113 protein-coding genes and 2 tRNA genes (2 of these 115 cut by a window edge) are annotated in these 115,343 nt (G+C 42.3%); 25 read left to right on the top strand and 90 right to left on the bottom strand.

The genetic code is table 11. The annotated features are described in order from the left end of the window. The 3 genes from betT to A7P55_RS13150 all read right to left on the bottom strand — a co-directional run. Positions 1–355: the 5' end (the start) of a choline BCCT transporter BetT gene (gene betT / locus A7P55_RS13160; protein ID WP_171552433.1), read on the bottom strand. The gene continues 1,622 nt to the left of window position 1, outside the view; only the first 355 of its 1,977 coding nucleotides appear in the window; the start codon lies at positions 353–355; its stop codon lies off the left edge, out of view. A 152-nt stretch (positions 356–507) separates the two neighbouring features. Next, entirely contained in the window at positions 508–1,203 is a 696-nt protein-coding gene (locus tag A7P55_RS13155) for an ion channel (protein ID WP_171552432.1), read from the bottom strand. Positions 1,204–1,246: 43 nt separating this feature from the next. Continuing rightward, positions 1,247–1,843, bottom strand: a complete 597-nt coding sequence (locus tag A7P55_RS13150) for a TetR/AcrR family transcriptional regulator (protein ID WP_171552431.1) — start codon at positions 1,841–1,843, stop codon at positions 1,247–1,249. Positions 1,844–1,928: 85 nt separating this feature from the next. On the opposite strand from A7P55_RS13150, the gene A7P55_RS13145 reads away from it, so the two are divergent. Continuing rightward, the gene (locus tag A7P55_RS13145) at positions 1,929–3,137 is read left to right on the top strand and encodes an oxygenase MpaB family protein (protein ID WP_171552430.1); all 1,209 of its coding nucleotides are present in this window, start codon (positions 1,929–1,931) and stop codon (positions 3,135–3,137) included. A 52-nt stretch (positions 3,138–3,189) separates the two neighbouring features. Here the strand turns inward: A7P55_RS13145 and A7P55_RS13140 are convergent, their stop codons facing one another. After that, a complete protein-coding gene (locus tag A7P55_RS13140; RefSeq protein WP_171552429.1) occupies positions 3,190–4,905 on the bottom strand; it encodes a cation acetate symporter in 1,716 nt (571 codons plus the stop codon). A 1-nt stretch (position 4,906) separates the two neighbouring features. Then, complete coding sequence (locus A7P55_RS13135) at positions 4,907–5,239, bottom strand: DUF485 domain-containing protein (protein WP_004656466.1); 333 nt, start codon at positions 5,237–5,239, stop codon at positions 4,907–4,909. Positions 5,240–5,424: 185 nt separating this feature from the next. Between A7P55_RS13135 and A7P55_RS13130 the strand changes: the two genes are divergently transcribed. Both A7P55_RS13130 and A7P55_RS13125 read left to right on the top strand, forming a co-directional pair. Continuing rightward, positions 5,425–8,919, top strand: coding sequence for a PAS domain-containing hybrid sensor histidine kinase/response regulator (locus A7P55_RS13130; RefSeq protein WP_171552428.1), 3,495 nt, complete (start codon positions 5,425–5,427; stop codon positions 8,917–8,919). Between the two features lie 314 nt (positions 8,920–9,233). Further along, positions 9,234–9,995: a hypothetical protein gene (locus A7P55_RS13125; RefSeq protein ID WP_171552427.1), complete on the top strand. Its 762-nt coding sequence runs from the start codon at positions 9,234–9,236 to the stop codon at positions 9,993–9,995. Between the two features lie 45 nt (positions 9,996–10,040). Here A7P55_RS13125 and A7P55_RS13120 read toward each other — a convergent pair whose 3' ends face one another. The 3 genes from A7P55_RS13120 to def all read right to left on the bottom strand — a co-directional run bounded on the left by A7P55_RS13120 (position 10,041) and on the right by def (position 13,214). Then, positions 10,041–12,152 carry a TonB-dependent copper receptor gene (locus A7P55_RS13120; protein ID WP_171552426.1) on the bottom strand — a complete coding sequence of 704 codons (2,112 nt, stop codon included), beginning with the start codon at positions 12,150–12,152 and terminating at the stop codon, positions 10,041–10,043. Positions 12,153–12,226: 74 nt separating this feature from the next. After that, a complete protein-coding gene (locus A7P55_RS13115; protein ID WP_171552425.1) occupies positions 12,227–12,664 on the bottom strand; it encodes a DUF2946 family protein in 438 nt (145 codons plus the stop codon). A gap of 19 nt (positions 12,665–12,683) precedes the next feature. Further along, a complete protein-coding gene (gene def, locus A7P55_RS13110) occupies positions 12,684–13,214 on the bottom strand; it encodes a peptide deformylase (protein WP_005319693.1) in 531 nt (176 codons plus the stop codon). Between the two features lie 122 nt (positions 13,215–13,336). Here def and A7P55_RS13105 point away from each other — a divergent pair, with 122 nt between their 5' ends. The 3 genes from A7P55_RS13105 to A7P55_RS13095 are packed head-to-tail and all read left to right on the top strand — an operon-like array spanning position 13,337 to position 16,238. Continuing rightward, positions 13,337–14,488 (top strand): LysM peptidoglycan-binding domain-containing protein, encoded by a 1,152-nt coding sequence (locus tag A7P55_RS13105; protein ID WP_004802007.1) that lies wholly within the window; start codon positions 13,337–13,339, stop codon positions 14,486–14,488. Between the two features lie 10 nt (positions 14,489–14,498). Then, on the top strand, positions 14,499–15,632 hold the full coding sequence (dprA, locus tag A7P55_RS13100; protein WP_171552424.1) for a DNA-processing protein DprA: 1,134 nt from the start codon (positions 14,499–14,501) through the stop codon (positions 15,630–15,632). 36 nt (positions 15,633–15,668) lie between these two features. Beyond that, positions 15,669–16,238, top strand: coding sequence for a Sua5/YciO/YrdC/YwlC family protein (locus tag A7P55_RS13095; protein WP_171552423.1), 570 nt, complete (start codon positions 15,669–15,671; stop codon positions 16,236–16,238). Positions 16,239–16,632: 394 nt separating this feature from the next. Here the strand turns inward: A7P55_RS13095 and A7P55_RS13090 are convergent, their stop codons facing one another. Then, positions 16,633–17,553 (bottom strand): DMT family transporter, encoded by a 921-nt coding sequence (locus A7P55_RS13090; protein ID WP_171552439.1) that lies wholly within the window; start codon positions 17,551–17,553, stop codon positions 16,633–16,635. 103 nt (positions 17,554–17,656) lie between these two features. Next, complete coding sequence (locus A7P55_RS13085) at positions 17,657–18,301, bottom strand: TetR/AcrR family transcriptional regulator (protein ID WP_171552438.1); 645 nt, start codon at positions 18,299–18,301, stop codon at positions 17,657–17,659. A 146-nt stretch (positions 18,302–18,447) separates the two neighbouring features. Between A7P55_RS13085 and A7P55_RS13080 the strand changes: the two genes are divergently transcribed. The 5 genes from A7P55_RS13080 (at position 18,448) to A7P55_RS13060 (ending at position 23,384) form a co-directional block, all read left to right on the top strand. Then, positions 18,448–19,671: an MFS transporter gene (locus A7P55_RS13080; RefSeq protein WP_171552422.1), complete on the top strand. Its 1,224-nt coding sequence runs from the start codon at positions 18,448–18,450 to the stop codon at positions 19,669–19,671. A 276-nt stretch (positions 19,672–19,947) separates the two neighbouring features. Continuing rightward, complete coding sequence (locus tag A7P55_RS13075; RefSeq protein ID WP_171552421.1) at positions 19,948–21,162, top strand: MFS transporter; 1,215 nt, start codon at positions 19,948–19,950, stop codon at positions 21,160–21,162. Between the two features lie 14 nt (positions 21,163–21,176). Next, positions 21,177–21,950, top strand: a complete 774-nt coding sequence (locus A7P55_RS13070; protein ID WP_004801994.1) for a helix-turn-helix transcriptional regulator — start codon at positions 21,177–21,179, stop codon at positions 21,948–21,950. A gap of 118 nt (positions 21,951–22,068) precedes the next feature. Then, complete coding sequence (locus tag A7P55_RS13065; protein ID WP_171552420.1) at positions 22,069–22,614, top strand: glutathione peroxidase; 546 nt, start codon at positions 22,069–22,071, stop codon at positions 22,612–22,614. Between the two features lie 173 nt (positions 22,615–22,787). After that, the gene (locus tag A7P55_RS13060; RefSeq protein WP_171552419.1) at positions 22,788–23,384 is read left to right on the top strand and encodes a hypothetical protein; all 597 of its coding nucleotides are present in this window, start codon (positions 22,788–22,790) and stop codon (positions 23,382–23,384) included. A 94-nt stretch (positions 23,385–23,478) separates the two neighbouring features. Here A7P55_RS13060 and A7P55_RS13055 read toward each other — a convergent pair whose 3' ends face one another. The 10 genes from A7P55_RS13055 to A7P55_RS13010 form a co-directional block, all read right to left on the bottom strand. Further along, on the bottom strand, positions 23,479–23,898 hold the full coding sequence (locus A7P55_RS13055) for a F0F1 ATP synthase subunit epsilon (RefSeq protein WP_004801986.1): 420 nt from the start codon (positions 23,896–23,898) through the stop codon (positions 23,479–23,481). A gap of 28 nt (positions 23,899–23,926) precedes the next feature. Further along, positions 23,927–25,321: a F0F1 ATP synthase subunit beta gene (gene atpD / locus A7P55_RS13050; protein ID WP_004801985.1), complete on the bottom strand. Its 1,395-nt coding sequence runs from the start codon at positions 25,319–25,321 to the stop codon at positions 23,927–23,929. A gap of 27 nt (positions 25,322–25,348) precedes the next feature. Next, positions 25,349–26,218 (bottom strand): F0F1 ATP synthase subunit gamma, encoded by an 870-nt coding sequence (gene atpG, locus A7P55_RS13045; protein WP_004801983.1) that lies wholly within the window; start codon positions 26,216–26,218, stop codon positions 25,349–25,351. 89 nt (positions 26,219–26,307) lie between these two features. Beyond that, positions 26,308–27,852 (bottom strand): F0F1 ATP synthase subunit alpha, encoded by a 1,545-nt coding sequence (gene atpA / locus A7P55_RS13040; RefSeq protein WP_004801981.1) that lies wholly within the window; start codon positions 27,850–27,852, stop codon positions 26,308–26,310. Between the two features lie 42 nt (positions 27,853–27,894). Then, positions 27,895–28,431, bottom strand: coding sequence for a F0F1 ATP synthase subunit delta (locus A7P55_RS13035; protein ID WP_171552418.1), 537 nt, complete (start codon positions 28,429–28,431; stop codon positions 27,895–27,897). 11 nt (positions 28,432–28,442) lie between these two features. After that, positions 28,443–28,913: a F0F1 ATP synthase subunit B gene (locus A7P55_RS13030; RefSeq protein ID WP_004801977.1), complete on the bottom strand. Its 471-nt coding sequence runs from the start codon at positions 28,911–28,913 to the stop codon at positions 28,443–28,445. A 39-nt stretch (positions 28,914–28,952) separates the two neighbouring features. Further along, positions 28,953–29,198 (bottom strand): F0F1 ATP synthase subunit C, encoded by a 246-nt coding sequence (gene atpE, locus A7P55_RS13025; RefSeq protein ID WP_000424060.1) that lies wholly within the window; start codon positions 29,196–29,198, stop codon positions 28,953–28,955. Between the two features lie 82 nt (positions 29,199–29,280). Then, a complete protein-coding gene (atpB, locus tag A7P55_RS13020) occupies positions 29,281–30,156 on the bottom strand; it encodes a F0F1 ATP synthase subunit A (protein WP_004801976.1) in 876 nt (291 codons plus the stop codon). 100 nt (positions 30,157–30,256) lie between these two features. Continuing rightward, on the bottom strand, positions 30,257–30,655 hold the full coding sequence (locus A7P55_RS13015) for an ATP synthase subunit I (RefSeq protein WP_171552417.1): 399 nt from the start codon (positions 30,653–30,655) through the stop codon (positions 30,257–30,259). Positions 30,656–30,825: 170 nt separating this feature from the next. Continuing rightward, the gene (locus A7P55_RS13010; protein ID WP_171552416.1) at positions 30,826–31,665 is read right to left on the bottom strand and encodes a metal ABC transporter substrate-binding protein; all 840 of its coding nucleotides are present in this window, start codon (positions 31,663–31,665) and stop codon (positions 30,826–30,828) included. A 220-nt stretch (positions 31,666–31,885) separates the two neighbouring features. Here A7P55_RS13010 and A7P55_RS13005 point away from each other — a divergent pair, with 220 nt between their 5' ends. From A7P55_RS13005 to znuB, 3 genes are read left to right on the top strand one after another with little or no spacing between them, the layout of a single operon-like run. After that, on the top strand, positions 31,886–32,383 hold the full coding sequence (locus A7P55_RS13005) for a transcriptional repressor (protein ID WP_167250937.1): 498 nt from the start codon (positions 31,886–31,888) through the stop codon (positions 32,381–32,383). Then, the gene (gene znuC, locus A7P55_RS13000) at positions 32,356–33,144 is read left to right on the top strand and encodes a zinc ABC transporter ATP-binding protein ZnuC (protein WP_171552415.1); all 789 of its coding nucleotides are present in this window, start codon (positions 32,356–32,358) and stop codon (positions 33,142–33,144) included. The genes A7P55_RS13005 and znuC overlap by 28 nt, the downstream gene beginning before the upstream one ends. Before the next feature lie 3 nt (positions 33,145–33,147). Then, complete coding sequence (gene znuB / locus A7P55_RS12995; RefSeq protein WP_004801966.1) at positions 33,148–33,957, top strand: zinc ABC transporter permease subunit ZnuB; 810 nt, start codon at positions 33,148–33,150, stop codon at positions 33,955–33,957. An 8-nt stretch (positions 33,958–33,965) separates the two neighbouring features. Here the strand turns inward: znuB and A7P55_RS12990 are convergent, their stop codons facing one another. Further along, positions 33,966–34,589 carry a LysE family transporter gene (locus A7P55_RS12990; protein WP_171552414.1) on the bottom strand — a complete coding sequence of 208 codons (624 nt, stop codon included), beginning with the start codon at positions 34,587–34,589 and terminating at the stop codon, positions 33,966–33,968. Between the two features lie 157 nt (positions 34,590–34,746). Between A7P55_RS12990 and A7P55_RS12985 the strand changes: the two genes are divergently transcribed. The 3 genes from A7P55_RS12985 to A7P55_RS12975 all read left to right on the top strand — a co-directional run bounded on the left by A7P55_RS12985 (position 34,747) and on the right by A7P55_RS12975 (position 38,626). Further along, a complete protein-coding gene (locus A7P55_RS12985; RefSeq protein WP_171552413.1) occupies positions 34,747–35,667 on the top strand; it encodes a Dyp-type peroxidase in 921 nt (306 codons plus the stop codon). A 172-nt stretch (positions 35,668–35,839) separates the two neighbouring features. Next, positions 35,840–37,630, top strand: coding sequence for an arginine--tRNA ligase (gene argS, locus A7P55_RS12980; protein ID WP_171552412.1), 1,791 nt, complete (start codon positions 35,840–35,842; stop codon positions 37,628–37,630). 384 nt (positions 37,631–38,014) lie between these two features. Next, positions 38,015–38,626 (top strand): SPOR domain-containing protein, encoded by a 612-nt coding sequence (locus A7P55_RS12975; RefSeq protein WP_004801958.1) that lies wholly within the window; start codon positions 38,015–38,017, stop codon positions 38,624–38,626. A 56-nt stretch (positions 38,627–38,682) separates the two neighbouring features. On the opposite strand, the gene A7P55_RS12970 is transcribed toward A7P55_RS12975, so the two are convergent. The 12 genes from A7P55_RS12970 to A7P55_RS12915 form a co-directional block, all read right to left on the bottom strand. After that, the gene (locus A7P55_RS12970) at positions 38,683–39,336 is read right to left on the bottom strand and encodes a glutathione S-transferase (RefSeq protein WP_171552411.1); all 654 of its coding nucleotides are present in this window, start codon (positions 39,334–39,336) and stop codon (positions 38,683–38,685) included. A 97-nt stretch (positions 39,337–39,433) separates the two neighbouring features. Then, positions 39,434–39,832: an OsmC family protein gene (locus A7P55_RS12965; RefSeq protein WP_171552410.1), complete on the bottom strand. Its 399-nt coding sequence runs from the start codon at positions 39,830–39,832 to the stop codon at positions 39,434–39,436. After that, complete coding sequence (locus A7P55_RS12960; protein WP_171552409.1) at positions 39,829–40,776, bottom strand: pirin family protein; 948 nt, start codon at positions 40,774–40,776, stop codon at positions 39,829–39,831. Before A7P55_RS12960 ends, A7P55_RS12965 begins: the two co-directional genes overlap by 4 nt. Before the next feature lie 163 nt (positions 40,777–40,939). Then, on the bottom strand, positions 40,940–41,212 hold the full coding sequence (locus tag A7P55_RS12955; RefSeq protein ID WP_171552408.1) for a DUF2798 domain-containing protein: 273 nt from the start codon (positions 41,210–41,212) through the stop codon (positions 40,940–40,942). A gap of 144 nt (positions 41,213–41,356) precedes the next feature. After that, positions 41,357–41,665, bottom strand: a complete 309-nt coding sequence (locus A7P55_RS12950) for a DUF3861 domain-containing protein (RefSeq protein ID WP_171552407.1) — start codon at positions 41,663–41,665, stop codon at positions 41,357–41,359. 20 nt (positions 41,666–41,685) lie between these two features. Further along, entirely contained in the window at positions 41,686–42,075 is a 390-nt protein-coding gene (locus A7P55_RS12945; protein ID WP_171552406.1) for a transcriptional repressor, read from the bottom strand. Positions 42,076–42,089: 14 nt separating this feature from the next. Continuing rightward, positions 42,090–42,623: a PadR family transcriptional regulator gene (locus tag A7P55_RS12940; protein WP_171552405.1), complete on the bottom strand. Its 534-nt coding sequence runs from the start codon at positions 42,621–42,623 to the stop codon at positions 42,090–42,092. Positions 42,624–42,818: 195 nt separating this feature from the next. After that, positions 42,819–44,027 carry an OprD family outer membrane porin gene (locus A7P55_RS12935; protein WP_252727865.1) on the bottom strand — a complete coding sequence of 403 codons (1,209 nt, stop codon included), beginning with the start codon at positions 44,025–44,027 and terminating at the stop codon, positions 42,819–42,821. A 125-nt stretch (positions 44,028–44,152) separates the two neighbouring features. Further along, complete coding sequence (locus tag A7P55_RS12930) at positions 44,153–45,496, bottom strand: aromatic acid/H+ symport family MFS transporter (protein WP_171552403.1); 1,344 nt, start codon at positions 45,494–45,496, stop codon at positions 44,153–44,155. Positions 45,497–45,604: 108 nt separating this feature from the next. Continuing rightward, on the bottom strand, positions 45,605–46,306 hold the full coding sequence (locus A7P55_RS12925; protein WP_171552402.1) for a fumarylacetoacetate hydrolase family protein: 702 nt from the start codon (positions 46,304–46,306) through the stop codon (positions 45,605–45,607). A gap of 36 nt (positions 46,307–46,342) precedes the next feature. Beyond that, positions 46,343–46,978, bottom strand: a complete 636-nt coding sequence (maiA, locus tag A7P55_RS12920) for a maleylacetoacetate isomerase (RefSeq protein WP_171552401.1) — start codon at positions 46,976–46,978, stop codon at positions 46,343–46,345. Continuing rightward, positions 46,975–48,036, bottom strand: a complete 1,062-nt coding sequence (locus A7P55_RS12915) for a cupin domain-containing protein (protein ID WP_171552400.1) — start codon at positions 48,034–48,036, stop codon at positions 46,975–46,977. Before A7P55_RS12915 ends, maiA begins: the two co-directional genes overlap by 4 nt. A 154-nt stretch (positions 48,037–48,190) precedes the next feature. On the opposite strand from A7P55_RS12915, the gene A7P55_RS12910 reads away from it, so the two are divergent. Then, on the top strand, positions 48,191–49,084 hold the full coding sequence (locus A7P55_RS12910; RefSeq protein ID WP_171552399.1) for a LysR family transcriptional regulator: 894 nt from the start codon (positions 48,191–48,193) through the stop codon (positions 49,082–49,084). A gap of 81 nt (positions 49,085–49,165) precedes the next feature. On the opposite strand, the gene A7P55_RS12905 is transcribed toward A7P55_RS12910, so the two are convergent. The 4 genes from A7P55_RS12905 to guaA form a co-directional block, all read right to left on the bottom strand. Next, positions 49,166–50,623 (bottom strand): aldehyde dehydrogenase family protein, encoded by a 1,458-nt coding sequence (locus A7P55_RS12905; protein WP_171552398.1) that lies wholly within the window; start codon positions 50,621–50,623, stop codon positions 49,166–49,168. 349 nt (positions 50,624–50,972) lie between these two features. Then, the gene (locus tag A7P55_RS12900; protein WP_171552397.1) at positions 50,973–51,902 is read right to left on the bottom strand and encodes a LysR family transcriptional regulator; all 930 of its coding nucleotides are present in this window, start codon (positions 51,900–51,902) and stop codon (positions 50,973–50,975) included. Between the two features lie 127 nt (positions 51,903–52,029). Next, complete coding sequence (locus tag A7P55_RS12895) at positions 52,030–52,911, bottom strand: ANT(3'')-II family aminoglycoside nucleotidyltransferase (protein ID WP_252727861.1); 882 nt, start codon at positions 52,909–52,911, stop codon at positions 52,030–52,032. Further along, positions 52,871–54,439: a glutamine-hydrolyzing GMP synthase gene (guaA, locus tag A7P55_RS12890; protein ID WP_171552395.1), complete on the bottom strand. Its 1,569-nt coding sequence runs from the start codon at positions 54,437–54,439 to the stop codon at positions 52,871–52,873. The genes A7P55_RS12895 and guaA overlap by 41 nt, the downstream gene beginning before the upstream one ends. Positions 54,440–54,883: 444 nt before the next feature. Here guaA and A7P55_RS12885 point away from each other — a divergent pair, with 444 nt between their 5' ends. After that, positions 54,884–56,110, top strand: coding sequence for a DUF445 family protein (locus A7P55_RS12885; protein WP_171487949.1), 1,227 nt, complete (start codon positions 54,884–54,886; stop codon positions 56,108–56,110). Between the two features lie 49 nt (positions 56,111–56,159). Here the strand turns inward: A7P55_RS12885 and A7P55_RS12880 are convergent, their stop codons facing one another. Both A7P55_RS12880 and A7P55_RS12875 read right to left on the bottom strand, forming a co-directional pair. Then, complete coding sequence (locus A7P55_RS12880; protein ID WP_171552394.1) at positions 56,160–56,531, bottom strand: NirD/YgiW/YdeI family stress tolerance protein; 372 nt, start codon at positions 56,529–56,531, stop codon at positions 56,160–56,162. Between the two features lie 138 nt (positions 56,532–56,669). Further along, complete coding sequence (locus tag A7P55_RS12875) at positions 56,670–57,086, bottom strand: DoxX family protein (protein ID WP_171552393.1); 417 nt, start codon at positions 57,084–57,086, stop codon at positions 56,670–56,672. Between the two features lie 237 nt (positions 57,087–57,323). Here A7P55_RS12875 and A7P55_RS12870 point away from each other — a divergent pair, with 237 nt between their 5' ends. Further along, positions 57,324–57,959, top strand: coding sequence for a DedA family protein (locus tag A7P55_RS12870; protein WP_171552392.1), 636 nt, complete (start codon positions 57,324–57,326; stop codon positions 57,957–57,959). Between the two features lie 16 nt (positions 57,960–57,975). Here the strand turns inward: A7P55_RS12870 and A7P55_RS12865 are convergent, their stop codons facing one another. From A7P55_RS12865 to A7P55_RS12845, 5 genes are all read right to left on the bottom strand, one after another. Next, positions 57,976–58,566 (bottom strand): LysE family transporter, encoded by a 591-nt coding sequence (locus A7P55_RS12865; RefSeq protein WP_005200752.1) that lies wholly within the window; start codon positions 58,564–58,566, stop codon positions 57,976–57,978. A 210-nt stretch (positions 58,567–58,776) separates the two neighbouring features. Then, on the bottom strand, positions 58,777–59,166 hold the full coding sequence (locus tag A7P55_RS12860) for a hypothetical protein (protein ID WP_004801913.1): 390 nt from the start codon (positions 59,164–59,166) through the stop codon (positions 58,777–58,779). A 9-nt stretch (positions 59,167–59,175) separates the two neighbouring features. Beyond that, complete coding sequence (locus A7P55_RS12855; protein WP_171552391.1) at positions 59,176–60,018, bottom strand: ParA family protein; 843 nt, start codon at positions 60,016–60,018, stop codon at positions 59,176–59,178. Positions 60,019–60,100: 82 nt separating this feature from the next. Further along, positions 60,101–60,493: a SirB2 family protein gene (locus A7P55_RS12850; RefSeq protein WP_171552390.1), complete on the bottom strand. Its 393-nt coding sequence runs from the start codon at positions 60,491–60,493 to the stop codon at positions 60,101–60,103. Positions 60,494–60,502: 9 nt separating this feature from the next. Further along, a complete protein-coding gene (locus A7P55_RS12845; RefSeq protein ID WP_171552389.1) occupies positions 60,503–60,811 on the bottom strand; it encodes a BolA family protein in 309 nt (102 codons plus the stop codon). Between the two features lie 190 nt (positions 60,812–61,001). Here A7P55_RS12845 and A7P55_RS12840 point away from each other — a divergent pair. Continuing rightward, a tRNA-Gly gene (locus A7P55_RS12840) sits at positions 61,002–61,074 on the top strand. A 41-nt stretch (positions 61,075–61,115) separates the two neighbouring features. Then, positions 61,116–61,191: transfer RNA gene (locus tag A7P55_RS12835), tRNA-Gly, on the top strand. 64 nt (positions 61,192–61,255) lie between these two features. On the opposite strand, the gene A7P55_RS12830 is transcribed toward A7P55_RS12835, so the two are convergent. The 8 genes from A7P55_RS12830 to A7P55_RS12795 form a co-directional block, all read right to left on the bottom strand. Further along, positions 61,256–61,627 carry a rhodanese-like domain-containing protein gene (locus A7P55_RS12830; protein ID WP_171552388.1) on the bottom strand — a complete coding sequence of 124 codons (372 nt, stop codon included), beginning with the start codon at positions 61,625–61,627 and terminating at the stop codon, positions 61,256–61,258. A 211-nt stretch (positions 61,628–61,838) separates the two neighbouring features. Beyond that, positions 61,839–63,197, bottom strand: a complete 1,359-nt coding sequence (locus A7P55_RS12825) for an MFS transporter (RefSeq protein WP_171552387.1) — start codon at positions 63,195–63,197, stop codon at positions 61,839–61,841. A gap of 118 nt (positions 63,198–63,315) precedes the next feature. Beyond that, positions 63,316–64,341 carry an enoyl-CoA hydratase/isomerase family protein gene (locus A7P55_RS12820; RefSeq protein ID WP_171552386.1) on the bottom strand — a complete coding sequence of 342 codons (1,026 nt, stop codon included), beginning with the start codon at positions 64,339–64,341 and terminating at the stop codon, positions 63,316–63,318. Between the two features lie 12 nt (positions 64,342–64,353). Beyond that, complete coding sequence (locus tag A7P55_RS12815; protein ID WP_171552385.1) at positions 64,354–65,127, bottom strand: enoyl-CoA hydratase; 774 nt, start codon at positions 65,125–65,127, stop codon at positions 64,354–64,356. Between the two features lie 21 nt (positions 65,128–65,148). Beyond that, a complete protein-coding gene (locus A7P55_RS12810; RefSeq protein ID WP_171552384.1) occupies positions 65,149–66,276 on the bottom strand; it encodes an acyl-CoA dehydrogenase family protein in 1,128 nt (375 codons plus the stop codon). Positions 66,277–66,286: 10 nt separating this feature from the next. Beyond that, the gene (locus A7P55_RS12805) at positions 66,287–67,936 is read right to left on the bottom strand and encodes an AMP-binding protein (RefSeq protein ID WP_171552383.1); all 1,650 of its coding nucleotides are present in this window, start codon (positions 67,934–67,936) and stop codon (positions 66,287–66,289) included. A gap of 79 nt (positions 67,937–68,015) precedes the next feature. Further along, positions 68,016–68,906 carry a 3-hydroxyisobutyrate dehydrogenase gene (gene mmsB / locus A7P55_RS12800; protein ID WP_171552382.1) on the bottom strand — a complete coding sequence of 297 codons (891 nt, stop codon included), beginning with the start codon at positions 68,904–68,906 and terminating at the stop codon, positions 68,016–68,018. 11 nt (positions 68,907–68,917) lie between these two features. Next, on the bottom strand, positions 68,918–70,435 hold the full coding sequence (locus A7P55_RS12795; protein WP_171552381.1) for a CoA-acylating methylmalonate-semialdehyde dehydrogenase: 1,518 nt from the start codon (positions 70,433–70,435) through the stop codon (positions 68,918–68,920). A gap of 165 nt (positions 70,436–70,600) precedes the next feature. Here A7P55_RS12795 and A7P55_RS12790 point away from each other — a divergent pair, with 165 nt between their 5' ends. Further along, positions 70,601–71,482 carry a LysR family transcriptional regulator gene (locus A7P55_RS12790; protein WP_171552380.1) on the top strand — a complete coding sequence of 294 codons (882 nt, stop codon included), beginning with the start codon at positions 70,601–70,603 and terminating at the stop codon, positions 71,480–71,482. Between the two features lie 65 nt (positions 71,483–71,547). Here A7P55_RS12790 and A7P55_RS12785 read toward each other — a convergent pair whose 3' ends face one another. From A7P55_RS12785 to A7P55_RS12770, 4 genes are all read right to left on the bottom strand, one after another. Further along, positions 71,548–72,984, bottom strand: a complete 1,437-nt coding sequence (locus A7P55_RS12785) for an amino acid permease (RefSeq protein WP_171552379.1) — start codon at positions 72,982–72,984, stop codon at positions 71,548–71,550. Positions 72,985–73,174: 190 nt separating this feature from the next. Then, complete coding sequence (locus tag A7P55_RS12780; RefSeq protein ID WP_101236741.1) at positions 73,175–73,534, bottom strand: RidA family protein; 360 nt, start codon at positions 73,532–73,534, stop codon at positions 73,175–73,177. Positions 73,535–73,543: 9 nt separating this feature from the next. Further along, the gene (gene alr, locus A7P55_RS12775) at positions 73,544–74,647 is read right to left on the bottom strand and encodes an alanine racemase (protein ID WP_171552378.1); all 1,104 of its coding nucleotides are present in this window, start codon (positions 74,645–74,647) and stop codon (positions 73,544–73,546) included. 23 nt (positions 74,648–74,670) lie between these two features. Then, on the bottom strand, positions 74,671–75,927 hold the full coding sequence (locus tag A7P55_RS12770) for a D-amino acid dehydrogenase (RefSeq protein WP_016542536.1): 1,257 nt from the start codon (positions 75,925–75,927) through the stop codon (positions 74,671–74,673). A gap of 139 nt (positions 75,928–76,066) precedes the next feature. On the opposite strand from A7P55_RS12770, the gene A7P55_RS12765 reads away from it, so the two are divergent. Next, positions 76,067–76,534, top strand: a complete 468-nt coding sequence (locus A7P55_RS12765; RefSeq protein WP_171552377.1) for an Lrp/AsnC ligand binding domain-containing protein — start codon at positions 76,067–76,069, stop codon at positions 76,532–76,534. A gap of 8 nt (positions 76,535–76,542) precedes the next feature. Here A7P55_RS12765 and A7P55_RS12760 read toward each other — a convergent pair whose 3' ends face one another. From A7P55_RS12760 to A7P55_RS12610, 31 genes are all read right to left on the bottom strand, one after another. Next, positions 76,543–77,673 (bottom strand): sialidase family protein, encoded by a 1,131-nt coding sequence (locus tag A7P55_RS12760; protein ID WP_171552376.1) that lies wholly within the window; start codon positions 77,671–77,673, stop codon positions 76,543–76,545. A 161-nt stretch (positions 77,674–77,834) separates the two neighbouring features. Continuing rightward, positions 77,835–79,022: a capsular biosynthesis protein gene (locus A7P55_RS12755; RefSeq protein WP_171552375.1), complete on the bottom strand. Its 1,188-nt coding sequence runs from the start codon at positions 79,020–79,022 to the stop codon at positions 77,835–77,837. A 9-nt stretch (positions 79,023–79,031) separates the two neighbouring features. Continuing rightward, the gene (locus A7P55_RS12750; RefSeq protein ID WP_171552374.1) at positions 79,032–81,059 is read right to left on the bottom strand and encodes a capsular polysaccharide biosynthesis protein; all 2,028 of its coding nucleotides are present in this window, start codon (positions 81,057–81,059) and stop codon (positions 79,032–79,034) included. A 65-nt stretch (positions 81,060–81,124) separates the two neighbouring features. Next, complete coding sequence (locus tag A7P55_RS12745; RefSeq protein WP_171552373.1) at positions 81,125–84,640, bottom strand: hypothetical protein; 3,516 nt, start codon at positions 84,638–84,640, stop codon at positions 81,125–81,127. A 55-nt stretch (positions 84,641–84,695) separates the two neighbouring features. Then, a complete protein-coding gene (gene pseI / locus A7P55_RS12740; protein ID WP_171552372.1) occupies positions 84,696–85,748 on the bottom strand; it encodes a pseudaminic acid synthase in 1,053 nt (350 codons plus the stop codon). 1 nt (position 85,749) lies between these two features. Next, the gene (gene pseH / locus A7P55_RS12735) at positions 85,750–86,262 is read right to left on the bottom strand and encodes a UDP-4-amino-4,6-dideoxy-N-acetyl-beta-L-altrosamine N-acetyltransferase (protein WP_171552371.1); all 513 of its coding nucleotides are present in this window, start codon (positions 86,260–86,262) and stop codon (positions 85,750–85,752) included. Then, positions 86,259–87,356: a UDP-2,4-diacetamido-2,4,6-trideoxy-beta-L-altropyranose hydrolase gene (gene pseG, locus A7P55_RS12730; RefSeq protein WP_171552370.1), complete on the bottom strand. Its 1,098-nt coding sequence runs from the start codon at positions 87,354–87,356 to the stop codon at positions 86,259–86,261. Before pseG ends, pseH begins: the two co-directional genes overlap by 4 nt. 73 nt (positions 87,357–87,429) lie before the next feature. Then, positions 87,430–88,230, bottom strand: coding sequence for an SDR family oxidoreductase (locus A7P55_RS12725; RefSeq protein ID WP_171552369.1), 801 nt, complete (start codon positions 88,228–88,230; stop codon positions 87,430–87,432). A gap of 4 nt (positions 88,231–88,234) precedes the next feature. Beyond that, on the bottom strand, positions 88,235–89,857 hold the full coding sequence (locus tag A7P55_RS12720; protein WP_171552368.1) for an aldo/keto reductase: 1,623 nt from the start codon (positions 89,855–89,857) through the stop codon (positions 88,235–88,237). Continuing rightward, positions 89,854–91,014, bottom strand: a complete 1,161-nt coding sequence (gene pseC, locus A7P55_RS12715; protein WP_171552367.1) for a UDP-4-amino-4,6-dideoxy-N-acetyl-beta-L-altrosamine transaminase — start codon at positions 91,012–91,014, stop codon at positions 89,854–89,856. The genes A7P55_RS12720 and pseC overlap by 4 nt, the downstream gene beginning before the upstream one ends. Continuing rightward, the gene (gene pseB / locus A7P55_RS12710; RefSeq protein WP_004801866.1) at positions 91,014–92,012 is read right to left on the bottom strand and encodes a UDP-N-acetylglucosamine 4,6-dehydratase (inverting); all 999 of its coding nucleotides are present in this window, start codon (positions 92,010–92,012) and stop codon (positions 91,014–91,016) included. The genes pseC and pseB overlap by 1 nt, the downstream gene beginning before the upstream one ends. Before the next feature lie 229 nt (positions 92,013–92,241). Beyond that, positions 92,242–93,924: a polysaccharide biosynthesis/export family protein gene (locus tag A7P55_RS12705; RefSeq protein ID WP_171552366.1), complete on the bottom strand. Its 1,683-nt coding sequence runs from the start codon at positions 93,922–93,924 to the stop codon at positions 92,242–92,244. A 5-nt stretch (positions 93,925–93,929) separates the two neighbouring features. Beyond that, positions 93,930–95,030 carry a capsule biosynthesis protein gene (locus A7P55_RS12700; RefSeq protein ID WP_171552365.1) on the bottom strand — a complete coding sequence of 367 codons (1,101 nt, stop codon included), beginning with the start codon at positions 95,028–95,030 and terminating at the stop codon, positions 93,930–93,932. Further along, positions 95,011–95,682, bottom strand: coding sequence for an ABC transporter ATP-binding protein (locus A7P55_RS12695; protein WP_171552364.1), 672 nt, complete (start codon positions 95,680–95,682; stop codon positions 95,011–95,013). The genes A7P55_RS12700 and A7P55_RS12695 overlap by 20 nt, the downstream gene beginning before the upstream one ends. After that, positions 95,679–96,503, bottom strand: a complete 825-nt coding sequence (locus tag A7P55_RS12690) for an ABC transporter permease (protein WP_171552363.1) — start codon at positions 96,501–96,503, stop codon at positions 95,679–95,681. The genes A7P55_RS12695 and A7P55_RS12690 overlap by 4 nt, the downstream gene beginning before the upstream one ends. Positions 96,504–96,804: 301 nt before the next feature. Beyond that, positions 96,805–97,170 (bottom strand): ribonuclease E inhibitor RraB, encoded by a 366-nt coding sequence (locus A7P55_RS12685; protein ID WP_004801857.1) that lies wholly within the window; start codon positions 97,168–97,170, stop codon positions 96,805–96,807. A 136-nt stretch (positions 97,171–97,306) separates the two neighbouring features. Beyond that, on the bottom strand, positions 97,307–97,780 hold the full coding sequence (locus A7P55_RS12680; protein WP_171552362.1) for a GNAT family N-acetyltransferase: 474 nt from the start codon (positions 97,778–97,780) through the stop codon (positions 97,307–97,309). Positions 97,781–97,804: 24 nt separating this feature from the next. Continuing rightward, the gene (locus A7P55_RS12675) at positions 97,805–98,470 is read right to left on the bottom strand and encodes a pseudouridine synthase (RefSeq protein ID WP_171552361.1); all 666 of its coding nucleotides are present in this window, start codon (positions 98,468–98,470) and stop codon (positions 97,805–97,807) included. Positions 98,471–98,566: 96 nt separating this feature from the next. Then, positions 98,567–99,019 (bottom strand): hypothetical protein, encoded by a 453-nt coding sequence (locus tag A7P55_RS12670; RefSeq protein WP_171548609.1) that lies wholly within the window; start codon positions 99,017–99,019, stop codon positions 98,567–98,569. Positions 99,020–99,589: 570 nt separating this feature from the next. Continuing rightward, entirely contained in the window at positions 99,590–100,477 is an 888-nt protein-coding gene (locus A7P55_RS12665; protein WP_171552360.1) for an EamA family transporter, read from the bottom strand. Positions 100,478–100,549: 72 nt separating this feature from the next. Further along, positions 100,550–101,251 carry a hypothetical protein gene (locus tag A7P55_RS12660; RefSeq protein ID WP_171552359.1) on the bottom strand — a complete coding sequence of 234 codons (702 nt, stop codon included), beginning with the start codon at positions 101,249–101,251 and terminating at the stop codon, positions 100,550–100,552. 123 nt (positions 101,252–101,374) lie between these two features. Further along, the gene (locus tag A7P55_RS12655) at positions 101,375–102,073 is read right to left on the bottom strand and encodes a hypothetical protein (RefSeq protein WP_171552358.1); all 699 of its coding nucleotides are present in this window, start codon (positions 102,071–102,073) and stop codon (positions 101,375–101,377) included. Positions 102,074–102,145: 72 nt separating this feature from the next. Next, on the bottom strand, positions 102,146–102,655 hold the full coding sequence (locus tag A7P55_RS12650) for a GNAT family N-acetyltransferase (protein ID WP_171552357.1): 510 nt from the start codon (positions 102,653–102,655) through the stop codon (positions 102,146–102,148). Between the two features lie 76 nt (positions 102,656–102,731). Then, positions 102,732–103,307 carry a DUF4126 domain-containing protein gene (locus A7P55_RS12645; protein ID WP_171552356.1) on the bottom strand — a complete coding sequence of 192 codons (576 nt, stop codon included), beginning with the start codon at positions 103,305–103,307 and terminating at the stop codon, positions 102,732–102,734. A 127-nt stretch (positions 103,308–103,434) separates the two neighbouring features. After that, positions 103,435–103,578 (bottom strand): zinc ribbon-containing protein, encoded by a 144-nt coding sequence (locus A7P55_RS12640; protein WP_004637424.1) that lies wholly within the window; start codon positions 103,576–103,578, stop codon positions 103,435–103,437. Between the two features lie 130 nt (positions 103,579–103,708). Then, complete coding sequence (locus A7P55_RS12635) at positions 103,709–104,128, bottom strand: type II toxin-antitoxin system VapC family toxin (protein WP_171552355.1); 420 nt, start codon at positions 104,126–104,128, stop codon at positions 103,709–103,711. Continuing rightward, positions 104,128–104,358 (bottom strand): type II toxin-antitoxin system VapB family antitoxin, encoded by a 231-nt coding sequence (gene vapB / locus A7P55_RS12630; protein WP_171552354.1) that lies wholly within the window; start codon positions 104,356–104,358, stop codon positions 104,128–104,130. The genes A7P55_RS12635 and vapB overlap by 1 nt, the downstream gene beginning before the upstream one ends. A 219-nt stretch (positions 104,359–104,577) precedes the next feature. Next, positions 104,578–107,196, bottom strand: a complete 2,619-nt coding sequence (acnD, locus tag A7P55_RS12625; RefSeq protein ID WP_171552353.1) for a Fe/S-dependent 2-methylisocitrate dehydratase AcnD — start codon at positions 107,194–107,196, stop codon at positions 104,578–104,580. Further along, a complete protein-coding gene (gene prpC, locus A7P55_RS12620) occupies positions 107,196–108,353 on the bottom strand; it encodes a 2-methylcitrate synthase (protein WP_004656677.1) in 1,158 nt (385 codons plus the stop codon). The genes acnD and prpC overlap by 1 nt, the downstream gene beginning before the upstream one ends. A gap of 270 nt (positions 108,354–108,623) precedes the next feature. Next, positions 108,624–109,508: a methylisocitrate lyase gene (gene prpB / locus A7P55_RS12615; RefSeq protein ID WP_171552352.1), complete on the bottom strand. Its 885-nt coding sequence runs from the start codon at positions 109,506–109,508 to the stop codon at positions 108,624–108,626. Next, on the bottom strand, positions 109,501–110,211 hold the full coding sequence (locus A7P55_RS12610) for a GntR family transcriptional regulator (RefSeq protein ID WP_005186499.1): 711 nt from the start codon (positions 110,209–110,211) through the stop codon (positions 109,501–109,503). Before A7P55_RS12610 ends, prpB begins: the two co-directional genes overlap by 8 nt. 453 nt (positions 110,212–110,664) lie before the next feature. On the opposite strand from A7P55_RS12610, the gene A7P55_RS12605 reads away from it, so the two are divergent. Then, a complete protein-coding gene (locus A7P55_RS12605) occupies positions 110,665–111,879 on the top strand; it encodes an amino acid aminotransferase (protein WP_004801828.1) in 1,215 nt (404 codons plus the stop codon). A gap of 58 nt (positions 111,880–111,937) precedes the next feature. Here the strand turns inward: A7P55_RS12605 and dld are convergent, their stop codons facing one another. The 3 genes from dld to lldR all read right to left on the bottom strand — a co-directional run. After that, complete coding sequence (dld, locus tag A7P55_RS12600; RefSeq protein ID WP_171552351.1) at positions 111,938–113,644, bottom strand: D-lactate dehydrogenase; 1,707 nt, start codon at positions 113,642–113,644, stop codon at positions 111,938–111,940. A 320-nt stretch (positions 113,645–113,964) separates the two neighbouring features. Continuing rightward, positions 113,965–115,116 carry an FMN-dependent L-lactate dehydrogenase LldD gene (gene lldD, locus A7P55_RS12595; protein ID WP_171552350.1) on the bottom strand — a complete coding sequence of 384 codons (1,152 nt, stop codon included), beginning with the start codon at positions 115,114–115,116 and terminating at the stop codon, positions 113,965–113,967. Further along, positions 115,113–115,343: the final stretch of a transcriptional regulator LldR gene (lldR, locus tag A7P55_RS12590; RefSeq protein ID WP_016653319.1), read on the bottom strand. Its footprint extends 522 nt past the window's final position; the window shows 231 of its 753 coding nt (coding positions 523–753); its start codon lies beyond the right edge, outside the window — the gene reads right to left on this strand; the stop codon is at positions 115,113–115,115. The genes lldD and lldR overlap by 4 nt, the downstream gene beginning before the upstream one ends.

The raw sequence follows: 115,343 nt of genomic DNA, 5'->3' as shown, positions 1-115,343 counted from the left end.
GCATCACTGGCTCAGCCACACCGAAGAACATTAACCCGATCCCCATCCCTGCAGTAAACAACATGGCAAACCATGAGCCATTGCTATATTCGGGTTGGCTATGATCAGGGCCTAATTTAATTTTGCCGCTGGCCGAACAGGCAATATAAATCAGTAAAATCAAAAACACCGCAACTGATAAGACATAGAACCAGCTAAACGAGTCCGTGATCCATTGCTTCAGTTGTTGAGTCAAAAATTCAAATGAACTGGGTGCGATAATGACAATTGCGATAAAAATCGCAATGATAATCACCGTGCTTAAAAACACGTTTGGATTCACATTCGCAAACTGCGAAGATGGCTTGGAAGGCATAATTCCCCCACGTTATTCTAATGATAATGGACAGGCCATAACGGCCAAAGAAGACATTCACAATGTGAATAAAAGCGAGCTTAAAGCATGTAAAACTCGATACTAATTATAAAAAATGTGAAAAATAAAGCAGTTGTAATGCTGTAACAAAGCTATTCTTTATCATTGGAGTGTTTTGGCGCATGTGCAATATACTGCAACGCAATAAGGCGAGACACCACCACAGCCAAATACATCACCCCACCAAACATTTGCAACATTGCCAGCACTCTTGCCGCAGGGCTAATCGGGATTAAATCTGATAATCCAGTTGCCGACTGCAGACTAAAACTCAAAAACAATAAATCGAGCCAATGCTGTAAGGCTTGAGGTTGATTGGGGTTTTGAAAACTATTTGGCAGGATTAACTGACAGATACTATATAAGAAGGCAAAAGCCCAAGCGATGAGAGTAAATACGGCCCCTGCTGCAAACAATTCATCTCTGGTGAGATAACGATCCGCAAACATATAGCGCAGCAAACCATAAGCCGCATAGAAATAAGCTAAGGCTTCAAAACTATGTGCAATAATTTGTATAGTCCGATTGCCATAGCCAAGAAAAATTAAAATCGAAAATAAGAACGCACCACTCACAAAGACCAAGCCCCAAAAGGTAAACACAGGGCTTTGCCGAATCACTTTGGCAATAATCAACAAGGCCAATACGCCCAGCGACCAAGTTAAAGCACGGAATTCACTGTCGCCAGTGGTCAACATATATAAAATCAACAAGGCCAATTGAACCAGCAACAACCATGCTGATGGAAGTAAGCGAAGGCTCTGCCAAAATTGTTTTAAGGTTTGCATGTTGTTATTCCTAAAGTTTGTTCTGGTTTTCTTATCGATCGCATCATACTGCATCTAAAAAAGAAACAATCATTTTCGAGAGTTCTTGTTGCAGTCGTTGTTCTTCAATCAAAAAGGTATTTTTACTGGCATAACGCATCATGGTAAATAAGGTACTATTAATAATCACAAAAGACTTGTGCTTTAAGGTCTCAAAATCCCAATGCGGATAATAACGCCCAAATAAATACATACCGATTTCCAAGAAGTGTTGCTCCAACACCTGCGCCGCTTCCGAGTCACTATAGGCATGCCAGTTTTTTAAGATTTCGATAAAAAAACCTTGATCGGATTTCAAAGATTCAAAGCCAAAAGCAATACTTAATGTGATGATGTCTTGAATAGAGGTTTGTTGTTGTCGCATCACCAACTGTTTTACAGCTTGCCCCAAGTTTTCACTTTTACGCAATAAGAGTTCTGCGATGATTTGTTCTTTATTTTCAAAATACTGATAGATCGACCCAACACTGACGCCTGATTTTTCAGAGATTTTAGGCGTGGTCACCTGTAAAACCCCATATTCAGAAATACATTTTTGCGCCCCTTCCAAAATGCTTTCCACAATCATTTTGGCACGTTGCTGCTGTGGTCGTTTTCTCATAAACAGACTCGACTGAAATGCGAATTGAATGCGAATAATTATTCATATTAAGCTTTGATTAAATAACAATCAGAGGCTTTATGCAATGCAAAGCATGGTTAAACCTAAACGCTTGGCTGCGTTTGAAGACATGAGTCAGTCCAATCTCAAAACCAAGATTCTCAGTTATATGACCCATCAGCAGGTACAGCCTAGTTATGCAGAGTATCAGGCACTGAATACCGCCCTACAAAGTGGTGATGCGCCGATGGATCAGTTGCTGCTCTGGGTGTTACAAAATCCGAAACAGCATCGTAAATACTTTGAAACCGCGCTATATCAAGGCCTCGATCAATTGCCACATGAAATTGCTGAACTCACCACCTTCTTTCAGCAAGTGGAACAAAAGCCTGCGTGGTATGAGCAATCCAAAGTCGATGAAGCACTGAAATTCACCTATCGCTTGGGAATAAATAACGGTCTTATCCTCCGAGATTTATCCCTAATGACCGGCTATATGTACCCTGGTTTTAACCAACCTTTGGTCTTGACAGGCGCATTAAAAAAACAGGCAGGTACACGTTTGGCTGAAACCACCAAATGGTGGGTCGATATCACTGAACAAGGTGGTTTTGAACGCTTTAGCAAAGGTTTTACCTCCACGATTTTTGTGCGATTCATTCATGCCTTGGTCCGCCATCAACTGCAAAAATCAGAGAAATGGGATGCCGAGACTTGGGGACTCCCCATTAACCAGTATGATCAGGCCATGACCAATATTGCCTTTAGTGGCGTAGTACTGATTGGTATTCGTGCTCTGGGGATTTTTCCGAGTACGCAAGAAGTCGATAGCTTTTTACATTTCTGGAAATATGCAGGTTGGTTGATGGGTGTTGAAGAAAAATGGTTAGTCAATCATGAAGCAGATGGCTGGAAACTGATTTACTGGATGCAATTTGCACATCCGCAATCGGATACCAGTAGTATCTCGCTCGGCTCCAGCCTTTCCAAAGAACCATTCGAACGAAAGTACCGTTATCTACGTTCTTTCCAACAAAAACTGGCTTATAAGCAGCATTTAGAAATTACCCAGTTCTTTATTGGTCGCAAGAAAATGCAGAAGCTCGGTTTAGCGCCACAATCAGCATCTTGGTTTGCTTATTATTTAATTGGTCGAAATTTAGCGCTGTATACCAGTGCCAAACATATTCCAAAATTAAACAGCTTCCTTGAACACAACGGACGTCATCTGCAACGCATTGGCTTGTCGTTATACCGCAACCAAGGGCAGCAACTGGCCAGCATGCATCAATAAGTCATAAAAAAAGCCCTCAATCAATGAGGGCTTTTTTTATGCTTCGTTTTGATTAGTGATCTGACGCGCCAGACGCACCGATCCCTGTCATTGAACGAACAAACTGAGCATCAAAGGCTTTACGCTCTTTCTCTGCACGTGCTGACTTGTCTGTTACAGAGAAGAACCAACAGCAAAGGAATGAGAGTGGCATTGCAAATAATGCTGGGCCATTGAATGGGTTTGGCGCAGTTTCAGAAATTGCCAACGTATCCACCCAAACGGCTTTAGACAGAATGATTAGGCTCACCGCACCAACCAAACCAACTACACCACCAATCACTGCACCACGTGTGGTTAAGCCTTTCCAGAACATGGATAACACTAACACTGGGAAGTTTGCACAACATGCTACAGAGAAGGCCAAGCCAACCATAAAGGCAACGTTTTGCTTCTCGAACAGAATACCCAAGATCATAGCAAAGATCGCTAAACCTAAAGTTGCGATTTTTGACATCTTCAATTCAGACTCAGGTGTAGTTTTACCTTTTCTGAACACATTGGCATATAAGTCATGTGAGATTGCAGATGCACCTGAAAGGGTCAAACCAGCCACTACAGCAAGGATTGTTGCAAACGCCACTGCCGAGATAAAGCCCATGAACAAGTCACCGCCAACAGCATCACTTAAGTGAACCGCAGCCATGTTGTTACCACCGACTAACTCTAATTTACCTGTCACTGCTGCTTTCGCCACATCAAGGAATTGAGGGTTGTTTGCAACAAACAGAATCGCACCGAAACCGATAATGAAGGTTAACAGGTAGAAGTAACCAATAAAACCTGTTGCAACCACAACTGATTTACGTGCTTCTTTCGCATCTTTTACGGTAAAGAAACGCATCAAGATATGAGGTAAACCTGCTGTACCAAACATCAAGGCAAGACCAAGCGATAATGCATCAATTGGATTGGCCGCGAGTTTACCTGGCCCCATGATTTTTGATGCTTCTTCCCAGCTCATACTGTGTGCCTGGCTATACACACCAATGGCTTGGTTAAACATATTGGTGAAACTAAAGCCCACTGCTTTCATCACCATAAAGGCCATAAAAGTCGCGCCACTGAGTAGCATCACCGCTTTGATGATTTGTACCCAAGTTGTTGCCAACATACCACCGAAGATCACATACGCCATCATCAATAGACCGACAATCACCACGGCGATGTTGTAGTTCAAACCGAACAGCAATTTGATCAACTGACCTGCACCGACCATCTGTGCAATCAGATAGAACGCCACCACAACCAATGAACTGAAGGCTGCCAAAGTACGCACAGGTTTTTCTTCCAGACGGAATGACACCACGTCTGAAAGGTTATATTTACCCAAGTTACGTAAACGTTCCGCAACAAGGAAAAGTACGATTGGCCAACCCACCATGAAACCCAGTGAGTAGAGTAAGCCATCGAAACCCGAACTGAATACCAGTGCCGAAATACCCAGAAAAGATGCAGCTGACATATAGTCACCCGCAATGGCTAAACCATTTTGGAAACCACTGATTCCACCACCAGCGGTATAGAAATCTTGTGCAGATTGAGTTTGCTTTGCCGCCCATTTGGTAATGAACAGGGTAAAACCGACAAAGATCGTAAACATGATGATCGCATGCCAGTTGGTTGCCTGCTGCTCTGCTGCACCTAAATCAGGGCCTGCAAATGCGACACTCGAACAACAGAAACTTAGCAGTGCGAATAATTTCGCTTTGAATGAGGTCCCTTTCATCTCAGTGCATCCCTTTTTCATGTGCAATGGCCTCAACTTCCTTGAGGGCTGCTTCATTCAGTTGGTCAAGTTTAGTATTGGCAATATAGGAATACACACCACATAAGATAAATGACAATACGATAATGCCTAAACCAAGGGGAATTCCCCATGTGGTCACACCACCGCTAAATGAACTTGCTAAAAATTCTTTGTTATAGCCAACCAAAAGCATAAACCCAACGTAGATAAACAGCATGATTGCTGTTAATGTCCAACTTAAGGTACGTTTTTTGCTGACCATCTCTTGAAACTTTGGATTTCGTAGAATTCGATCTACCTGTGAATCATCCATAATTGACTCCTTATTTTTGTGTCCAACCGTGGACCCCTTTTTCACATGGGATTTTTCATTATTCAAATTAACAAGATTATGCTTGACTCGTAACTTAGACTTTGGTCTCTAAATGCAAATCTCTACTCCTTGCGATACCCGCACTTCGGGTATGATAAAAAATGGAATTTGATCACGTGAGCAATATGAACAGTTGGCTTATTCTTGGTGTCCTTGCCCTGTATATTGTGCTGTTATTCGGCTGTGCTTTTTTTGGTGAAAAGCATGCGAGTCGATTAAGTACCCGCGGCCGTATGCTACTGTTCAGTCTGACTTTAGGGGTCTATTGCTCATCATGGACCTTTTACGGCGCGACGGGTGCTGCGGTACGTCAGGGGGTTATTTTTCTACCGATTTATCTGGGTCCCTTGCTATTCATCTGGTTTGGTTATGACATCTGGAAACGCTTAGGTCGGATTCGTCAACATCATGCGATTTCTTCGATTGCCGATTTTGTCGCAGCCCGTTATGGTAAAAGTGGGAGCTTGGCCGCACTGGTGACCATCCTTGCCGTGATTGCAATCGTGCCTTATTTGGCTTTGCAACTGCGTGCCATTGCCCTGAGTGCATCCGTCATTCTTGAGCAAAATGCGCATATCCATACCACCACCAATAGTGTGTTAGTGCTGACTGCGGTACTGGCGATTTTAGCCATGATTTTTGGTACCCGTCATATTGCCCATACCGAACAGCACGGCGGTTTAATGTTGGCCGTCGCATTTGAATCCTTTGTTAAACTATTTGCTTTGCTCTGTGTCGCTGCTTTTTTCTTATTACAATCACCTGACAATATTAAACAGGTCAGTAGCGACGTCCATCAGCATTTCCATGACTTGCAACAACTGGGTGTTCCTGAAACCTTTTGGGTTCAGACCTTATTGGCAGGCTTAGCCATGATTTGCTTACCGCGCCAATTTCATGTGGCGGTGGTTGAATTACGGGATGAAAAGCATATTCGTGGCGCACGACGCTGGTTCGCTGCTTATTTGATTCTTACGGTTATTGCGATCATTCCGATTGCCAGTTGGGCTTTACACTCTTTACCTGAATCATTGGGTACACCAGATATTGCGGTCTTGGCTCTGCCTTTAAGCTATCAACAAGAATGGTTGGCTTTATTGGCCTTTTTAGGCGGCTTTTCGGCTTCGACAGGAATGCTTTTGGTGGCCTCTGTGGCATTATCAATTATGCTCAGTAATGACCTGATCATGCCTGCCCTGTGGCGCTTTAAAATCATTTCTCGCCATGATCAACATTTGCCGCGTGTACTTAAATTGACCCGCCGCATCAGTATCGTCAGCGTGATGCTACTGGGCTTTTTATTCTTTCATTTCTTTAATGACATCAATCAGCTTTCGGTTTTTGGTTTATTGGCCTTTAGTGCGGTGGCCCAATTCTCCCCTGCCCTAATTGGGGGGCTGTATTGGCGTGGTGCAAGTCGTCAAGGGGTCTATGTTGGCTTACTTATGGGCTTTGCCATGTGGAGCTACACGCTACTGTTCCCAACAGTATTGCGCAGCCTACCAGATCATTATCAAGAGTTTGCACAACATCTATTATTGTTTGGGCCTTTCGATATTAATGGCCTACGTCCTGAAGCGTTACTTGGATTTGAATCCTTTGCACCTCTCACTCACGGCGTATTGTGGTCACTGGGGCTCAACGTGGTGCTGTATATTTGGGTGTCGCGCCTGTATCGTCCAAGTGTGGCAGAACAAATTCAGGCAGAAAGCTTTTTCTATTATGAAAGTAAACCCCTGCCATCGGCTCAATCCAATACCGATCTAACAGATCTACACCTGAATGCAGCACGTCTCAAGGTTGGGGACTTATTGGCCTTGGCTAAACGGGTCACCGGTGATAAGCCAACCCTTCAAGCCTTCCAACAGTTTTGTGAACAAAACCATGTGGTTTTAAATGAAAACCATGTCGCCAATGGCATGTGGTGGCGTTTCACTGAACAATATCTGGCTGGGATTATTGGTGCAGCGTCTGCCCGTACCTTATTAACCACCGCCATGATTAACAATGGTCTAGCTTTAGGCCAAGTCGCCAATATTCTTGACCAAGCCTCACAATGGCAACGTTTCAACCAAAACTTGCTCATGACCATGATCGACCATATGACCCAAGGTGTGAGTGTGGTAGATAAAAACATGTGTCTGGTGGCATGGAATAATCAATACCTGAAGTTATTTGATTATCCTAAAGACTTAGTCTACGTTGGCTGTCCAATTTCTGATTTGATTCGCTATAACGCAGAACGTGGTGAATGCGGTCCTGGTCCTGTCGAGGAACATGTACGTAAACGACTGCACTGGATGAAAGTCGGTAGCGCCCATGAGTTCGAGCGGATTCGTAAAGATGGTCTAGTCATTCAGATGCGTGGTAACCCAATTGAGGGTGGTGGTTTCGTGACCACTTTCGCTGACATTACGGCCTTCCGTGAAAATGAAGCAGTGTTGGAAGAACGTGTCAGTGATCGAACTCAACAGCTTGCCAATGCATTGACCGAGCAACAACTGGCACTGGAACAAGCCGATAAAGCCAATCAATCGAAAAGCCGCTTCCTTGCCGCAGCCAGTCATGACTTATTACAACCCATGCATGCTGCCCGTTTATTTAGTACCGCTTTAGAACAAAGTGTGCATTCAACGGAAGACCAACAGACCTTGCAACAACTGGATCGCGCACTCTATGGCGCAGAAAGTATGCTCTCTGCACTCCTAGATATTGCCCGTTTGGAAGGTGGAACGATTCAGCCAAAACGCCAAGCTTATGCACTGCATGATTTATTAAATGATCTGGAATTACAGTTCAAATCCATTGCTGCTCAACGCAATATTCAACTGTCTGTTCACGACACTAAATTTTGGGTCGATACCGATCCGCAATGGATGCGACGTATTATTCAGAATTTTGTCAGCAATGCATTACGTTATACCGCTCAAGGTCGTGTGGTGGTCGGCGTGTTACGTTCTGCACAACGTCCGAAGCATATTCGTATCGGAGTTTGGGACACGGGACCTGGTATTCATGAACAACAACGCCTGAAACTGTTCCAAGAATTTGAACGCTGTGGCCATACTTCGCCTTGGGGTGAACAAGGTTTAGGTCTCGGACTTGCCATTGTACAACGTATGACCAGCCTGCTTGATTTTCCTGTGCATGTCTATTCTGAACTAGGTAAAGGCTCTTGTTTCATGATTGAAGTACCACTCGCTGAAGCACCAAAAACTCAAATGGCAATACCGCATGTTCCAGCACTGCAACATACCGCCTATAAAGTGTTGTGCTTGGACAATGACGAAACCATTTTAGAAGGCATGCGGACTTTACTGAGCAAATGGGGCTATCAGATTTTCACGGCAACAGAACCTGAGCAAGCACTAAGACTGATTGAACAGGAAGATATTCAGGTCTGGCTGATCGACCAGCATTTGAACCATGATCAACGCGGTCTAGACTTCATTGAGCAACATCGACTGGCCCATATTCCAGTAGCGCTAATTACCGCAGATTCGGACCCAGAACTCCCACAATACTTAAAACAGCAGAATATTGTGTTGTTGAGAAAGCCACTCAAACCTGCGGGTTTACGTGCGTGGCTTTCTGGTTTAAAAATCATGCCCATGCAATAACTAGCAAAATATTTTGCAACATAGGCCAAAATGATCAAAAAAATGCACTTTGTTCGATGATGAATTGACCAAAGTGCTCAAATCATTATTGACTATGGCAAAAACGTTCACTTACATTAGTGAACGTTTGTACACTTACTTACAATTTAACAAGTGCTTGTTTTTATTATTTAATTTTACCCTTAAAATTACATCTACAACTTTAGTCGTATTCTACTTGTTTTCTCGATACCGCATAAATTGATCAAGTCAACGAAACCTAGACCTCGGCTTGTTGGGTTTCTCATTACAAATTGTCAAAAAGGACATTGATCATGAATAACAGTCACCCTTCAACTGACCATAGCTCACAACAGTTTTATCGCCAATACAGTGCGAATGCCCTGTTACCTGAACTGGACTGGCAAACCATCTTTGTGCACAGCAAACTGGATGAAACACATTTACGCGCACTGAATACGCTTTACCAAGCTGCTGTTCCACTGGCACTCAATGTATTTAATCAACTCAATTTTGATGTATTTGCACCTGCAGCTTATCACCCACAAGGTCTTGGCTTATTTGAAAAACTGGCAGAGCAAGAAGATTCTTTCTTAGAAGCACTTGAAGCAGAATCATCCCATCTTGATCATGAAACACGCCATCAAATCTGGAGTATGCTGTTACGTGGTGGTGCTGTCTTGGTGTTTAAAGCATGGTTAGGACATGCCAAAGGTGGTGAAAACCAACTGGATAAAACCCAGTTCGATGAACTTTCGGATTTACTGTTTATCAAAACACGTCCCGAACAATTAGCACAACGCTTAAAAGTCGATACCAACGCCAATTTGACGCATATTTTCTTGATGTATGAAAATGATGTGTTCTTGGATCACTTTAACAGCTTGGAAACCGCGGCTTTATTTGTTGATTTAGGCGTATATGATGCCGCCTTTTTAAGTTTACGTGATGACCGTGTTGCTGAATATCTCAAAGCCAAAGGCTATGTGACTCAAGAGCAGATTGATGATTTACAATGTGCTTTAAACCCATTGTATTGCGATAGCTTAATGCCAAAACAAGATTGCTTGGCTTGACGCTAAAATGAAACAAGGTGGCTGAGCCACCTTGTTTTTTGTTGCTTAGAACTTCATGCTCATACGCATCCAGTAATTTCGACCGGTATTATTGAATTGCTCTTCACTGGCAAAACCAAAACCAGAACTGCCTGCTTTATTGAGGTGTTCGGTATAGGTCTTATCCAAGACGTTATCCACCCCCACTGAAAGATCGATATCTTTATTGAGGCTATAACTACCATTCAATGAAACCGTTGAGAAACCAGCACTTGGTTTCAAGTCATAGCCCACGATATTCCCTTGATGCAAGCTGACACGATTTTGCTGATCCACCACACGCCATAACATACCGAGCGTATATTTATCAGCAACATAGCGTAGATTCACACGTCCTTCTAAGGGTGCAATTTGTGGTAATGGCGTATTGTCCGTGGTATTTTTACCCCACGCATACATGGCACTTACATCTGCTTGAATGCGATCGGTAAACTGATAACCAATACCTGCCTCAGCACCCGCAATGGTTGCATCCACATTCTTCGCGCCAGCAGTAATGCCACCGCTGCCATGCCCGCCATGTCCACTTGCATGCATATGGCTATGATCGTGATAATTCATCAGAATATAGTCATCAATCAGCCCTGCGTATGCCGACACCCATGAGTTAAATGCCCCCTGCTGCTGAGTAAAACCCAGATCTAACTGTAAGGTTTTCTCTGGACGTACCCCATTAAAGGTATTGCTCGAACCTGCATTACCATGTTCAGGGCTGAATAATTCCCAATAATCTGGCATACGTTCAACATAACCCAAGCCCACATAACTGTTCACGCCATGCTCGGTATTTTGATTTTCCAAACGAACAAACGCACTGGGTAAGTTTTTTTCAAGCTGGGTATTGAAACCTTTAGCTTTAGAATCAGCACGCTCATCATCAACAGTGACTTGGTCCACGCGAGCACCTGTCACGATTTTATTCTGCGGGTTCAATTGATAAGTCAACTCACCAAAAGCACCATAAGACTGGAAGCGCATATCCTGACGGAAAGGTACATTCATCGATGTCATGGTCGGCGAGAACATACTGCCACCATGTTTATTAAACTGAGAATCGACCCCAGTGATTAAGCTCCATTGATTCCATTCAGACGTCATCGCCAAACGTGAGTTCAAGGTACGGCGCGTCACTTGCATCGCCATCGGGTTTGGCATCAGCATGGTCATGCCGCCATGGCTCATTTCAACCAATGGCGGTGTACGCAAACTATAGTTATCCATAATATGGTCGTTATAGCTGTAGTTCACCTGAGCTTCAATTTTCTTGATTACATCAGTGACATTTTTTTTCTCAAAACGTAGACCTAAACTTTCACGGGCGAATTGTGCCCCATCCATTCCACGCCCAGCATATTCAGCCTCACCATCTGCTTTACCACCTGTCAACTCCAACCAAGTGTTTTCATCTGGGGTCCAGCCCAATGCAACATCGGCATTCCAGCGTTCCCATGAAGACGGTATGGTGTTGCCATCGCCATCTTGATAACTATTCGATTCAGATCGATTGGCATTTAAACGGATATATTTTTTCTCATCACCAATCGCCGCTTCAACATTCTGGTCTAAGCGCCCAAATGAACCCCACAATACACTCGCCTGTCCACGATAGGTTTTTTCTTTAGTGAGCTTTTCAGGTTCACGTTCAAAAATCACTGTTGCTGCTGAACCAGTATTGGCATATTGAACCGTTTGTGGCCCTTTAATCACTGAGATTCGATCATAGCTTTCAGGAGAAATATAAGAGGTCGGTGCATCCATACGCGCAGGACATGCACCAAGGTTCTCGGTACCATCGGTTAAAATCTTGATGCGGGAACCAAACATACCACGAAAGGTCACATCTCCATTGGTGCCACCGCTTTGTATTGAGTTAAACCCCATAATACTTTGTAGATAGTCGGCACCATCTGTCGCAGGGATGGGTTGAATCGGTTTCTTCGGATCAGCTTGCACCACCAAACCATTGCGCTCATTCGGTTGTTGTGCCGTGACCACAATCGGTGCCATTGAGACATGTGCCTGCTCATGCTGAACAGGTTCTGCCCACGCCATTGCGGTATTTGAAGCAGCCAAGATCGCAACCGTCAGCGGTTGTAATAAAAATTTAGGTTGAGCCATCATCGGTCTCTCTTAAAACATAGATAAAACAGAGTCAGAGTTCCAAAAAACCCTAACGAAAAGAAAGTTTTAATTTATGCAAAGAGTGGCGGAGCCCGCCCTTGAGGCAACAAGAACAACCGTTGCAGTGCAAAATAAACATGCTTAAAGGCTTGTTGATACGCAACTAAACGGATTTGGATACGGACCAGAACCTCTTTCACCCCCAATTCAGGCGGCAATACCAGATTGGCATAGACCGTACAATACTGACATTGGTGGTTAGGATCGTGATGATCATGTTGTGGCATCGACACTTGAACATGTTCAAGCTGATGCTCGTGATGCTGAGATGCATGGACCGAATGGCTATGCGAAGCCTGTAACTTCGGTAATAACAACGCCTGAGTAATGGTTTCACAGACAGGCGCGATTTGATATTGCTTCGGAAGTAGCGGCTGCAAGAAAACCGCAATCTGTAAACAGACCGCGGTTAAAGCCAGCAGCAAGCCACAACGAAACAAAGAAAACATCTTAAATAATGTCTAGCGCTTAACGTTTGACAGTGACTTTTTCTTTTTCACGTTGGCGAACCACTTTTTCCACTTTCTCACGTGCACGTTGACGCTTTAATGGCGATAAATAATCGACAAAAAGTTTGCCATTTAAGTGATCCATTTCATGTTGGATACAAACAGCGAGAAGTTCGTCAGCTTCTAACACAAATGCTTGACCTTCAAGGTTAATTGCCTCGATTTTTACGCGTGACGGACGCTCAACTTTGTCGTATATTTGAGGCACAGAGAGACAGCCTTCTTCATAAGGCTGAGTATCTTCGGTCAGTGGAATGACTTTGGGGTTAATGAACACCATCGGTTGGTTTTTCTCTTCAGAGATGTCCATAACAATAAGCTGAATATGATGATCAACCTGAGTTGCCGCTAAACCTATACCCGGTGCCTCGTACATGGTTTCAAACATATCTGCTGCAAGCTGACGAATATCATCAGTGACTTCTTCGACTGGTTTGGCAATGGTACGAAGGCGGGGATCAGGAAAACTTAGAATAGGTAATAAGGCCATACAGTCGTCCTCACTTATGCCATTGATCAAAAAACCAACTAAAGGGAATACTTGATCAAAAAATTGTGTGTAAAGTCGTTATTATAACGCAACTACACACATAATTTTTAGGAATTATGATAATGAAAAAGGTTTTAAACGGCATACACTCATTTCATGCCTTGGGGTTAAAAAAACAACTGATTGCCGCTGCAATTTGTGCGGGATTAGGCATGAGCATTAATTTCGCCCACGCAGCCAGCCCAAATGTCAGTCCACCTTCAGTGAAAGTCGGTGCGCCACATGTTTATGTGGTGAAAAAAGGTGATACGCTTTGGGATATCTCAGGGAAATTTTTAAGTAAGCCTTGGCGCTGGCCAGAAATATGGGCAAGCAATAAACATGTGAAAAACCCGCACTGGATTTATCCAGGCGATCGCTTACTGCTGTGTAGCTTGAATGGTAAACCATTGATTGGTAAAGATGAAGGTGATGGTTGTGATGGGATTATTCGTCGCTATACCGGCAATACCTCAAATTTACGTCCTCAAGTCCGCGTTGAGGCCTTGAATAATAGTGTTCCTGTCATTCCTTTGGCTCATATTCAACAATGGTTAGAGCGTACTTCGGTTCTGCCAGCAGACGCGATTGCCAATACCCCTTATATCTTGGGCACAGCAGACAACCGCGTACTTGCGGGTAAAGGCCAAAGTGTTTATGTGCGTGGTAAAGGCCTTGAAAACGGTCAACGTTATGGCGTATTCCGTGAAGGTGAGCCGTACATTGTATTGGACCAAAATGGCAAGAAACAGAATCTTGGGGTTGAACTGACGCAAGTGGCTTCGGCTGTTGCCATTCGCAATGAAAATGACATCACCACGGTTGAGCTTACCGATAGTTATAACGGTGAAGTTCGTCGTGGCGATCGGGTGATGGCTGAACAGGATGCCATGCTACCGACTTTATTCTACCCAATTGATGCCAATCAGGTAAAAGACGGCGGCAAAATCATTCGTGTGATGGGTTCAATTGGCACAGCAGCCAAAAATGGCGTGGTCACCGTTGATCGTGGTACCGCTGATGGTGTTGAAATTGGTCAAGTATTCAGTGTCTATCAAGATGGTGAAGTGGTCAGAGATCCAAAGACCAAAGAGAAAGTGAAACTCCCTGGACAATACCTAGGTAGCGCCATGATCTTTAAGAGTTTTGATCGTATCAGCTACGCCTATATCCTTGAAAGCGAGCTACCGATCAAGCTTGGCTCGGATATTAAGCCACCTCGTTTAGATGACTAAGTAAACGCCTATGTTGAATCAATTATCACCTCATCACTATCACACTGTGTTGGTGTGGTACTTGGTTCAGCATTCGCTGTCGAGTTTCAGCAAAATTCAGCAGCACTTTGGTGGTTGTGAACAAGCAACACAACCGCATCGTTTCTCAGAATGGTCACAACTGGGCTTACACGCCAACCACTTAAAACGTTTAACCGAATTTCAAAGCCCTCAGGGTCAACAACAATTCCAACAACTACTTGATCTGGTTTGCAAATATAGCGATTTTATTTTAACGCCTGAAGATCTGGGTTATCCCACTCAGCTCTTACCTTATGCAGATCGTCCTCCCATTTTATTTGGACAAGGTCAGGCACAGGCCTTATTACAACCACAGATTGCCATGGTGGGCAGCCGTAAACCGAGTCCACATGGACGCCAAGTCGCTTATGATTTTGCCTATTATCTAAGTGAAAAAGGCTTTTATATCAGCAGCGGACTCGCACATGGGATTGATCAGGCCGCACATCAAGGTGGATTGGCACATCAACGGACCATTGCAGTGACGGGTACAGGCCTCGATAGCGTCTACCCTGCTCAGCACAAACAACTGGCACAACAAATTACCGAGTCTGGAGCCATCGTAACTGAGTTTCTACCGACCACGATGCCCTTACAACAACATTTTCCACGGCGCAATCGTATTGTCAGTGGTCTTAGCCTCGGTGTCTTAGTGGTAGAAGCGGCACTCAAAAGTGGTTCATTAATCACCGCAAATGAGGCAGCAACCCAAGGTAAAATGGTATTTGCGATTCCTGGGCATATTTATAGTGAACACCATCAAGGCTGTCATCAACTGATTCGCGAAGGTGCGATTCTAGTCGATCATCCCGAACAGGTCATCGAAGATTTAGCGCTACCGACGCAATGGCAAGCCCAACAACACCCAACTAATGAAGCCAGTACTGCTCCTCCGCCAAGCCTGCCCACACATTTGATTGCGTTGTATCAGAGTCTGGACTGGATTGGACAAGATTTGGATCAATTGGCGCTACGTCATCCAATCACAATTGCAGAGCTGACCGCCCAATTAATGGAATTAGAATTACTCGGTTTATGCATGCAACAAGCAGGACGCTATTTACGTTGTCGTCCAATGCATTAAACTAGTCATACTCTCTCCTGTTTTCACATACATCCCATGATTACTTCCTCTATTTCTGAAGCAGCTCAACTTTTAAAACAAGGACAAGTTCTGGCTTATCCGACAGAAGCAGTTTGGGGATTGGGTTGTGATCCCTTCAATGAGCAAGCGTTTCAGAACATTTTAGAACTCAAACATCGTCCCGTTGAAAAAGGCGTGATCTTATTGGCTGGGCATTTAGACCAAGTTGAACATTTACTGCAAGGCTTGAGTGCTGACCTGCGTCAGCAAGTGATCGCCAGTTGGTCGAATTGTCTTGAGACAGAACGTGCCACAACGTGGCTACTCCCTGCTGATCAAAGTATTCCAACATGGATCAAAGGCCAACATCCTTTGGTCGCAGTTCGTGTCACGACACATCCGCTGTGTATGCAGCTATGCCAGAAATTTGGCGGCTTTATTGTCTCTACCAGCGCCAACCCAGCAGGTCTCTCACCCGCACAAAGCTTAGAAGAAGCACAGCATTACTTCAAAACTTCATTACATTATCTCGAAGGTGATTTAGGGTTGAGCCGAGAACCAAGTCGCATTTTGAATGCACAGACAGGTGAAGTTGTTCGCGCCTAATTAGGTGAATAGCGGACAAAAAAAAGCTCAGTTATATAGGGATAACTGAGCATAAAAAGGATGTGTATAATCACATCCAGAGGGTTCGTAAATTTGGTGAGCAACTTATTCATTCTAAAAATGAATCATCTTGCTGTGGTTGCTATTATGAGGGAATCGTCTCATTTATACAAATATATTATTTATCTAACAAAAAGTGTGAAAAGCGTACCAATTTTGTCACTTCATCATTTTCAATAAAATTATATTTATATTTTTATTCAGCTTTTTTTTGATCATAAATTTAGTAAATCTTAAAAATATATTTGCAAATCATATAGAAAGCACAGTCATCAAAAAATATTTTTGGTGCGTTTGTTGTTATTTTGAGCAAACGCACCGCTTTATTTCACATTTATGCTGCAGGTTCTGCCAATTGTGCAGGCGCTTTCACCGTTTTCTTCTGCGCCATAATGATCCCCAGCAGGATCATCAGACCGCCAATGCTATGATAAATCGTCCAGTGCTCTGACAACCAGAAACTGGCAATAATCGCAGTAAATACTGGCATTAAATTCATGAAAATACTGGTACGATTTGGGCCAATGGCTTGTACTGCGACCATCCATAATAACGGGGCAATTAATGAAGGGAACATGCCCGCATACAGAACACTCGCAGCATTCTGTGCATTAATCCCATCTAGGCCAAACCAGAGCAAAAATGGGACGTGATACAGCAATGCAAAACCAATTTGTACATACAAGCTGCTTAATAAAGGAAGCTGTAGCTGCCATTTTTTCAAGAACACGCCATAAAACGCATAGAAACCTACAGCCAATACCATGACTGCATCGCCCCAGTGCCCGCCTTGATCAAATAAGTTTGACAGGTGACCTTGGCTCATTACATAGATCAAGCCAGCAAAAGATAAGAGACTACCAAAAATGGCAAAACGATTCGGTGCATCTTTTAAAATGAAATAAGAGATAAAGATGGTAAAGATCGGGACAAAGGCATTCACAATGCCCATATTGGTCGCCGTGGTATAGTGCGCCGCGGTATAAGAAAGACCTTGATACAACACCATACCAAAAGCACTAAGTACGGCCAATTTAGGAAGGTAAGGCACAATTAAACTACGCTGTTTCCATACTTTCGGTAACATAAACGGCGTTAAAATCAGAAAGGCGACTAACCAGCGGTAAAAACTGATACTGACGGGTGAAATATAGTCCGCCACATAGCGTGTCACCGCAATATTCAACGACCAAATCAAAACCGCAATCAAGGGCAATACGAAGGCCCATTTCTGGTATTTACTCAACTGACCCATCATTTTCTCACCATATCTCAGCAATGAGAGTATTGTGGAAGATGTCCAAAATAATTGAAATATCGTATTTCAGACATTTATATCGCTGTCACGACATCGTGGCTTAAAACAGCTCCCACCCGCGCATCGCGTGTTCAACCACCTTATGAAGTTGTGCAACAGTCGCCCCATCTCGTGCTTGAATGGTTAGTCCTTGCACAACTGTTGCATAGAAGTCGGTCATTTCCTGTAAAGGCGCTGTTGCTGACAAATCACCGTTGGCAACGCCCTGCTCTAAACGCTCAAACAGTTTTTGCTTGGTCTGCAAGCGTTTTTCCAGAATATTGTGTTGCACCGCCTGTGCATTGTCCGAGCAGTTCATGGTTGCAACCACCAACATACAACCTGCTGGTTTATTCGGTTGAGCCAAACGCTTAACGTTGTCATATAGATAAAGCTCAAATGCAACTTTGGCGGTTTTGGCTTCTAAAAAAATAGGAACAATCGGACACGCTTCATGTGCCAAATAATAATCGATGCATTTATAAAACAGCCCAGCTTTATCACCAAAGCTACTATATAAGCTCGGTGCAGTCAGCTCTAGCGCTTGCGTTAAATCACTGATCGACGTGGCTTCATAACCATGCTCCCAAAATAGCAACATGGCTTTTTCCAAAGCCTGCTGCTCGTCAAAACACTTTGGACGGCCACGCTTTTTTTTCAAGCTGTCATCACAGGGTGTTGGCAGAGGATCAGGTGCATTTGTCATAACAGTCACAGGTATTTTCATAACGATCACTATCAAATTAATTGACGCAGCAACATTAATCAACTATTTTATTTTATATCGATCGTTATAAAAAATTACTACTTTTCAATTTTATTGTTATCTCACTAACAATAAAGGGAATTTTTATGGAAAACCCATCTGCAACTGACCTCAGCTCACTGGAGTCAAACCCCTCGCAAGGGAACTGGCTCGCATTGCTCTCTGTTACATTCAGCGCTTTTGCCTTGGTCACAGGTGAGTTTCTTGCGATTGGTGTACTCAATGACATCGCACGGGACTTTCAAGTCTCGGTTGGAACAGCAGGTCTAACCGTTTCATTAACCGCAATCGTCGGTATGTTTGCGGCAGTGCTGATACCAATTTCGGCGAAGACACTAGATCGACGCACTCTGTTACTGATGCTTACCCTGTTAATGATTGTTGCCAATCTTCTCACCGCATTTGCGCCTAACTTTATCCTGCTTTTAGTCGGACGTATCATTCTGGGCGTTGCCGTTGGCGGATTCTGGGCCACTGCCGTCGCCTTAAGCGGTCGCCTTGCACCACCTCATTTACCTATTGCCAAAGCAACTGCTTGGGTGGCCTTCGGAGTGACCTTGGCCAGTGTATTGGGGGTGCCGATGGGCACGTGGTTGGCTCAGTATAATGGTTGGCAGACCTCTTTCACTGCAATTTCACTGATGGGTGTATTCCTTTTTATCTTCCAGTATCTGTATCTGCCTCAACTCAAACCCGCCTCTTCATTGCGTTGGAAAGAACTTCCAATCCTGTTGCAACATCCTGCTGCGCGTAAAGGGCTGATCATCTTTATTTTTATGGGCTTTGCACATTTTGCAGCTTATAGTTATTTTTCTGCCTTTTTTAAACACCAGCTAGACTTCTCTGATGGTCTGATTAGCCGTTTACTACTGGTCTATGGGATTGCAGGGATTTTTGGCAATATTTTTGCAGGCTATCTGGGTCAGAAGAATATCCGTTATACCTTTGCAGTCAGTGCTATCACCTTCTTCTTTGCCTTTCTCTGCTTACCGCTGTCTGGAGCACATGTCGTCTCTGCAATCATATTAACTGCTTTATGGGGCTTCGCTTATGGCATTATCCCAACCGCAGTCAACATCTGGATGTTTACCCACGCACCTGAAGCCGTTGAAAAAGGCATGCCAATGGTGACATTGACCTTTTTAATTTTGATTGCGCTGGGCAGTATGTTTGGTGGCATTATCGTGGATTATTTTAATGGTACGGTCTTATTTTTCGCCATGCTGCCATTGGTCCTCTGTTCTCTGGTGTTGATCTTTACACTGGCACGCGGTCTCAACAATCCTAAAATCCATTATCAAAAACAATGATACAAGCCGAGAAGAAACTCGTCTTTGAGCAATAATCAATGGTCGCCGCTCTACAACGATAAGTTAAGGCGACCGCATTAATAATGTCCCGTTCCAGTATCAATTGTCCCAGCTATGCAAATTTCTCATAAGCCTTACAAATATTTTTATAACGATCACTATTAAATTAATTGACGACCTTGCATTTATCTACTATTTTATTTTATAGCGATCGTTATAAAAACTTAATTTATTCTTAACCCTTTTGTCATCTTAATGACAAATAAGGAAATTCACATGGAACAATCCTCTTCCTCAGATGCACGACCCATCGAAACCACACAAGGTAGTTGGTATGCAATTTTAGCTGTTGCCATTGGTGCTTTTGCATTGGTGACCAGCGAATTCTTGCCGGTAGGCGTACTGAATAGTGTTGCGGCGGACTTAGATATTTCCGTCGGGACTGCAGGTTTAATCATTACCTTGCCTGGGGTTATGGCAGCAATTGCTGCACCACTATTACCTATTTGGGTCAAACAACTTGATCGTCGCTATGTATTGATCTTATTGACTGCAATTATGGTGATTGCCAACACCATTACGGCATTTGCCGATAACTTCAATGTGTTATTGCTCAGTCGTCTAGTGCTCGGAATTTCAATTGGTGGCTTCTGGGCAACCGCAATCGCGCTCAGTGGTAAGCTTGCACCCCCACATTTACCCATCGCCAAAGCCACTGCAATTGTGATGGCAGGTGTTACTTTTGCAACTGTCCTCGGTGTTCCAATCGGAACATGGCTCAGTGAATTCTATGGTTGGCGAAGTGCATTCGGGATTACTGCGGTGATTGGACTACTGGTTTTGGTTCTACAAGTGATGTTCTTACCAAAACTGAAACCTGAGTCTGCCATTCATTTACGCGACCTACCTGCATTATTGCGCACCCCCAAAGCACGTAGCGGCATGATAATCGTATTACTGATTGGTCTTGCGCACTTCTGTGCCTATAGTTACTTGGCACCCTTCTTTAAAAATATTGCTGGTTTTAATGGGACCACCATTAGCTCATTGCTTCTACTTTATGGTATTGCAGGTATTTTTGGTAATGCCTTTGCAGGCTATAGCGGCAATTTAAATGTACGCTATACCCTTGCCTTTGTCGGAATCTGTTTTGCAATCGTGTTCTTTGGCTTCCCAATCTTTGCCATTCATGAGTTTGGTGCCATTGTACTGACAGCCTTATGGGGTTTTGCTTTCGGTGCTTTCCCGACCTCAGCCAATATCTGGATGTTTGTGCATGCTCCTCATGCCGTGGAAAAAGGGATGCCTCTGTTCGTCGGCATGTTCCAAGTCATGATTGCGACAGGTTCACTGCTCGGTGGTTATGTGGTTGATCATTTCAACGAAAATATCTTAATTTATGGTGTAATTAGTTTTGTTGCCTTAGCTTTGATTAGTATTTTTACTTTAGCCAAAGGCCTAAACAATCCTAAAGTGACCTACGAAAACTAAAATGAGCCCCTCAAATGAAGCATGATGTTGCTGAACAATTTCCTTTTTTACACGGTATAGAAGTGCATGAATTTCTATATCAAAAAGACGATATTGTCACACCTCATTCTTCACTTTGGGGTGATTTCAATTTCAGTTTGAATGGGACTTTAGAATTTGATATTGAAGGTCAATACTACCTATCACCACCGAGTTATGGATTATGGTTACCCTCACGAACCGAACACCAATCACTCCCTGTTGAGCATGAAATTCATTATATTTGTATCCGCCTACATCCGAAGTTTGGCGATTTTTTAGGGAATACTTGTCGTTGTTTTAGTATCGAACCTTTCTTTCGGGCATTGGTACTGCAAATTTTAGAGCAACAAAAACAAGCTGCTCCCCCTGAATATCTCGAACACCTGCTACAAGTGCTGTTCGATCAGCTCAAACAAGCACCTGCTTACTCACATTATTTACCCCAAAGTAGCCATCCCATTTTATCACCAATCTTAGAGAAGCTGTCTGATCCTGAGTTATTTAATAGCAGTTTACAGCAGGTATTACAGAACTTTACCGTGAGCGAGCGGCATGTTCTACGTTTGAGTCAACAAGAGTTACAACTGTCGCTGTCAGAATGGCGTAATCGTGCCAAGATTATTTTTGCCATCAACCAAATCCGCCAAGGGATGACCATTAAACAGTTGTCCTTTGCTTTGGGCTATCATCACAGCTCCAGCTTTATTGAGTTCTTTAAGCGCTATACAGGGCAAACACCGATTCAACTTAAAAATGCTTCTCTCTGAAATAAAGGCTTGGTTTTTCTGATTATTTGTATGGATTCATATCAAGAGCATTGCACTCTGCGGCAATAGCAGTTAAAACAAACGGGTATTGTCACAACAACAAATTAGGACGTATTCCATGAGCCAATCGGTTTATCACATTCCTGTTAAGGACATCAAAGGTCAAGACGTCGATCTCGATCAATATCAAGGCAAAGTCCTGTTGATCGTTAACGTAGCATCAAAATGTGGTTTAACACCACAATATGAAGGTTTGGAAAAACTGTATCAAGCCAAAAAAGATCAAGGTTTAGAAATTCTTGGTTTTCCTGCGAATAACTTCTTAGAACAAGAGCCGGGATCAAATGATGAAATTCAGCAGTTCTGCTCACTGAACTATGATGTGCACTTCCCGCTGTTCGCAAAAATCTCTGTTGCGGGTGAGGATAAACATGCCTTATATCAAACCCTGACCCAAGCGATTCCAGAGCGTCAAGGCGAAGGTCCATGGTGGAAAGACTTGGTCGATTATGGTTTAACGCCAAACAACCCACCAGAAGTGTTATGGAATTTTGAAAAGTTCTTAGTGAATAAGAATGGTGAAATTGTTGCGCGTTTTGCACCAGATATTACTGCGGATGACGAGCGTATTGTCAGCGCGATTGAAGCTGAATTAGCGAAGTAAACTTGAGAAACATCTATAGAAAAGAGCATTTGATCTGCTCTTTTCTATTCCAAACCTAGAAAGCCCTTCGTCACCCTGCATTTATCAAACTGTTGCTGAATTGCAAAAATCACTTCTTTCTCCACACTTTCTTATTATAGTGACCATCTCTTATAATCTGGTGTCGTTCAGCCATGATGGAAAATCTATCTCTCAAAGCCATTCTCTCTGTATCTACACTTGCTGCGGCATTAACGCTCACTGGTTGTGACCAAACCCCTCAAGAGAATGAACAAGCTGAGCAAACAACTACGTTTGAACAGGCAGACACAGCTTCTGAAAATGAAGAAAGTACAACATCAGTCACTCAGGATACCCAATCCTTAAGTCGTGGCAATATGTTGAACATCGCCCGTGATATTGCCAAGTTGCAAATCGAGACTGATGACTACGTCACGCTGCTTAAGCAATCACAAAGCAACCTTGAACAAGCGATTCAAGATAAAAATGTGCAGAGCCTGCAACAGACAACAGGTGCTTTAAGCCAAGAATTGAATGGTTTACATGATGCCTTACTGGCACTTAATTTAAAAAGTACGGAAGTAGATCAAATTCGCCAAAGCTTATTGAGTGCAAATCAACAGCTGCTGAATATGCCGCTATTACATGGTCAAACCGATCTTTCAAAAATTGATTTTGCCAAGATAGAAAAACAATTTAATACGATTCAAATGGATATGGTGAAACTAGCAACCTTAGTGTTGGGAAATAAAGACGAGTCAAATACTTAAAAGCATCGACTGTTTAACTTCAAATTGAGGTTTCAAAATAGATGAGACATAAAAAAGCCACCTTACGGTGGCTTTTTTATGTCAAACCTGCAAATTACAATGCGCGGTTTTTCATCTTACGAATCGTTTCGAGCTGACCTGCAATCTCAGATAGAGATGCGAGTGCAGCAGCAGAGTCCAAGTCACTCTTTTGATTTGCTAGCAATGCTTCAGCTTGTTTACGAGCATCCAAAATTGCAGCTTCATCTAAATTGTCAGCACGAACTGCAGTATCTGCAAGTACGGTAACAACATGAGGTTGAACTTCTAACACACCGCCAGATACATAAACGATTTCTTCTGTACCATTTTCCAACTGAACACGAATCGGACCCGGTTGGAGTAAAGTTACGAGTGGTGCATGCCCTGGTAAAATACCAAGTTCACCGCCCGCACCTTTTGCGATTAACATCGTAACTTGTCCAGAGTAAATTGACTCTTTAACACTTACGACATCACACTGCATAGTCGCCATGAGAATCTCCTTAAATTAGAGTTGCTAATTAAAGTTTCTCGGCTTTAGCAATCACTTCGTCAATACCACCAACCATATAGAACGCTTGTTCTGGGATGTGGTCGTATTCACCAGCTAATAGACCTTTAAAGCCACGAATCGTTTCTTTAAGTGGTACTAATTTACCAGGCGCACCAGTAAATACTTCAGCTACGTGGAACGGTTGAGAGAAGAAACGTTGGATTTTACGCGCACGGTAAACAACCAATTTGTCTTCTTCAGCTAACTCGTCCATACCCAAGATTGCGATGATGTCTTTAAGCTCTTTATAACGTTGCAATACGTTCTGTACAGAACGTGCAATTTCATAATGCTCAGCACCAACAACCAATGGATCTAACTGACGTGAAGTTGAGTCAAGTGGATCGATCGCTGGATAAATACCAGAAGATGCGATGTCACGGCTCAATACAACTGTTGCATCTAAGTGAGCAAATGTTGTCGCAGGCGATGGATCTGTTAAGTCATCGGCAGGTACGTATACTGCTTGGATCGAAGTGATCGAACCAGACTTAGTAGACGTAATACGCTCTTGAAGAACACCCATTTCTTCTGCAAGTGTCGGTTGGTAACCTACTGCAGATGGCATACGACCTAACAATGCTGATACTTCAGTACCCGCAAGTGTATAACGGTAGATGTTGTCGACGAATAATAATACGTCACGACCTTTACCATTTTCGTCTTTTTGATCACGGAAATATTCAGCCATGGTCAAACCAGTTAACGCTACGCGTAAACGGTTACCTGGTGGCTCATTCATCTGACCGTAGACCATTGCTACTTTGTCAAGAACGTTAGAATCTTTCATTTCGTGATAGAAGTCGTTACCTTCACGAGTACGCTCACCAACACCAGCAAACACAGATAAACCTGAGTGTGCTTTCGCGATGTTGTTGATCAACTCCATCATGTTAACGGTTTTACCAACACCCGCACCACCGAATAAACCAACTTTACCACCTTTCGCGAACGGGCAAAGTAAGTCGATGACTTTGATACCAGTTTCTAAAAGATCAGTCGAAGCTGCTTGTTCAGCATAAGAAGGTGCTTGACGGTGAATCGGCAAACGCTCTTCAGTCGCTACAGGACCCGCTTCATCAATCGGGCGACCCAAAACGTCCATAATACGACCAAGCGTAGCTGGGCCAACTGGAACAGAAATCGGTGCGCCAGTGCTAGTCACGTTAAGACCGCGTTTAAGGCCTTCAGTAGAACCCATTGCGATGGTACGAACGACACCATCACCAAGCTGTTGCTGAACTTCCAAAGTCGTTTCAGTACCATCAACTTGGAGAGCTTCATAGATCTTAGGAACGCTATTACGTTCAAACTCGACGTCGATAACCGCGCCGATGATCTGAATGATACGACCGCTACTCATTGCTGTCTCCTCAATTCAAAAATAATGTTAAACGGCAGCGGCACCACCAACGATCTCGGAAATTTCCTGAGTAATCGCGGCTTGACGCAGCTTGTTATAAATGAGTTGTAGGCTCTTGATGAGATCGCCCGCATTGTCAGTCGCTGCTTTCATAGCGACCATACGTGCAGATTGCTCACAGGCGATGTTTTCAATCACACCTTGATAAACCATAGACTCGATATAGCGGACCAACAAACCATTTAACAATTCTTCTGCTTCTGGTTCATAGAGGTAATCCCAACCATAAGTACGGTTAAGGTCATCACTCTCTTCTGCTGGTGCTAAAGGAACGAGTTGTTCTACTTTAGGCTGTTGTGTCATTGCATTGATGAAGCCATTTGATACGAGGTAGATACGATCTAATTCGCCCTTATCAAATGCATCAAGCATAATTTGCACTGAGCCCGTTAACTGTTCCAAACTTGGTGTATCACCCAACTGAGTGGTCACACCGAGCACTTTACCGCCGTAGCTCTTAAAAAATGAAACCGCTTTTTGACCAATCAAAGCAAATTCAACTTCAATTGACTGCTCTTGTTGTGCTTTGACATGCTGCACAACTTTCTTAAACAAGTTAATGTTTAAGCCACCCGCCAAACCACGATCTGAAGACACCACAATATAGCCAACGCGCTTAACAGGGCGCTCAACCATATAACGGTGCTTGTATTCAGGGTTTGCTTGGACTAAGTGAGCAATTACACGGCGCATATTATCGGCATACGGACGGCCCTGAGCCATGCGCTCTTGCGCACGACGCATTTTAGAAGCAGCTACCATTTGCATCGCGCGAGTAATCTTTTGCGTGCTCTTGATACTAGCTACTTTGGCGCGAATTTCTTTTAAATTTGCCATACGCTTAACCTAGTATTCGAAAGCTCTTGCGAGCTTCCGAAGGTTGATCCGTGAACCAAACTTAACTAAAGTTTTAGCTATTGCTAAAATTAGTAAGTTTGAGTCGCTTTGAAGCTTTCAATACCTGATTTGATTGCTGCTTCGATGTCTTTGTTATAATCACCAGTTTCATCGATCTGTTGCATTAACGCAGCTTGTTCAGAACGGAAGTAAGAAATTAACGCAGCATCAAAGTCTACGATTTTCTTCACTTCTACGTCAGCCATATAGCCTTCGTTAGATGCATAAACAGAAACAGCTTGGTCAGCAATTGAGTAAGGAGCATATTGTTTTTGCTTCATTAACTCAGTTACACGTTGACCATGCTCAAGTTGCTTACGAGTTGCTTCATCAAGATCAGAAGCGAACTGAGCAAACGCAGCCAATTCACGGTATTGTGCTAAAGCAGTACGGATACCACCAGACAATTTTTTGATGATCTTCGTTTGAGCAGAACCACCAACACGCGATACAGAGATACCCGCGTTCACAGCAGGACGAATACCTGCGTTGAATAATGATGTTTCTAAGAAGATCTGACCGTCAGTAATCGAAATTACGTTGGTTGGTACGAATGCAGATACGTCACCAGCTTGAGTTTCAATGATCGGTAACGCAGTTAAAGAACCAGTTTGACCAGTTACTGCACCGTTCGTGAATTTCTCAACATAATCAGCTGAAACGCGCGAAGCACGTTCAAGAAGACGCGAGTGAAGATAGAATACGTCACCTGGATACGCTTCACGACCTGGTGGACGACGTAAAAGTAATGAAATTTGACGGTAAGCAACAGCTTGCTTAGACAAATCATCATAAATAATTAACGCGTCTTCACCACGATCACGGAAGTATTCGCCCATTGTACAGCCAGAGTACGGAGCTAAATACTGCATTGCTGCAGGATCAGCGGCCGCAGCTGCGACAACAGTTGTATACGCCATAGCACCAGTTTCTTCTAGCTTACGTACCACGTTTGCAATTGTTGATTGTTTTTGACCAATCGCAACGTATACACATTTAATGCCAGAGTTTTTCTGAGCGATGATCGCATCGATCGCCATTGCTGTTTTACCAGTTTGACGGTCACCAATAATCAACTCACGCTGACCACGACCTACAGGGATCATGGTATCAACTGATTTATAACCAGTTTGAACAGGTTCGTCGACAGACTGACGCCAAATTACACCTGGTGCTACTTTTTCAACAGCATCAGTTAATTTTGCATCAATTGGGCCTTTACCATCAATTGGGTTACCCAAAGCGTCTACGACACGGCCAAGAAGTTCAGGACCAACCGGAACTTCTAATACACGACCTGTGCAACGAGCTTTTTGACCTTCTTGCAGGCTTAGGTAGTTACCTAAAACAACGGCACCCACTGAATCCTGTTCTAGGTTCAGTGCCATACCAAATAAGCCGCCGTCGAATTCGATCATTTCACCGTACATTGCATCTGCAAGACCGTGAATGCGCACGATACCGTCAGATACCATGACGATGGTACCTTCATTCTTCGCGGTCGCGCTGGTGTCCAGATCGCCGATACGCTGTTTAATGAGCGCACTGATCTCGGATGGATTCAGTTGTTGCATTGCGCTATTCCTCAATCTTTTTTAAGTTCAGTCTTTTTGCTATTACGCAAGAAGACGAGTCCGCATTTTTTCAAGCTTGTTAAGCGCAGAGTCATCTATCACTTGGTCGCCTGCACGAATCACAACACCTGCGATCAACGCTGGATTAACGTTAACAGTGACATGAACTGTTCTGTTAAAACGTTTTTCAAGCGCATGAGCTAAAATATGCTCTTGTGTCGCATCGATTGGAAAAGCAGATTCAATTTCTACTTCCAATGTGTTGTTGTTCTGCGATTTAAGTAGTTCGTATTCTGTTGCGATTTCAGGCAATAAAACTAAACGATCATTATCTGCAAGCAATGTCAAAAAGTTAGACACTGATTGAGTTTGATCTTCACCTAAAACCTTGGCAAAAAGACCTACTTGTTCCGCAGGAGTCAGCTCAGGGCGATTTAAATAAGCGGAAAATGCTTCATCTTGCACCGCAGCACTGAGCAGTTGTAACGCATTTGACCAAGCGTCAGTTGCATTCTGCTCAGATGCATAAGCAAATGCTGCTTTGCCGTACGGGCGTGCTAACGTCAAGAGTTCAGCCATATTCGCCTCGCTTAAAGTTTAGCAGCCAGCTGATTCAGCATGGCATTATGAGCTTCTGCGTCAACTTGTTGGTTCAGAATTTTTTCTGCACCAGCAACTGCCAAAGCAGCAACTTGTTGACGTAATTCTTCGCGAGCAGAATTGATGTCTTGATCAACAGTTTCTTTCGCCTGTTGACGAATACGCTCACCTTCAGCAGATGCTTGGGTACGCGCTTCTTCGATCAATTGTGCTGAACGACGGTTCGCTTGTTCGATCAATTGAGCCGCTTGTGCTTTCGCTGCATCTAATTCTGCCTTAACTTGTGCTTGCGCATCAGCAAGGTCAGCTTTTGCTTTTTCAGCAGCGTTTAAGCCATCAGCGATTTTACGCTGACGCTCACTAATCGCATTGATTAGTGGAGGCCAAACAAACTTCATGCAGAATGCGACAAAGATCGCAAATGCAATTGCTTGGCCAATCAATGTGAGGTTGATATTCATTTCGCTATTCCTCAATATGTGGATTTAGGAATTAAGCTATTAACCTACAAATGGATTAGCGAAGATGAAGAACAAGCCAATACCAACACCGATCATAGGCACAGCATCAAGAAGACCCGCAATTAAGAACATACGAGTTTGAAGTTGTGGAGCCAATTCTGGTTGACGAGCAACAGCTTCTAAGAAGCGACCGCCTAAAAGACCAAAACCAATCGCAGTACCTAAAGCACCGAAAGCGATCAAGATAGCAGATGCAATTGCAACTAGACCTAAAGTGAGTTCCATGAAAAATTCCTCAGAGGTTAGGTTATTACCAAATTAAACTAAAATTTAAGCCCAACGATCAGGTGATAGTTAGGCAATACCATTAATGCTTTTCGCTTGCCATGCTCAAGTAAACGATGGTCAGCATCATAAAGATAAATGCTTGCAACGTGATTACAAGAATGTGGAAAATAGCCCAAGGCACAGATAACGCCCACTGGATCCAGAACGGCAATAATGCGATCAAGATGAAGATCAACTCACCCGCATACATGTTACCGAACAGTCGTAGAGCTAACGAAACTGGACGAGCAAGGAAAGTTACTAATTCCAAAATTAAGTTCACTGGAATCAATAACGCTTTTGCAAATTTGTTACTTGGGTTGAATGGGTTAAGTGCCAATTCACCGACGAAACCGCCGATCCCTTTTTCACGAATACTATAGAACAAAATTAAAACAAATACAGACAACGACATACCAAGGGTAATGTTCGGGTCAGTAGATGGAACAACTTTGAAGTAAACGTGGTGAGGGTCCATACCAAATACGTTTGCACCAATCAATTGAGCTGTATACGGGATCCAGTCAACAGGGATTAAGTCCATTGCGTTCATGAGGAAAATCCACACGAAAATGGTTAATGCCAAGGGTGCAATTAAACGTGATTTGCCGTGGAAAGTATCACGAACACTTGAGTCTACAAACTCGATAATCATTTCAATCGCTGATTGGAATTTAGTTGGAACACCTGCATTCGCAGCTCTCGCAACTGTCCAAAACAACAAACAGAAAATCACACCAAGTCCGATAGACCAACCCATTGAATCCAAGTGAATTGCAGTGAACCCCATCGAATGAGCTTCTTCAGCAGTCTCAGCCAATTTCCATGTACCATCAGGCATTTTGCCATAGGTCATATTGGTCAAGTGATGCTTGATATACTCGGTCGAAGTCAGGGCATGTTCTTCAGCAGCCATAAATCACACCTGGTCAATGTCAATCATTAAAAAGAAGTAGAAACGAATCAAGCGGATGGCAAAGATCCCGCCTCTACTTCCAAAAATCTCAAAATGTGTTTTACCCTCGTTTTTGTAGACGTGCCACCAAAAATGGCGCGACCCACGACATCGCTTGTACGAGAATAAATCCACAAAACAATGCAACCGGTGACAGCGGTTTAACATTGCTCAAAATTAATATAAAACCCACGATCACAATCGCAAACTTACCGAGCATTCCTCGGTACATATTCAGCATGACTTGTTTTGATGCTCTTGCGCCTGCCGTTCTAAACGACTGCCAAGCAAAATAACAATGTGCCAACCAACATACCAAAGCCCCAAGCGCAGCACTCAAAGCAGCAGTTGTATCTTTCATTGCCCATGCCAGTAAAGCGGCAACAGGAATCATACATGCTTGTAAGAAGACCAAAGCTTTTGCTAATCGTCGGTCAATCATGCGACTAGTTTGGCTCATTTTTTACCCACTTACAGCAGAACTGCTTGACAAGTTTTAATCATGATCGTTTCGAATCGCAGGCATTATAGAGTTACACCCCTGAACATGCAATCTTTTCTCGACTTAAGTCTGCTTTTTTCGCTACCATATTTTTTGACGTTAGAGTCAATTGATTTTTATTTTTTTGATCAATTTTGTGCACTTATTACGCATTTATCGGTTTTTAAAGCCAATTTTTGCCATGCTGTTACAAAATTGTCTTCACCACGCATGCTTTCATCGACCGATTGGAAAACTACTGGGTTCATTTTTTGGTACTGACTGGCACTTGCTGTCGTTTCGGCCAATAAGCACATTTTATTTTGCGGACGATTATCTCTTAAGTACTTAATTTGGGCTGCAGTCGGTGCAATATGTGGGTCATCGGTCAGGGCGCCTGCAAATTTCAGGTTTAATGCTCTTTCTAGGTATTGATAGGCATCATGATAAGACCAATAGTTTTTAGCCTTATTTGAGCTTTCATATTGTTGAGAAGCTTGCAGCATTTGTTGCGAAAACTCTTTCGCATTGGCCATATATTTGGCTTTATTTTCTGGATATTGCTGCGAACGCAAAGTTGCAATAAAGAAAGCAATACGTACCGCATTATTTGGATCCAACCAAACATGACTATCAACTGTGCTCGCCATAGAAGCACCACGTAAATTACGCAATGGTAAGGTCGTTAAAATGCCTGAATCTAAGATTGCGATTGCTTTACGGTTCTGATTGAGCATTTTTTCGAGTGGAGCTTCATGCGCTTTCCCCAACCAAATCACCAAAGAGGCATCTTGAATCGCTTTACGGTGTGCTGGTGTGAGTTGTACGTCATGACCACTTTGATCTTTTAATAACAGAATCGGCTCTTCTATCCCGTCTGTTACTTGTTTGGCAATCAAATAAATTGGGTGTGTTGAAACCACCAAGCTTTGTGTCCAGCCCCATGTGCTTAACATCGAAAACAAGACAAAAACAAATAGGCGAGACATCACAACATTACTCAATTTAACGAAGCATGTTATAATATAACAAAAGTTAAAAAATGCCTATGTCTATTTTTAGATTCGCTGCACTATCCATCGTGCATTTAACTTATATAGATAGTTATCATAAATAGCATGTTATGATAGCGGGGCGATTGGAGTACGATTCAGACACTTCATGTCAGTGAAAATTCAATCAGCCCTACAAAAACAATGAGGTCAATCTATGAGTTCTTGTTCACATGAACATGACAATGCTTTACATGGTGTTCACGGTCATCACGATATTAAAGCGCGCCTTGCCGAAGCAGAACTGTTATGTACTGCGACTGGCGCTCGTCTGACACCTTTGCGTAAAGAAGTGCTTGAACTCATCTTAAATGCCTCTGCCCCAATGGGTGCGTATGATTTATTGGCTAAAATTAAAGGTCAAGCAGACCGCCCTGCTGCGCCTCCTACGGTATACCGTACTTTAGACTTTTTATTAGAAAAAGGCTTAATCCATAGACTCACGTCTATTAATGCCTATATACCTTGCTGCCATCCACGTGAAGGTCATCAAGCGGCTTTTCTGATCTGTACGGAATGTCATTCTGTGAAAGAAGCATCAGCACAAGGCCTGATCCAGCAACTCGATCAACTTGCGTCATCAGACCAGTTTTTAGCGCAACATAGCATTATTGAAATCTCTGGAAAATGTCATCAGTGCAGCACACGCCAGTAAGCACTCCACTTATTCAGCTGGAGAAAATCTCAGTTCGTCGTGATGAGCTGGATATTTTAAGAAATGTAGATTTTGCCTTGCAAGCAAAAGAAATTGTGACGTTGATTGGTCCCAATGGCGCAGGTAAATCCACATTGATCAAGGTGCTGTTAGGTATCATGCCGCCGAATAAAGGCAAAATTCACTTTTCTAAAAAATTAAAAATGGCCTATGTTCCGCAGAAGTTCAACCCTTCTGCAAGCCTCCCTTTACGCGTACAAGATTTGCTTGATCTAGAAGTCTGCGAACAGGCGTTACGTGAAGAAATTATTCGCGACACAGGCATTCAAAAATTACAGTCATCCAAAGTACAGCAGCTTTCAGGTGGTGAACGGCAACGGGTGTTACTGGCACGTGCATTATTACGTCAGCCCGATATTTTAGTACTGGATGAACCGATGCAAGGCTTGGATATTCAGTCCGAAGCTGAGCTTTATGAATATGTACGTAGTTTACCTGAACGCTATAGCTGTGCTGTGTTGATGGTATCACATGACCTACAATGGGTGATGCAAGGTACGCATCGCGTGGTCTGTCTAAACAAACATATTTGCTGTAGTGGATTACCTGAAAGTATTCAACAGCATCCAGAATATCAAGCGATTTTTGGCACCCAACGTATGTTCTATCAGCATCATCACAATCACTGTGGGCATAGTGATCATGCAGAACCGTGTTCGCACGATCCACGCCCACATATACACCCTGAGCCGAAGGTCTAAGCCATGATGGAATGGTTACAACTCCTCCTCCCTGCTTGGATTATGGGGTCACTGCTGGTTTTTCTAACAGCTCCTCTTGGCTGCTTGATGCTGTGGCGCAGAATGTCTTTTTTTGCCGACACCATGGCGCACGGCACCTTACTTGGTGTCGCGGTTGCAGGGATTCTGAATTTACCTTTTTGGCTGGGTGTCGCTTGCCTTGCGCTGTTGCTGGTGGCTCTTCTTTGGGTTTTGCACGATTCACGCCTACCTAATGATGCATTACTCGCTTTAAGCTCTGCCACCCTACTCTGCTCTGGTCTGCTACTGATTCAACAAGTACCAAGTTTGCGTCCTGAATTGCTTAGCTATTTATTCGGCGATTTACTCAGTATCGAGTGGGCTGATTTACCAATGTTTGCAGTGGTGATTGCAGGTGCATTAATCGTACTTTATCGTTCATGGTCCGCGCAGATTCAAATTGCGATTGATCCAGATATTGCCATGAGTGAAGGCGTGAGTGCGAACTGGCAACGTTTGATCTTCATGTTGTTATTGGCACTGTTTACCGTATTGGCGTTACGTGCAGTCGGTTCATTATTGATGGGTGCTTTACTGGTGATTCCCGCCCTAAGCGCACGCTTATTGGCGCACTCACCAAAACAAATGGTGGTTTGGGCATTTGTGTTGGCACAGCTCGGAGTTACGGTTGGCCTATGGTCGAGTGCTGCACTGAATATTTCTACAGGCTTAAGTATTGTGCTCTGTATGGCACTTTGCTTTGCCGCTATTTTCATCACGCAAAAACTCAAAAGCCAAGCTCAATCTGCCTAATCGGGCAGTCAGCTTGACTGTTGGATCGCACTGAGTAAAAGTGCTGCACCACTAAACATCACCGCAAAACCACGATTTAAATATTTTTGCTGTGTCGGTGAGCGAAGCAGTCTCAATACTTTCGAAGCCAGTCCGGTATAGCCCGCCATGACAATCAGGTCGATCGTCACCATCGTGACCGCCATGATGAAGTACTGCAGCCATTGTGGTCGACTCAAATCCAGAAATTGCGGTAAAACAGCCAACAAGAATACAATGGCTTTAGGATTACTCATATTCACCACAAAGCCTTTCAATATTAAGGCTAATGCGGATTGAGGTTGTTCCTGTCGAATCTCAATCGCCTGAATCGGTGCAGTCCACTGCTTATACGCCAAATAAACCAAATAAGCGACGCCAAACCATTTCACCACCTGGAAAGCCCAAGGCGTGGTCGCAAACAGCACACCAACACCTGCTGCCACAATCAGAATTTGTATCAGTAAAGCCACTTGTAGGCCTATGACATTCCAATAGCCATATCGAAATCCATAGTTTAACCCACTCGACATTGAGGCAATTGCGCCTGCGCCTGGTGAGATACTAATCACCCAGCATGCCAACATAAAAGCAAACCAAATCTGCAAAGACATAACAAGGACGGTCGAACAATAAAAGGTGAATTATACCGTTTTATCAGCGCATCGCGTTGATATTTTAGGCAAGAAAATTTAGCAAATAAGCTACTCAGCCCACATAACATCAGGCACAATTATTGTTTTCCCCTTAAAAATAACTAAGGAGTTTTTAATGACTGCGCAATCTGTCATTCTTCCATTACCTTCTGACCACGCCCGCTTTATTGTTTTACGTTTAAAAGATTTAAGCATTGCCGAATTAAAACAACAGATTGAAGCTCTCCTTTCGACCCGTGACCGTTTAATCACACAACACCCCAATGACCAGATTAAAACAGCCATCGCTTTTGGTCCCGAACTTTGGGCGCAACTCAACTCGCAAACACCTGAAGGATTTAAACAGCTCGATCCACAACAGGGTGCGTTTAATATGCCAGTGGTGCCTGCTGATGTATTTATTCATCTTGCCAGCGCCCGTGCAGATATTTGTTTTGCCATGAGCCAAGCTTTTTTTAACGGCATTCAAGACAAAGTCGAGGTTTTAGATGAGCGTGCATGTTTTCGCTTCTTTGATGGCCGCGATATGACTGGCTTTATTGATGGCACCGAGAATCCACAATTTCCAGATGACCGCGCAGAAGCAGCATTACTACCAGAAACAGCCGGTGCCTTTGCCGATGGCAGCTTTATCTTTGCACAGCGTTATATTCATGATCTTACAAAATGGCAAATGCTCAAAGTCGATGCACAAGAACATGTGTTTGGCCGTACCAAACTTGAATCGATTGAGCTTGATGATGATGTGAAACCAGAAAACTCACATGTGGCACGTACCGTGGTTGAAGACGATGAGGGTGAGGAAATGGAAATCTTGCGTCACAGCTTGCCTTATGGTGATGGCAAAGGTGAGCAAGGCTTATTCTTTGTCGCTTACACCAATAATTTAAGCATTATTGACGAGATGCTGAAACGTATGTTTGGGACCACAGGTGATGGTATTCATGATCGCTTGCTGCATTTCACCACTGCCATTGATGGTGCTTATTATTTCGCGCCAAGCGATGAATTATTAGAACAGATTTTAGAAGATTAAAACCATCAGATGCTATGTTTATCAATAACATAGCATCTGCATGATCACCAAGTTGCTACTCACTGCAAAAAGATTTATGTGAATATGTTAATTCCGCACAAATCCCACTCCCCTTAAGCCGATAAAATTTGCTATATTGGTCGTTTTTCCGCGACATTTATTTTCGGTAACTATGAATACGGCAATACAAGCAGCTCTCGATCATGCGGTACAAACCCTGCAACAACAAGGTGTACTTCCTTCAGATTGGACCAACACGAGCCATTTAACCCGTACCAAAGACCGAAGTCACGGAGACTTTGCTTCAAATATCGCCATGATCGGCTCAAAAGTTGCAGGGATGAAACCTCGCGATCTTGCTGAAAAAATCTTGGCAGCCCTCCCAGAAGTGGCTGACATTACCAAAGCAGAAATTGCAGGTCCGGGTTTTATCAACTTCTTTTTAAATGCAGACCAACGCTATGCCGTGCTTGATCAAATCCAAGCACAAAAAAATGACTATGGTCGTAGCCAAGCCAATGCAGCTAAAAAAATCCAAGTCGAATTTGTCTCTGCAAACCCAACTTCTAGTCTGCACGTCGGCCATGGTCGTGGTGCTGCTTATGGCATGACCGTTGCGAATCTATTAGAAGCAACGGGTGCCAAAGTTGATCGTGAATATTATGTCAATGACGCAGGCCGTCAAATGGACATTTTGGCGACTTCAACTTATTTACGTTATTTAGAATTGACAGGACAAACCTTAGTTTTCCCTAAAAATGCCTACCAAGGCGATTACGTCAAAGAAATTGCACAAGAAATTATTGATAAAGATGGCAATGCACATGTTCGTGCAGTTGCTGACATTTATAAAGATGTACCAGAAGATGTTCAATACGCTGAAGAACTCGACGCAGAGGGCAACAAAGTTGTCCTTTCTGGCGACAAAGAAAAACACATCGATGGTTTGATTGCAAACTCACAACAACACTTGGGTGCGGACTACCGTGTTTTCCATCAAGCAGCCTTGCATGCCATCTTAGATGACATCAAAGATGACTTGGCTGACTTTGGCGTGACCTTTGATAAATGGTTCAGTGAAGACTCTTTAACTGACAAAATTGACGAAGCGCTTGAGACGTTAGACCAACGTGGTTACCTCTATGAAAAGGACGGTAATATCTGGTTTAAATCAACTGAATTTGGTGATGAAAAAGACCGTGTGGTGAAACGTCGTAATGGTCAAACCACTTACTTTGCTTCTGACATCGCCTATCACTTAAATAAATTACAACGTGGCTATACCGACCTGATTGATATTTGGGGTTCTGACCACCACGGTTATATCTCACGTGTCAAAGCGGCGATTGATGCCATGGGTTATGACTCGAAGAAACTGACTGTACTTTTGGTTCAGTTCGTGAGCTTGTGGCGTGGTGGCGAGATGGTACAAATGTCATCTCGTTCGGGTCAGTTCGTGACTTTACGTGATCTACGTAAAGAAGTGGGTAATGATGCCGCGCGTTTCTACTATGTGATGCGTAAGTCTGAACAACACATCGACTTTGACTTAGACCTTGCGGTTTCACAAAGCAAGGACAATGCGGTGTATTACATTCAATATGCTCATGCACGTATTTGTCGTATGTTAGAAAAAGCAGCCACGACAGGGATCAGTTTTGATGCTGTTGCAGCACGTGAGCAAGCCAATCGTTTAGAACTTGATGCTGAAACAGAAATTCTGTCTAAGCTTGCTGCTTATCCTGATATTTTAGTCCGTGCGGCAAATGTCTATGAACCACACCAAATTGGTAACTATCTTAAAGAGTTAGCTGCCCTATTCCATGCTTGGTATAATGAACATAAGGTTTTGGGTGATGATGTAGCGCTTACACAAGCACGTTTATTGCTTTCAATCAATGTACAGCAAGTTTTACACAATGGCTTAGAATTACTCGGTGTCTCCGCTCCTGAGACGATGTAAATAGCAAAGCAGCGCTTTGCACATCGTCGCAAGACCGAAAGCTATGCTTGAGGTGCCGATGTAAGCAAGCCCTCTTTGCATCGTCGCAAGACCGAAAGCTATGCTTGAGGTGGGCTGTAAAACAGCAAAGCAACGCTTTGCACATCGTCCCAAGACCGACGGCTATGCGGTGCCGATGTAAGCAAGCCCTCTTTGCATCGTCGCAAGACCGAAGGCGATGCCTGAGGTGAGCGGTAATCAGCAAAGTAACACTTTAAACACATGTAAACTTAAACCATGATTGTTAAACAATATGGTAAACAAAGCATTATTTTTAAACATAATGCTTTGTTTTTAAGCAGATTCAAGTTACAAATAACCTAATAGGATCAAGAGGAATTTCTGGTGTTTGGAAAAACGCAACGTGGTGTATCTGAACGACCAAACAAGCCTAAAAAACCACTCATTCCGAAGTGGTTAGGAATGCTTGTCGCAGTTCTCGCGATCCTGTGCGCTGCCGTGATGCTCATGCTTTGGCAACCATGGCAGCCTGTTCCTGCAAAAAATCAGGTAACGTCTGAACACTATGAAGAAGAAAATACCAATAAAGACTACCGTTTTTATGACTTACTTCCGCAACAGCAAGTAACCCCAATTCCTGAGCAAGCCGTGCCAGAGTCTAAACCTCAGGGCAATGTTGTGATTATCGAGTCGCCAAAACCTGAAACCACAACAACAGAAGATCCAAGTGGCATCACCCCTAGTGAACAAGCTGCAGCACCTGCACATGCGACTTATATTTTACAAGTACGTAGCTACCCTGACCCAGACAGTGCTGACGCACGTCGTGCAGAAATCATCCTGAATGGTTTATCTGCAGATGTGGTGAAAAGCGTTGAAAATGGCCAAACTTGGTATCGTGTGTTCTCTGGGCCTTATGACAGCCAAGAATCTGCGCTTGCTGCTCAACAGACCTTACAACATAGCGGCATTGATTCAATTGTCATTAAACGCTAAAAATAGAGTCACAATAAAAAAGGGAACAATTAGTTCCCTTTTTTATGCTTAAAAATTTATGCGCATTGAGAATGCAGCGTTCCTTGTTCAGCACGTTGAAAAGCTGGACGCTGCTGAACACGTTGTACAAAAGCCTGAATGTTTGGATACTTACCATGTAAGCGGTTCTGAATCGCAATCAGTGGAAAGGCCATTTGAATATCTGCAAAAGAAAAATCACCTGCAAAATAATCATGTTTTGACAAATAATCCTCAAGATACAAAATATGTTCTTTCACTCGTGGACGGACAAAGCCAGCTTTAACACCATCGGTAATTTTTTCCGCAATCGGACGAATCACCCAAGGAACGTGTTTGCTGACATTATTCATCACTAGGGTCATGACCAATAAAGGCATCAATGAGCCTTCTGCATAGTGCATCCAGTACAAATATTGACGTTGATCAGATGCCTGTTGAGGTTTAAATTTGCTTTGAAGATCATACTGCTGTTGTAAATAATCTAGAATCACAGCAGATTCAACAATCACATCATCCCCATCGACCAAAATAGGTGCTTTACCGAGAGGATGAATTTGTTTAAGGCTTTCTGGCGCTGCGTAACTGGCTGACCTTTGGTAATACTCAACTTGGCAATCCACACCAAGTTCTTCTAACGCCCACAATATGCGGAACGAACGTGAGCATTGTAGGTAATGTAAGGTAATCATTTTTGTGCCTGCTTTTTAGCTGCGTAACTATGGTTTTAGTCCCTCTCATAGCTACGCTTAGAATTATGTTTTGCCCAAGCACAATAGCACTTTAGTCTTAAAGAATCATGGTCTGTATGTCTAAACTACGTAACAAAGTTTTAGTAACAGGCGTTTTACTACAGACATTGAGAAGCTTTTCTTGTAAGTCTTGTGAAACAGGTTGTTTAAATATTACTCGACGCTCAATTCTTTCCTGCTGTTCCCGATTAGTATGGAAGTCCACTTCCACCGCAAACTCACCCAAATCGATTTCCTTATGCTGCGCGTACATTCGCAAGGTAATCATGGTACAGGAGGCCAGACTTGTGGTGAGGAAATCATAAGGTGCAGGACCTGTATCGTGTCCACCAAACTGTTCTGGCTTATCAGTAAGAAATTGATGTGTACCACTCTTCACCGCCCCCTTCCAAGGTTCTGGCAAAGTCTGGACTGCTGCACTGGCAATAATACTCATTTTGATGCCCTCATTTGATCAGGTAATACAGGTGCTTCTAGGCGTTTACCTTGGTAATCTGGAATTTCCCCAAAACGAGCATCGTGATTAATCCAGTCTTCACGCGCTTGCTTTAACTCTCCCATGGTACGCCCTACAAAATTCCACCACAGTAAAATCGGCGATTCAAATGGTTCACCACCAATCAATAACACGCGATGGCCTTGAGTTAACTCGACTTCAATTTCAGTGAGTCCAGTTTCCAAAACCACCATATTATCGGCAGTCAGCTCATGACCATTGACGCGAGCCGTGCCCTCCAACGCCATAAAGGCATATTCAAACTTTGGATTGAGTGGAATACGGGTTTTGGTATCGGCTTGTGCAGTCAGATCTACACCAACCAAAGGCGTATGCACTTGCACTGGTGAAGTTGTATCGAGGAAATCTCCGACCAGTACCGTAAATTCAACCTGATCTTTATTCACGATTGGTAATTCTGGATAGTGCTCAAACTTAGGCGACATATTCAGTTTGTTATCTGGTAAAGCAATCCAAAGCTGAGCAGCATGCATTTTAGTTTCGGTATCGGGTGCAACTTCGGTATGTGAAATCCCGTGACCAGCCGTCATCAAGTTGACCTGCTTCGGACGGATTAATTGTTTTGAACCCAGACTATCGGTATGCATCATGGTGCCTTCAATCATCCATGTGAAAGTCTGCAAACCAATATGCGGATGCGGTCCCACATCTAAACCATCGCCCGCTGGAAAACTCACAGGCCCAGCATGATCTAGAAAACACCATGCCCCAACCAAGCGTTTTTGTCGACTCGGCAGAGCACGCTTAATTACGGTTCCCTTACCAATTTCAGCAGAGCGGATGGTAAATTCTTGAATAAATTGATTAATATATGTTTCGCAGTCTTTTGAATCAGAAATATCGTAGTCGTTATTATTGCTCATGATATTGCTCTCTTTTACCTATGCTAATGCAATGAGTTGATAGCTTGATCTTAACAATACAATCACTCAGCAATATAGTCTTTTAGTAATACACAGAGTGTTATTCATGAGACAATCTTGATATAGGCTTAATATGCTTCGATAAAATATCGCTTCATTAGGCTTATGGCTTAGCTTGCATATCGACAATCAAGCCTGTTAAACGCCGTACCACAGGCAATAAAACCAAGACCAATGGATAAGCGATCAACCAAGAAAACATCCATGTTTCTAACCAGATCATGGTAAATCCTGAAATAAAACCCGTTCTCATCCATAGGTTAACCAGTGATAAAGTCCCACTCATAAAAAAAGATAAAATCAGCGGTAAGATCCACACTGCATACTTCGCGGGTAATTTCGCAATCAGTCGTGGGCTTGCTTTCAATTCTTGCATTTTTAGCTAGTTTTAATAAAAACAATCTTTAGTAAATTTTAACAGTTTAAGGTTTTATCAACATCACCAATTCATGATACGCAGGATGCTATCTATGCAACAATCTGCCATCGAATCAGCAATAAACCTTGTTTTAAAGCAAACTTATTCAGGGTGATCTTTCTTCACCTGCTGCTTTAAATTTTTCATAAACTGACCAAACTGAGGTAGAAAAGTTTCAAATAAAGGATGATCTTTATTTTCCAACATCACTTCACTAAACAGCTTTAAACCTACTGCAAATGATTTTGTGGTTTGATCATCAAAAAAATCGGCTTTCTTCAAACGTTCGACAATCTCGAAGATATCGTCATGGTTGCCTGTATAAAACTCTAAACGCTCGCTATAAGTCGAAACCTGCCCTTTCGCATCCTTTAAATGCTGTACTGTGACATGATATTGATGTTGTTTCATGCTTCTGCTCCAAGAGGCTTTTAAGCACTCTCTTTAATTTCAACCTGCATTAGGTCGACTTGAAATTGATGAAAGACCGCAGCCAACGACTGTAAAAATGCAGTCTGTTTGGCTGTGGTTAAATCGGCACAACGAATTTGCAGCACTTGGCCGTTAGGGATTGAAGCTAAATTAAACTTGGTCTCAGCACGATGAAACTGATAACTGGCAATCAAGCCTGCCTGCACCAGATCACTGAGCACCCGATACACCGTTGCCAAACTCAACTGCTGTTTCTGTTCATTCAGCCGTTGATAAATCTGCTTCACCGTAAGCTCTTCTGATTGTTGTGCCAGCACAGACAATACCGCCATACGTGGATGAGTCACCCTTAGACCCGCCTGCTTGATTTTCTGTTGTAGCTCTAACATGTTTCGCTCCCAACTTATAAACGTCCGATGGCGATGGCGGCCTGATCAATTTTTTCTGCAATTTGATGGATCTGCTCTTGTTGCAAATCTGCAATATTCAACTTTAAACGCAATGCGGTTTTCAGATTTTCCATCGCGCGATGAATATCAATCAACTGATCATTATTATGAATTTCACGTCTAAGTCGCAGCTTTTGTAGAAGTGCCAACAGCATGTCTTGCTGCTCTTTTAAATAGCTGTCGCCATAGTCGGTAATCTGATATTGCTTACGTTCGGCATCCAGCACGCGAATCAAATTCATTTCTTCCAATGCAGTTAACGTTGGATAAATCGTTCCTGCACTTGGGGTATAGCCATCCCCGACCAGATCACTAATTTCTTTAATAATTTCATAGCCATGTTTGGGGCTTTGCTGAATCAAATGTAGCACCAACAGTTTCATGCGACCTGATTCAAATAAGCGGCCACGGCGACCTGCTCGGTGATGCTCTCGATGGAGTAAAGCCGCTTCGGCTTCATCATGGGGATGCTCGGATTGATGTTTCATCTGTTATTTTTCTCTATATTTGCTTAATTTACGCTTATTAAGATATATCTTAATGTATCTTTTATCAAGTTAAGATATAACTTAAAATTTATATTTATGATATTTATTGAATTATTTATTCTTCAAAATAGCTTTTGGAAAGTTAAGTAATAAAAAAGAGTGCATAGGCACTCTTTTTAACAACATTAATCTCGATTAAAACCGCTTCGTATAGTTCACAAATAACCGATCTTCACCAAAGTCATTGCCATGTTTGACCTTGTAATCAACACGCAGATATTGAATGGCAAATCCCTTTAAATAAGGCTGCTGAAAGGCATAATTGATCAAGACATTGGATTCAGTTTCATGATTTTTCGCACCATTGCCCGCTTTAAAGTCATAGCCATAGACATACTTCGCCATGGCATTTAGCCCAGGTACATAATCTTTAAAATCATAGCCATACATCAGATGATAGGACTTTTCATTCTTTTTAAAGAAACCTGTGGCATTCCAGTTGATAAAATATAATTCAGGCAAAAAACCATCGGGTAAGGGATAGGCCGATTCACCAACAATCTGTTGATAACCCAAACCAAAACTCTGATTGTTCACTTTCAACATTTCCAACAGCCCGATATTTTGCGCATCGATCTCGAAGTTATTGCCATCATTTTTGGCATTGAAATATTTAAACTTGGAGTTAAGCGAAAAAGTCGGCTGTTTCCACGTATGCTCTAGACCGAGATAGTGTTTGTTATATAAATCTTCCAAATTACCAAAGTAATATTCAGCTTTGAGTGAGGGTGTCAGTTGATAACGGAAGTCAAGATAATTCAAACCATCGGAATAGGCGGTTTTACCATTCGAAGTGAAGGAGAACTTATGAAAGTTATCTTCATTCCGCGGAGATACTTTTGTCACCCGACCCAGTTCAACATAGAGCTGATCCGAAATCTGGGATTTTAAATTACTTCCCCAATAGGAGGTGATCAACTGGCGACTGGCATCTGAAGTGGTGACAGGCAAGTCCAACCAAAGTTCTCCGACACTCAATAACGTTTTGCCATAACCCAATTTTAGGGTTGCCCCATATTTTGAATAATCAGACGCTTGCGATTGGGTCTGCCGATCAAAGGGCAAAACCATATCGCTGACATGTCGATCTGCACTTAAACGTACGGCATATTGCACCGAAGCATCTGCGCCAATACGAATCGGCTGGTCTGCGATCACGAAAGGAGTGTCGTGTAAATTTGAAGTATAAAATAAAGATGCCCCTTGCGACCAACTGCCAAAATTTTTGGCATTCGGATTGTCATAATCCCGATATAGATAGGCATTCTTTAGGTTAAATTTCCATTCATCTTGGATGGCTTGGGTTGGATCTGCTGCCCATACGCCTGAACTCACTCCAGACATCGGCAGCAAGATACTAAGCGTTAAAATTTTCGTATCAAAATGGTTCATCGAATAAATCATCCTGTGTTGAGCTGCCGTGCCATCCACTGGCACAGCGATCTATTTTTATTGAGAATGGCGTGATATCAGCCGAGGCTTGTCACAACGCTAGGCTGTTCTTTTTTAAGGCGTTTAATCAGCAATAATGAAATGGCTGCACAAAAAGCAGGAATGGCGAGCAAACTGAGAATGGCAAAGCTAGAAAGATTCAACGACATCAGCCAGCCGCCCATGATAGAACCGACAACAGACCCCACACGTCCAATCGCATTGGCCCAACTCACGCCAGTTGCACGACAATGTGTTGGATAAAAGCTGGATGAAAAGGCATTTGCGCCAACCTGTGAGCCACTGATCCCCACACCCACTCCAAACATGGCAAACATCAGCAATATGGTATTGGACTGTTCAATCCCGAGACCTAAACAGATCAGGAACAAACCACCAAAAGCATAAGCTGCACTTAAAATTTTAGTCGCATCCATTTTATCCATTAGCAAACCTAAGACGATGGCACCGATTGTTCCGCCAATCTGAAAGATCGAGGTGAGCCATGAGGCATTGGATAAGTTAAAACCTGCATTGGTGAGTAAAGTCGGCATCCAGCTTGAGATCATATAAATGATCAGCAGACTCATGAAAAATGTAAACCAAATCAGAAAAGTACCTAAAGCAAGACCTTTGCTAAATAGGTCTTTAAGACTTGATTTTGCCACTTCATTTGCAGGCGGGACCAAACTTGGAATCTGCTTGATATGCGGTGCCATACGACGAATGATGCTTTCAATGTGTTCGGCACTTTTCTGTTTCAAAACCAGAAAACGCAGCGATTCAGGCAATAGATAATATAGGAAAGGCACTGTACATAAAGGTGCAATTCCCCCGATCAATAAAATGCCATGCCAACCGATATGCGGTAGCAATTGCGCTGACAAAATCCCACCCAAGGCAGAGCCAATGGTGAAACCACAAAACATCATGGTGACCAAATTGGAACGGCGGGAAGTCGGTGCATATTCTGACGTTAAGGTAATGGCATTCGGTAAAGCACCACCTAAACCTAACCCAGTGAGAAAGCGCCAAATAATCAGGGTTTGTAAGTCCGATGAGAAAGCTGAAAATAGGCTGGCACAGCCAAACATGATCACCGAGCCGATCAAAATCGGCTTACGCCCAAGTTTATCGGACAAAGGCCCAAAAATAAGTGCGCCTGCCATCAAGCCAAATAAGCCTGCACCAAATAACGGTGCCAGATCAGTGGGTTGTAACCCCCACTCGGCTTTCAATGCAGGCGCAATAAAACCGACTGCTGCGGTATCGAAGCCATCAATTGCAACAATCAAAAAGCACAACCACATGATTAGCTTTTGCAAAGATGAAAGTGGTATTTCATCAATGAAATTTTGTACGTCTATGGTTTTCTGAGACATAACGACTCCTTTTGCCAATACCCTGGCTAGTGCAATCCTTAGCAAAGGTGCTCAACTCTATTTATTGTTCAGTTTGAGCACCTGTTTAAACCACTCAGATCAAGTGAGTTATTTCACATTCACGGTGATGCCTGTTAGACCTGTAATCTCCGCACGCATCACATCACCACGAACCACAGCACCAACCCCTTCAGGCGTACCTGTAAAGATCAAGTCACCCGCTTTGAGTTCAAATAAGGTCGACAGATTGGCAATGGTTTCAGCAACTGACCAGATCAAATGGGTGATATCACTGCGTTGTACGGTTTCACCATTCACAGTCAAATGAATATCAGCCTGATTGATTTCACCAGTTTCCGTCATCGGGTGAATGGGGCCGATCGGCGCTGAAAAATCGAATGCTTTGCCAATTTCCCATGGACGCCCTTTTTCACGCATACTCATTTGCAAGTCACGGCGCGTCATGTCCAAACCAACGGCATAACCATAAATGTAATTTACGGCATCTTCGACCGAAACATTTTTAGCATCACGTCCCATCGCCACCACCAACTCAATTTCATAGTGATAGTTTGAGGTTTCGGTTGGATAAGGAATCTCTACTGCATCTTGATTGACTGGTACAATTGACTCTAAATCGTTCGGCTTACAAAAGAAAAATGGCGGCTCACGATCTGGATCAAAGCCCATTTCACGTGCATGGGCAGCGTAGTTACGCCCGACACAATAGACACGACGTACTGGAAATTGCTGATCTGAGCCATGAATAAACAGGCCCGCGGGTGTCATTGGCTGGAAAATAAAAGTCATGGCATATTCCTTGTTGATATAGGTTAAATCAGAGCCTTAAAACGCATCGGCTTGCTGTTCAGGTGCAGCTTTCTGGAACGCGTCGAGGGTCATACAATGCTGATAAATTTCATTAATTTGAGGATAAGCCGACAGCTCGACCTGAAAGCGTTGTGCCGATACGACTTGTGGAATCAAATAGGCATCAGCAATGCTGACTTGCTGGCCATAGCAGAACTTTTCCCGAGTTGAATCTTCAGCCAATAGGTGCTCTAAGGCTGAAAAGCCATCCTGAATCCACTTGGCACACCAAGCATTGATCTGATTCTGATCCAGTCCAAGCTGGCGTAAATACTCCAGTACACGCTTATTGTTTAAGGGATGAATATCACATCCAATCAAGGCTGCAATGGCACGTACTTTCTCTTTACCCAATGCATCTGCTGGTAACAGGGCTGGTTCAGGGTATTGCTGTTCTAACCATTCGATAATGGCAGGGCTTTGTAATAACGTGCCTGCTTCCGTTTCCAATACAGGAACAAAACCTTGTGGATTGAGCCTTTGAAAAGCTGCTTGATGATGCTCATTTTTCGCTAGCGATACATAGCTCGTCTCATAATCCAAACCCTTGAGATTCAGGACAATGCGGGTACGGTGCGATGTGCCACTACGGAAAAAACCATACAGTTTCATGGACTCACTCCTTCAGCATGACGGTCACGTATCGAATACAGGCCTAATTTGCGTTGCAAAGGGGCCTCATCGGCAATAAACACATAGCATGGCTGCGCAGATGTATTGATTAAATCAATAACAGCAAAACATGGCGCACATGCGGTATCTGCTTGGGTTAAATGGAAGTCCTGTTGATCAATCTGAATGGTCAGGCCACCTTCAATCACATGAAAGACCTGTGCAGTGGAACGCAAAGGCAAAGACAGGGTTTCATTCGGACGCAGGAGTAAAGCTGAATAACCCAGAATGTTCTGACAGTCTTTCCCTGTTTCAGGATTGACATAGGCCACTTGCAACGGATCCTGATAGCCAGTTTTTTCAGCTAAAGCATCTAGTACTTTTTTGGTGTCTTTCCAGGCATAACGCATCATCGGATAAGGGGCATCTTCACGACTAAAATGCGGAGTCGGTACAATACCTGCTGCATATTGAGGCGTAGAACCTTGATTAATCCGATCTACTTCCTGACGGCGGCCCTCTTCAACAAAAGAAGCTTCCATGTAATAAACCAGCGGTAAATCAAGGATATCCATCCAGATCACCGGTTGATCACCATCATGTCCATGCTCATGCCACAAACCAGATGGCGTCAGGATCATGTCGCCATGTTCCATAATGCATTTTTGCCCTTCGACCGTGGTATAGGCACCCTCTCCTTCAACAATGAGGCGCACCGCATTCGGTGCATGTCGATGTGCAGGTGCCCACTCTTGCGGAAGCAACAATTGCATACCTAAATACATGGCTGGACTGACCTTCATATTCTCCAAACCATGCCCTGGATTAGCGAGTGCCAAGACACGACGCTCGGCCTTTTCGATCGGCGTTAGCTCCCCAGCTTCCAGTAATAGAGGCTTAATCTGATGAAAATACCAAGCTGTTGCGACCGTTTGTGGTCTTGGCTTATTGGGTGGGATAAAGCTTCGTAAATTAGGCCATAACGGCACCAGATTTGACGCATTCAGCTCCTCACGATAACGTTCGGGTAGCTCTTCTAGCGTGCCTAAAGGTTCCATATGTCATTCCTTTTTCTGCCCATGGAGCACAATAATAATGACGATAATTTCATCAATATTCGGTGTTGGCTCAATGTAACAATCAGGATGTGTTGAATCTATGCACAAAAAACAATAGGCTGTATTGATAAAATCAATACGGTAGCTCATCGACATGTTTGATCTGGATACACGACTGCTGAAAATTTTCTTTGAAATTTATCAGCACAAAAGTATTTCTAAAGCAGCGGAACAGTTGGGTATTGGTCAACCCACGTTGAGTATTGCACTAAATAAACTCAGAGCACATTTTCGTGATCCATTGTTTGTGCGGATTGAAAATAAAATGCAGCCCACTGAGCTTGCTCAACAGATCTATCCGATGGTTGTCGAAATCTTAAACCGCTTGAAATTAGTCCAGAATTACAATATTGACTTTGATCCACAAACTTCGACTTATCAATTCCGTATCAGCATGACCGACATCAGTCATTTGGTGTTTTTACCACGTCTGATGAATTACATGCGTCAGCATGCACCCTCAATTCGACTGGAAATTTTACCAATTGATAGCCAAACCGCACCGATGATGTCAAATGGAGATATTGATCTCGCCATTGGATTTCTCCCTCAGTTGGAAGCTGGTTTTTACCAACAAACCCTGTTTCAGCAACATTACACCTGTATCGCCAGTCAACAGCATCCGAGACTGATAGGAACCAGCCTGTCTGCTTTGGAGTTCGCTCAGGAATTACATGTCGATATCTTGGCAACGGGGGGACATTATGTGGTGGAGCATGAGTTGCAAAAACACGGCGTCAATCGAAATATTCTGGTGCGTTTACCGAGTTATTTGGGAGTTGGTCTGATTGTCCGAGATACGGATACCATTGCGACAATCCCTCACTATCTGGCGCGGGTTTTTATGACCCAAGGTGGACTCAAGACTTTTGAACCGCCTTATAATTTCCCTCAATTCAGTGTCAAACAACACTGGCATTCACGTGTCCATCAGACCCCAAGTAATCAGTGGTTAAGGCAAATTTGCTTTAAACTGTTCTCGGCCTAATGCTTAGAGTAAGCTTAAAATAAAATAGCGCATCGAAATCGATGCGCTATTTGATATCTCATTCAATGACTGAAAAAACACCTATTCCACTCTAGAAATACCGGTTGAAATGGTAATGTGCTTATATTCAATAAAGTCATCCATCGCCGCCATACCATTCATTCGGCCAAGTCCAGAATTTTTGAAACCGCCTTCCTCAAACTCATCATAAACCACAGCCCAATCATTGATCCAAACCGTGCCTGCTTCCATTTCCGTCGCCACCCGCAACGGTAAATCCACATCACGACTCCAGATTGAAGCCGCTAAACCATATTGATTGTCATTGGCGAGCGCAATCGCTTCCGCTTCCGTATCAAACACCTGTAAAGTCAGCACTGGCCCAAAGGTTTCTTCCTGAATGATTTCCATCGAATTATCATTCACTTCAAGCAAGGTTGGGCGGTAGAAAGCCCCTTTCGCCAACTCACCCTCAGTGATCGGCCCACCACGAACAATGACCTTCGCTCCTTCGGCAATCGCTTTTTCAACCACCGCATCGACACGTGCTACATTATTTTTGTCGATCAATGGTCCCATATCACTGCTTGGATCAGCAGCAGGGCCAACTTTAACTGCTTCCAAGCGCTGAGCCAGTTTCTGTTTTAGTTCATCTGCCAGCTCACGTTGCACCAATAAACGTGAACCAGTCATACAGAACTGCCCAGCGAAGATGGTGAGCGCTTTTTCTAACTTCGGCAAGACCAGATCGAGATCAGCATCTTTAAACACAATCATCGGCGTTTTACCCCCTAGCTCTAAGCCAAATCGTTTCAGATGTTGCGCACCTGTGGCCGAAATGGCCTTACCAGTTGCCGTGCTGCCTGTAAAGCTAATCACAGGGACATCTGCAGATTCAACCAATAGGCGTGCTCCACCTCCAGTTGACTCACTAAAAAGATTGATCACCCCCTGTGGTAATGAAGAAAGCTCAGAAAAAATTCGGGAGATCACCGCATTGGTTTGTGCGGTTTGACCCGGCATCTTAATGACTGTTGTAGTGCCCGCGGCCAATGCAGGTGCCAGTGAACGAATCATTAAAACCACTGGAGAATTCCACGGCACAATAATTCCAGACACACCCATCGGTTCACGCAAAACCATGGAATAGCTGCCTGGCTTTGGTTCTAATGCTCTACCGTACTCGGTCAAGGTTAATGCCGCGTAATAACGTAATTTGGCAGGAACCATCGTCACTTCAAAGCTGGCTTCTGCTTTAATTTTTCCATTTTCAGTGGCAAGGATCTCAATCAACTCATCTGCATGGCGTTCAAAAGCATCGGCCATTTCATTGAGTACTTTTGCGCGTAAACGGCGGTCACGCTTCCAATCGGTTTTTTTTAATGCGGTCTTTGCTGCCCATATAGCAGCTTCCACCTGCTCTACCGTCGCATTGGCATATTGCCCGATCACTTCATATGTTGCTGGATTTATCGACTGTATATGCTGATGAGAGTCCACCCACTCACCATTAATCCAGTTTTTAGCTAGTCTATTCATCTGCACATCCTAAAAATGAAAATAAGAGAAGATCGGCTGGGTCCTCAATCAAATATTTGTTTGCTACCATGTTCACCATCCTCTTTCACTCATACAATCGACAATCTAAGCAATTGCCAAACTGCAACCCATGCTATTTCTAAACAACACTTGCAAGTTACTTTGGATTCATGGGTTTGACTTGTGATGGCAATACATCGTTAGCGTAAATGCGGATTGAATTCCCGATCTTCTGAGATCACCCGATATCAATAGGGGTTAAAGCGAGGCAAACACCCTACCAAATGAAGTTTTTTGTTCGCTAGACCACAAAAAGCAAAACCATGATTCGCTTTTTCCGAACAATACCTTATGACGACTGTTGCAAAGTGCTCTGAATCTGGCTATCCCAAGGCGTGGGATGGCCAATTTTTCTGGATAGAAAATCAACCAAAGCTTGAATTTTAGGAGTGGCTCGATTCGACATGCGATAAACCACTGAAATATTGCCTCCCGAAGGAGAAAACTCAGGCAAGATCACCTTGAGTTGCTGCTGGCAAATGGCGTCTGCGGCAAGAAAACTAGGTAAAATCGCAATCCCCAAGCCAAGCTTGGCGGCTTCCAATAATTGATGACCACTATCTGTGCGCAGATAAGGTGAAATGCGAAAAAAAGCCTTCTTAGCATCGACAGGGAGTTGCCACATACCATGTGGTTCTCGGGACAAATACAACAGACCACGATGTTGCAACAGCTCATTGGGATGTGTTGGTCTTCCATATGCTTGTAAGTAGTCTGGACTTGCGCAAATATAATGATGATTCGGTGCTATCGTTTGACTGATTAGATTGGAATCGGGTAATTCCCCCATCCGAATCGCTGCATCATAATGACCATTATTCAAATTGACGAACTGATCACTCGACTCAATATCCAGCTTGAGTTCAGGATACAGTTGCATGAACTCCGCCAAATAAGGCGCGAGAAATTGAATGTTAAACGCCTGTGGTACCGATAAACGAAAACTGCCACTTAAATGCTCATGCCGAGCACTAATAGACGCTTCCAAGTCACTTAACTCCGCCAGAATCTTGGTCGACTGCCGATAAAATTCCTGCCCAGCCTCGGTGAGCAACATACTCCGACCACGATGAATCAGTGCGGCAGATAAACGCTGTTCCAATTGTTGAATCCGTTGGCTCACCACCGATTTGGTAATGCCCAGACGTTTCGCTGCGTGGGTAATACTGCCTGCTTCAACCACAGCGATATAAGTTTGCATTTCAACAATCTGGTTCAAAAGGCACTCCCTATCTGGGTTTAGTCGTAGACTGATGTTAGGTCTAATCGTGCCTGCTTGAATAGTCTGTTCTTGCAATACTAAGTCTTATCCATGCAACAATCCAAGCAATGTCCTTTACTGTTTATTATTTATGTATTTTTTGCTCTAAAAGCACTTTTATTTTCATACTGAGGAAATCAACAACAGGACCTAAAGCCTGATGTTGTTGTTGCCAATTTTGCTTGCCTATCTTACCTTTATATTCTTGGATCATGCGCTGCAAAACAGGCTGATGTTGCGGTTGTAACTGAGCAACCACCCATTGCGCAGCCTGATCTTTAGGTGCAATCTCGTTCGTCACTAAACTAAAATAAATACGGCATAAGGCCAAAATTTGATTACGCTCATCGGCATCCTCATCCCAATGCGCCACAATCGATGGATAGGTGTCTGCCATCGCCTGCCAGAGTTGCTGTTCAGGAATCTCAGCTGACCACTGCGTCAGACTTGGCCCCAACAAACTACGATGATGCAGTTGTGCTTTCTTCAGCAAAATACTCAGATCTGGGTCTGCATGTTCGCTAAGTATATTGCCTTGGCTTAATTCCTCCCGTAACCATTCCCCAAATTGCAGTTCGTAGCTGAGCGGATAACTTCCCGAAACAATATGATCTTTGTGTACGATGGTGACTTCAAGTGCACGTTGTGCAGTACCAATCGGATGCGAAATGTGTAATAAGGTTTCTGCCAGTTGCTGTCGTTGCTGGAATGTCAGTGCTTGACTCACCACAACCAAAACATCCAGATCACTTTCTGGACCTAGCCCGCCATCAACAGCTGAACCATACAGATAAATGGCAAAGAGGGATTCACCCAAAAGCTGCTGTAAAGATCCTGTTAACTGTTCGAGTTGCAAGGTTTCAGACATACTTGACCTCTTTGTCAATCGCATAAAAAAGGGCAGGATTTTCATCCTGCCCTTGGTCTTATTCCCACTCAATCGTTGCTGGTGGTTTAGATGAAACATCGTAGACGACGCGTGAAACATCTTTAATTTCGTTCATGATACGGGTTGAAATTTTATCAACCAAATCATACGGTAAATGCGCAAAGCGTGCTGTCATAAAGTCAACGGTTTCCACGGCACGAAGTGCAATCACCCATGCATAACGGCGACCATCACCCACCACACCCACTGATTTTACAGGTTGGAATACTGCAAATGCTTGTGCAGTTTTGTCGTACCAACCGCTGTCACGCAGTTCTTGCATAAAGATGTCGTCAGCAAGACGAAGAATATCTGCATATTCTTTTTTCACTTCACCCAAAATACGCACACCCAAACCTGGACCTGGGAACGGATGACGGTAAATCATGCTATGCGGTAAACCAATGGTGGTACCTAATTTACGTACTTCGTCTTTAAACAAGTCACGTAATGGCTCAACCAATTCAAATTCTAAATCATCAGGTAAACCACCCACGTTGTGGTGTGATTTAATCACGTGTGCTTTACCTTGTTTGCTTGCAGCAGATTCAATTACGTCTGGATAAATCGTACCCTGTGCCAAGAATTTCACGCCATCAAGTTTACGTGCTTCTTCGGCAAAAACTGCGATGAACTCACGACCAATGATTTTACGCTTTTTCTCAGGATCAACTTCACCTGCCAACGCAGCTAAGAAGCGCTGTTCAGCATCAGCACGAATGACACGGATCCCCATGTTTTCTGCAAACATTTGCATCACTTGATCACCTTCGTTTAAACGAAGTAAACCATTGTCCACAAATACACAGGTCAACTGATCACCAATGGCTTTATGCAATAACGCAGCAACCACAGATGAATCCACACCACCAGACAAACCTAATAGAACTTTTTCATCGCCAATTTGTGCACGTAACTGTTCTACGCGTAAGTCGATAATGTGTTCAGGCGTCCAAAGACCGCGGCAACCACAAATCTGATGTACGAAGTTAGACAGTAGTTCAGCACCCTTTGCCGTGTGAGTCACTTCTGGGTGGAACTGAACGCCATAGAAACGACGTGTTTCATCACTCACCGCAGCAAATGGGCAGCTAGGTGTGCTTGCGGTAACTTGGAAACCTTCCGGAATTGCACTTACTTTATCGCCATGACTCATCCATACGTGAAGTTGGTTCTCGCGATCTTGCAAGTTACCAATTAAATGATCACGTACTAGAATATCCACTTCTGCATAACCAAACTCATGTACTGTACCTGGCTCTACTTTACCGCCAAGTTGTTCAGACATGGTTTGTAAACCATAGCAAATACCCAACACTGGTACGCCTAATTCAAATACAACTTGCGGCGCGCGTGGGCTTCCTTCTTCATGTACGCTCTCAGGGCCGCCTGATAAAATAATCCCGTTCGGATTAAACGCACGAATGTCTTCTTCAGACATATCGAATGCATACATTTCAGAATAGACACCCGCTTCACGTACACGACGTGCAATCAGCTGGCTATATTGAGAGCCGAAATCCAAAATAAGGATACGATCTTCAGTAATTTGAGTATTGGTCGTCATGGTTCATCTTAAAGGCAAATGAATTAAGCGCCATATTCTAACATTTTTCACGCTTTGGCGCATCGCAATTCATCATCTATCTTGTTTTTTCATTGAACAGCTGAATCAACACTGATATTTAAACTAAAATTTCACAGCAAAGCACAAAATAAGGAGAGTTAAATCAATAATTCTTGCCCATTCTGCTCAACACAAAGCAAAAATTGGTGCTAAGATGACGAGTCAAGATATGCATTACCATGGAAAGGTATTCAATCGACAGCATCGTTGCCTTTTTATACGATTGTGATGTCCTGATTCAAAGGAAAAATTAAAGGGTAACTCAAAAATTAATGGTCTTGGTGTTTCATCAATGACCGAAAATATTTCACTATCATCTAGCGCTTGCCCGACCACGAGCAACAATTAGGACTTGAAAGGACCAATAAAATAATGTTTCAAGAAATGATTGCGGATTTTCAACAGAATTTCTGGTTATATATTTCAATCCCCTTTATCAGTGGTTTTATTGGTTATGTAACCAAGGTTATTGCCATTCAAATGATGTTCTCACCACTTGAGTTTAAAGGGTTGCGATTATTTGGTCTTCCACTCGGATGGCAAGGGATTGTTCCCCGTAAAGCAGAGAAGATGGCCACCACAGCAGTGGAGTTGATGACCTCCAAGCTGATTAAACCCGAAGAAATTTTTGCCCGACTCGACCCCAAACGTATTGCCCAAGAAATTGAAAAACCATTGATGGCAGCGGCTGAGGACATTACCCGTGAAGTGGCACAACAATACCAACCCGGTCTATGGGAAGGCATGCCTGAGTTTGCACGACAAAAACTGATTAAGCGTGTTCAAGCCAAAGCACCAGAGATTGTTGAACACATTATGAGTGAAGTGCAGAAGGACGTTGCCAAGTACTTCGACATCAAACATATGGTGATCAACAACCTGCTTAAGGATAAACGTCTGCTCAATGAAATCTTTAAGAAAGTCGGCAAACAGGAATTTAAATTCTTTAGTAATGTCGGTTTCGTCTTTGGTTTTGCGATTGGTGTGGTCCAAATGCTGTGCTGGATCGTGACCCAAGGTAAATATCCATGGATGCTGCCGATGTTTGGTGGATTTGTCGGCTTCTTTAGCGACTGGATGGCCTTGCAAATGATGTTCCGTCCGTTATACCCAAAAAAGATCATGGGTTATACTTGGCAGGGTCTATTCATTAAACGTCAAAATGAAGTCGCCGCTGACTATGCCGCACTCATTTCTAAACAGTTGCTGACCTCACGCAATATGATGGAAGAGTTGTTCTCAGGCACACATTCAGACAAAGTCATCGAGTTAGTGAGTCGTCAAGTCAAACAAGAAATCGATTTACAGGCCGGTATTGTACGTCCATTGGTGGTCTATGCGATTGGTGGTGAGAAATATCAAAACCTGAAAACCGAAGTGGCAGAGCGTATTCTCAAGCAACTTCCAGACACCATGCGCTATGTGGAGTCTTATGCGGAAGATGCGATGAATGTGCGCAATACGCTGGTTGAACGGATGCAGAAACTGAGTCCAGAAGAATTTGAAGGGATGCTACGTCCCGCATTCAAAGAAGATGAATGGTCTTTGATTATTGTCGGTGCTGTACTGGGTTTCCTCGTCGGGGAAATGCAAATCCATTTCATGCTCTAAAACATCAGACATCAAAAAAAGGAAGCTTGAGCTTCCTTTTTTTATACTTTTATCGATGCGAATATTTTTCGATTTTAATCACTTCGATATCGGTTGGTTTATAGCGATGGGTATCCACTTCACCCACTAAACGTACATGATCACCCACTTTTAACCCTGCTTGATGCCAAAGATCATCATCAATTTCAACGCTGATCGTACCGCTCGAATCTTTAAACTCATAATGGTCGCTTTGCAGATGTTTGCTAATCTGGCCAGTCAGAGTGACACCGGTTTCATCGGCCAATTTCGCGACTTGGCTTACGGTCACCACATTCTTTGCCGCTTCCTGTACCAATACATGATCATCCTTACCTGCCCATGCTAGGCTTGATAAACCTGTAACGACCACCAACCCACAACTGATCAACATTTTTTTCATTTTCATGTCCTATTTGTTTTAACCATTTATGATCTAAACAGAAATAAGCACGGCTGTCGGCTTCAGTTTGTAAGTAAGCGAGTGAGACATACGAATTTAACCCCGCGACTGAGCGCGGGGCAAGCTCTGATGAGCTTATTATTTTTCAATCAGATGATCGAGGCTAATACGACCTGCACCATAGAGCATCAACATAAAGAAGCCACCTGCCATCGCAAAGTTCTTCATAAAGTTAATCGCATCTTCTGCACCAGCATGGAAGATAAAGGCTGTAATAATACTAAAAAGACCTAAACCCAAAGATGCAAAACGTGTTTGGAAACCAAATAGTAGAGCCAAGCCACCACCAAACTCAACCAAGATCACCAAAGGTAATAACGCACCTGGAACACCCATGGATTCCATATAACTCACTGTACCCGCATAGCCTACGATCTTGCCCCAACCTGCAACAAGAAAAATATAAGCCAATAACAAACGCGCAATCAAAGTCACAACATTGGCCACGCCAGACTGTGTTACGATATTTTTTACAACAACATTCGGATTAAACATAATCAATTTCCACACTGTTTGTTTTTTAACATGCTAGCAGTTTATGTAGCTTTAATTTTGCAATAAACACCAATTTAGTTAACATATCGTTCCTTATTTGCAACAATAAGAATATTTTTCTGCCTCAAGCCCTCTCCTCATCTGTTCTGAAAAGTTACCAATTAATTTGCTTTTTATACTGACTTTCTACAGAGGCGCTGCTAGGATTTAGTCCACATTCATAGTGTTAACACCTCCATGGAACTCATTGATTTTATTCTGCACGTTGACGAACACCTTTTAGAATTTATTACCAATTATGGCGTTTGGATTTATGCCATTTTATTCTTAATTATTTTTGTTGAAACTGGTTTGGTGGTGATGCCATTTTTACCAGGAGATAGCTTGTTATTTGCAGCTGGTGCATTAGCAGCGTCTACAGGTGCAATGGATCCATGGGTGCTTGGCATTCTATTATTTATCGCCGCCGTTTTAGGTGACACCTTAAACTATCATATTGGCCGTTACGTGGGTCCACGCGTATTTGAAACCAATTCACGTTTTATCAATAAACAACATTTGCTTAAAACCCAAGCATTCTTTCAACGTCACGGCGGTAAAACTATTATTTTTGCCCGCTTTGTGCCTTTTGCGCGTACCTTCGCTCCTTTTGTGGCGGGTGCTGGCAGTATGAACTATAAGTACTTCTTGACCTATAACGTCGTGGGTGCATTTTGCTGGATCGCATCGTTCATTACGCTTGGCTATTTATTCGGAAATATGCCAATCGTGAAAGATAATTTTACCCATCTCATTTTCGGTATCATTATTATCAGTGTATTACCGGGTGTGATTGGCTTCATTCGCCAGAAAATGAAGGGCGCCAAAGCGTAATAAATTGAAGCTTAGTTTAAAACAAACGAAAGATCATTGGCAGCATACAAATCAGTAATAACATGGCCGATCCTTTATATAGATGATCGGCTTTGATTCCCACCAAACTTCCCGCCAGTAAAGCACGTCCAAACAGCATCCAGAAAATACTGACTGGAATCAAAATAAGACTAAAAATCGCAAAAACCAGCGCGGCTTGCTCAATCGAGTTCCATGTTTCACTTGGAAAAATACCAGAGGCCAACAAGACTGTTTTCGGATTTTTCAAGGTTGAGAGAAACAGCTGTCTTTTACGGATATGTTGGTGATGTTGATCTAGTTTTTGTAGGTGTGAGCCTTTCCACAGATGGAATGCCATCCACAGCACATAGAGCAAACTGAGCGTATGTAGAATTGCGCCAATTGCAGGCCAAATCGGATCAAATAAATGAATGAAAAGCGCCCATAAACTAATGCCATACAGATAACCCAACCATTCAATTGGGATAAAAGTCATCGTTTTAGGTACACCGTGTTGATGTGTTGCACTGGCAAGCAAAGCATTGGTCGGACCTGGTATTAACAATACCGCCAACATCGCCAAAACAAAAAACCAACTCTCAATCATATACATACCGAACGACTATACATGGGCGCCACCTTAAACGAATTTAGGGCAAAAACACAAATTTTAGCAGTGTGGCTGAACGAGACAAATCAGTAAGTTGCGGGGCATTACCAATTCAATTATTTGATTTTTATCATTATATTTTGAAACATTTTGCTATAATTTAGTTACTGACCGCCATCTTGTGCGATGACGATCAGTTCTCAAAATTTACGATTTTGGGCGTTGTTTTACAATGATTGGGCAACCTTTAAATTTTGCTGCCTGTACAATCGCATCTTGTTGGCCTAATACATTGGCAAGTTCAGTATTTTTGGTATTCATCGACTGTCCCATATTGACCGAGATCGATGGACCAAAGCCCCAACCGCCTCTGCCCCAGCCACCACCAAGGCCAAGACCGACACCCACACCTGTACGTTTTGGCGTTTGCACACCATTTTCGATATAAAGCTGAATACGGTTGTACTCGGCTTGCAACTGCTGGCAATTCAGTGCTTGATATTGTGTCGGCGATACATAAGCTGGCTTAACCGTTGATGCACATGCACCCAATAACATGCTCGCTGCCAAAACAGGCATCCAATATAAGCGTTTCATAAGATTCTCTTATTTCTTTGATTCAATCTCATTGAACAGGGTCACATAAGCGACGGTCAATTTGTGGTCAGATGCCAAATGAATCAAGGGTAAATTCTTTTGATGTGATTCTTTCATCAAGATCGATGGCGGCAACATGCTATCCAGCACAGGCAAACCTTCATCTTTTAACTGTTGAACCACTTCACGAGGTAATTTTGCCTGAGATTGGAACTGATTGACCACAATTCCCTCAATCTCCAAGCGATCATTATGATCATCTTGGGTTTCGAGCACATTTTCAATCAAAGTTTGTAACGCACGTTTTGAAAACACGTCACAATCAAACGGAATCAGCACGCGATCTGCTGAAATTAATGCAGATAAAGTAAAGAAGTTAAACGCGGGCGGTGTATCAATAAAGATACGGTCATAGCGTGCACTGAGAGACTGAATCGAATCACGTAATTTATAAATTTTGTGTTTACTTTCTAGTGCATGCTCTAATGCACCTAGGCTTGGGCTTGCAGGAATCACATCCAGATTGTCAAAAGTAGTCCGATGTACATAACTATCCAAACCTTTGCCACGTGGTGCTTTCAGGATTGAACCAATCGCATTGCCGATCAAGCCCTTTTGCTGCGTACTCCCTAAAATATCATCAAAGAAGTTTTCAATGTTTGGCTCTAATGCTGCTTTGTCAGCAGAATAGGTTGCATCTTCACCTAAAAGGTATTGGCTTGAATTCGCTTGTGGATCAAGGTCAATCACCAAGGTTCTGAATCCCTGTTTCGCGCTAATCGCAGCGAGATTGACTGTAATACTTGATTTCCCCACACCACCTTTTTGGTTAAACACCACACGCGTTAACATGATTTCCCTCTATAATATTTTTGTAAACTGCACGCAGTTTAACCTAGTGACAAAACAATTACTCAAACAATGTGTCAAACAATCAGGCAAAAACCGGCTTAATCATCACCAAACCGAGAATCCCCACCATCGCCACCGTCCCGATGAGTAATCCTGCACGGCGTTGTTCCAATAAAATGCTACTGTCCTTTTTATAGGTTTTAATCAAAGAAGACCACAACACAAAAAATAAAATCACTTTGGCGTAGAACCAAGGCTGCACCTCAAAGTTATTCTTGAACAGTAAAACCGCACCCGTCACAATAATTAAGGTCAAAGCCAGATGTTGCAAACCCACCAAGCCTTTACGTGCTTTTGGATTGGGTTGTTGATCTTGTACACCAACAAAGAGTGTTGAACCACGTAATACAAAAGCAATGATCAATAAGCTCACTGCAGACATATGCACAATTTTAGTGAGTAAATGGATATCCATCATTGATCCTTAGCTTTTTGGTGCGTGTGCACATTCAGGGCTGGCAGGTGCTTGGCCTTGCCATTCGCTAGGTATATAAGCATGAATCGCAAGTGCATGGATTCGACCAGGACTCATCAACTCCGCTGCAACGGCATAAATTTTTTGGTGACGTTGTACTAAACGTAGTCCTTGAAATTCATCACTTACCACGATGACTTTAAAGTGTGACTCTTTACCTGGGAAATATCCGCCATGCCCTGCCGACTCATTAATCACTTCAAGATGGGTCGGTGCGAGCGTGTTTAAATGTTCAATCAACTGTTGTTCTAAGTTCATCAGTCACTCTGTAAGGTCAGATTGAGATAGCTCATTAGTATACATGAGCGCAATCTGAGGGAAACTTTTGTACAAAAATTTGCTTTATCCTGCTTTTTTTGCATGAAAGTGCTTTAATTTTATGCAAATAATCAATTTCTTTGCATAAAATTATTGACCCTATTTTTGCATAATGTATTATACACGGCATGCGGGAATAGCTCAGTTGGTAGAGCATAACCTTGCCAAGGTTGGGGTCGGGAGTTCGAGTCTCCTTTCCCGCTCAAATTTTTTAGTGTAAGTTTTCGTAAAAACTGCTCAATTAGCGGGAATAGCTCAGTTGGTAGAGCATAACCTTGCCAAGGTTGGGGTCGGGAGTTCGAGTCTCCTTTCCCGCTCCAGATTCAAAAAAGCCCTAGTCGAAAGATTAGGGCTTTTTTCTTGTGCTTTAGTTTAATCTATTTTTTAAATCACGGGTTTATTCGCCTCTACCCATGCTTTAAAGCCGCCATCAAGGTGTGCCACATTACGATAGCCCAATGCCTGCAAGGTCTTCACCGCTAAGGCCGAACGTCCCCCACCTGCACAATGTAGAATGGTTCTACTATTCGGTTGTAATTCAGACCGATACATCGGACTACTCGGATCAGCAGCGAATTCTAAAGTGCCACGAGAGATATGCAATGCGCTTGGTATTGTTCCAGCAACACGCTCTTCTGCATCTCGCACATCAACCAGAATTGCCTGTCCTGAGGCCAACTCTTGTTCAACTTGATCTGGGCTTAGATTTTCAATCTCTGATTTTGCCTGTTTAACCCATTCAGCAACCGTCTTCATTCTGATCATCCTTCCTTTATTATGGACTCACTCAAAATACTAGCGCATTTCAATTTAAATAAGCCTGAATAAATACACTTTGCAACAAAGCTTAAAAATAATCCTCCCCATGCCTAAAAATTTTATGCTCCACGTGGAACCTTTTAAAGCCTTCAAAGAAAAAGGTGCTTCTAATGACGAGCAAGCACCTTTTCAGATTCATTTCTTTCCACTAAGACGATTCTGTGACCTTGGTTGGCACATTTATAGTCTGATTGCGCTCAGTTTGCATCCCAGCCAGCAGTCCATCCCGCGGCATAAAAGTGGTCGAGATAATCGCAATCACCGCCATACTGCCAATATACATCATAATCAGATGAGGACTGCCACCACCAACACTGAGTAGCTTGGTCGCAATCAACGGCGCTAGTCCACCACCCAATACCCCCGCCAACTGTACCGAAATCGAAATGCCGCTATAACGGATTTCTGCGGGGAACTGCCGCGCAAACAGTTGTGCTTGCGGTGCATACATAATTGGGAAAACTACCCCGATCGCCAACACGATTGCAGTCCAGACCAACACAGGGTCTTTGGTATTGAGCATGCTAAAGAACGGATAGCTATACAGTGCCAGTACACATAGGCCGAACATAAACATGTTGCGCTGCCCCACTTTATCGGACAAATGTCCACATAATGGGGTCATAAACATAATCACAATGGCCCCACAAATGGTAGCAAAGAGGATCTCTTGTCTGGCAATCCCCAACTGTGTGGTGGTGTAGGCCAAAGTAAAGGTTGAGGCAATATAAAACCATGCATTCTCAGCTGCACGCGCCACAATAATGGTGATCAGTTGCTTCGGATGATTTTTAAAAACCTGTAAAGCAGGGACTTTAACTTCTTCCGCCTGCTGCTTCACTTTTTCAAAATCGGGAGACTCTGGCACTTTGACTCGAATGTACCAACCGACTGCCAGTAACACGATGCTGGCAAGAAACGGAATCCGCCAACCCCAACTAAACAAAGCCTGCTCAGGCAATAAAGATACTAATCCCAATGCAAGTGAGGCAAGCATTAAGCCACCGCCAGTACTGGCTTGAGGCAGACTGCCCCAAAAGCCCTTTTTACCTTCTGGCGCATGTTCAACCGCCATTAACACGGCACCGCCCCACTCGCCGCCCATGGCCATACCTTGGATAAATCTCAGGATCACCAAGCAGATGGCGGCCCAATAACCAATCGACTCATAAGTGGGTAACAAACCAATCAGTACAGTTGGAATCCCCATCAACATCAAGGTGAGCAATAACATCGATTTTCGCCCGATCTTGTCACCAAAATGCCCAAATACCAGACCACCCAACGGTCGCCCAATGAATCCCACCGCATAGGTGGCGAATGCGGCAAGCACACCCGTCAACGGATCAAGGTTAGGGAAAAACAATTTATTAAAAATTAAAGCTGCTGCCGCACCGTAGATAAAAAAGTCATACCACTCAATGGTGGTGCCTACCATACTTGAGATACCCGCCAAGCGATGAGAGGACTTTTTAGCAGATGAACCGTTTCCATGTATTGTTTGCATCATCATGTTCCTTTCTTGGATCTTCTTGTTTTAGGTTTTTTTGCTGATCATCAATCCTGACCATCAGCATGTCTGACGTTTTACTACTCCTTCGATGAGTCAATATGCATGATTGGATTTAGCTGAGTTTTTCCAGAATCTGTTCCAGCTCAGGGTTACTTTGTTGCCATTGCGGCTGTTTGTCTTTGTCTACAATCAGGGCACGTACCCCTTCAATGAAATCACCGTGTTCAAACCAGATATCTTGTAGGTCTCGCTCCAGTTGCATGCATTGTGGCAAGGAAAGACCACGGCCTAAATGTTGTAGTTTCAAACTGGTTTGTTTGGCAATGAATGAGCGTTGCTGCAAGATGCTGAGCATTTTTTCTGCCCAAGGCTGCAATTGCTCCTCCTGCTCGTTCGCAAGGCTTTGCTCAATTTCGTCCAAATGCTGAAAACCGAAATGTTTGCGAATACCATCTGCCAACTGTTTCAGTTCACTTTCAGCAGGTCGGGTAATAAAGCACGCAACAATATGCTCAATATTCTGTTTGCTTAAATTCGGTTCATTAATCAGCGCATCTTGCAAAGCATCCAACTTGTCACTCGGTACGTGATAGTCGATCAAGTCTAAATAAAGCGCGTCACTGCTACTGATCTGCTCGCCCGTAATGGCTAGATAAACCCCAATATCATCCAGTCGAGACAGGAAATGGGTGGCACCGACATCAGGGAAAAAGCCAATTGCAGTTTCAGGCATGGCAAATCGAGATTTTTCACTGCTCACCACAATATGACAGGCTTGTGCTAGCCCAAAACCACCACCTAACACATAACCATCCAGTACCACCACTACAGGCTTTGCATAGTCACGTAACAGGTTCAGCATTTTATATTCGGCACTAAAATAACCTTTATAATCCGCGGTATCATTTTTATAACTGTCATATAAATAACGGATATCCCCACCAGCACAGAAGGCTTTGGGGCTATTCGATTTGATCAAGACCGCTTGAATCGCTGCATCATAACGCCACAGTTCCAGTTGGCTACAGATGCCTTCAATCATCTCCAGTGACAAAGCATTTAAATGTTTGACCCGATCTAAGCTAATCAGGCCCAGTGCACCTTTTTGCTCAATCATTAACTGATGTTCGATATTCATTTTATTGATCTCTTATCGATGATTAAATTTGGCTTGTCGTTTTTCCACAAAAGCCTGCATGCCTTCTTTCTGATCCGATGTGGCAAAAATTGAGTGGAACATCCGTCTTTCAAAACGTAAGCCTTCGGTCAGATTGACTTCAAAGGCGCGATTAATGCTTTCTTTCAGCATCATGTTGGCCGTTAAAGAGTGCGCAGCAATGTTTTCTGCGGCTTGCAAGGTTTGTTCAAGTAATTGTTCTTTACTAAACACACGTGCCACCAGCCCACTTTGTTCAGCTTCAACTGCACCCATTTGCCGTGCGGTAAAGCACATTTCCATGGCTTTGGCTTTGCCAATCGCATGGGTTAAACGTTGTGTACCACCAATCCCTGGAATCACACCCAAAGTCACTTCAGGCAGACCAAATTTGGCATTGTCTGCACAATAGATAAAGTCACACATCAGGGCCAATTCACAGCCACCGCCAAGCGCATAGCCGCTGACCGCAGCAATCAAGGGTTTACGGCGTTGCGCAATACGATCGGCCAGATGGAAAAAATCATCAAAATAAATATCGGGAAAGTTCAGCTCGGCCATTTCCTTAATGTCGGCACCTGCAGCAAAGGCCTTTTCTGAGCCTGCCAACACCATGCAGCCAATCTCTCGATCTTTTTCTAATTCATCTAAGGCCTGATTCACTTCACTGATCAATTCACTATTCAGCGCATTCAAGGCGTGCGGGCGATTCAGCGTAATCCGTCCTACGCCATTGTGTTTTTCTAATAAAATGGTTTGCCACTGCATCATCGATTCCTTGTTCTCTGGTTATAAGCTACGGGCGATCACTAAACGTTGAATATCACTGGTGCCTTCATAAATCTGACAAATTCGAGCATCACGATAGATGCGTTCAATCGGGAAATCTTTCAGATAACCGTAGCCACCAAACACCTGTAACGCAGCCGAGCAGACGCGCTCGGTCATTTCTGAAGCAAACAGCTTGGCCATGGAAGCTTCGTTTAGACAAGGTTGCCCTGCTTCTTTAAGACGTGCAGCGTAATGCACCAGTTGTCGAGCTGCTTCGATCTCGGTCGCCATACTGGCAAGTCGGAATGCCAGTGCTTGATGCTCAAAAATTGCTTTGCCAAAGGTCAGACGCTCTTTGGCATAACGCGTGGCTTCTTCCAATGCTGCACGTGCCAAACCGACCGCCTGTGCCGCAATACCGATACGACCACCTTCCAGATTGGCAAGCGCGATTTTCAGTCCCTCACCTTCCTGACCTAGCATTAGGCTTTTATGAATACGCACATCAGTCAGCGCAATCTGACAGGTATCAGAAGCATGTAAACCGAGTTTCTCTTCAACCCGAATCACCTCATAACCGGGTGTCTCTCGTGGCACGAGGAAGGCACTGATGCCTTTTTTGCCTGCATTGGGGTCAGTCACGGCAAATACGATAATCACGCCTGCATTATCACCCGAGGTAATAAACTGCTTAGCACCATTGAGAATATAGTCATCGCCATCTTTCACGGCACGGGTTTTAATCGCTGCCGCATCCGAACCGGTATGCGGTTCAGTCAGGGCAAAAGCACCAATCATTTCACCTTGTGCCAAGGGTTTTAAAAAGCGTTGTTTCTGTTCATCGCTACCAAATTTTAAAATCGGCACACAGCCCACCGAGTTATGTACACTCATGATGGTTGAAGTGGCACCATCGGCTGCGGCCACCTCCTCAAGCGCCAAGACATAAGCAAGATTACCTGTATCAGAACCACCCCATTGCTCAGGAATCAGCATGCCCATAAAGCCGAGCTGCCCCATCTGTGCCAGTGCAGCTTTTGGAAAAGTGCTGTGTCGGTCCCAATCACTGGCATTGGGCTTGATTTGTTCTTGGGCGAAGCTTTTCGCCATATCTCGAATTAAGCTTTGTTCTTCCGTTAATTGCATCTTGTGTTCCTTACCCTGCTTTCGCTTGCTGTTTGGCAATTTCCTGATTACGTAATAAAAAGCGCTGAATTTTGCCACTTGGGGTTTTTGGCAGTTCGGTAACGAACTCGACTAAACGTGGATAGGCATGTGCAGACAGGCGTTTTTTCACAAATTGACTCAGTTCCTCAGCCAGTTGTGCTAAGGGTTGAACGCCTGCCGATAAGATCACAAAGGCTTTCACCACCTCGGTACGTTCTGGGTCAGGTACCCCAATGACCGCTGCTTCAACCACCGCATCATGTTCCAGCAAGGCACTTTCCACATCAAACGGTCCAATCCGATAGCCCGAGGTGGTGATCACATCATCACTGCGCCCAACAAAACTCATGCTGCCATCGGCATGCAACTCGGCAGTATCGCCAGTCAAATAGTACTGACCAATAAAAGGCGATTTACGCGTTTCATGATAGCCACCAAACCACATCATCGGTGATTGGCTGATATCGACCGCTAAAATCCCGGGGGTATCTGCAGGCAATTCTTCGCCTTGTTCATTCACGACGGCAACACGATAGCCTGCACTGGCAAAACCCGCTGAACCAACACGAACCTCATGGCTTAAACCATGGTGATTACACACCACCATGCCCACTTCAGTTTGCCCATAATGATCATAAATCGGCGCATCCAACACCTGTTTAAACCAGCGAATCACTTCTGGATTCAATGGCTCTCCTGCACTGCTGACTACACGGAACTGACCTTTTAACTCGGCCATTTGAGTAGGGTCTGCCGCCATCATCATGCGGTAAGCCGTAGGTGCACCCGCCAGATTGGTAATCTGATAATCCTTCACAATCTGACACAGGCTGTCCGTGCTAAAACCACCGTCATAGAACAAGATGGCATGCCCTAAAAATAAGGGGCCAGTAATACCGAAGTACAGGCCATATGCCCATCCTGGATCGGCAATATTCCAGAATGAATCCTCTTCTCTTAGACCAACCGCATCTTGCATATAGCGCGCAAAGGCCAGTAAGGCTTTTAACGGCACTTCTAAAGGTTTTGCAGGTCCTGTGGTTCCTGACGTAAACATCAATAAAAATGGATCTTGAAGGCTTCGCATGACCAAGTCACAGTGCTCAGGTTGCTGCTGTACTTCATTCCAGAAATTAAAGTCTTCTGGATTTAACGGCGTCGCTTGCTGATCTGCAACCGTGACAATTGCGGGGCAACGCTCAACTTCATCGAGTTTGCTGCGGTTACCTGTATCCGTCACCACCAGCTTACTTTGTGCCAGTTGCAGACGATGCTCGATCGCCTTCGGGCCAAATGCAGTAAACAAAGGTTGATATACCGCACCAATTCGCCATGCCGCGAAAATCGTCACCAGCAACTCCGGTGTTCTCGGCAGTAATCCTGAAATACGATCACCTGCTTTTACACCCTGCGATTTTAAGAAATTGGCAAATTGACTCGACCATTGCTGTAACTGGCGAAAAGTGTATTGTTCTTTTCGACCATCTTTGCCTTGCCAATACAATGCGATCTTGTCGCTTTGTGCGTGGCGATCACAACATTCATAACAGGCATTCAATGCATCGACTGAACCTGACAGCATCTGTGTTGCTGTACTTTGCAGATCAAAAGCCTGTACCGTCTCTTTATAATTCAACATCTGTGTTCCCTCAGTCTGCTTTGATTGTTATTCATGACAGGGTTTAATTTTTTGATAAGCCATCCTTTGGCTTGAGCTGTTATGCCTCTGGCGGTAGGTATTGCTGAATAATGCTGGAAAAATCGAGATGCGCATTGCCGCGCATACACATTTGCTGATACAGCTGCTGCACCATACCACCCAACACAATCGGTTGTTTGACCTGTCCTGCCGCTTCTACCGCAAGACCCAAGTCTTTCAACATCAACTGAGTCGCAAAACCATCTTGATAGCCACGCGAAGCAGGTGCATTTTCATTAATCTGTGGCCATGGATTACAGACTTCAGAACTCCAGCAACGACCACTTGAGGTGTTAATCACACCGGCCAAGGCTTTTGGATCAATACCCAGTTTGGCCCCTAGCGCCATGCCTTCAGCGACCGCAGCCATAGAAATTCCGAGAATCAGATTATTGCAGATTTTGGCAATTTGACCTGCACCCACTTCGCCGCAATGCACCACGTTTTTGCCCATGTGACTGAGTACAGGTTTGACTTCATCAAAAGTCTGGTCATTGGCACCGACCATAAAAGTCAAAGTCCCTGCTTGTGCGCCAATGGTGCCGCCTGAAACAGGCGCATCGCAAATATGGATATTTTTATTTTGGGCAACCGCTGCAATGTCCTTGATGGTTTGCGGGTCAATGGTACTGCTGTCAATACATAAGCTGCCTGCTTTCAGTACGTCCAACACGCCATTTTCACCGAGATAGACTTCTTTGACATGTTTGGCCGCAGGTAACATGCTGATCAGCACATCGGCTTGTTTGGCCGCTGCTTGTGGGCTGTCGCAAACCACACCACCCGCCTCGGCAAAGTGCTGAATGGCCACTTCGCTGAGGTCATAACCATAGACTGTCAGTCCGGCTTTAAGCAGATTTTGGGCCATTCTGCCGCCCATATTCCCTAGACCAATAAAGGCGATATTCATCCATGATCCCCTTAACGTAAATTGATGGTGGTATTGACACTACCCACTTCATGACTGTCTTCAAACCAGCGGCTGGTAATAGTTTTAGTTTGGGTATAGAACTGCACCGCCTGTTTACCATAAGGGCCCAAATCACCCAGTTTAGAACCACGTGAACCGGTAAAGCTAAAGAACGGTACAGGCACAGGAATTGGAATATTGATACCAACTTGACCGATATCAATCAGGTTCTGGAAAGTCCGTGCTGTTGCGCCACTTTGGGTAAATAAACCGACACCATTACCAAATGGATTGGCATTGATCAGCGCAATTGCTTCTTCAAGCGTATCGACAGAAATAATCGCCAGTACAGGTCCAAAGATTTCTTCTTTATAAATCCGCATATCCGTGCTTACACCACTGAAAATGGTCGCACCGACAAAATTACCGTCCTCATAACCCAGCACCTGAACATCACGACCATCCAGCAATAGTTCTGCACCCTGCTCAACCCCGCTATTGATCAAATCCAGTACACGGGCTTTGGCACGTTTTGAAATCACAGGGCCAATATCGGTATTTGGTTCATGCCCTGCATTCACGGTTAAGGTTTTGGCTTTTTCAACCAACTCGGGAATCCAGTGTTTACTTTCACCAACCATCACCGCAACCGATAACGCCATACAGCGTTGCCCTGCTGCACCAAATGCCGCACCGACCAAGGCATTTAAGGTTTGTTCTTTATTGGCATCGGGCATCACGGCGACATGGTTTTTTGCCCCCATCATCGACTGCACACGTTTGCCATGTTGCCCTGCAAGGTTATACACATGGGTGCCCACTGCGGTCGAACCGACAAAGGAAATGGCTTTAATATCTGGATGCGTACACAGACGATCAACCACTTCTTTACCGCCATGTACCACATTCAACACCCCTGCTGGAATACCAGCCTGAATCGCAAGCTCCACCAGCATCATGGTCGAGAGTGGGTCTTGCTCAGAAGGTTTCAACACAAAGGTATTGCCACAGACGATTGCCATTGGGAACATCCAGAGCGGAATCATGGCGGGAAAATTAAATGGGGTAATCCCTGCACAAACGCCCAAAGGCTGCTGTACGGTATAAGTATCGACGCCACGCGCCACACCTTCAACATATTCGCCCATCTGCAAAGTACCGACTGAACAGGCATGCTCAACCACTTCCAGACCGCGTTGAATATCACCTTCGGCATCGGCCAAAGTCTTACCTTGTTCAGCCGTCAGCACCTGTGCAATTGCTTTCATATTGGCACGAATCAAGTCTTGCAGCTTCAGCATGATGCGCATACGCGCCTGAATCGGGGTTTGACGCCAAGATGCAAATGCTGCTTGTGCAGACTGAATTGCCGCATCGACTTCCTGCATCGTGGCAAATGGCACACGACCAATCACTTCCTGCGTTGCAGGATTAATAATATCTTGCCATTGCTGGGTTTCAGATTCGATAAAACTGCCATTAATGAGTAACTTGGCGGTTTCCAATTGAATATTTTGGATTGTGTTCATAACCTCTCCATAGGCCGTATTTTTATTGTGTTCAGTGTTCAGAAAATATCGATCATCGTATTTTCTTTATTCAGCTTTTATTCGAGACTAGCAAAGAAAGCTTTGACCACCAACGCAAATTAATGCACGATCGTTGTGCAAATATGCACAAGGAAGACCATAACAATGAAAGTGGATTGGGATCATCTACAGTTTTTTTTAGTGTTGGCACGCACCAAAACCTTAACCAATGCGGCACGGATCATCGGCGTGGAACACAGTACTGTGGCACGGCGGATTCAGGCATTGGAGCAAGCTTTAGGGGTGACTTTATTTAAACGTGAGGCCTCGGGTTATGAGCTGACGCTGGAAGGAATGGCATTGGTGCCACGGGTTGAGCAAATGGAATATGCCTTTCTGCAAATTGAAAAGCCCGACCAACCTTTGCAAGGCCGTGTGCGAATTGGCACACCTGAAGGTTTTGGTACTGCCTTTCTGGCACGCTTGTTAGCGGAGTTTTCCATTCAATATCCCTCGCTCACCATTGACCTGATTCCCGTACCGAAAATGATCAAGCTGTCGCATCGCGAAGCCGATATTGTGGTCTCCATTGAACGACCCACCTCAGGTCCCTATATCATTACGCGACTCTCGGATTATTGTTTAAAAATTTATGGCAGCAAAAAATATCTGGCGCTCAACCCGCCCATCCGTGATTTGCAGGATTTAACTTCACATCGTTTTGTCAATTATATTGATGATCTGGTCTATAGCCCTGAGCTATATTGTATGGAACGTTTACCTTTGAAACTGAATGCCAACTTCCGCAGCAGTAGTATTTTAGCCCAACAAATTGCAGTCAGTGCAGGTGCAGGATTGGCAATTTTACCCAAGTTTTTGGCCGATGATAAACCCGAGCTTGAAGCTGTATTAGAACAACAGGTGCGCTACACCCATACCTTTTGGATGTTGACCTTTGTCGATTTGCAGCATGAACCCCGTATTAAACTGGTCTGGGATTATCTACGTAAACAGGCCGATCAATATCAGCACTTATTGGTGGATTAAACAGAATGACTAGACCATAAAAAAACCGATCAATGGAGATCGGTTTTTTACTCAATAGACATGAACTATTGTGCCAATTCACGCCCCAATTTTTTCATGCGGGGTTTATACATCAGCTGATAAGTCACTACCAAAATAATCAACCACAATGGGCTAACATACAGTGCTTTTAAGGTATCTGGTTCAAGTGCCAAAATCACCAAAGCAAATAACAGGAAAGCAATCACAATATAAGACATGAATACACCACCCGGCATTTTAAACTTGGATTGGGCATGCAGTTCTGGACGTAATTTACGGTAGCGCAGATAACACACCATAATCAGACTCCAGACACTAATGAATAGAATCACACACAATGAACTGGCCAAAGTAAAGGCCTCAAGGGTATTCGGCACAAAGTATTGCAACACTGCCCCGCCCATGATGAACACACACGAGAAGATCAGACCATTGGAAGGCACGGCACTTTTGGATAAACGACCAAAGGCATTGGGTGCCTGACCATCTTTAGATAAACCAAACAGCATCCGACTGGTCGAGAACACACCACTGTTCATGGAAGACATCACTGAAGATAGCACCACCAAATTCATGATGATGGCCGATGTCACAATCCCTGCATTCAAGAACAACTCCACAAATGGACTCTTATCGGCACGGATAATGTTCCAAGGTGTCACTGACATCACCACCAACAAGGCCAACACATAGAATAAAATAATCCGAATCGGAATCGCATTAATGGCCTTGGGTAAGTTCTTATGCGGATCTTTGGTTTCAGCAGCGGTAGTTCCAATCAATTCCACCCCAACAAAGGCAAAGACTGCGATCTGAAAACCAGCCAAGAAGCCATCCAGACCTTTTGGAAACATACCACCATGCGACCAGACATTACTGAGCGAAGCGACAGCACCATGCGGTGCATGGAAATGGCTAAAGATCATATAGCCACCAACACCAATCAAACCGATAATCGCTAAAATCTTGATCAGGGCAAACCAGAATTCAATTTCACCAAATAGGCGCACGGTGAGCAGGTTTAAGAACAGTACAAACAGGACACAGCCTGCGCTAATGGCGGCCTGCCCAATTGGAGTAAACATGGTGCCTTCGGGTAACCAAAAGGTGAGATAATTAATTACGGCGGCCAGATCGGCAATCCCGACCAGCACCCAACCCAACCAATAGGTCCAGCCCATGTAATAACCTGCCCATGGTCCAATCAGGTCATGTGCCATATCGACAAAGGATTTGTAATGCAAGTTGGCAAGTAATAACTCACCCAGTGCACGCATCAAAAAGAAGAACATGCCACCAATGATCATGTAAATAAACAGAATTGATGGGCCTGCCAAAGAGATGGTTTTGCCTGAGCCCATAAAGAGCCCTGTACCAATGGCACCGCCGATGGCGATCAACTGCAAATGGCGATTGGAGAGTTTACGTTGTAAGTCTTGGGGCGACTGTTCGCCTTCTGACTGATGAGATGTAACCGTCATATAAAGTTCCTTTTACTTTTTTCCTAAATGAGTCAGCCTTGATTTATACGCCATACCCTAGCTGTCTTTTAAAGACGACTGACTCATTTCGATTGCAAGAAAATACGTATCTGACTACGTTTTATCTACTGCAAATACGTTACTTTTCTTCTTTTTTTATATTTTTTAAACAAAAATAAAGCGGATCGCTTTATTTTTGTGCTGCAACGACTGCAATTTCGATTAACCACTTCGGATTGACCAAGTCTGCCTGAATGGTGGCACGCGAAGGTGCAACATGACCTTTTAACCAGTCAATCCAGATGGTATTGACCACAGGGAAATCTGAAAGATCTTTTAAAAATAATTGTGCAGACAATAAACGTGATTTATCAGTTCCTGCGGAAGCCAAAAGTTGTTCAATGGTTGCCAACACTTCACGGGTTTGACCTTCAATATCTAGTTCGGCATTTTTAGGTACTTGTCCTGATAAATACACCACTTGATTGAATACCGTTACAGCACTCATCACTTCATTAGTATTGAGCTTTTGAATATCTGAATGAGACATAAGAAATCCTTATTCCTGAGTAATAAATGAAACACGTGCAGTCACGCCACACATCAGTTCATAACCGATAGTGCCTGAACCTGCTGCCACCTCATCAATGGCTAAAACTGTGCCTGAACTAGACTGGCCCCAAAGCACCACTTCACTGCCGACATCGGCATCGCTGATCGGGCTGAGGTCTACAGCCAACATATCCATGCTGACCCGTCCAATGATTTGGGTACGAATCCCATTGACTAGAACAGGGGTTCCTGTTGCTGAAATACGTTGATAACCATCGGCATAGCCACAGGCCACAATTCCGATTCGGATCGGTTGTTCGGCCACATAGCTGGAACCATAGCCAACACTTTCCTGTGCATCGAGCTGTTGCACAGCAATAATCTCACTGCGCAAGCTCATGCTCGGCGCAAGGCCCCAGTCCTGAATCGTATGCTTGGGATAATCGGGCGAACTGCCGTACAGCATGATGCCGCCACGCACATAGTCCGACTGTAGTTGAGTTTGATATCTTAAGATTGCAGCACTGTTACTGACCGATCTTTCTCCAGGCAAACCTGCAATCGCGGCGTCGAACTGCTGCAGTTGATAGTCAATGCCTGTTTCACCAAAACGCTCACCATCGGCATCGGAGAAATGCATCATATGGGTGATGCTGGCAATGTTGTCCAACTTGCTGAGCTGCTGCCAGATCTCACGATAATGTTGTGGCTTGAAACCTAAACGGTTCATGCCACTGTTCATTTTGAGGAAAATATCGAACTGGGCTGGATAAGCATGCTGCTGTATCCACGCCACCTGTTGCGTATTATGTACGGTAAAACTCAATTGATACTGCACACAATCAAACAGGTCTTGGGCAGAGAAAATTCCTTCCAACAATAAAATCGGTCCTGTCCAGCCTAAAGCCCGCAGACGTTTTGCTTCGTCCAGATCGAGCAAGGCAAAACCATCGGCGCTTTTAAAAGATTCGTAAACACGTTCAATGCCATGCCCATAAGCATTGGCTTTAACCACAGCAAACACTTTGCTGTTCGGAACCGATTGCCTTACCACCGCAAGATTTTGGCGCAAGGCTTGAGCATGGATCACCGCAGTAATTGGACGAGGCATAATTAACTTCCTTGTCTGTGCAATTAAGCAGCGTGTGAATAACGTTGAATCGACAAACCATCGGTACTGATGTCAGGACGGTGATTCATAACCAGATCACTGATCAATTTGCCTGAACCACAGGCCATGGTCCAACCTAAAGTCCCGTGTCCCGTATTCAGGAACAGGTTCTTGTACTGGGTTGCACCAATAATCGGCGTGCTGTCTGGGGTCATTGGACGTAGGCCGGTCCAAAATGAAGCTTGAGCGAGATCCCCACCTGGGAACAAGTCCTGAGTCACCATTTCCAAGGTGGCACGGCGATCTTGATTCAATCCAAGATTGAAACCACTCAATTCAGCCATACCACCGACGCGGATACGTTGATCAAAACGGGTAATCGCAACTTTGTAGGTTTCATCCAAGACCGTAGATTGTGGTGCAAATTTTGGCTCTACAATCGGAATGGTCAGTGAATAACCTTTGACTGGGTAAACAGGTAAATTCAGTTCTAATGGTTTCAGGAAGTCACGAGAGTAGCTACCAAAGGCCAAGACATAACGATCCGCAGTGAGAACCTCACCATTGACCTTGACGCCTTTGATTTCATCACCTTCAACAATCAGGTTTTCAACATTTTGATCGAATTTGAATTCCACACCCAAATCTTGCGCCAGTTTTGCCAAGGCATTGGTAAATAAATAGCAATCGCCCGTTTCATCATTCGGTAAATGTAAGCCACCGACCAGTTTATCTGTATGGGCTAAAGCAGGCTCTACACTCGCCAGCTCTTGGGCATTGAGTAAAGCGAAGTCGACACCACATTCTTGCAATACTTGAATATCACGCTGTACCGCTTCAAGTTGCGCATCGCTACGGAACACTTGTAAGGTGCCCTTTGAACGGTTTTCGTAATTGATGCCAGTTTCTGCTCTTAAATCACGTAAGCAGTCACGGCTGTATTCTGCCACACGCATCATGCGTTCTTTGTTGACCGCATAGCTTTGTGGATTACAGTTTTTCAGCATCTGTGCCATCCACTGCAACTGCCACATACTGCCATCAATATTAATGGCTAATGGCGCATGATGTTGGAACATCCACTTGACTGCTTTAAAAGGAATACCCGGTGCTGCCCATGGGGTTGAGTATCCTGGGGAGATTTGACCTGCATTACCAAAACTGGTTTCTTTGGCAGGTCCTGATTGACGGTCAAGTACCGTCACTTGCGCACCTTGTTGTGCAAGATAATAAGCACTTGCCACACCAATGACGCCACTTCCTAAAACGATTACGCGCATAATAGATCCCTCAAGCACACACTAGGTTATTTAACTAGTATATTTTTGGATCAATAGTTTTTTTCACTGATTTTATGACTATAATCTAGGTAATTTCATATTTTTGTCACGGAAAAATGAAAATAAAAGGGAATAAATGATGCGTAAATTAGACCGGATTGATCGCCAGATTTTAGATATTTTGCAACGTGAAGGCCGAATTGCCATCAGTGAGTTGGCCTCACGGGTCAACCTGTCCACCACGCCCTGCTCAGAACGAGTGAAGCGTTTAGAACGCGAAGGGATTATTGTGGGCTACTATGCTCGACTCAACCCAGCGTATGTCGATCGTAGCCTGCTGGTGTTTCTGGAAATCAAACTATCTGCCAAATCTGGCGATGTATTTGATCAGGTGGCACGGGATTTAGTTGATATTCCAGAAGTACTGGAATGCCATCTGATTTCAGGTGAGTTTGATTATCTGGTCAAAGCACGCTTAAAGGAAATGAGTGCCTATCGCCGTCTATTAGGTGATTTATTAAAAAAACTACCAGCCTCTGCCTCTTCACATAGCTATATTGTGATGGAAGAAGTCAAAGAATCTTTATATTTAGATATGGGGGTGTAATAGATACTCTATTTATCCAAACTTTTAATATTTAAGTCACAGCTCAGGATCAATGGTTGAGAACTTTGTCTTTGTCTAGCGTACCACGTAATAAATAAATTATTATTCCCTTGGTCAACTAAAAAAGGTTGCCCGCCATCGGTACTATAAATAGGACTTACTCTCTTTCCTACTGACCAGGTTTTCCCACTATCAGTACTCCTAAAAATTTTAATCCCTGTTGTATTACTACTAAGTCTTAACTTCCCATCATTGGTATATCCTGAAGATCCCGCCCTATCACCAGTCGCCAAGATAATCGTATTATTTTTCAATTTAACAAGGTTAGGTTGTCTTCCACTCACTATTGCAGGATCAAGCAAGTTTGGTTTACTCCAGGTAATACCATTATCAGAAGAGATAACTTGATACAATGGGTTTAAACGCCCTTTATTTTCTCGAACAATTGCAATCCATTTGCTCTCACTTACATTGACAATATCTGCTTCTGTGAAAGATAAATTATCACTTTGTGCAATCATACTTTTAAATTTCCAAGTGCCTCCTTTATCTAAAGATTCAAATAAGCCTACATAAGAGGTCTTATTATTGAAGCCATATCCCGTTCTATATAAACTATTATTGGATTGCACAGGTCTAGACCACAGTGAATATATAACACTCCCCACACTAACTCTATTAATGGTAGTTACTTTTATCATCCCCTTTTCTTTGCGTATATTCCAAACTTTCAAATTAATCGAGTCTCCGTCAACAAGCAGATTATCAAGCAAAGAAGTATTAAAACTATTATTCTTATTAATCAGAAAGTCTACTGTCTTAAATGTTTTACCTCCATCATCTGATCTAAACATCACTTGTTTATCAGAATTGGCATGTGCCACACCAGAGCTATATATCCCAATAATTGCTCCTTTGTAGCTTATGACAAAAGGAAAAGCATCATAGGTATCTTTAAAATTCAAAGACTTACTATAGATACTACTCTTCTTCAATCCTACATCTTGAGGAGATAAGCATAAGTCGACCGAATTATTCTTTAGGTCTTTGGAGTCAATTTCTTTTGCATTAGTAGCACCTATCCCAATAAAAAATAATGTAATTATGGATATAGATTTTAAACGAAAGGAAAATAACATATACACTCCTATCTTTATTTATGACTATATAGATATTGAATTTACTTAGATTAAATAGCTAAACAAGGCTTATCCGAATATGGCTAACTCTAAAGTATTTAAATAGCCTAATCGCTCTTCATTAAATCAAAATTAAAAAAGTACTTTTTATACTCTAAATGTCATTGCATCCAAAAATTCTTACCGTAATAAGCGCCATTTAACTGCGTAATTTCAATCAATTTTTCTCTGAATACACGGAACACTGCTCCATTCGGTGCTTGAGGGTTCTGCCAAAATTGGTCGAGGTCCATCTGAGCTGTTAGACCAGGTAAATCATAAAGTGAATGGCCTAAAGTTTTTACTGGAAGATGATGGTAGAGAGCTTGGATCCCTGTAGTACTATTAATCGTAACGAGACCCAATCCATGTTTCAATAAAGTGGGTAAATGAATATCACAAAAATAGTGAACACGATCCTCAACCCCTAATTTTTTTGATATCTCTTTAATTAACTGGCCATAATGACGATAGCCACGGTCCATGGGATGATGCTTTAACACCAAGTGTTTTTCTTGCTCGGCATGTTGGGCAAAAGATGTTATCACTTCGTCAATGCAATCTCTTACATCTTTATAATGACTATGAATACGGACTTGAGAATCATTATGCACTTGTAAAGTAAAAATAAAATAATTCAGATCATGTTGTTGAATAAATGATTCAAACCGTCGAGGTTCAGTTAAAGAATTCCTGAAACGGCGTAACATCGATACAGTCCAGTAACCAAATTCTTGTATCGGATTATAACCTCGATGATGTTGATAAAAAGGATAAAGCCAGAATAACAATGCCCAACATAAGTAATATTGAAAACCATTCCAAATCATTCGGTGGTAATGGTTTTCACTTGCTTTACAATGAAGCTCCAACGAGCCTTTATCTTTTTGCTCTAGGAAACGCTGTTGAAAATTTGAAAAATTATTCACCCCACCGGCTTCAAAAGTCAGATAATCTGGGCGGATATAACCTTCTTCAAACACATAAAATTTGATATTTAAACGCTGTGCGATTCGGCAAGCTTTCTGATGATAAAAACGACAATCGCCAAAACAGACTAATGCATCTATCTGGTTTTTTTCAACTTTTTCAGATAACCAAGTCTCAAAATATTCTGCTTTTTTTTGATAATGCCAAATATTAGGACGACGATTGTAGTAACGCCAATCTCCCGCATTAAAGTTGATTTTAAAACACTCGATTTGCTTGGTTGCTAGCCAATCTGATAAATCAGTAAAAAAAGAGCCTATTGGTCCTTGTAACAACAAAACTTTCTTCGCTGCCAGTAACTCATCTAAATATATAGACAATCTCTAACCCTAAAATTTTATTTTCAATGCGCGTAAACGTGTAAACATCCATGACCAAAAACTCGATGGAGATTGCTCAGCCCTTTGCTGTAATTCACATAAATGCTCTATGACATGCTCGGGCGTAACCAATGGGATCTGCATTTGGTTTGTCTGCGGCAGATTATAGATGGGATATTCCACTAATGCACAAAAAGCTAACTCTTCAACTGTTAATTTTCGTTGCCGCCTTTCACAAGAATGGCGGTCAAGCGTTAACCCCCAGCCTGCATAAAAAGGCATGCCATAGCAGTATACTGTAATATTTCTTAAAAGTGCTTCAAATCCAGATAAAGACGTAATGGTATGTAATTCATCGATATGTTCAAAGAGTGTGATGATAGATTGATTTTCTTCAACATGGTCAACGAGATGCTTAATTTCCTCCCTTACGATTTTTCCTTTTCTTAGTCCACTTTCTACATCTGGGTGGGGCTTATAAATAATATGAGTATTGGGATTATTTCTACGAACTTCCTTGATCAGATCTAAATTGGTTTTGATGTCGTAACCGCCTAACTGTATCGATAAATCATCTTCAACCTGCCCAACGACTAAGATCACCTTTTTATCAGGATCAATTATTTGAGACACTTCAGACAATGCCTGACCAACATTATATTTTGTTAATTTATTTTGAATAATTTTTTGAATTAAGCTTTGAATTCGATCCTGTTGATCTTCATTTAATTGAACTTGATTTAACAAATTCTCTAAACGAGATGGGTGACATGCATCATAGTAAATCCCAATATCATCAAAAACCAAAGAATATGGGCGAATTAATTTAGCACCTAGCCCCAATGATCGTAAAAAGCCATCTTCAACTGTCCAAACCTGCTGAAATCCTTGCTGTTTTAATAAAGCAGCTTTTTTCCCCCAAGCAACAATCGGTTGTTCTTTCTTGGGCCTCAACCATTGCCTAAAACTTAGTTTGATATGAGGAAAAGCTAAAAAATCTTTAATAAAACTCTTTTTCCATCGACTGAAACCATAAGCCACCACAGATGAAGCGGTTAATTGCTTTTGAAATTCAATATTTGGGATCAGAACGTCGATAACCTCCTCTAACTCACAGCGCTGATGTGAAACAGGTGAGACGTATTTTGCATAATTTAGATATGCGGCTACAAACAATTGCTCAAGAGATCGAGATATATTTCTTCTCTCTTTAAGAGAATCTGGTAAATCTTGGCAATCCTGCGTTAGTCCCCAGCCCGCATACCAAGGTATTCCAAAACAGTGTGTAGTTTTTCCACAAATTAGGGCCTCAAAACCCAATTGTGAGCTCACCACATAAACTTCAGACATCAACTGACATAAAGCAATTGGGTTATAATTGTCCACCAATAAACTTACATTTAGAGCATTTAGCTCATCTAATGAAAAATGTCCTTTCGCCTTTCCTGCGATTACATCAGGATGGATCTTTACCCAAATCGTTGCATCAGGATGATCAGCAATCGCACGATGCAACATCGTATGAAAACGATCCGCTGAAGCCATTGCATAATGAATGGATTGATCACCAAATGTTTGATCAACAACTAAAATATTTTTCTTATTTTTAAATTTCGTTTGGTCTACATTATCATAAGGTAAATTATATTTTGTAATCTGTTTATCAATAATTTTTTGAATAAGCCTTTGCACTTGTTCTTTTTCATCTTCCGAAATCGAAATCTGTGAAATCAGTATTTCTAGATCAGAAGATTGTATAGCATCAAAATAAATTCCCGATTGATCCATGACTATTGAAAGAGGGGGATATCCACTTTTCCCCAATCCCAACGATCGAATAAAACCATCTTCTAAGCAAATAGCAGTTGAACAATTTTTTTCAGCATATTTTTTTGCACGTGAAAAACTAGGCTTCCGCCCCCATCCTCCAAAATTTTGGTTCTTTTTCCAGAAGCGACTAACCGAAGGATAAACCTCGTCACTAACAAATTTCCCTATCTCTGGAATTTCTTTGATCTTCTTTGAACAGACTATCATACTGTACTCGTAAAATATGGGTTAAACCAATCCTGATTTAACCCATAAATCCCTATTGTGCGAACTTAGGCGACTTTCTTAGTGAATTTCAAAAGCCTGTTATTGATCTCTTCAACCAACAGCTTCTTATTGCCTTTTTCTGGAACATCAACAATCGTAATAGAGTTATGCCAAATATCCGTTCCATTATCATCAACTTTACGCCAATCAATTTCTGAAGAATTTGAGAATAGCCACGTTTGAACACCTAATGCACCAGCTAATTCAGCAACAGAAGTTGCAGGTGCAATAACCAAATCAAGATTTTTCATTAAAGCTGATACCGACTCTAAATCATTATATTGATCGATATCATCAAAATTAATAACTTTACCAGGATACCTTTGATTTGCCCAATTCAACTCGTTTTGACAATTATCATATTGAAGATTAACAAAAACAATATTATCGTTATCAAATATTTTAGAGATCTCTTCTATATTTAGATAATGTTCCATCCGACTGAAATTAGTTAAACTACTTCTCCAGTTAACACCAACTAAGAACTTATTTCTATATGGTTGTAGTCTTTCTGAAAATTTAAGAAATAGATCTTTATCTTCCATAAGAAAAGAATTTAATTTAAAGTCATTTCTTGTCTTACGAACCTTAGAGATAAAGTCTGTAACTAGAAAAACTTTATCAAACCTATCAAAACTATTATAGCCATTATTATCAAGAATGGTTGTTAGTTCTATTGAAGGTAGCTGATCATATTTCTCCAATGGATAAGTTGAATTTAAATTTCTTGTTCTTTCAATAGGTAAGAAATCTATATCAGGATATGATCTTTTAAATAGAGAATATAATCTTGAGTCACAGCTAATAGTATACTTTTTCTCTAAAAATTTTCTAGCCAAATCAGAATAAATAGATGCAAATCTAATTTCATCTCCAGGTCCATATACAGCCAGAATTAAACTTTTATCAACATAATTAATTTCAGTTTCTTTCTCAGCAACTCTAAATTTCTCACCTAAAAGATATTTTAATTTTTGAGTAAAGTTTTCATTAATATATTGCTCATAGCCACGGCTATACTCGCCTTTACTCAATAAAATAGGCATATATATTGTTGAGTTTAGTTCAAATTTTTTGTAAATACACTCTTGATAAATAGCCTCGGCCTTATCAAATTGACCAACAAACTGATAAAATCTAATTAATTGACGTAAAATAAACTCACTACCATTATGTTTTCTATATAAATTTAGGATAGAAATTGCTTCACCTGTCTTCCCTTCAGCATGTAAAAAATCAGTATAAACTTTTACAAGCTTATCATGCCTAATACCAGGTTTATCATACAATTGCATAAATAATTTATGGGCTTTTTCATAATTTCCATCTTCAATATAACCCATCATTTTAGAAATGCTTTGTTCTTTATCTAAATATGCACCATTAGTTAAAAGGCGAAATAGATTATCTTCTCGGCCTAACATCACTCTATATTTTGATATTAATTCTGGATTAGTCTTTATTGATAAAAAAATCCACTCCAATGAAGATGCATTAAGTTGATATTGATTTAACACATATTCAGATTCTATATACTTTGTAAGGGCTTTTCGATTATTCTTATTAATATCTAACATCATACTAAATAATGCCAAACCCTTAGCCTTTTTAAATTCAAACTTCTCATAAAGCAAATTAGAACCTTGATTTAACAATGAAATATAGTCTTGTTTATTCGTTGAAAGTATTTTCTTAAGTGTAGTTAGAGCATTATCATAATCTACATACTCTACTTGAGTTTTAAACTCATTCAAACGAAGAATATTCATCGAAGATTTAATTTTTTCTGCTACCTGCTCCTCAGTCTCCTTATGCTCTTCAATATTTTCAATTTCTTCGGCATCTTCTCTATCTCTTACAATTTCTGCCTGAAAATTTGATCTTATTGCAACAGATGTTTCAGCGAATAAAAATTCAACCTCATTCTTATCATTTTTATCTGTAGCGTTTACCAATAGCTTTACAACCAGTTGATTTCTTTGATTAATATCAATTTCATCTTTTATACTATTAATGAAATCTAGATATACATCATATTCAATGATATCAATAATACTTTCTAAGAAACCAATTCTTTTCGGTTGAGCTAGGAGGCCAAAAAAAGTATAAAGCAAATAATCCTCAACATCATACTTTTTAAAGAATATTAAGATATTTTTTATTTCTTCATTTGATGCATTTTCAATATTTTTTAAGCTACATAACAGCTTATAATCTTGATCATAGGATAAGTTATCACCTTTAATCCCGATTGTATTACCATAGATAACCTCTAAAATATCTCCTTTAATTTTGTATATTGTTGTTAGTATGGCATCAACCTTATCTCCTTCAATTTTCTCTGCCAAATACTCAGGATACAAAATATAAGTTGCTGCAAATAATTCTAATAATGATAATTTTCTATGACGTCTTTTAAATTTACACCTATCATCCGTTAACCCCCACCCAGCATAAAATGGTGTGCCCAAAACAGTAATACTTTTTCCTCTCAATAAAGCATCCAACCCCGTTAATGATGTTAAAGTATAGACATGATCTACACGATTGATCAGCTCTATAATATGCTCATCAGGAGAGATAACTTTTGCATAGTTTTCAATATTTTCTTTTTTAAGCTTACTTTTTTGATATCCCTCATAAACTTCTGGATGTGGTCTATATAAAATTTCAGCTGTTGGGTTTTCTCTCTTTGCCAAGCGAACCATATCTTCCATCGTCCACTTATCTGGATTACCAAAACGTAATGATGAATCATTATCAACTTGGCCAACCACTAAAATTCTTTTCTTTACTTTCAACGTATTGTCATGACATATAATTGGTGGATTATATTTAGTTATTTCTTGTTTAAGAACATAGTCTAATATTTTTTGAGCATCCGCCATAAAACTATTATTTTTATTAAAATCATAATGACTAAGCAAGTTTTCAATATCAGACGGTTTCTGTCCATTATAATATAAACCAGTCTTGTCTATAACTAATGAATAAGGTGTTGAGTGTGTTGCACCCAATGAAGCTGATCTAATGAAAGCATCTTCCATTCTCCAAATAGGGATATTTCTCAAATTTAGATACATTCTTAGCCAAAAGGATTCTGTATATCCCCAAATGACCACAACTTCCGGCTTAACAGATAATCGCCATAATGCTTTGATCATTCGTAATCCTACGAATTTACGAGAACCAAAAGCTGTTCTAAACTCAGGTAAATAGTCTGCGATAAAGCCAAACTTCCAATCAGTACAGCCTGCAACAACAATAATTGGTTTGTCTCGATTATCGACCCAATTATCGCCAACTAAATATAACTTTTCGAAACCACCAATTTCATCGCCAAATAATTCAAATGGATCATGGATTACAAATGGATATTTTTCACTACTAGGTTTTTTCTTTTTCCAGAAAAATCTATATCGAGCTAAATAATATTCGATCAGTGCCCTTCTTTCGCTAAACCGAACATACTGTATAGCAAATTGAAAAAAATTAAAAAAAGCACGGAAGATTTTAGGCATTATTCCCATTCCAAATAAATATACAGCAACTCAAGGTGGTTCTAGTCAAATGAATTTACTTACTAATCAAATCCCATTTCACTGGCATATTTGCCAATACGTCATGCTCGACCTTTTTCCCTAAAAGTTCGTCATAATATTTAGGTGCTAAGCCAAAACCAGGACGTACGCTACGAATGCAATGCTCATCAATAACATCTCCTGCTTTTAGATCTTTTACAAAATAAAGTGAACGTCTAAATTGTGCATTTCCTTGCTCACTTGATTTTCGGCCATAATTCACTTGCCCCATAGCCTGCCATGCAGTTTTAGCAGATTCACATAAATGCTGTAGCTCTTTTGGCTCTAATGAGAAACTATCATCTGGCCCACCACCATTACGATCTAAAGTAAAGTGTTTCTCAATCAAACACGCTCCTAGGGCAACTGCTGCAATTGCAGTCGTATTATCTAAAGTATGATCAGATAAACCAACAGGTACATCAAAAGAAGCGGCCATATCAGCCAGTGTCAGCAGATTATAGTCCTCTGCAGGTGCAGGATAGCCACTCACACAATGTAAAACCACGAGCTCTTTACAACCACCATCATAAGCAGCCTGAATCGCCTCAGCAATTTCTTGCTTGTCTGCCATTCCTGTAGAAATGATCATCGGCTTTCCAGTTGATGCTACATATTTAATCAATGGTAGATCAACAGCTTCAAATGAAGCGATTTTATAAGCAGGTGCATTTAAATCTTCCAAGAGGTCAACTGCTGTGCGATCAAATGGAGAACTAAAAATTGTAATATCTAATGCACGGGCATGCTCAAACAGAGGTTTATGCCATTCCCAAGGCATCTGTGCTTTTTGGTAAAGCTCATATAAAGACTGTCCATCCCATAAACCACCACGAATCATAAACTCTTCATTTTGGCTATTGAGTGTGATCGTATCGGCACTATAGGTTTGCAATTTAATCGCATCTGCACCACAACGTTTTGCTTCCTCAATAATCTTTAAGGCTGTTTCCAAACGGCCATTGTGATTTGCTGATAGCTCTGCAATTACATAAGGCGGGAATTCAGCGCCAATATTTCGATTGTTGATTGTAATTTTTTTGCTCATTTCATTTACTCTCTAGCCATTCTGTTTGCAATAAACCAAATTGATAAATATCAAATTCACCACGGTGGTCTTTGAAATGTTTTCGTAATACACCTTCTTGGACAAAGCCCATTTTCTTATGAAAACTTAATGACTTTTCATTGAAGTCTAAAACCTGTCCAAAAATCTTTTTAAAATTCAGTTGTTCAAAAGCATAATTTAATGCTGTAAGACCTAATAATTTACCCATTCCCTTTTCAGCATCTGGTTTAATGTAGAAGCCCCACTCATATGCTGTACTATTTGGTATGGCAATAAAAGAAACATAACCTTGCGGCTGCTGCTGATATTCAAAAATAAAAAATAAACGATCTGTTTTTGTCTTATTACGCTCAAACCAATTTAAATGGTCATTTAAAGCAATAATATCCGAATTGACCATCCACTTACGAATATCATCATGGTTTCGCCAAAGTAAAACGACCTCTAAATCTTCAGGCGCTAATACTCTAAGCTTTGCATCGGTCTTTATCATGCTGGAAACTCCCTAGAAAGAATTACTTTTAATAAGTAATCAACTCCCAAGCCATCTGTAATTTCATAAGCGTTTTGCTGCATTTGTTCAGTTTGCACCTGAGCCAATTCCAAAGCAGCTAATAGCTTTTCTTCTATTTCTGTTTGATCTAAAGAAATTGCTGCGCCTAAACGATCTAAATGTTGAGCAATCATTTTCTGATTGTCTGCCATACAAATCATAACGGTAGGCAATCCCAGACAGCATCTTTCCCAGGCTGTGCTCCCAGCAGCTCCAATAGCCAGATCATGCTCCGCCATTAAGTCAGCCATATTATTGGCATTGATTAAAACCTTATTTCGAAAAGGTAAATTTTCGGCCTGTTTAATAACTGAATCTCTATATGGAGCATTTAAACCCATCACAACAGTAACATTCAAAGCTTTTAGATTATTGCTTTGCGATAATATATCTAAGACAGCACCAGTTAAATTATCTTTATCTACACCACCTAAATTGATTAAAACGCGGACATATTCTGAATCATAGACCCTAGGATTTTGTTCTAACCATAAACGTTTTTCATGAAATTCTGGCCGCAATAATGCATATTTCGCTCCTATTAAATACTGAGCAGCACGCTGATTGATCTGTTCGTAATCAAGCACCGTATTCGCTAAACCGCAATCTAAAATGATATCTGCATCATGCAATCTGTTTGCTAAATCATCAATTACAGCTACACGGATTAGCTTAAATGATTGTCGAACTACCTTTTGCCAATTCACAGACAAAGCATAATGATCGACCACAACCCAATCAGCATTTTCTTTTTTTAGGATTGCCACTGTTTCGTCAGCATCCTGCTGTTCAGTTACCCCCAGCCATCTCTGATATTCTGAACCAGACTCAGAAATATTATTTTCAGCTTCAGTTAAGGCATATACCTTATAACCACGCTGTCTGACAAACTCAATTAAATGTCCTGGATGCTGTCTGCATACAAAAAAGCTTTCATGTCCTTGCTGTACCAAAGCATCAGCAATTGTTAAACAACGAATCACATGCCCTGAACCTATTTGCAGAGACGCATCAGCTCTAAAACAAAATTTCATCTTAATTTATAAAAACTCGATATAAAGAGAAAGTCATTTGTATAACATTTATTTAAATAGCCACAATTATGGATTACCAACAGGTCCATCCTCCATCTACAACAATATTAGTACCATTGACATAAGATGAAGCAGAAGATGCTAAAAATAATGTTGGGCCTTTGATTTCTTCAGTTTGACCGATACGCTCCATTGGTACTTTTTTACTTAGCGTTTTAATAAAAGAGGGTGCTGTAATTTGCACTTGCTCTGATGGAAAAGGACCTGGAGAAATAGCATTTACCCGAATTTTTTCCGCGCCAAACTCACAAGCAGCATATTTGGTCCATTGTAATAGTGCTGCTTTTGCAGCACCATAAAATGGAGGGTTCGTATCTTTAGAAGATACATATATACTTTGATCAGGGCTAACCATTGCGTACATTGAAGCAATATTGATGATTGAAGCATCCTGCTTTTCCTCAACAGCTAATCTTAAATTAGGTAATAATGTCTGAATTAAATTATGAGCTGCAACAAGAGTAATATCATAGCTTGTAAGATATGAATCCCCGCCACTCACTTCGATGTTACCAGCACCACCAACATAAGCATTGTTTATAATAATGTGGATTGGATTCCCTTGTTGCTTTAAAGCAAAAGATTGAATTTCATTCAATGAAGAGACATCAAAGGCTGCACTTTCTGCTATAAAACCAGCATCAAGAATTTTCTGCACTAATACATTACAACGTTCTACTGATCTAGAATTGACCAATACCTTTGCTCCTGCTTCTGCTAGAATTAAGGCCATTGAAGTACCTAAATAACCTGTTGCTCCAGTGATTAATGCAGTTTTTCCCTTTAATGAAAAAATTTCTGTTCCTTTTTGCATCCACTCAACTCCAAAGTGCAGGATTTAACGTTATTTCTTCAACTTTAGGTCTTGAACTTAGTATTAATTCAAGTTCCTGAGCCGAAAAATGAGGTAAACACAAAATTTTTATATTTTCTTGAAGTTGTTCAAGTGATTCAACACCTATAACAATGCCATCAACCCACTCAAGTGAATTAACGAATTTCAGACAGAACTCCATATTCGACTGGGTTTTCATAATACATTGTTGTTGATCAAACCAACGTAAAATAGACTCTGCTTCAGAAACATTCGCTTTGTGCCAATGTTTTATATCCTTACTGGTGAGTAATCCTTGTAGTAGGCTACTCCGAACATGAATTTTTAAATCTCTTTCCCTTTTTTTTGTAATTATTTCTGGAATAAGTTGGTCCCAACGCCAATCTAAAACATTATATGGCATTTGGATGATTTCCACGGCAGGGTTATTTAAAGCCCTCTTCAATTCTGCCGGTGTCTGCACTGAGACACCTAATGTATTCAATAGCCCACTCTCTTTATGTGTCAACAATCTAGCCCAAATACCACCATTCAAACAGTCTAAATGTTCAGCTCGATGTAACATAAAGATATCCAGTTTAGGTACCCTTAGTTTAGTGCAGGATTGATATATACTTTCATCTACCAATGCATTAATTAAATAAGTTGTAGCGTTCAAAGGTATATCATTAAGTGGAGACAATTTAGTAATAGTTCTAGCTCGCCCTTCCCAGCCAGTTTTAAGAACATTTCCTAAAACCTCTTCACTACTACCATAAGCACGAGCTGTATCAATGGAAGCAGCACCATTAGAAATAGCCATTTTTATAATTTCTTCTGCACACTTTACTTTGACCTTACCCACTTTATTGGTAATACCATAGCTCAAACCTAGTTGTGCTGTTCCTAAGACCAATTTTTTTGCAAGATTTGAATCTATAGGTTGATAAGAACCTAAATTCTTCAGTTGCTGAGCTAAATCAAATGAAACTACACTAATTGGACACTCGGCTTCTTTAAAAAGCTGCTGTATCATTAAATAGTCATCTAAGCAATCTACTGTACAACGATAATTCCCGAGATTTAAAGATTCATACTTTCTAAAATACGTTTCACCAAATTTACGTCTTATAAATGGTGTTACATGTTCTAAATCAAATTTATCACTTGTAGACCTATCGGCCTCTCTTAAATGGCTTAAACGAGTTAACTCAACACTCATTCCATAAGGCAAGCCAGATTGTTCACCATTACAGCATAAATATTCCACACCACTGTCATGGAAGCTCTGCTCCAATTCATCCAACAGCCGTCCATCAGGAACAACATTATCTGCCGTTAATCTAAAAACCAAAGTCTGGTCATCATAATCTTCAAGCGCAGAAACGATTCTATTTAGGGTGTTATTTAAACTTCCTCTATAACATTGAATACCATACTCGTGAACAACTGAATAAAGCATATCATCAGTTTTTTCATCAGAAGTCGTGACGATAACATTACGTCCAGTATTTCCAGCTCTTTTTGCTGCCAATACAACTAATGGAAAACCTCTCAAATGTAATAATACTTTCCCTGGTAAGCGCGAAGAATTTGTTCTTGCCTGTAAAATTACAACGCTTTTCAAAGCAGTACCTCTTTTAATACAGACTGTATGAAGCCTATCTGCTCTTGTGTTAAATCTGGGAACATTGGTAGGCTAATTGCAGCATCGTAATAGGCTTCAGCTTGAGGGAAATCCCCCTGTTTAAAGCCTAATTGTTGGTAATACGGTTGGCTATGTACAGGAATATAATGCACATTCACCCCAATTCCTTTTTCACGTAGCGCTTCAAAAACCTGTTTACGCCCCTTAGTCAATTTATCTAACTCTAAACGAATGACGTATAAATGCAGTCCCGAATAGGTTTCTGGTAATTGATAAGGGAGAATAATTGGTAAATCTTTTAGTATCTCGTTATATTTTTTCGCAATTTCATGTCGTTGAGCTACAAAACTATCTAAGCGTGTTAACTGTGTAACCCCTAAAGCCGCCTGTAATTCGGTCATACGATAGTTATAACCTAACTCAACCTGCTGATAATACCAAGGACCTTCAGAAGGCTTGGTCATAAAGTCTGGATTTCTGGTTACCCCATGACTACGTAATAAATCAATCTGCTTAGCAAGTTCTTGATTATTAGTAAGTGCCATTCCACCTTCAGCTGTAGTAATAATTTTTACAGGATGGAAACTAAAAATCGTAATATCTGCATATTGGTTACCACCAATATAATTTCCTTGATATTTTCCACCAATTGCATGAGAAGCATCTTCAATAATACTGAAACCATATTCTTGTGATAACGCATGGATTCTCTCCATATCACAAGATTGTCCGCATAAATGCACAGGCACAACAATTTTAGGTAATTTATTTTGCTGTTTTGCAGCTTCTAATTTCACCTGAAGTGCATCAACAGACATGTTATACGTCTGTGGATCAATATCAACAAAATCGACATCAGCACCACAATATAACGCACAGTTTGCCGATGCAACAAAGGTGATAGGAGATGTCCAAAGGACGTCTCCTTGTTTTAGTCCCAATGCCAAACAAGCAACATGTAAAGCAGATGTGGCACTATTCATTGCAAAAGCATATTTTGCTCCTACATGCTCAGCAACCAATTTTTCAAATAAAGGGACTTGCGGCCCTTGGGTTAAGAAATCTGATTGTAAAACCTGAACAACCGCATCAATATCAGCCTGATTTATATTTTGTTTGCCATATGGGATAAACATTAGATTTTTCCTATTTTCTCAGCGTTAGCATCAATCCATTTTTGAAGGTCTGCGGGACTCATCCACTCACTATTATTATCACTTGCATAATGGAAACCTTCTGGCACTTTCTTACCGTCTTTGATACGTTCTTGAGTCTCAGCCCAATCATTAATTACAGGTAAGATTTTATAGTGCTCTGGATATTCGTAAGTATAGAAAGAATCTTCTACACCAATCATTTGCTCATGTAGCTTTTCACCTGGACGAATTCCAACAATTTCTTGCTTCGCTTCTGGCGCAACCACAGTTGCTAAATCAGTAACATTCATCGAAGGAATTTTTTTCACATAAATTTCCCCACCGACCATGTCATCAAATGCATGCCAAACCAATTCAACGCCTTGCTCTAAAGAAATCATAAAGCGAGTCATACGGCTATCTGTAATCGGCAATACGCCCTGATCTTTAATTGACATGAAGAAAGGAATCACTGAACCACGTGAACCCATTACATTTCCATAACGAACAACGGAGAATTTAGTACCATGTTCACCCGCATAGGCATTTCCCGCAACGAATAATTTATCTGATGCTAGTTTTGTTGCACCATATAAATTAATTGGGCTACTTGCCTTATCTGTTGAAAGTGCAACAACACCTTTTACACCTTTATCAATACAAGCATCAATTAAGTTCATCGCACCATTGATATTGGTTTTAATGCACTCAAAAGGATTGTATTCAGCAGTCGGTACAATTTTAGTTGCCGCAGCATGTACAACATAATCAACGCCATCCAATGCTCGGTATAAACGTTCTTTATCTCTTACATCACCAATGAAGAAACGGACACGCTTATCATCTTTGAATTTTTTCGCCATTTCCCATTGTTTCATTTCATCACGAGAAAAAATAATAATTTTCTTCGGATTATATTTTTCCAAGGTCATTGGAATAAAAGTATTACCAAACGATCCTGTACCACCAGTGATTAATATTGTTGAGCCTTTTAACATTATTTCCTCTAAATTTTACATTTGGGATCACCCTCAAGCCACCCCAAGACGCTATAAAAAAGTCTTTCAAGACAAATGAATCAGAATTTTCTAATCTATTGCAAAATAAAAAAGTAAATTCAAAAAATAGATACTAAGTTGCATTCTAAAAACACCTTGATATCTATTTACACCTTAAACTAAACCAATTTTTTCTCGAACTAATACCCTCTTAACAGCATAACTGTCGTTATAAATCCAATGCGACTTTTGCAGCGATCGCAATTTGATAAAGTACCTGTGTTATTCCTCGTGTTAATTCTACGACTTTTGTTTGAGCCTTTGGTAACACCAGGATTTCATCACCCTGTCTAATTTTATAGCGCTTACTGACTAATTCTGATTCGCCATTTTGGTGGATCACCACCAATTTCGATTTATTCGATTTCTGAGTAAAACCACCGACCTGATCAATATAAGACCCTGCAGACATGTTAGGTTGCCACACCACACCATTTGGAAAAGTAACCTCTCCATGTACCATAATCACCGAAGTCTTCTCAGGGACATTTAAAATATCGCCATTTTCTAAGATTACATCATCAAAATCTTTGGCATTTAGTACCACTTGCCCTTTAGGCTCTATAGTACGTGCTTTGGCAATAAACTGCTTTACCAGCTCTGCATCTTTGACGCGTAGATTAGCTTCTTCTTGGGTCGTTGAACGTACAGAAAATGTTGCTTCTTCAAGTTTATCTAAAGAAACGTTTAACATTTCCTTTTGTCGTTTTGCAACCGATAACCGATAGAGCTGCAACGCTTCAACCTCAGAAAGCTTATTTGGTTGAATTTGCTTAAGGACTTCTGAAAGTTTAGAGCCATAAGGTAATACTACGGCATGTGCGCCATTATGTGCACCTTCAATCCGCACCTGAATAGTCCCTGCATAACGATCTGCAGTCACTGTTAAGATATCACCATCTTCAATTACCACATTATTTGCGGCAGATAGCGGATAATATTCACTGCGGTATTCGCTGCCCTGACGACGCATAATACTGACATTAGTAGCACCTGGCTTTAACTTGGCAACTGATAGGGCTTGTGCAACGGTTACCTCTGGGACATTAAACTCAAAGTCATAAGCATTAAAAACTTCGCCAGCAACAGAGAAGGTATGACTACGGGGTGCAACAACAACGACATCACCATCACGAAAACTAAATGGTTGCAATTTACCCGCAATTAGAAAATCATAAAGGTTAACATATTGTTTTAATTGACCATTACGCATAATCCGAATATCAACATAACTACCTCGTTGTGCATCAACCCCACCGGCGCGATCTAAATAAGCCAAGACGCTGTCATTCGCGACACCACCATAAGCACCTGGCTGATTGACGAAACCTGTGACCATAACTTTTACAGGTTGTGCTTGTACCAATGCCGCATATACTCCAACATTGGCCACATAGGTTTTACGCACATAGCTTTCAATCAATAACTGTAATCGACCATTGGTCGTACCAACAACTTTGACTGGTCCAACATTCGGAATAAAAATATTACCTTGTGGGTCAACCGTTAAAGTTCCTGCAAACTGATAAGCCCCCCAGAGACGTAAATTAATATTATCACCTGGATTAAGTACATAACTATCATTAAAAGTTGAGCCTGCGGTACTGGCAAAAGCCCCTTTAAATAATTGCTCACCAAACATTTTGGTAGGTGCAGAATATTTTTGTGCACTACTTGGAGAAAGCCCCACCACTGATTGGCTCGGTAAAATGGTATTATCTGGAATGCTATTCTTTGCATTCATTTGCAAAACATTATCTGCTAACTCTTGTGGTAACAGTGTTTGGGTATCTGCAGCAAAACTATGAAATGACGACATCGCAAGCATACTGGTAAATAGTATTTTTTTCATCGCACTTACTCCTTATGCTCACGGATAATCGAGTAAATCAACATCGTGATACCAAATAAAATATTTAAAATTAGAAAATAGGTTGCAATCAAATAAAGCGTACGTGGATAAATTGCATCCTGTGCACGCTCAGGTGTAGAGACTACCACTAATTTTTTTAGTTTCCGTGATGCTTCTAAACGCGCCTTTTCAAGTGACGCAAGCGAAAGCTTATACAGATCCGTTGCAAAGTTGACATTGGCTTTTAATGCCTCAAAATCAGCGACACTCTTATTCAACTTACTGGTATTGGGTGAGGTAAGTTTAGCTTTTTCCTCGGCAATCTGTTTCTGTACCGATTCAATCTGACTACGAATAGCGACAATTTGTGGTGTTGTTTCATTTAAGTAGCTTAACGAAGTTCTTTCTTCAGTACGCAACTGCGCCAAGTTAGATTCTAGACTCGCTACAATTGTGGCAATCGCTTGTGCTTGTGCTTGCGGGTCATACATTTGATTCTGATTTTGATATTCCAGTAAAGCATCACGAGAAGTCTCTAATTGCTGTTTAGCATCATTAAGCTGCTTTTCCGCAAACTTAAGCTGTTCTTCTGCAATCTGTTGAGAGAGATCATTAATAAATACTTCACTATTTTTTAAAATTTCCTGATTCAAACGTAACGCAAAGCCTGAACTAAAACCCTGAGAAGAAATCGTCATCATCATGGTCTTTTCATCTAAATTCACTTGAATTCGTTGGTTAAAATATTTAACCAACTCTTCGATAGAAGCATCTGAACTGAGACCAAATACAGGATCATTTTGTACAATAAAAGCTTTTCGTAAGTTCAATTTTTTATCTAAACTTTCCACCATATTTCGAGAAGTAATATATGCAGTTAAAATATGCGCATCTTCGCTATTGGTATTACTAACACCTAATAAAGTACTTAGTCCACTTGATGCCTCAACATTCGAAACTTCACCCACTTGTTTAACCAGTAAAGTAGATTGCGATACATAACGCTGTTGTGCAAAAAAGACCAGATAAGCAATGATGATGAATAAGGGCAACATCACAATCATGATGTAGCTGATCACTAAACCTTTATTTGTTATTGATCGCATACGCTTTATAGACCTCTATTGCCTCTGCAATATCTTCAAAAAATTCAGCTTGACCATTACGCATCAGAAAAGCCACATCACAATTACGGGTCAAATCATTTAAATCATGAGACACCATGATAATATTAGATTGTTGCTTTAGCTCATCTAATAGGACCTGACTCTTCTTTCTAAAATTAGCATCACCTACCGCGCCAGCTTCATCAAGCAAATAATAATCAAAATTAAATGCCATACTTAAACCGAAACCAATTCTTGAACGCATTCCGGAGGAATAACTTTTTATTGGCATATCAAAGTATTTGCCAATATCAGCAAAAGATTCGACAAAATCAATGACACGATCTACTTCATCTTCATGGCTTAGATATAAACGCGCCACAAAACGAACATTTTGACGAGCTGTAAGACTCCCCTGGAATCCACCAGACAAAGCTACTGGCCATGAAATAGACTTATTCGTTAGCACCTTTCCACTATCAGGAAAGTCTATTCCACCAATAATTCGAAGTAAGGTACTTTTCCCAGCACCATTTTTACCTAAAATCGCAACACTTTTATTTTCTGGCAAAACAGCATTAAGATTTTTAAATACATAATGCCGTCCCTTTGGCGTCACATATGATTTTGTCAAATTTTTGAGTTCGATCATTTAGACTTCACCATTTGCTGTTCAAAACGCTTATACAGCAATAACCCTAACAACAAACTCGCAATCCACCATGACAGAACATAGGATAAGGATATGCCCTGAACTAATGGATAAGTTGGCGCGATACTATGCCGCATCAACTCTAAAATATGTATTAATGGATTCCATAATAAATATTTCTGATATTCAACTGGAACGATATGAATTGAATAGAGCACGCCAGATAAAAGATAGAGTATAAAAAATATTCTTGAGACAAATTTATTAATTTCTTGCGAGATATGCCCTATCACCAATAAAATTAAGCCAATTCCGAACGTAAATAGGAATAGTACAAGCCAATAACCTAATAACTGAGGAATTCCATCAACACCAATATGAAAGCCAAACCACACCAAAACTAAACTAAATAAGACATAGACAACAAAATGTAATAAAAGTTCTAAAAAACCTCTTGCGATTAGGGTATCGATTGGCTTAACTGGCCTATAACTGAATAGTCCTTTATTTGCCTGAATAGCACCCAAAGCTTGGGTTGCGATTTTCCTAAACATAAAGAAAGGCAAAATCCCATTAATGAGAAAAACCTCAAAGTCCATACCAGGAATCATCCTTTGGCGAAGTGTTCCGAATAAGACCAACATGAAACCAATATGTAGTGCAGGCTCTAATAGAATCCAGAAATAGCCAAGGCGGAATTGACCAAAACGGGTTTGCAACTCTCGTAAAAAAAGCGCACGAACTGAAGCATACATGACTCGCAGTCCGCCACGGGGTTTTAACCGTGGTAATCCTTTTAACCTGGATGTTTGCTCATCCATCCGACCCCCTGTGAGTGCTTAATCTTTGCACTAGCCTTATTTTCCAGCGAAGCTTAAATTATTTTTTCGAAAAGTTAAAGTTTCAAAATGTTCCATAATTTATGAATACGAGAAAGTTCTTCTATTAAAAAAATGTCAAATTAGGGCACGGATTAAAGCAGAAGAGGTCAGTAGATCACACAGATAACTAAAATACATATCTTTCAAAAAGTTATAAATCAAAAGTCAACCACCCCAATGTGCAAGGTAGGGAAAAATAGTGTAGTGAATTGTTATTTCAATAACAATTCACATAATTAAGTTACTCGTCTTCGTCGTAAATATAGCTCATACAACCCCAACCATCATACTCGCCATTGAACTCTTTGGCGATCTTGGTCATCCATTCTTCCAAGTCTTCAATATCTTCATATTCCAAAATCATGTTGACATGGATATTGAGTACCCAAAGATCAGAACCATCTGAATGGACTTCTTCCTGAAAAAGTGAAATTTTTTGTTCTTGGTGTAAAAGATGCAAGGCACATTTTTCAACCTGTTCTTGTTTTTCAAAAACAATTGAAAATTCGACTTCATGTGGCTCGTTGAGTTCATTACCATCTTCAACCATCTGCCATAGCACGTTGCCATTATCATTGTCTGGGAATTGGTCATAGTCGCGAGTCATATACATATCCTTTGTTGTGTTTTGGACTTGATATTTGGCTATAGATTAACCGATTTTTATGTCATTTTTTAGACGGATTAATAGCAATATTGTAGTCAAAAAACGATCAAAGTAAACGTCTTGAGACTCCTGTGTCTCAACGTAATACGATGCCCAGTACGATCTGATCAAGGCAAGCTATGCCATTTTCATAGATCGGTTCTGCATAGTCTCTAAACACATCTCGCTCAATATGCGACAGACGAAATCCACATTTCTGATAAAGCGCCAGTTGATCCAGACTGGAGTTGCCCGTTTTGACCCATAATGTTTGGATATTTTGTTCTCTGGTATTTTCAATGGCAAATTGAATCAAAGCTTTGGCAAGCCCCTGTTTTTGATAGCGTGAATCTACGGCTAGATTTTTAATTTCAGCTTGATCATCTGTTCTAAATAAACAAAGTTGCGCAATGATCTGTGCCTGATCATTCAACATGAAAAACAGGTTTGACTGCAATAAATAGGTTAAGACCTGCTGCCAACTTGGATCAGCTTCTAATAAAAGTGGCTTTAATTGCAGTTGCTGTATCTCTGAGAGTGCTGTCCATTCAGCCTGTTGAATCGAATACATGCGCTGGCCTATTTCTGGTCGTGTTTAGAACTTTAGCTCAGAATGGAGTTCAACTGCATGCTTTTTTAAAGGATGTTGAAATGCCAAATAAGCCGCATGCAGCGCCATACGTTGTAAATGAAATTTGGCAGGTTCAGGATGATAGAGTTTATCGCCCATAATCGGATGGCCGATGTGCATCATATGCACGCGTAATTGATGGGAACGGCCTGTGACTGGTTCTAAGCGAACACGACTTTGATGCGTTACTGCATCATAGTGCATCAGTTGAAATAAGGTCTTGGCAGGCTTACCCAACTCAAAGTGCACCATCTGACGCGGACGGTTTTCCCAATCGGTAATCAGCGGGACTTCCACACTGCCCTCGCGCTGAATCTGCCCCTGTACCAAGGCTACATAATATTTTTTGACGGTACGTGCCTGAAACATTTTACTAATGGCTACTTCTGCATCACGGTGTTTGGCAAACATGAGTAAGCCTGAAGTTGCCATATCCAGACGATGCGTGACTTTGGCAGTAGGATATTTTTCTAAAACCCGTAAATAGGCACTGTCCTGATGTTCAGGTAAACGCCCCATCACAGACAATAGCCCAGCAGGCTTATTGATCACCAGTAAATCATCATCTTCATAGATAATCTCTAAAGGATCTTGTGGCGGGGTATAAATAAAATTGTCGTTTAGAGCCATGGCAGCAGAACAAATTGAATCGGATACAGGATGGGGAGTGATTATAGTTGCGCCAACGGCTTTCGCAACCGCTGATTTTCCTCATCGCTGTTACGATCAAGATGGTGTTTTTAAGCCCTTGCCCAAACCTTGTTTATAAATCTCTTCTAATGTAGCAATGTCCCGATTTAAAAACGCAATCAGGTAATCTTTGACACGCGCCAAGCTCAATTGTTTAAACGAAATACTGTCTTTGCTTTTACGCGTGACTAAGCCAAATAAATCTTTTTTAGGAATGATGACCGGAATATCACTGTCCAGTTTGAATTCAAGCTGCTGTGACTTGGCATAGGCATCCAGAATAATCACGATGCTATGCTCGCTACGATGGTCAGTGACCATAAAACTGGTATCGGCACCATTGAGTTGTAATTGACGAACCAACTGCTGACGCCAAGTCATTTCGTCAAACTTGGTTAAAATCGTTGCCAAATCAAAGCGACCGACATGATCGATGTCATTGTGATTCATTTGATGTGGATAGCGGATTTTAAGCTCGAACTCATTCATTATAGTGCTGACCTATAGCTGTGATTTTTTGATTTATTAATATAAAAACAATTATATCACTTTGTTTTTTAATATAAAAATATCGACTTATATTCACAATATTCAGATTACAGGATTGGTTTCACACTCAGTTTTAGTTTTATTGATCTAGTTTTTATTATTTTGATCGAATTATTGATGTTCTCTTCAATTAAATTTTTTAGGGTATCAAGGGAAAACAGAGGTTGTTTACTTCAACACCTATGACTTTGTAAGCCATAACCTTTGCCTATAAACTTTTGATCTATAGCGTCCTAAGCCGAATCGAGACCTTTTGGGTTCGTACACACTTGCTTTATAAGCGTCGGTGCATGCTACTCTTTTCGATCCCTTTCACACCCTTGAGACATAGTTTAAGCAGATCACGGTGGGATTGTTTTCCTAAAAACTGCTATTTTTAGCAATCAATGAAATAATTTTGCACACTACATTCTAAAAGTTAAAATATTTCCCATATCTAACAAAAAACCACAATTTATATTCCGATAAAATCAAATTTACATGTGTATTTTTTCAAATAAAGCTTCTCATCTAAGCCCAAATCACCATAATCGCTGCTACAATCACTAGCCACAGGCCTAAATGATCAGTTTTAGCGAGTTTTTCCTTAAAAAAGAAGACTGAGATTAATAGACTAAATAGAATTTCGACCTGACCCAGCGTTTTCACAATCGCCACAGTCTGCATACTCATGGCACTAAACCAGCCGACGGACGCCAAAAAGCTACAGATACTCACTCTTAAGGTTAAGCCAACACGTTGCCACATTTTATACAAGGTCGGGCGGCGGAAAAATCCGAGATAGACCAACAGTACGATGCATTGAAAACTGATCAAACTGCACAGTACCCAAGCAGCACGATGTAAGAATGGCAACATGCTCAGTTCTAAACTGGCTTCACGCACCAATAAAGAGGTTATGGCAAAACACAGGCCACTCCCGAGTCCAATCATCAAGGTTTTAAAGGACAGATCGGACTGTTGCTTGCCTTTACTGAGTAAAAATACCGCAAGCCCTCCAATCACCACCCCAACCCAACCCCAAGTACTGAGATGTTCCTGTAAAAACAAAACACCAACTAGAGCTGCCAAGATCGCTTCACTTTTAGCCAGTCCAACCCCAATGGCATAGTTTTTTTGCTGGAATAGTTTCACCATTAAAGCAGTGGCATAGATTTGGCTAATGCCTGCAATCACAATATACAGCCAGAATTTATCGGAAAAATGCACTGATGCTGTAACCGGTTGATGCCAATAGAGAAAGGCCAAATAGCTAAATGCAAAGATCGGTGAAAAGATAAATCTCGCCAGTGTGGTGCCATAGACATCCACGCTCGTACTGAGTTGTTTTTGAAATGCATTGCGCCAAGCCTGCATAAATGCAGCCATGAGCGTGAACAGAATCCAAGTAAGCATCATAAGCTTGAACGCAATATTGTCAGTGCCGCTAATTTACGCTGTTCTGACTGGTTTTTCGATAGGCGTCAGTGCTTAAAAACTTAAATCATCAAAGTCCTTTATTTTGGATAGATAAATTGGCACCTGATTGATTTTGCTCCATGTTTCTTTAAACTTTGGATCTTGTTCTGGGTCTTGGCTTAAATTGTCACGAAAAACCTTTTTGCCTGTTAAAAAATTAATACTGGTTTCACTTTGAATGAGCGGGCCATGATTGCTTGAATTATCATATCCAATCAGGCGCAGATCATTGCCTTCCAGGCGAAATAGATAACGCCAGTAGCCATAACGTCCATGCGAATAATAAACGCTCAGCAGATTGTTTTTAATTTCCATCCATAGCTCAGGCGGGAAATAGACACCGCCATCTTCATTTTCAGAGCTAAAACAATTGAGATTGCTGACAATAGCTTTGTATTTGCCTTTTTGATTCAGCAATACAATCACGCCACGGCGGTTGCGGTCTAAATGTCCATAATATTCATGTTCAACCAAGGCTTTGGGATCGGTGGCTTTGACCATTAACACCACATCCTTCAAGCCATCTTTATTCAGATCGCCTTCAATGGCTTTAAAGAGTTGGTATTTTGCAGGGATATAGGCTTGATAGGTGACTTTATCTTTACGTAGTTGAAGCGCTTCCTCTGTCGGTTGTTCTTGGGCGAAGCTGACTTGCGGCAATGCAGATAGGCTTAAAAAGCCGAATAAGGCGGCAATGAGTTGAGTCTTTATCATCTTTTTATCTCATCATTCAGGTGGTTATTGATGCTATTTCTTTTATAAACAATGACTGAATTTCTCTTGGCATTTTGCGCGAATTCAACCTGCGGCAACAATCTTCAAACTTGTGACCTGTTCTTAAAAACTTAAATAATCAAACTCTTTAATTTTCGATAGATAGATTGGGGCTGGATTAATTTTACTCCATTTCTCCTTAAATTTTGGCTCACCTTCAAAGTCTTGACTTAAATTGTCACGAATAACTTTCTTTGCTGTTAAAAAGTTAATACTGGTTTGGCTTTCAATATAAGGCCCATGATTGCTTGAATTGTCATAACCAATCAGACGAAGGTCATTGCCTTCCACGCGAAATAGATAACGCCAATAGCCATAGCGTCCATGGGCAAAGTGTATATTCAGCACATTATTGTTAATTTCTAAGCGTATATCAGGGGCGAAATAAACACCACCGTCTTCATTTTCCGAGTAAAAACAACTTAAGTTACTGACAATCGGCTTGTATTTGCCTTTTTCATTAAGTAATACAATCACACCACGGCGGTTAATATCGATACGACCACGATACTCATGTTCAACAAAATCTTGGGGATCGGTTGCTTTCACCATCAGCACGACATCGTTTATGCCATCTTTATTCAAGTCACCTTCAATGGCTTTAAATAAACGATATTTTGCAGGGATATAGGCTTGATACGTGACTTGGTCTTGGCTTAATTTAAGCTCTTCCGCTGTCGGTTGTTCTTGAGCAAAGCTGAGTTGTGGCAGTATCGATAAGCCAGATAATACGAATAATGCGGCAATCACTTGAGCTTTCATAAGTCCACCATTTTTGATATGGAATGATATTGAAATCCAATATCCGCTTCCAAATAATCAAACTAAGATTTCCTATATTGTTTTATTTAAGACATATCTTTGAATCACTTGATCTAAAGTAATTTCAGAATGCAGACAACCGCTATTTGCTTGAATCACTTTTGCAGAAGCCAAATTGGCTTTATAGCAATGTATATGCAATTGCGTTAAGCCCAGTCCCCATGCTTCCTGAATAGTAAGTTCCAGCAACTTAGCGCCAAAGTTTTGTCTGCGTTTAGAAGGACGAATCCCTAAACCAATATGTCCACCACAATATTCAATTTCTGCATTGAGCTGAGGTCGTAAATTACATACCCCGATAACTTCATTATCGTCTACTAACCAATAGGTCATATTGGCAACATGTCCCTCTTGTAAAGACTGCCCTTTTTCATATTGTTCTAATTTATGCAAAAACTTGTCAAAATCTGTGTGATCAAAGTCTAGTGTTAGTGGATAACGTTCTTCATCAGCAAGTTCATTAATATAGTCGTTATAACTCTGTTTAAACCTTGCGTGAGGTTTTACCAAACGAAGTGACATCTACTCATTACTCCTAAAGAAGCGTTTTTATTATCTGTATTCACAATATAAAAATGATAGATTTGAAAATATAAGCTTATAGTGAATGAGTGACTTGCTCTTGGCGTTTTGAACGAATCCATCGTGCAGCAATGATAATAAAAATAATCACCAAGACCGTAATCACCACAGGCATGATAAAGGCCAAAATCGACAATACGATTGAGCCAATCAACTCACCTGTCGAAATCACGAAATTCCCTAGCCCACCTGTGGTTGCCGTCGAAACTCCGCGTGCTGCAACCGTGCTCATTTGCACCACACCTGCGGTTCCGCCACCGACAATCAGAGCCGCGGCCCAAGTGGCAAACTGAGACATTTCACCACTACTGACTGCCATTGTGGTCAGCGTACCTGCAACCACAGCCGCAGGTGTGGCAATGGTATCTAATAGGTTATCTACCCATGGCACATAATAGGCTGCGATTTCACAGATTGTGGCGAAACCCAGTGCCACACATACTGATGGGATGGCTAACCATTCAAAGCCTTGAGCAGGTTGATACCATCCCATTAAGGTGGCAATACTCATCGCTAATAGCGGCACAAAGACGCGAAAACCGCAGGCTGCGCTGAGTCCAACGCCAATACAGAGTCCTAAAATTGTTTCCATCATGGATTACCTTTCTATGCCTATGACAGGTCTTGTTATTTACATCTTATTTTTAAGGTAACAAAAAGCCCTATCAAGGGATAGGGCTTTTATTCAAACAGTGGGTAACTGTTTGGTATTTTGCGGCTTAGGCATTCTTGCTGTTGAATTGATTGCCAAGGCATTTGGTACACGGAGGTAAACGATCAGTACCAATTTCTAAATAGGTGCGGTGTCCGCATTGAACACAAAAATAGAAGCCTGTTCCAGGTTTTTCGCCAGCAGTGACCATCTTTGTTCTCCATAGATTTTAGAAATGGTACATATACTATAGCGTGATAGCTTTGATTATTTATTGACCTTTCCGACAAGTGGTGATGTCGGAAAGGTGAAGAATGATGCTTAATTAAAATTTAAACGAGTTATAAGGGATTCGATACCCAATTCTCCACACGCAATCCATCAACACGTAAAAACTCTTTTTCATTATTGGTGACCATTACCCAATTATTTGCTCTGGCGTGCGCCGCAAGCCATAAATCATTAGATCCAATAATCTGACCTTTAGAAGAAAGCGCTTGACGTATTTGTGCATAATGATCCGCAACATCTTCATCTAATTCGGCGACTTGAATCATTGAGGTAAACTCATCAATGACTTTTAATGCTTTTTCTTTGCTTTGACTTTTTTCAGCGCCAAAACGTAGTTCGCCCAAGGTAATCACCGAGATTAAAATATTCCGATTGGGAAGATTTTTTTCAAAATGCTGACGGACACTTTCAGGCTGATGTTTGCTGATATAGATACAAATATTGGTATCCAATAAATATTGTGTCTGCATTAGAATTCTTCTCGTTCTTGTGGTGGTTGATCCACTCTTTCTTCTGCATAAAAATCATCTGGCATTTGTGCCAATACATTGAATAAGCGTTCCGCGGTAATTGGTTTTTCACGTAGGATCACTTCATCACCACGGCGAAATATTTCAACTTCTGCGCCTTCAAATCGAAATTCTTTAGGTAAACGAATCGCTTGACTGCGGCCGGTCATAAAAACTTTTGCGGTCGACATTGTCGCTACTCCAACCATTCTGGTATATACCTTATGATAGATACTATTTGATCATTTTACCAACAATATTTAATCAAAATAAAAAAGCCAAACATAGCTAAATGCTTAACGTCATTCATCCTCAAAATTTAAAAAAAGATAAAGCCAGATTTCTTTTATATAAAAATTAAAGACCCTACGCGAAGTAGAGTCTTTTTATCACAATATCTATCTAAGGCATCAAGCCACTTGACCTTCTAAAAAGTCTTGTGCAAAACGCTGTAATACACCACCCGCTTCATATACAGACACTTCTTCTTCTGTATCTAAACGGCAAGTTACAGGCACTTCAACAATCTCTTCTTTACCATCCGCTGTGGCACGTTCAATCACCAAAGTTAAAGTCGAACGCGGTGCAATATTACCAATCACACTATACAGCTCAGTACCATCTAGCTTCAAAGTTTTGCGGTTAACGCCCGGCTTAAACTCAAGCGGTAACACACCCATACCCACTAAGTTAGTACGATGAATACGCTCAAAACCTTCTGCAACAATCGCTTCAACCCCTGCAAGACGTACACCTTTCGCCGCCCAGTCACGACTTGAACCCTGACCATAATCCGCACCCGCCACAATGATCAACGGTTGCTTACGATTCATGTAGGTTTCAATCGCTTCCCACATACGCATCACTTCGCCTTCTGGCTCAACACGCGCTTTTGAACCTTGCTTAATGCTGCCGTCTGAACGAACCACCATTTCATTAAACAGTTTCGGGTTGGCAAAGGTGGCACGTTGTGTTGTTAAGTGATCACCACGATGCGTTGCATAAGAGTTAAAGTCTTCCTCAGGTACACCCATTTTCGCCAGATATTCACCAGAAGCACTGTCTAACACAATCGCATTCGATGGAGACAAGTGATCGGTAGTGATGTTGTCACCCAAGATCGCAAGCGGACGCATATTGGCTAAAGTACGTGGTGCAGCCAACGCCCCTTCCCAATATGGAGGACGGCGAATATAGGTACTCATTGGACGCCAATCATATAGTGGGCTCGCAGCTTCTTCATTAACACCCAAATCAAACATCGGAATGTAGATTTTACGGAACTGTTCAGGTTTCACGGCTTCTTTGACGAGCGCATCAATTTCAGCATCCGAAGGCCAGATATCTTTCAGGTAAATAGGGTTACCCTCTTTGTCATTTCCAAGCGAATCTGTTTCTATGTCAAAGCGAATGGTTCCTGCAATTGCATATGCCACCACAAGTGGCGGAGATGCCAAGAACGCTTGTTTCGCGTATGGATGGATACGGCCATCGAAGTTACGGTTACCCGAAAGCACGGCGGTCGCATACAAGTCACGCTCAATGATTTCTTGTTGAATCACAGGATCAAGTGCGCCTGACATCCCATTACAGGTGGTACATGCATAGGCGACGATACCAAAACCAAGTTTCTCAAGATCACCCAACACGCCTGCTTCTTCTAAATACAGCGCAGCTGCCTTAGAACCCGGTGCAAATGATGATTTCACCCAAGGTTTACGTATCAAGCCGAGTTCATTGGCCTTACGTGCCAATAGACCAGCAGCAACCGTGTTACGAGGGTTTGAGGTATTGGTACATGAGGTAATTGCAGCAATAATCACAGCACCATCAGGAATTAAACCTTCTGCTTCTTGTGCCTTGGCAAGCTCTAAATTCCCTGCAATGCCTTTGGCTTTCAAATCAGCGGTAGAGACACGTGCATGCGGGTTTGATGGCCCTGCAATGTTACGAGTCACCGTTGAAAGATCAAAACGAAGTACACGTGGGTACTCAGCTTGGGTCATATCTGATGCCCAAAGACCGATTTCTTTTGCATACTGCTCAACCAAAGCCACTTGCGCATCTTCACGGCCCGTCAAGCGTAAATAGTCGATGGTGTTCTGGTCGATATAGAACATCGCCGCAGTTGCGCCATATTCAGGCGTCATATTTGAGATGGTGGCACGGTCGCCCACAGACATGCTGTCAGCACCTTCACCGAAGAACTCTAGATATGCACCGACGACACGCTCTTTACGTAAGAACTCAGTCAATGCCAATACGATATCGGTTGCAGTAATGCCTGCTTGACGCTGACCGACAAACTCAACCCCGATGATGTCTGGCAGACGCATCCAAGATGCGCGACCGAGCATCACGTTTTCAGCTTCCAAACCACCGACACCGACTGAAATAACGCCAAGCGCATCAGTATGTGGGGTATGTGAATCTGTACCGACACAGGTATCTGGGAATGCCAAGCCATCACGGTTTTGAATCACTGGAGACATTTTCTCCAAATTGATCTGATGCATGATGCCGTTACCCGCAGGGATCACATCGACATTTTTAAAGGCTGTTTTGGTCCACTCAATAAAGTGGAAACGGTCTTCATTGCGACGGTCTTCGATTGCACGGTTTTTCTCAAATGCATCAGGGTCAAAGCCACCGAATTCGACTGCCAAAGAGTGATCCACGATCAACTGAGTTGGTACCACAGGATTGACCTTGGAAGGATCACCGCCTTTGTCTGCAATCGCATCACGCAAACCAGCAAGATCAACTAGTGCAGTTTGTCCTAAAATGTCGTGACAGACCACACGCGCTGGATACCATGGAAAATCGAGATCCTGACGGCGTTCGATCAACTGGGTTAAATAGGCCGTTAAATTCTCGGCATCCGCTTTACGTACCAGCTGTTCAGCCAACACTTTCGAGGTGTATGGCAGCTTTTCGTATGCGCCTGGCTGAATATCTTCAACGGCTTGACGCACGTCATAGTATTCAAGCTGGGTACCTGCCAGCGGTTTACGATATTTTGTGTTCATTAACCACGCTCCGCCAATGGTTTGAATTCAAGATTTTCAGGGCCAGTATAGTTCGCGCTTGGACGAATGATTTTGCCGTCTTGACGTTGTTCAATCACGTGTGCAGACCAACCCGCAGTACGTGCAATCACAAATAATGGGGTAAACATTGCCGTTGGCACACCCATCAAGTGATAGCTCACTGCACTGAACCAGTCGAGATTCGGGAACATGTTCTTCACTTCTTTCATCACCGCTTCTAAACGTTCAGCGATCACATACATCTTGGTATTTTCTTGCGCTTCAGCAAGTTCACGCGCCACTTGCTTAATCACTTCGTTGCGTGGATCAGAAACGGTATAGACCGGGTGACCAAAACCGATTACCACTTCTTTTTTCTCTACACGACTACGAATGTCGGCTTCTGCTTCATCTGCATTGTCATAACGTTGCTGAATCACAAACGCCACTTCGTTCGCACCACCGTGTTTAGGTCCACGCAGCGCACCGATACCGCCTGTGATGGCTGAGTACATGTCTGAACCTGTCCCTGCCACTACACGTGAGGTAAATGTAGATGCGTTAAACTCATGCTCTGCATATAGAATCAATGAGGTGTGCATGGCTTGAATCCATTCTTCCGATGGCGCTTCACCATGCAATAGATGCAAGAAATGTGCAGCAATTGAGTCATCATTGGTTTCAACTTCGATACGACGACCGTTGTTGCTGAAGTGATACCAGTACAACAACATTGAACCCAAGCTTGCCATCAATTTATCAGCGATGTCTTTTGCGCCTGCTTCGTTGTGGTCTTCGTGTTCTGGGGTTAAGCATCCCAACACAGATACACCCGTACGCATCACATCCATTGGATGTGCTGACGGTGGCAGTTGCTCAAGTGCAGTTTTCAAGGCAGCAGGTAAGCCACGCAGCGCTTTTAATTTTGCTTTATAGGCTTTGAGTTCGGCTTTGTTTGGAAGTTTGCCGTGTACCAGAAGGTGTGCCACTTCTTCAAATTGGCTACCCACTGCAAGGTCAAGAATGTCATAACCACGGTAATGTAAGTCGTTGCCGCTGCGGCCTACGGTACAGAGTGCGGTGTTGCCTGCAACTTGTCCGCTGAGTGCAACTGATTTTTTTGGTTTGAAGCCTGTTGGCGTTTCATTACTGCTCATAAGATTGTCCTTTTCTATCTATTTAATTTATTTTTGAGCAACTCAACGGAGTCGTGCCGAGTTCTCATCCTGTTTCAGGATAAACCTTCGGTTCGACCTACTTTTCTTTCGGGAAAAGTAGGCAAAACCATTGTCATCTGCAAAACCTGTCCAATAACACCATTTAATCAATCTATCGCAGAAACAATATCTTGTTTAAACCACGCAGGTTGCAGATGACTTTTCTGCATAGCAAATTTCAACCTAAATTCTTATGAATTAAGGGTTTACTTATTTATTCTTCGCAAAAGTTCCATCAAGATATTGTTCAAACGCATGGTAGTTAATGCGTTCATACAGTTCTTGGCGGGTTTGCATGGTGTCGACCACATTCTTTTGTGTGCCTTCTTTACGCAAGGTCTCATAAACATTTTCTGCGGCCTTGTTCATGGCACGGAATGCAGACAGTGGATAGAGTGCGATGCTGACATCAGCAGAAGCCAATTCTTCCGTGGTAAATAATGGCGTTGAACCAAATTCGGTGATATTGGCTAAAACAGGCACTTTGGTCAGTTCCGCAAATTGCTTATACATGGCCAATTCAGTGATCGCTTCTGGGAACAGCATGTCTGCACCTGCTTCGATATACGCCCCTGCACGGTCAATCGCAGCTTGTAAACCTTCAACCGCGAGCGCATCGGTACGTGCCATGATCACAAAGCTGTCATCGGTACGTGCATCGACCGCGGCTTTAATACGATCGACCATTTCTTGTTGAGTTACGATGGCTTTATTCGGACGGTGACCACAACGTTTAGCACCGACTTGGTCTTCGATATGCATCGCAGCAGCACCAAATTTGATCATCAACTTGGTGGTACGTGCGATATTAAAGGCAGAAGCACCAAAACCGGTGTCGACATCGACCAACAATGGCAGATCACAGACATCGGTAATACGGCGTACATCGGTCAACACATCATCAAGGTTACTGATGCCTAAATCAGGTAAACCCAAAGAACCAGCCGCAACACCACCACCAGACAAGTAGATCGCCTTGTAGCCTGCACGTTTTGCCAATAACGCATGGTTGGCATTGATCGCACCGACCACTTGTAATGGTTTTTCATTTGCGACCGCGTCGCGGAATAGCTGACCAGCAGACTGTTTAGCCATGTTGTTGTTCTCCTTGATTTTGTAGCAATGTTTGCTCAACAATTTTGTAAGATGCATTGATATGACGGTGCATCAGCATTTCGGCGAGTTCACCGTCACCTTCAGCAATCGCATCTAAAATGCGGATATGTTCATCCCAAGCTTTGCTCGGGCGATCTGGGGTATTTGAAAACTGGATGCGATACATACGGATGAGGTGATACAGCTCATCGCATAACATTTTTTCTAAGGTTTTATTGCCACTGCTTTTGATAATGCAGTAATGGAAATCATCCTGACCTTCTTGCAGATAGTAACCCTTACCTGCTTTAAAGTTTTCATCCTCGGCATGCATACGCAATACATCACGCAAGGCCAGAATCTGTTTTTTATCAATATGCTGGGCAGCCAGTTTACAGGCCAAACCTTCTAAAGAGGCACGGATTTGATAGAGTTCTTGAAACTGTTGCAGTGACAGTGATACCACACGGGCACCGACATGCGCAGTTCGCTCCACCAGTTTCTGCCCTTCCAGACGATGAATCGCCTCACGTAACGGCCCGCGACTGATGCCATAAATACGCGCGAGTTCAGGTTCTGAAATCTTGCTGCCCGCAGGAATATGCCCTAAAACAATTGCCGACTGAATTTGCTTAAATACGTGTTCCGTCAGGGTCATTCCCTGACTGGTGCTGAGGGCTTGAGGAACAAGGGTATCTTGCATATTGTCGACAATCTCTACAATTTTTATGATTTTATAACCAGATAAAAGAAAAAATGCAATAGGATTGTCGACAATAAATCTGACTGGTGCTGCCAATTCGACTAGCGAGATATAACCAACTTGCTGATCAACACACTTGCAAAAATCTTATATAAAAACAGATAAAACAATAGGTTAACAATATTCACACTCATTATTCAGCCCTGCGCTTTGATCTATTGGGCAGCCTTATAGTTTTAATACTACGACCATGGTATGACAGCTTGATTGTAGACAATCTTTATAATCAGCTCGTAGCGACAAAATTTGTAAGTAAATACTGCACCAAAATGTAAATAACAGCGTGCTTCATGCAGCCTTTATTGATACATTATTGGGCATCAAAGGTTCCGCTCCTCAAGCGCCAACCTCCCCAGACATCTATGCACTTTGTTGAAGAAAAGGACATTGTTAATGTTTCAACATATCCCACCTTATGCAGGCGATCCGATCCTTTCATTGATGGAACAGTTCAATGCTGATCCACGTGCTGAAAAGGTCAACCTCAGTATTGGTTTGTACTATAACGAAGACAGTATCGTTCCTCAGCTTGATACCATTATCGAAGCGCAAAAACGTATTGCACCTAAAAACACGCAAACCAAACTTTATTTACCAATGGAAGGTTTCAAACCTTACCGTGATGCGATTCAAGCCTTATTGTTTGGTGCCAACAGCCCTGCAATTCAACAAGGTCGTGTTGCAACGATTCAAACGTTGGGTGGTTCAGGTGCATTAAAAGTCGGTGCAGACTTTTTAAAAACCTACTTCCCAAATTCAGAAGTTTGGGTCAGCCAGCCAACTTGGGATAACCACGTTGCCATCTTCAATGGTGCAGGCATCAAGAGCAACTTCTATCCATACTTCGATGCTGAAACACGTGGCGTTGATTTTGATGGGATGTTGTCTACGCTGAAAACATTGCCAGAACAAAGCATTGTGTTATTGCACCCATGCTGCCATAACCCAACAGGCGCAGACTTGAATCCAGCACAATGGGATCAAGTGATTGTGGTATTAAAAGAACGTAACCTGATTCCATTCCTCGACATCGCCTACCAAGGTTTTGGCGATGATATGGAACAAGATGCCTATGCCATTCGTGCCCTAGACCAAGCGGGTCTAAACTTTATTGTCAGCAACTCGTTCTCTAAAATCTTCTCACTTTACGGTGAGCGTGTTGGCGGTTTGACTTTCGTATGTGACGATGCTGAAGCAGCAAAATGCACATTCGGTCAGTTGAAAGCAACGGTACGTCGTATCTACTCTAGCCCACCAACAACAGGTGCATGGTTGGTTGATCAAGTGTTAAATGACGCTGATCTGAATCAACAATGGCAAGGCGAAGTCAAAGAGATGCGTGAGCGTATTATCAAAATGCGTAGCATCTTAAAAGATGAGTTGACTAAAGCCCTTCCTGAGCGTGACTTTAGCTACCTTGTGAATCAAAAAGGCATGTTCAGCTATACCGGTTTAACCGCTGAGCAAGTGGACATTCTTCGTGAAGAATATGCAATCTACTTGGTACGCAGTGGTCGTATCTGTGTTGCAGGCCTGAACATGAACAACGTATACAAAGTTGCCAAAGCAGTGGCTGAAGTTTTAGCAAAATCTGCTGCAACCGCTTAAGTTATCACGCATAAAAAAGGCGCTACGGCGTCTTTTTTATTGCCTGTTTTATTTAAAGTCAGGACTTGGCCTTGCCCCAATATTTTAATTTAGAAGTCTGTCCAATCCCGACATTAAAACAATTATTCGGATCAAGTTTCTGGTAGAAATTGGCCAATGCAGGTTTGGCAATATACAGATGACCGACATTATGCTCAGCAGGATATTCCGCACGGCGGGCATCCAGCAATTGCCACATCTGATGTTCCATCGCTAAAGGATCATTGCCTTTTTTAAGGATGTAATCCTGATGAAAGACATGACAGAAAAAGTGCCCATAATAGAGCTTATGTATGATCTGCTGTTCCATCTCCACAGGCAATTGCTCGACCCATTCACGGTCATTGCGGCGTAAAGCGATGTCTAGCGCCACAATATCCTCTACCTCATCCCGATGGGTATCACGATAACGAATCGCTGCACCTGCCACAGCAAAACGATGCAAAAAGGCTTTACGCCCTTCATCCGCATCACAGAGAAAGAAATTGCCCGAAGCATGCACCGCAAAATAGTCTTGTAAAAATTGCTCGGTCTGGGCTTTGCAATTATTTTCAACGCGTAACATCAGATGATGCTCATAACGATCGCGATATTCGGTCATCCGTTTCGGTAAATGACTCGGTAACAACGAAGTGACCGCTTGTAAAAGATGATCGGTCAGCCCTTTGATTTTAAATTTTTCTAAAAAGCCATCGACCTTGTCTTTTAATGCAAAAGCTTTCGGCACATTAGCGGTGCCAAATTTCTCAATAAACAGAAAGGTATCTTTGCCGTATTTTTCGCCAATATGATAGGCATCACGATGGATGTATTCCCCTGCAATCGGCAAGCTTGGCAATGAAGTCAATAAATAACGGCGAATCGCGGTCAGGTCGTCGGCATCATTGCTGCCAATATAAAAGACATTGCTCTCGACCTTTTCATAGGTATCCAGACGTACCGCAAATACGCAGATTTTCCCTGCCGAACCTGAGGCTTCAAACAGACGCGATGGATCAGCATTAAAACGCGCTGGGCTATCGGCATCAACTTGGGTAACATCTTGCACATAACGCTGATCGGATGCCTGTTTTTCTGCATCATCCAGAATATCTGTGGCTTGATATTGTTGTTGCTCTAAACGAGTCAGGATTTCTTCTGGCGTTGCACCCAAGTTCACCCCCAGATGATTCACCAACTCCAACTGACCTTGGGCATTGACCTGCGCATACAGTGCTAACTCCGTATAAGCAGGACCACGGCGTACCAAGGCACCACCTGAGTTATTACAGACCCCACCCAACACCGAAGCGCCAATGCAGGAAGAACCAATCACCGAATGTGGTTCACGATCATAGCCTTTCAGTATCTGTTCCAGATTGTCCAAGGTCGCCCCCGGCAAGCAAATCACCTGCTGACCCTCATGAATCACTTGGATGCCTTTTAATCGGCGCGTACTCATCACCAACACAGGACGGTCGTAATCATCGCCATAAGGCGTGGAACCACCGGTCAGGCCCGTATTGGCCGCTTGCATGATGACGATACAATCCGCGTCAATTGCCGCTTGCAGCACCTGCCATTGTTCAAGCAAGGTACCAGGGATCACCACTGCAAAGACTTTGCCCTCACCAAAACGACGACCTTGCCGATACTGGCGGGTACTTTGATCATCACTCAGTACATGTTGCCGTCCAATAATCTGCTGTAAACAACCAATCACTGCTTTGGGAGAAAATGTTTGCATGATGGCTCCTTTGGATCATCCATATAAAATCTAGCTATATCTTATGCAGGCTAAAACCAGATCAGCACAGCAGGGGCTTACGGTTTGTCATTTATCATTGGACTAGCTGATTCTCTAATTTGAATCAGCCCTGTATTTACTATCGCGGTTGGCGGCAAGGATGCCGCCTGTTGAGCAACCGTACAAGGAAGTACTGTTTGCTCAACAAAAGGTTTTTGGTTACTTTTGACCTTTCAAAAGTGACAAACGCCTCTACACGAAAAACACGCAAGTCACCCAATGATGAGGCAGTGCCTACTGCATCACTTAGCAAATTATTCTTAAAAACCTTGTTTGATTGCCTGTACCAAACAATCCGCATTAATCTCCTGAATCGACTTAGCCCCTGTTAAGGTCATCGCCACACGCATTTCCTTATCAATCAAATCCAGCAAATTTGACACCCCTTGCCCCCCTGCCGCCGCCAAGGCATAAACAAAGGCACGGCCCAATAACACCGTATCCGCACCCAAAGCCAACATCCGCACCACATCCAGACCATTACGAATACCTGAATCAGCCAGAATCGCCAGATCACCCTTCACCGCGTCAGCAATCGCAGGCAAAGCCCGCGCAGAAGACATCACGCCATCCAACTGACGCCCACCATGATTGGATACCACGATGCCATCGGCACCAAAACGCACTGCATCTTTGGCATCTTCAGGATCTAGAATGCCCTTAATCACCATCGGGCCATCCCAAAACTCACGAATCCATTCCAGATCTTTCCATGAAATCGACGGATCGAAGTTAGAGCCCAGCCAGCCGATATAATCTTCAAGCCCTGTTGGTTTACCTAAGTATTTCGAGATATTGCCCAAATCATGTGGACGACCACACATCCCGACATTCCATGCCCAATGTGGATGCAACATGGATTGTAGATAACGACGCATCGCCGCATTTGGACCACTCATACCTGAATGCGCATCGCGATAACGTGCCCCTGGCACAGGCATATCCACAGTAAATACCAATGTTGAACAACCTGCCGCTTTAGCACGTTCCAAAGCATTACGCATAAAGCCACGATCACGCAACACGTACAGCTGGAACCACATTGGACGCTGAATTGCAGGCGCTACTTCTTCAATCGGACAGACTGAAACCGTCGATAAGGTAAATGGAATCCCTTTTTGATCGGCTGCCATGGCAGCTTGTACTTCACCGCGACGTGCGTACATACCGGTTAAACCCACGGGTGCCAATGCCACAGGCATCGACAAGGTTTCATTAAACAGTTTGGTTTCCAAGCTGAGTGCAGACATATCGTTCAGCACCCGTTGACGCAAGGCAATTTCAGAAAGGTCCTGTACATTGCGTTTTAAGGTATGTTCCGAATAGGCACCGCCATCAATGTAATGAAATAAAAATGGCGGTAAACGACGTTGTGCTGCAGCACGATAATCATTGCCAGAAGAAATAATCATTTTGAGTCCACTCTCGTTAAACGTGTTGCACGTTTCTGGCGCGCTTCATCTTCGCCCAGAGCACGTACATGATTAATCACAAATTCAATATGCCCACACACCGCTTGGCGTGCAGCTTCGGGATCTTGACGATCAATCGCATCCATCACCTGAAAATGCTGCTCACTGAGCAAGTCACCATTGACAGGATGGTTATAAACTTTGTTACGCCCGAGCAAGACGTTGTA

This window comes from Acinetobacter sp. Ac_5812 (genome assembly GCF_013072695.1).
Taxonomy (GTDB): Bacteria; Pseudomonadota; Gammaproteobacteria; order Pseudomonadales; family Moraxellaceae; genus Acinetobacter.
This window is presented reverse-complemented; position numbering and strand designations above follow the sequence as displayed.

Excerpts from the sequence above, each read along its gene's own strand:
- A7P55_RS12935 (WP_252727865.1), bottom strand. The coding sequence starts at position 44,027 with ATGTCTGGAGTGAGTTCAGGCGTATGGGCAGCAGATCCAACCCAAGCC.
- A7P55_RS13105 (WP_004802007.1), top strand. The coding sequence starts at position 13,337 with ATGAAAAAGGTTTTAAACGGCATACACTCATTTCATGCCTTGGGGTTA.
- A7P55_RS12895 (WP_252727861.1), bottom strand. The coding sequence starts at position 52,911 with ATGTTTCATCTAAACCACCAGCAACGATTGAGTGGGAATAAGACCAAG.
- A7P55_RS12885 (WP_171487949.1), top strand. The coding sequence starts at position 54,884 with ATGATTGCGGATTTTCAACAGAATTTCTGGTTATATATTTCAATCCCC.
- A7P55_RS12810 (WP_171552384.1), bottom strand. The coding sequence starts at position 66,276 with ATGCAATTAACGGAAGAACAAAGCTTAATTCGAGATATGGCGAAAAGC.
- A7P55_RS12790 (WP_171552380.1), top strand. The coding sequence starts at position 70,601 with ATGAAAGTGGATTGGGATCATCTACAGTTTTTTTTAGTGTTGGCACGC.
- A7P55_RS13060 (WP_171552419.1), top strand. The coding sequence starts at position 22,788 with ATGATGGAAAATCTATCTCTCAAAGCCATTCTCTCTGTATCTACACTT.
- dld (WP_171552351.1), bottom strand. The coding sequence starts at position 113,644 with ATGCAAACATTTTCTCCCAAAGCAGTGATTGGTTGTTTACAGCAGATT.
- A7P55_RS13035 (WP_171552418.1), bottom strand. The coding sequence starts at position 28,431 with ATGGCTGAACTCTTGACGTTAGCACGCCCGTACGGCAAAGCAGCATTT.
- A7P55_RS12990 (WP_171552414.1), bottom strand. The coding sequence starts at position 34,589 with ATGTCTTTGCAGATTTGGTTTGCTTTTATGTTGGCATGCTGGGTGATT.
- A7P55_RS12880 (WP_171552394.1), bottom strand. The coding sequence starts at position 56,531 with ATGAAAAAAATGTTGATCAGTTGTGGGTTGGTGGTCGTTACAGGTTTA.
- A7P55_RS12650 (WP_171552357.1), bottom strand. The coding sequence starts at position 102,655 with ATGTCACTTCGTTTGGTAAAACCTCACGCAAGGTTTAAACAGAGTTAT.
- A7P55_RS13055 (WP_004801986.1), bottom strand. The coding sequence starts at position 23,898 with ATGGCGACTATGCAGTGTGATGTCGTAAGTGTTAAAGAGTCAATTTAC.
- A7P55_RS12820 (WP_171552386.1), bottom strand. The coding sequence starts at position 64,341 with ATGAATATCGAACATCAGTTAATGATTGAGCAAAAAGGTGCACTGGGC.
- znuB (WP_004801966.1), top strand. The coding sequence starts at position 33,148 with ATGATGGAATGGTTACAACTCCTCCTCCCTGCTTGGATTATGGGGTCA.
- A7P55_RS12605 (WP_004801828.1), top strand. The coding sequence starts at position 110,665 with ATGTTTCAACATATCCCACCTTATGCAGGCGATCCGATCCTTTCATTG.
- A7P55_RS13120 (WP_171552426.1), bottom strand. The coding sequence starts at position 12,152 with ATGGCTCAACCTAAATTTTTATTACAACCGCTGACGGTTGCGATCTTG.
- A7P55_RS12960 (WP_171552409.1), bottom strand. The coding sequence starts at position 40,776 with ATGAGCAATAATAACGACTACGATATTTCTGATTCAAAAGACTGCGAA.
- A7P55_RS13030 (WP_004801977.1), bottom strand. The coding sequence starts at position 28,913 with ATGAATATCAACCTCACATTGATTGGCCAAGCAATTGCATTTGCGATC.
- A7P55_RS12700 (WP_171552365.1), bottom strand. The coding sequence starts at position 95,030 with ATGCGATCAATAACAAATAAAGGTTTAGTGATCAGCTACATCATGATT.
- A7P55_RS12830 (WP_171552388.1), bottom strand. The coding sequence starts at position 61,627 with ATGAAGACGGTTGCTGAATGGGTTAAACAGGCAAAATCAGAGATTGAA.
- A7P55_RS12905 (WP_171552398.1), bottom strand. The coding sequence starts at position 50,623 with ATGAATAGACTAGCTAAAAACTGGATTAATGGTGAGTGGGTGGACTCT.
- atpA (WP_004801981.1), bottom strand. The coding sequence starts at position 27,852 with ATGCAACAACTGAATCCATCCGAGATCAGTGCGCTCATTAAACAGCGT.
- A7P55_RS13115 (WP_171552425.1), bottom strand. The coding sequence starts at position 12,664 with ATGTTTTCTTTGTTTCGTTGTGGCTTGCTGCTGGCTTTAACCGCGGTC.
- A7P55_RS12695 (WP_171552364.1), bottom strand. The coding sequence starts at position 95,682 with ATGATCGAACTCAAAAATTTGACAAAATCATATGTGACGCCAAAGGGA.
- A7P55_RS12930 (WP_171552403.1), bottom strand. The coding sequence starts at position 45,496 with ATGTCTCAGAAAACCATAGACGTACAAAATTTCATTGATGAAATACCA.
- A7P55_RS12760 (WP_171552376.1), bottom strand. The coding sequence starts at position 77,673 with ATGTTATTTTCCTTTCGTTTAAAATCTATATCCATAATTACATTATTT.
- dprA (WP_171552424.1), top strand. The coding sequence starts at position 14,499 with ATGTTGAATCAATTATCACCTCATCACTATCACACTGTGTTGGTGTGG.
- A7P55_RS12770 (WP_016542536.1), bottom strand. The coding sequence starts at position 75,927 with ATGCGCGTAATCGTTTTAGGAAGTGGCGTCATTGGTGTGGCAAGTGCT.
- vapB (WP_171552354.1), bottom strand. The coding sequence starts at position 104,358 with ATGTCGACCGCAAAAGTTTTTATGACCGGCCGCAGTCAAGCGATTCGT.
- A7P55_RS12860 (WP_004801913.1), bottom strand. The coding sequence starts at position 59,166 with ATGAAACGCTTATATTGGATGCCTGTTTTGGCAGCGAGCATGTTATTG.
- A7P55_RS13075 (WP_171552421.1), top strand. The coding sequence starts at position 19,948 with ATGGAACAATCCTCTTCCTCAGATGCACGACCCATCGAAACCACACAA.
- A7P55_RS12845 (WP_171552389.1), bottom strand. The coding sequence starts at position 60,811 with ATGAACTTAGAACAACAGTTGATTGAACATTTAAACACGCTCGCACCG.
- A7P55_RS12685 (WP_004801857.1), bottom strand. The coding sequence starts at position 97,170 with ATGACTCGCGACTATGACCAATTCCCAGACAATGATAATGGCAACGTG.
- A7P55_RS12705 (WP_171552366.1), bottom strand. The coding sequence starts at position 93,924 with ATGAAAAAAATACTATTTACCAGTATGCTTGCGATGTCGTCATTTCAT.
- acnD (WP_171552353.1), bottom strand. The coding sequence starts at position 107,196 with ATGAACACAAAATATCGTAAACCGCTGGCAGGTACCCAGCTTGAATAC.
- A7P55_RS12655 (WP_171552358.1), bottom strand. The coding sequence starts at position 102,073 with ATGAAAGCTCAAGTGATTGCCGCATTATTCGTATTATCTGGCTTATCG.
- A7P55_RS12780 (WP_101236741.1), bottom strand. The coding sequence starts at position 73,534 with ATGTCTCATTCAGATATTCAAAAGCTCAATACTAATGAAGTGATGAGT.
- A7P55_RS13090 (WP_171552439.1), bottom strand. The coding sequence starts at position 17,553 with ATGGGTCAGTTGAGTAAATACCAGAAATGGGCCTTCGTATTGCCCTTG.
- A7P55_RS13125 (WP_171552427.1), top strand. The coding sequence starts at position 9,234 with ATGAATAACAGTCACCCTTCAACTGACCATAGCTCACAACAGTTTTAT.
- A7P55_RS12945 (WP_171552406.1), bottom strand. The coding sequence starts at position 42,075 with ATGTTAGAGCTACAACAGAAAATCAAGCAGGCGGGTCTAAGGGTGACT.
- atpE (WP_000424060.1), bottom strand. The coding sequence starts at position 29,198 with ATGGAACTCACTTTAGGTCTAGTTGCAATTGCATCTGCTATCTTGATC.
- A7P55_RS12925 (WP_171552402.1), bottom strand. The coding sequence starts at position 46,306 with ATGACTTTTATTTTCCAGCCAATGACACCCGCGGGCCTGTTTATTCAT.
- A7P55_RS13140 (WP_171552429.1), bottom strand. The coding sequence starts at position 4,905 with ATGAAAGGGACCTCATTCAAAGCGAAATTATTCGCACTGCTAAGTTTC.
- def (WP_005319693.1), bottom strand. The coding sequence starts at position 13,214 with ATGGCCTTATTACCTATTCTAAGTTTTCCTGATCCCCGCCTTCGTACC.
- guaA (WP_171552395.1), bottom strand. The coding sequence starts at position 54,439 with ATGACGACCAATACTCAAATTACTGAAGATCGTATCCTTATTTTGGAT.
- znuC (WP_171552415.1), top strand. The coding sequence starts at position 32,356 with ATGTCATCAGTGCAGCACACGCCAGTAAGCACTCCACTTATTCAGCTG.
- A7P55_RS13010 (WP_171552416.1), bottom strand. The coding sequence starts at position 31,665 with ATGTCTCGCCTATTTGTTTTTGTCTTGTTTTCGATGTTAAGCACATGG.
- A7P55_RS12970 (WP_171552411.1), bottom strand. The coding sequence starts at position 39,336 with ATGATTACCTTACATTACCTACAATGCTCACGTTCGTTCCGCATATTG.
- A7P55_RS12950 (WP_171552407.1), bottom strand. The coding sequence starts at position 41,665 with ATGAAACAACATCAATATCATGTCACAGTACAGCATTTAAAGGATGCG.
- A7P55_RS12610 (WP_005186499.1), bottom strand. The coding sequence starts at position 110,211 with ATGCAAGATACCCTTGTTCCTCAAGCCCTCAGCACCAGTCAGGGAATG.
- A7P55_RS12940 (WP_171552405.1), bottom strand. The coding sequence starts at position 42,623 with ATGAAACATCAATCCGAGCATCCCCATGATGAAGCCGAAGCGGCTTTA.
- A7P55_RS12665 (WP_171552360.1), bottom strand. The coding sequence starts at position 100,477 with ATGATGCTTACTTGGATTCTGTTCACGCTCATGGCTGCATTTATGCAG.
- prpB (WP_171552352.1), bottom strand. The coding sequence starts at position 109,508 with ATGGCTAAACAGTCTGCTGGTCAGCTATTCCGCGACGCGGTCGCAAAT.
- A7P55_RS13080 (WP_171552422.1), top strand. The coding sequence starts at position 18,448 with ATGGAAAACCCATCTGCAACTGACCTCAGCTCACTGGAGTCAAACCCC.
- A7P55_RS12660 (WP_171552359.1), bottom strand. The coding sequence starts at position 101,251 with ATGATAAAGACTCAACTCATTGCCGCCTTATTCGGCTTTTTAAGCCTA.
- A7P55_RS12825 (WP_171552387.1), bottom strand. The coding sequence starts at position 63,197 with ATGCAAACAATACATGGAAACGGTTCATCTGCTAAAAAGTCCTCTCAT.
- A7P55_RS12645 (WP_171552356.1), bottom strand. The coding sequence starts at position 103,307 with ATGGAAACAATTTTAGGACTCTGTATTGGCGTTGGACTCAGCGCAGCC.
- A7P55_RS12805 (WP_171552383.1), bottom strand. The coding sequence starts at position 67,936 with ATGTTGAATTATAAAGAGACGGTACAGGCTTTTGATCTGCAAAGTACA.
- atpG (WP_004801983.1), bottom strand. The coding sequence starts at position 26,218 with ATGGCAAATTTAAAAGAAATTCGCGCCAAAGTAGCTAGTATCAAGAGC.
- alr (WP_171552378.1), bottom strand. The coding sequence starts at position 74,647 with ATGCCTCGTCCAATTACTGCGGTGATCCATGCTCAAGCCTTGCGCCAA.
- A7P55_RS13065 (WP_171552420.1), top strand. The coding sequence starts at position 22,069 with ATGAGCCAATCGGTTTATCACATTCCTGTTAAGGACATCAAAGGTCAA.
- A7P55_RS12785 (WP_171552379.1), bottom strand. The coding sequence starts at position 72,984 with ATGACGGTTACATCTCATCAGTCAGAAGGCGAACAGTCGCCCCAAGAC.
- A7P55_RS13015 (WP_171552417.1), bottom strand. The coding sequence starts at position 30,655 with ATGAGCCAAACTAGTCGCATGATTGACCGACGATTAGCAAAAGCTTTG.
- A7P55_RS12965 (WP_171552410.1), bottom strand. The coding sequence starts at position 39,832 with ATGAGTATTATTGCCAGTGCAGCAGTCCAGACTTTGCCAGAACCTTGG.
- A7P55_RS12795 (WP_171552381.1), bottom strand. The coding sequence starts at position 70,435 with ATGAACACAATCCAAAATATTCAATTGGAAACCGCCAAGTTACTCATT.
- A7P55_RS12635 (WP_171552355.1), bottom strand. The coding sequence starts at position 104,128 with ATGCAGACACAATATTTATTGGATACCAATATTTGTATCTATATCAGC.
- pseI (WP_171552372.1), bottom strand. The coding sequence starts at position 85,748 with ATGAGCAAAAAAATTACAATCAACAATCGAAATATTGGCGCTGAATTC.
- A7P55_RS13070 (WP_004801994.1), top strand. The coding sequence starts at position 21,177 with ATGAAGCATGATGTTGCTGAACAATTTCCTTTTTTACACGGTATAGAA.
- A7P55_RS12875 (WP_171552393.1), bottom strand. The coding sequence starts at position 57,086 with ATGTTTAATCCGAATGTTGTTGTAAAAAATATCGTAACACAGTCTGGC.
- A7P55_RS12915 (WP_171552400.1), bottom strand. The coding sequence starts at position 48,036 with ATGGAACCTTTAGGCACGCTAGAAGAGCTACCCGAACGTTATCGTGAG.
- A7P55_RS13135 (WP_004656466.1), bottom strand. The coding sequence starts at position 5,239 with ATGGATGATTCACAGGTAGATCGAATTCTACGAAATCCAAAGTTTCAA.
- A7P55_RS12910 (WP_171552399.1), top strand. The coding sequence starts at position 48,191 with ATGTTTGATCTGGATACACGACTGCTGAAAATTTTCTTTGAAATTTAT.
- A7P55_RS13145 (WP_171552430.1), top strand. The coding sequence starts at position 1,929 with ATGCAAAGCATGGTTAAACCTAAACGCTTGGCTGCGTTTGAAGACATG.
- A7P55_RS12855 (WP_171552391.1), bottom strand. The coding sequence starts at position 60,018 with ATGTTAACGCGTGTGGTGTTTAACCAAAAAGGTGGTGTGGGGAAATCA.
- A7P55_RS12675 (WP_171552361.1), bottom strand. The coding sequence starts at position 98,470 with ATGGCTCTAAACGACAATTTTATTTATACCCCGCCACAAGATCCTTTA.
- A7P55_RS13085 (WP_171552438.1), bottom strand. The coding sequence starts at position 18,301 with ATGACAAATGCACCTGATCCTCTGCCAACACCCTGTGATGACAGCTTG.
- A7P55_RS12850 (WP_171552390.1), bottom strand. The coding sequence starts at position 60,493 with ATGGATATCCATTTACTCACTAAAATTGTGCATATGTCTGCAGTGAGC.
- A7P55_RS12670 (WP_171548609.1), bottom strand. The coding sequence starts at position 99,019 with ATGAATGAGTTCGAGCTTAAAATCCGCTATCCACATCAAATGAATCAC.
- A7P55_RS13155 (WP_171552432.1), bottom strand. The coding sequence starts at position 1,203 with ATGCAAACCTTAAAACAATTTTGGCAGAGCCTTCGCTTACTTCCATCA.
- A7P55_RS12955 (WP_171552408.1), bottom strand. The coding sequence starts at position 41,212 with ATGCAAGAATTGAAAGCAAGCCCACGACTGATTGCGAAATTACCCGCG.
- atpB (WP_004801976.1), bottom strand. The coding sequence starts at position 30,156 with ATGGCTGCTGAAGAACATGCCCTGACTTCGACCGAGTATATCAAGCAT.
- A7P55_RS12680 (WP_171552362.1), bottom strand. The coding sequence starts at position 97,780 with ATGTATTCGATTCAACAGGCTGAATGGACAGCACTCTCAGAGATACAG.
- A7P55_RS12750 (WP_171552374.1), bottom strand. The coding sequence starts at position 81,059 with ATGATAGTCTGTTCAAAGAAGATCAAAGAAATTCCAGAGATAGGGAAA.
- mmsB (WP_171552382.1), bottom strand. The coding sequence starts at position 68,906 with ATGAATATCGCCTTTATTGGTCTAGGGAATATGGGCGGCAGAATGGCC.
- pseG (WP_171552370.1), bottom strand. The coding sequence starts at position 87,356 with ATGAAATTTTGTTTTAGAGCTGATGCGTCTCTGCAAATAGGTTCAGGG.
- A7P55_RS13095 (WP_171552423.1), top strand. The coding sequence starts at position 15,669 with ATGATTACTTCCTCTATTTCTGAAGCAGCTCAACTTTTAAAACAAGGA.
- pseB (WP_004801866.1), bottom strand. The coding sequence starts at position 92,012 with ATGTTAAAAGGCTCAACAATATTAATCACTGGTGGTACAGGATCGTTT.
- A7P55_RS12815 (WP_171552385.1), bottom strand. The coding sequence starts at position 65,127 with ATGCAGTGGCAAACCATTTTATTAGAAAAACACAATGGCGTAGGACGG.
- pseH (WP_171552371.1), bottom strand. The coding sequence starts at position 86,262 with ATGATAAAGACCGATGCAAAGCTTAGAGTATTAGCGCCTGAAGATTTA.
- argS (WP_171552412.1), top strand. The coding sequence starts at position 35,840 with ATGAATACGGCAATACAAGCAGCTCTCGATCATGCGGTACAAACCCTG.
- A7P55_RS12745 (WP_171552373.1), bottom strand. The coding sequence starts at position 84,640 with ATGCCTAAAATCTTCCGTGCTTTTTTTAATTTTTTTCAATTTGCTATA.
- A7P55_RS12985 (WP_171552413.1), top strand. The coding sequence starts at position 34,747 with ATGACTGCGCAATCTGTCATTCTTCCATTACCTTCTGACCACGCCCGC.
- A7P55_RS12640 (WP_004637424.1), bottom strand. The coding sequence starts at position 103,578 with ATGGTCACTGCTGGCGAAAAACCTGGAACAGGCTTCTATTTTTGTGTT.
- maiA (WP_171552401.1), bottom strand. The coding sequence starts at position 46,978 with ATGAAACTGTATGGTTTTTTCCGTAGTGGCACATCGCACCGTACCCGC.
- A7P55_RS13150 (WP_171552431.1), bottom strand. The coding sequence starts at position 1,843 with ATGAGAAAACGACCACAGCAGCAACGTGCCAAAATGATTGTGGAAAGC.
- A7P55_RS13005 (WP_167250937.1), top strand. The coding sequence starts at position 31,886 with ATGAGTTCTTGTTCACATGAACATGACAATGCTTTACATGGTGTTCAC.
- A7P55_RS12865 (WP_005200752.1), bottom strand. The coding sequence starts at position 58,566 with ATGATTGAGAGTTGGTTTTTTGTTTTGGCGATGTTGGCGGTATTGTTA.
- lldD (WP_171552350.1), bottom strand. The coding sequence starts at position 115,116 with ATGATTATTTCTTCTGGCAATGATTATCGTGCTGCAGCACAACGTCGT.
- A7P55_RS13130 (WP_171552428.1), top strand. The coding sequence starts at position 5,425 with ATGAACAGTTGGCTTATTCTTGGTGTCCTTGCCCTGTATATTGTGCTG.
- A7P55_RS12765 (WP_171552377.1), top strand. The coding sequence starts at position 76,067 with ATGCGTAAATTAGACCGGATTGATCGCCAGATTTTAGATATTTTGCAA.
- A7P55_RS12725 (WP_171552369.1), bottom strand. The coding sequence starts at position 88,230 with ATGCAAAAAGGAACAGAAATTTTTTCATTAAAGGGAAAAACTGCATTA.
- pseC (WP_171552367.1), bottom strand. The coding sequence starts at position 91,014 with ATGTTTATCCCATATGGCAAACAAAATATAAATCAGGCTGATATTGAT.
- A7P55_RS12870 (WP_171552392.1), top strand. The coding sequence starts at position 57,324 with ATGGAACTCATTGATTTTATTCTGCACGTTGACGAACACCTTTTAGAA.
- A7P55_RS12690 (WP_171552363.1), bottom strand. The coding sequence starts at position 96,503 with ATGGATGAGCAAACATCCAGGTTAAAAGGATTACCACGGTTAAAACCC.
- prpC (WP_004656677.1), bottom strand. The coding sequence starts at position 108,353 with ATGAGCAGTAATGAAACGCCAACAGGCTTCAAACCAAAAAAATCAGTT.
- atpD (WP_004801985.1), bottom strand. The coding sequence starts at position 25,321 with ATGAGTAGCGGTCGTATCATTCAGATCATCGGCGCGGTTATCGACGTC.